Origin of the sequence: Ciceribacter azotifigens (assembly GCF_048159625.1) — a bacterium.
Classification (GTDB): Bacteria; Pseudomonadota; Alphaproteobacteria; order Rhizobiales; family Rhizobiaceae; genus Allorhizobium; species Allorhizobium azotifigens.
This window is the reverse complement of record NZ_JBLQTA010000002.1, coordinates 273,901-386,936: the sequence shown is the minus strand read 5'-3', so window position 1 is coordinate 386,936 and position 113,036 is coordinate 273,901. Positions and strand designations below refer to the sequence as shown.

Sequence of the window (113,036 nt, the reverse complement as noted above, 5' to 3'; positions counted from 1 at the left end):
GCCGATCTTCATCGCCCGGCGGGAAAGCCCGGTTCTCGACAGCAAGCCGGAGCAACACTTCTTCCGCTATATCTTCCTGGTGCCGACGGCGACCGTCGCGGTCTTCGTCTTCGGCGCCGTGGAAGCGGGAGGCCTGTCGCTCTTTCCGATCTACGCGACGCGCACCGGCTTTACAGAGGCGCAGGCGGCACTGCTGCTGACGGTGATGGGGATCGGCAACATGGTGTTCCAGATCCCGCTCGGAATGCTCTCCGACAAGCTGAAGGACCGCCGGCTGCTGCTCTCGATCATGGCGATCGTCGGCCTCTGCGGATCGCTGGCGCTGCCCTGGCTGTCACAGAACTGGGCGCTCATGGCGCTCGTACTGCTCTTCTGGGGCGGTTGCGTCTCCGGTCTATACACCGTCGGCTTGAGCCATCTCGGCTCGCGACTCACCGGAGCGGACCTCGCCGCCGCCAACGCCGCCTTCGTTTTCTGTTACGCCGTCGGCACCGTCGCGGGACCACAGGGGATCGGCGCGGCGATCGATATCGCCGGAAACCACGGTTTCGCCTGGGCGATTGCCGGCTTCTTCGGGCTTTACGTCCTCGTTTCGGTTGTCAGGCTGCTTTTTAAACCGAAACAGGCTTGACTTTTCGGGCGTGATTTGTAGTTTCGCGCCAGAATTTGCCGTGGGCTGCTCTGGTCGTCCACGGCTTGATTGTTATTAAAGGCAGGACGACCATGGCGAAAGCGACCACGATCAAGATCAAGCTGCTGTCGACAGCCGACACCGGTTTCTTCTACGTTACCAAGAAGAACAGCCGCACGATGACCGACAAGATGACGAAGACGAAGTACGATCCGATCGTCAAGAAGCATGTCGAATTCAAGGAAGCCAAGATCAAGTAAGGCTTGATCTCTTCCCTTCTTCGAAGGCGCGCGGCCCCGGCCCCGCGCCTTTTTCGTTTTCTGCGAACTCGTCATCGGCTTTCGCCAACAAAAAAAGCACCGCTCCGGAACCGGATGGCGGTGCTTCTTCGTTGAATGGGGGTCGGTCGGCATGCCTGCGGTACGAGGAACCGCGTTTAAAGCATGCCAACCGACCGACCCCACGACCCAGGAGATGCGGCGGACCTGAGCACCATGGGGTATATCCGGCCTTCCCGGAGGCCTTGTTTTCGGTGACGTCAAACTTGCGCAACTATGGAAAAAAATCAACGATTTCTTAACCGTTTCCTTCTTTCTCGGAAACTATGGTTAAGCCCGCAAATTCACGCAGGGCAAATAATAGCAGTGATTTCGACTATACCGATCGCGACGCAGAACAACAAAAGACCAATACTTCCATCGTCTTGATCCCCGGTTGATGCGGCAATCATGTGCGGAAGCGGGTCAGATTTCGCAGTCGTCTCGGATATGCATACGGCCGAAAGCAAGGCCTCCGGCACCCCGTGCCCACCTCTCGCGGTGCTGCGAAATCAGGCGGCGGCGGCGACCACCCGGTTGCGGCCGGCGCTCTTCGCCTGATAGAGGGCCCGATCCGCCTGCTTCAGGAGCTGCTCCGGTGTCTCGATATCCGGCGTCAGCGTCGCAATACCCATCGAGGCGGTAACGTCGAGGGAGGAAGCGCTGGCCTTCAGAGCGAACGGGCGATGTTCGATCATGCCGCGAAGGCGCTCGGCGATGACCGCCGCCGCCTCCGCCGTCGTATCCGGCATCACCACGACGAATTCCTCGCCGCCGTAGCGGCAGGCGAGATCGGCCCCGCGTACCGTCGCGCGGATACGGGTGGCGAACTCACGGATGACGTCGTCCCCGGCGTCATGGCCGTAGGTGTCGTTCACCTGCTTGAACCGGTCGATGTCGGTGATGCAGATCGAGAGCGGACGGCCCCTCGCCTGCGCCCGATTGAAGAGCACCTTGAGGTGATTGTCGAGATAGCGGCGATTGTGGAGGCCGGTGAGCCCGTCGGTGACGGCAAGCTCGATGCTCTCCTTGACGCTGAGGCGAAGGCGCTCGTTGTAGCGCTTGCGGCGGATCTGGGTGAGCGTGCGCGCCACAAGTTCGTTCGGGTCGATCGGGCGCGCCAGATAGTCGTTCACGCCGAGATCGAGCGCACGGATGATCATCTGCTCGTCGCCGTTGTCCGTCACGAGCAGGACCGGAATGAAACGCGTGCGTTCGAGGGAGCGCAGTTGCGAGCAGAGACGCAGCGGATCGTAATCGTCGAAATTCGCATTGACGATCACCAGGTCGAAACTGTTTTCTGCCGCCTCGAACAGGGCCGCCTGAGGATCGGAGCTCGCGGTCACCGCCGCCACCGGCTTCAGCGCCTTGATGATGCGTTCCTGGCTGTTGGCACGCCCGTCGACGAGCAGGACCTGGGCGATCTCGTCGATTCGTCCGTCTCCCATCCGCAGCATGTCCTCCACGCCCATGTTGCGCGCCGCCTCGGTGCGAATACGCAGCTCGTCCGTCAGCGTCTTGAGGCGCACCAGGCTCTTCACGCGCGAAATGAGCTGCAGGTCGTTGACCGGCTTCGTCAGAAAATCGTCGGCACCTGCCTTCAGGCCACGTACTCGATCGGAGGGCTGGTCGAGCGCCGTCACCATGACAACAGGAATGTGCGACGTCCTCGGATTGGCCTTCAGCCGCTCGCAGACCTCGAACCCGTCGATGCCCGGCATCATGACGTCGAGCAGGATGACGTCGACATGGGTCTTTTCGCAGATTTCGAGGGCGGCAAAGCCGTTGTCGGCCGTCAGCACGTCGAAGTACTCGGCGAGAAGCCGCGCTTCGAGCAGCTTCACGTTGGCTGGAATATCATCGACGACAAGAATTCTGGCGGTCATGACAATTTGTCCGTTGTCTCAGGCATCACCGAGATAGACTTTGATCGTCTCGATAAATTTCGGCACAGAAATGGGTTTCGATACATAGGCCTCGCAGCCGCCCTGGCGAATGCGCTCCTCGTCGCCCTTCATCGCGAACGCGGTGACGGCGATAACGGGGATGACATGCAGTTCCGGGTCATCCTTGAGCCATTTGGTGACTTCGAGGCCGGAGACCTCGGGCAACTGGATATCCATCAGGATGAGATCTGGCCGGTAGCGGCGCGCAAGATCGAGCGCTTCCATGCCGTTGCGTGTCTGAATGGTCTCGTATCCACAAGCCTCGATGAGATCGCGGAAGAGCTTCATGTTGAGCTCGTTGTCTTCGACGATCATGACCTTCTTCGGCATACGATACGACCCTTCAGCCCCGGCGTTCCAAGCCGCCGCGGCAAGTTGCGGTTGGCTGTTGCACCTTCCCCTCGATGGAATATTAAGTTCATTTGGTTGAGAAAAAGGTAATTCGGAACACGACATGAAACCTCTAGAACTGCCGCCTAGTCCGGAAGAAACCGCCATTGCCGTCCTCACATGGCTCGCAGGTGAGCCCGAAATGCTCGGCCGCTTCCTGGCTTTGACCGGCACCAGAGCCGATCAACTCCGTCAGGCGATCAACGACCCCGGCTTTCTCGCCGGCATGCTCGACTTCCTCATGGGCCACGAGCCCACGCTCATCGCATTCTGTGACGCCTCCGGCATCGCGCCGGAAACCGTCGTGAAGGCCTGGCGGCATTATTCCGGCCCGGGACTTGATTCGGGCGAATATTGAGGCGGCACCCGGTCTCGCGACTCAGAGCACTAGCCGCATCAACGGCCTTCCCTCTTTTCTCGACTCCACCTCGGCAAATCCGGCCGCCTCAAAAATCCGTCTCGATCCGACATAAAGCCCAACCGACTTCGATTGTTTCGTTCGCTCGATCGGACAAGCGTCTATGACGCGCGCGCCTGCGGTGCGCGCATGCGCCACTGCGGCACCGAGCATCTGATGGCTCAAGCCCTTGCCGCGCTCCTTCGACACGATGAAGAAGCAGCTCACCGCCCATACGGCCGGGTCTTCGGCGTCCGCCTCATCGAGCGGGCGCGAGACGGTCCGCGGAGAATTCCAGTTCGGCACGTCGGCACGAGGGCCTACCTGCACCCAGCCGACGGGCCGGTCATCGAGATAGCCGATGAGGCCCGGAGGCGGCCCTGCGCTCACGCGCCGGTGCATGAAATCCTTTTTCTCGCTGCCGGCGAAGCTCTTGCGCTCGGCAGGCAACAGGCGGAAATGGGTGCACCAGCAATCGTAGCAGGCGCCGCGCGGCCCCATCACCGCCTCGAAGTCGCCCCAGCGGTCGGCGGTGAGAGGTTGGGCACGGAATCGTTCGTTCATCGCATTTCCCTTGCCAGCCGAGTCGCGCAAGAGTAACGCTAAGCGTACGAATGTTCAACATTTGTTCCAGCGATGACAACCGACCAGACCGCGTATCCAGGCTTCTGCCGCGACTGCTTCAGAGGGCAGCCGCAAGGCAAGCGTCGCTGCAGCGGCTGCGGCAGTCCGCGGCTCGTCTATCATCCGGAACTCTACGGGCTCACGCTCGCCCACATCGATTGCGACGCCTTCTATGCCTCGATCGAGAAGAGGGACAACCCGGAACTCGCCGACAAGCCGGTGATCGTCGGCGGCGGCAAGCGTGGCGTCGTCTCGACCGCCTGCTACATCGCCCGCATCCACGGCGTCCGTTCCGCGATGCCGATGTTCAAGGCACTGGAAGCCTGTCCGCAAGCCGTCGTCATCAAGCCGGACATGGAGAAATATGCCCGCGTCGGGCGCCAGGTGCGGGCAATGATGGAGGAACTGACGCCGCTCGTGCAGCCGCTCTCGATCGATGAGGCGTTCCTCGATCTTTCCGGCACCGAGCGTCTGCACCATGACCCGCCGGCACGCGTGCTCGCCCGCTTTGCCCGCCGCGTCGAGCAGGAGGTCGGCATCACCGTTTCCGTCGGCCTTTCCTACTGCAAGTTTCTGGCGAAGGTCGCCTCCGATCTGCAGAAGCCGCGCGGCTTTTCGGTGATCGGGCAAGCGGAGGCCCTGGACTTCCTTGCTCCGCGCCCCGTCACGACGATCTGGGGCGTCGGAAAGGCGTTTGCGGCGACGCTCGAAAGCGACGGCATCCGCACCGTCGGGCAGTTGCAGACCATGGAGGAAGCCGATCTCATGCGCCGCTATGGTTCGATCGGCCAGCGGCTCTACCGCCTCGCCCGCGGCATCGACGATCGCGACGTCCATCCGAACAAGGCGGCGAAGAGCGTCTCTGCCGAAACGACTTTCTTCGAGGACATCAGCCGCCACGAGGATCTCGTCATCCAACTGCGGGCGCTATCAGAAAAGGTCGCGTGGCGGCTGAAGAAGCACGGGATATCGGGACAGACCGTCGTCCTGAAACTCAAGACGGCAGACTTCAAGGGCCGCACGCGCAACCGGCGCCTGGAAGATCCGACGCAGCTTGCCGACCGCATTTTCCGCACCGGGCTGACGCTCTTGGAAAAGGAGACCGACGGAACGCGCTTCCGGCTCATCGGAATCGGCGTCACCGACCTCAAGGAAGCCTCTGTCGCCGACCCGCCGGACCTCGTCGACCGGCAGGCGGGCCGACGCGCCGCAGCCGAAGCCGCGATGGACAAGTTGCGCGACAAGTTCGGCAAGTCGACGGTCGAGACCGGCTACACGTTCGGCCGGCGGAAATAGGTCCCGAAGCCGGTCCGGTGACGAAGGCTTCGCCGCGTGTCCGTCGACAGCAACGCTGCTGCGCCCGCCGCAAGAAATTCGCGTCGCACGAGACACGGACACACACAAACTCGTGATCGCAGGCCAGGAGAGAGAAAAGCTTCCTTAAACTTCGCCCGGTATTTTAGCGACCGGCATAAACACTCGCCCGGTCAGTTTCGCGTTGAGGACGAAATCGCATGCTGAAGTACCTGCACGTCGCGTGTCTGCTTTCCGCGACAACGCTTGCCTCCCAGAGCTTCGCCGGGGACGGCGGCTCGCTGCAGATCTATGTTTCCAAGGCCGAACAGAGCCTGACGGTCTATGACGGCGACCAGATCGTCGCCACCTCCCGGGTCTCGACCGGCAAACCGGGTCACTCCACGCCATCGGGGATCTTCTCGATCCTCGAGAAGCGCAAGTATCACGAGTCCAATCTCTACTCGAGCGCCCCGATGCCCTGGATGCAGCGGCTCACATGGTCCGGCGTGGCGCTCCACGAATCGAACAGCGTGCCGAACTATCCGGCTTCCCACGGCTGCGTGCGGCTGCCGCGCGCCTTTGCCAAGGCGCTCTACCAGATGACCGAGCGCGGCGCCCACGTCATCATCACCGACGAACCGGTCGCGCCCGCGCCTGTGCGCCACGCGGCGCTTTTCCGACCAAGGCAGCCGGCCGAGGAAGGACAGCTCCTCTCGGATGCTGAGCTGCGGCCGTCCACCATCGAGGCGGGACGGAAACCGGTCCAGGTCGCGATGGTCGAGAAGGAAGCGACGAGCCCGGTCCGGTCGGCCGAGGCCTTCGCCGACATTCCGCCCGTGCGCATTCTCATCACAAGGCGCGGCCAGCGCGAAACCTTGATGGATGTGCAGGTGATGCTCGCCGATCTCGGCTTCGACGCCGGTATTGCCGACGGCTATCTCGGCCGGCAGACGATCTCGGCGATCAACGGCTACAAGCGCTGGAAGGGCCTCGAAACCAAAGGCGAAATCCTGACGCCCGAGTTTCTGGAGCGGCTTTACGCCAGCGCCGGCAAGGGCGAGCCACCGCTCGGCCAGATCATGGTGCGGCAGAAATTCAAGCCTGTCTTCGAGGCCGCGATCGCGATCGCCGATCCGCAGAAGCCGCTCGGCACCCATTTCGTCGAGGCGACGCATGTCGACATGCTCGCCGGCAGCGCCGAGTGGCGCGGTGTCACGCTCGAGAACAATCTCTCCAACGCGACGATGAAGCGTCTCGGCATCGAAGCGCCCGCGGCCGACGAGGCGGCGCCGACGCTTGCGCAAGCACTCGACCGCATTTCCATCCCGGATGCCGTGCGCCGGAAGATCGAGACTATGCTCGGCGAAGGCAGCTCGATCACCATTTCCGATGCGGGTATCGGGCCCGAGACGGGCGACGGAACCGACTTCATCACCGTGACGCGCAAGGTGCCGCGCGGCTGACGCCGAACGGCGGCGGTTAAACCAGCTCGACGTCGACGATGCCCGGCGCCGAGCGCAGCGCAGCCGCGATTTCCGGCGAGATCCGGTATTTTTCCGAAAGCTCGACCTCGATCTCGCGCTGACCGTCTTCCTTGATGACGACGAAAGAGACGAGGCCGTCGCCCCTGGTGTTGAGATGGGCGGCAACCGCCTTCAGCGGGCCGGAGTCACGGACATAGACGCGCAGCGCCTTCTGCATCTGCAGCGATTTTTCCTCGAGCGACTGCGCCGTCTGGATCCTGAGCCCGATGCCCTCCGGCCGCTCTTCCGCGGCAACGGTGATCACCACGGACTTGCCGGACTCCAGAAGGTCGCGATACTGGTTCAGGCCTTCGGAGAACAGGACCGCCTCGAACTGCCCGGAGGAATCCGAAAAGGTAACGATGCCCATCTTGTTGCCGGTGCGGGTTTTGCGCTCCTGACGCCCCGTGACCGTGCCGGCGAGACGCCCGGCCGTCGCCCCCTGCTTCACCGAGGCGGAAAAGTCGGCAAAGGTCTGGACGCGCATCTTTTCGAGGAGCGACCGGTAGGTGTCGAGCGGATGGGCGGAGAGATAGAAGCCCAGCACCTGGAATTCGCGGTGCAGCTTCTCCGAGGCGAGCCACGGCGTGTATGTCGGGAAGGCGATCTTCTCCGGTCCGGTGGCGCCGCCGGCACCGAACATGTCCGACTGGCCGCTGACGGCATTTTCCTGTGCGCGCTGCGCATAGCCGAGGATGCGGTCGAGCCCGCCGATCAGTTCGGCACGGTCGTGACCGAAACAGTCGAAGGCGCCGGCGCAGATCAGGCTTTCGAAGACACGGCGGTTGATCTGCTTCGGATCGATCCGCAGGCAAAAATCCTCGAGGCTCTCGAACGGCTTGTCGCCGCGGACCTCGACGATGTGGTCGACGGCCGACTCGCCGACGCCTTTGATGGCGGCGAGCGCATAGTAGATGCAGCGATCGCCGGTCTGGAAATGGCGGAACGAGGTCTGCACCGACGGCGGGATGACCTTGATGCCGAGACGTCCCGCATCCTGGCGGAAGTCGTTGAGCTTCTCGCTGTTGGCCATATCGTAGGTCATGGTCGCCGCGAGGAACTCGACCGGATAATGCGCCTTCAGGTAGGCCGTCTGGTAGGAGACGATCGCGTAGGCTGCGGCGTGCGACTTGTTGAAGCCGTAGTTCGCGAATTTGGCGAGCAGGTCGAAGATCACGTCCGCCTGATTCTTGGACACGCCGTTCTTCACCGCGCCGTCGACGAAGCGGGCGCGTTGCTTGTCCATCTCCTCCTTGATCTTCTTGCCCATGGCGCGGCGCAGAAGGTCGGCTTCGCCGAGCGAGTAGCCCGACAGGACCTGGGCGATCTGCATCACCTGTTCCTGATAGACGATAACGCCCTGCGTCTCCTTCAGGAGATAGTCGATCTTCGGATGGATCGACTCGATCTCTTCTTCGCCGTGCTTGCGGGCGTTGTAGACCGGGATGTTCTCCATCGGGCCCGGACGGTAGAGCGCCACGAGCGCGATGATGTCCTCGATGCAGTCCGGCCGCATGCCGATCAGCGCCTTGCGCATGCCGGCACTTTCAACCTGGAACACGCCGACCGTTTCGCCGCGGGAGAGCATTTCATAGGTCAGCTTGTCGTCGAGCGGAATCGCTGCCAGGTCGACGTCGACGCCCCTCTGCTCCTTGACGAAATCGACAGCCGTCTTCAACACGGTCAGGGTCTTCAGACCCAGGAAGTCGAACTTGACGAGACCTGCCTGCTCGACCCACTTCATGTTGAACTGGGTGACCGGCATGTCGGAGCGCGGATCGCGATACATCGGCACCAGCTTCGACAGCGGCCGATCGCCGATCACGATACCGGCGGCGTGGGTCGAGGCGTGGCGGTAGAGGCCCTCGATCTTCTGGGCGATGTCGAGAAGACGGGCGACCACCGGCTCGGCTTCCGCCTCCTCGCGGAGCTTCGGCTCCTCCTCGATCGCCTTGGAAAGCGGCGTCGGGTTCGCCGGATTGTTCGGCACCAGCTTGCAGATCTTGTCGACCTGGCCGTAGGGCATCTCCAGAACACGGCCGACGTCGCGCAGGGCCGCACGCGCCTGCAGCGAACCGAAGGTGATGATCTGCGCCACCTGCTCACGGCCATACTTGCGCTGGACGTAGCGGATCACCTCTTCACGCCGGTCCTGGCAGAAGTCGATGTCGAAGTCCGGCATCGACACGCGCTCCGGATTGAGGAAGCGTTCGAAGAGCAGCGAGAACCGCAGGGGGTCGACGTCGGTAATGGTGAGCGCATAGGCGACCAGCGAGCCCGCCCCCGAACCACGGCCCGGACCGACGGGAATGTCGTGCTGCTTCGCCCACTTGATGAAGTCGGAAACGATCAGGAAGTAGCCGGGAAACTTCATCCGCTCGATGATCGAGAGCTCGAATTCGAGCCTCTCGCGGTAATCCTTCTCCTCGTAGCCCGCCGCCATTCCGAGCGCGGCGAGCCGCCGGTCGAGACCCTCAACCGCCTGCCGGCGCAATTCCTGCGCCTCGGCCACTTCTGCCTCCTCCGGATCGGCACCGACGCCGGCGAAACGCGGCAGGATCGGCTTGCGCGTGTTGAGCACGAAGGAGCAGCGCATGGCGATCTCGACGGTGTTCTCGATCGCCTCCGGCAGGTCGGCGAAGAGCGCCTGCATTTCGGCCCGGCTCTTCAGATAATGGTCGGGCGTCAGGCGGAAGCGGTTGTCGTCGGAGACGATCGCGTTGTGGGCGACGGCCATCAGCGCATCGTGCGCGTCATAATCCTCGCGGGTGAGGAAGAAGGCTTCGTTCGTCGCGACCAGCGGCAGGTCGTACTGATAGGCGAGCTGCACCATCTTCGTCTCGTGGCGGCGGTCGTAGTCGCCGTGGCGCTGCAGCTCGACATAGAGCCGGTCGCCGAAAAGCCTCTTCAGCGTCGAAAGCCTCGCTTCGGCCTGCGCCCGGTGTCCTTCCTGAAGAGCGATGTCCACCGGACCGCCCGAAGCCCCGGTCAATGCGATCAATCCGTCCGTGCCGCGCTCTTCCAGCCACGACGCGGTGACATGCACCGCCTGATGCCCCTCGCCTTCGAGGTAGGCACGGCTGACGAGATCGACGAGCCGCTCGTAGCCGGCGGCATCCGCCGCAAGCAACACGATCGCCGGGTATCTGGCAGGCGCATGGGACGACCGCTTGTCGTCTCTGGCATCCTCCATGTCGATCGACAGCTGGCAGCCGATGATCGGCTGCAGTCCGTCACCGACGGCATATTGCGAAAATTCGAGCGCGACGAAGAGATTGTTGGTGTCGGTGATGGCGATCGCCGGCTGGCCGTCGGCGGCGGCCTTGCGGAGAATCTTCTTCAGCGGCAATGCGCCTTCGAGCAACGAATAGGCCGAATGCAGCCGCAAATGCACAAAGCCCGGCGACCCCGACCCGCGTCCATCTTCGCCAACTGCTTCGCCCATATCCGTCATTACCCGCATCCGATGAATCGGCGCGATTTTCGGTCGCCCCGACAGGGAAGTCCAGCCCTGTCGGCGGGACGCGGGTCACTCTCTACAGGATAGGCGCGGGAACCTCAAATCGCAGAGACGATCACCGAGAGACCGGTGACGAACATGAGGATCGAGGCGAATGCGGCAACATCACGGAAAACATCAGTCATGGCTCACTCCTTACTCCTTATGTTTTCAATCTGTTCTCTATTTGTTCCTTTGTCAACCCAAAAAGGGTCATATGGTTCCATTCACGATGCGAATGCGCGGGAACATAGAGGAAACGCGGTCGACGGCGCGACCGGCAAGGGCTCTCGCTGCCCCACGATAGAAGAGCTGGAGCGTTTACGGCAGGCCAAGACGGTATCGCGGGATGACTGCCGCGAGCGTCCGGGATTCCTCTCAGACCGCGTAGTCGACGATCTTGCCGTCGACGATCGTCACGCAGCGATCCATCCGCTGCGCAAGCTCGTGGTTGTGCGTGGCGATCAGTGCGGCAAGACCCGACTGACGGACGAGAGCGCGCAGTGCGGAGAAGACGTAGGAAGCCGTCTCCGGGTCGAGATTGCCGGTCGGCTCGTCGGCAAGGAGCACGAGCGGAGCGTTGGCGACGGCGCGGGCAATCGCCACACGCTGCTGTTCGCCGCCCGAGAGTTCCGCCGGGCGATGGTCGGCGCGGTGGCCGATCCGCATGTAGTCGAGAAGCTGCGCGGCACGCTCCTTGGCCTCGGCCATGGAAAGTCCGGCGATGAGCTGCGGCATCATGATGTTTTCGAGGGCGGAGAATTCGGGCAGCAGGTGGTGGAACTGGTAGACGAAGCCGATCGAGCGCCGTCGCACCGCCGTGCGGCGATCCTCCGATAGCGCTGAACAGGCCTCGCCGCCGACCACGACCTCGCCGGCGTCGGGATGTTCGAGCAGGCCCGCGACATGCAGAAGCGTCGACTTGCCCGTGCCCGACGGCGCGACGAGTGCCACCGTCTCTCCGGGCGAGAGGCTGAAATCAGCGCCCTTGAGGATCGTCAGCAGTGTATCGCCCTGCCCGTAATTGCGATCGATCCCGGTGAGCGCGAGGACTTTGTCGGTGGCCATGGAAAGCGGCATCCTTATTCGTAGCGGAGGGCTTGCACGGGGTCGAGCCGCGAAGCGCGCCAGGCGGGGAAGAGCGTCGCCAGGAAGGAGAGCGTCAGGGCCATGATGACGACGGACATCGTCTCGCCGACGTTCATGTCCGCCGGAAGCTGGCTCAGGAAGTAGAGTTCAGGATCGAAGAGCACCGTGCCGCTGACCCAGGAGAAGAAGCCGCGGATCGATTCGATGTTGAGACAGACGACGACGCCCAGCGCCACACCGGCGAAGGTGCCCGTGACGCCGATCGCCGCACCGGTCATGAAGAAGATGCGCATGATGGAGCCGGAGGTCGCGCCCATGGTGCGCAGGATCGCGATGTCGCTTCCCTTGTCCTTCACCAGCATGATGAGGCCCGAGATGATGTTGAGCGCGGCGACGAGCACGATCAGCGTCAGGATCATGAACATCACGTTGCGCTCGACCTGCAGGGCCGAGAAGAAGGTCTGGTTGCGCTGGCGCCAGTCGGTGATGAAGATCTGCCGGCCGGCCGCTTCCTCGACCTTCGGACGCAGTTCGTCGACCATGTCCGGATCGGTAACGAAGAGCTCGATCGACTGGACGATGCCTTCGGCATTGAAATAGAGCTGCGCCTCCTCGAGCGGCATGTAGATGATCGAGGCGTCGTATTCCGACATGCCGATCTCGAAGATGCCGGAGACGGTATAGGACTTCACCCGCGGATTGACCCCGAGCGGCGTAACGTCCCCCTCGGGCGAGACGAGCGTGATGGAGTCACCGGCGGTGAGCCCGAGTTCGTTCGCCATGCGCGAACCGATGAGGACTCCCTGCCCTGCGGCAAAGCCGACCATATCGCCGGCGCGGATGTTGTTCGAGACGGTCTTGAGTTTGGTGAGGTCGTCGGCGCGGATACCGCGTACCAGCGCGCCGGTGCCGGCCCCGCCACGGCCCGACGCAAGCGTCTGCCCCTCGACGAGCGGCAGCGCCATCGTCACGCCGGCGATGCCGGAGAACTTGTCGGCAAGCTCTGCATAGTTGTCGAGCGGCCCGTCGACGGGCTGCACGATCATGTGGCCATTGATGCCGAGGATTCGCGAGATGAGTTCGGTGCGGAAACCGTTCATCACCGCCATGACGATGATGAGCGTCGCAACACCGAGCATGATGCCGACGAAGGAGAAACCGGCGATCACCGAGATGAACGCTTCCTTGCGCCGGGCGCGCAGGTAGCGCCAGGCGACGATGCGTTCGAAGGCCGAGAATGGCCGGGCCGACGGGCTCGGGGTGACCTTGTCCGCCTCGCGGCCTTCGACTGCGCTTGTCATCTCGCCTCCTCGACCGGCAATCAGCCGACCAGCTTGTTGATGGCCGCCTCGACCGTCATCGTTTCACGCGCACCGGTCTTGCGGTCCTTGAGCTCGACCTCGCCATTGGCGACGGAGCGCGGACCGGCGATGACCTGGACGGGAACGCCGATGAGGTCTGCAGTGGCGAACTTGGTACCGGCGCGGTCGTCGGTATCGTCGAGCAGGACGTCCTTGCCGGCGTTCGAAAGCGCAGCATAGATCGCATCGCAGGTGGCGTCGCAGGCCGTGTCGCCGGCCTTCATGTTGATCACGACCACGTCGAAGGGCGCGACCGAAGCCGGCCAGATGATACCGGTGTCGTCGTGTGAGGCTTCGATGATCGCCGGAACGAGGCGGGTCGGACCGATGCCGTAGGATCCCATGTGAACGGTGTGCTCCTTGCCGTCGGGGCCCTGAACCTTGGCTTCCATCGGTTCGGAATACTTGGTGCCGAAGTAGAAAATATGGCCAACCTCGATGCCGCGGGCGGAAAGGCGCTCGCCCTCCGGAACGGCGGCGAAGGCTGCCTCGTCATGCATTTCGGAGGTCGCGGCGTAGAGCGAGGTCCACTTGTCGAAGATCGCCTGCAGGCCCCGGACGTCGTCGAAGTCAGTGTCGATGCCCGGAATGTCGAAGTCGACGAAATCCTTGTGGCAGAAGACCTCCGACTCGCCGGTCTCGGCGAGGATGATGAATTCGTGGCTGTGATTGCCGCCGATCGGGCCGGTATCGGCGCGCATCGGGATCGCCCGGAGCCCGAGCCGGTCGAAGGTGCGCAGATAGGCCGCGAACATTTTGTTGTAGGAATGCACCGCCGCTTCCATGGTGAGGTCGAAGGAATAGGCGTCCTTCATCATGAACTCGCGCGAGCGCATGGTGCCGAAGCGCGGACGGATCTCGTCGCGGAACTTGAGCTGGATATGATAGAGGTTCAGCGGCAGGTCCTTGTAGGACTTGACGTAGGAACGGAAGATGTCGGTGACCATCTCCTCGTTGGTCGGGCCGTAGAGCATCGGACGGTCCTGCCGGTCCTTGATGCGCAGCATCTCCTTGCCGTAGTCATCATAACGGCCGCTCTCCTGCCAGAGCTCCGCCGACTGCAGCGTCGGCATCAGGATCTCGATGGCGCCGGCGCGGTTCTGCTCCTCGCGGATGATCTTGTTGACCTTGTCGAGCACGCGCTTGCCGAGCGGCAGCCAGGAATAGATCCCCTGGCTCTGCTGGCGGATCATGCCGGCACGCAGCATCAGGCGGTGCGAAACGATCTCCGCTTCCTTGGGATTTTCCTTGAGGATGGGCATGAAGTAGCGTGACAGACGCATGACGAATTCCAGACAGGTAATGGCGCCCGCGCATTTTCGCGGAATCAGCCGTGGCAACGGTTGGTGTGGCTGCGTTCATAGCTGTTTCCGCAGGGGATGAAAACCCGCAACCCGCCTGCCGTCCGACGCGCTTGCCGGTCGAAGCCCGCACGCGCCAGATCGCCTGCCCGCCCGGCGTTTGCACGCGCTTCGGACCCGATTCCGACGACCCGGCCTGCGACATTTGGGCATCATCGAATTTTTTCGCGGACTGTAGCAAAAATACAAAAAATGGACGTGACAACGTTCAAAGTTTGGGCTAGCGTGAGCCCACAAAACAGGCAAGGAGCTTAAATTCTTGCCCTACTCGCGGTTAAATCTTGGGAGGATCAGATCTTTGGCGCGCTCGTTCGCTGCCCCGTAACAGGTTAAGGATCACGCGATACTTTCAAACAAGGTCAAACGACCTTGTTTTTTTTTGCTTTCCGCACGCCAATAACGAGTCGGAAAAGGCGCATGGCAGCGCCTCCCGGGTTGTCAAGTTCACCTTGAGACAGAAAACGTCTCAATCAAAGCGCGGCATGATCTGCGGCAAGTTGTCGACACTGATCCCGAAATAGCTCGAGGCAATGAACCACCCCGCGTAGATGACGGCGGAGATGGCCGTCGTCAGGAGAACGACGCGGGCACCGCGGAACCGGGCCGGCGCGCTCCCGACGCTGCCGGGCACGACGTCCTTCTCCTCCTCCTGCGTCCTCATCCCGATCGGCAGAACGGCGAACAGGGTGATCCACCAGATGATGAAATAAACGGCGAAGGCCGAGACGAACGTCATGTCGAGAACTCCGGGACACCCTGCCCGGGCGTCGTCATTTTTCCAGTCGCGGCCTCGCCGCGTCGGCACCTTATAGCCGAACGGACGGCGGGCACAAACCCCGGAGCCAATGATCGGTGAGATCGCTGTGCGCGCCCGGAACGGTGCGGTGGCAGGAAGCTCAGAGCTGTTCGAGCTCGATCAGCGTTCCGTTGAAATCCTTGGGATGAAGGAAGAGCACCGGCTTGCCGTGCGCGCCGGTCTTGGGTTCGCCCCCGCCGAGGACGCGCGCACCCTTTTCCGTCAGCCGGTCGCGTGCGGCGAGGATGTCATCCACCTCGTAGCAGATGTGGTGCATGCCGCCGGAGGGGTTCTTTGCGAGGAAGGCCGCAATCGGCGAGTCGGCGCCAAGCGGCTCGAGAAGCTCGATCTTGGTGTTCGGCAGTTCGACGAAGACGACGGTGACGCCGTGTTCCGGCAGGGACTGCGGCGCCGAGACGGTAGCACCCAGCGTGTCGCGATAGGAGGCCGTGGCGGTCTCGAGATCCGGTACGGCGATGGCGACATGGTTGACCCGTCCAAGCATGGAATACTCCCTTCGAACGAAACAGAAATTGCGAACGCGGCGGACCCTATAACGGGAACCGCTCGTCCGTCACTCAGACTTTCGTCACGAAAACGGTCACCACCGGCTTCTTGCCCCAGGCCTCGTTGGCGGCGGCACGAACGGCACGACGGATGCTCTCGCGCACGACATCGAGATCCTTGCGCCGCACCCGCGGAATGCTCTCCACCGCGCCGAGGATGGCGTCATAGAGGGTGTCTTCCATGTCCTCGCCTTCCTCGTCGACTTCGGGCAACCCGTAGGCGACGACGTCCGGATCGCCGAGAAAGTCGTAACGGCTGTCGAGCAGCACGTTGACGGACACATGACCGACATAGGAGAGCTTGCGGCGTTCGTCGATCCCCATCTCCTCGAAGTCGCCGACGAGCTTGCCGTCCTTGTAGACGCGGCCGAACGGCGCCTGGTCGATGACTTCAGCCGGCCCTGGCGCCAGGCGCAGGATGTCGCCGTTGCGCACCTTCGGAACGCTCTTGACGCCGGCCTGCAGCGCGAGCTCGGCCTGCGCCGTCAGATGCGCGGCCTCGCCATGCACCGGCACGACCATCTGCGGCCGGGTCCATTCGTACATCTGCAGAAGCTCGTTACGCCGCGGATGGCCGGAGACATGAACCAGCGCCTCGCTGTCGGTGACGATGTGGAGGCCCTGGTCGACCAGGCCGTTCTTGATGTCCTGGATCGCCTTCTCGTTGCCCGGGATCGTGCGCGAGGAAAATACGATCGTGTCACCGGCGGCGAATGCGACATTGCGCATTTCGTCACGGGCGATCCTGGCGAGCGCCGCCCGCGGCTCGCCCTGGCTGCCGGTCAGGATGACGACCACCTTGTCACGCGGGATGTAGCCGAACTCGTCCTCGGCGATGAAGGGCTTCACGCCTTCCATCAGTCCGATGTCAGCTGCGACGGCGACGACGCGCTTCAACGAACTGCCGAGCAGCAGAACCTCGCGGCCCGCGGCTTCCGCAGCCTGCGCAATCGAGCGGATGCGCCCGACATTCGACGAGAAGGTGGTGATCGCGACGCGGCCTTCCGCCGTTTCGATGATCTGGCGCAGGCCGTCGGACACCTGCTGCTCGGACGGCGATACGCCGTCGCGCATGGCATTGGTGCTGTCGCACATCAGCGCCAGCACACCCTCGTCGCCGAGTTCGCGGAAGCGCGTCTCGTCGGTCAGCGGTCCGAGCGACGGCGCATGGTCGATCTTCCAGTCGCCGGTGTGGATCACATTGCCGAGCGGCGTGCGGATCACCAGCGACATCGGTTCCGGAATTGAATGATTGACGCCGACCGCCTCGATGCTGAACGGACCGACATTGATCCGGTCGCCAGCCTTGAACGGCGTCACCGGAATGTCGGCGCGTCCGCCCTCGTAGTCGCGCTTGGCTTCCAGCATCCCGGCGGTGAAGGCCGAGGCATAGACCGGCACGTTGAGACCCGGCCAGACGTCGTTCAGGCCGCCGTAGTGGTCCTCATGGGCATGAGTGATGATGATGGCCTTGAGATTGCGCTTCTCCGCCTCGATGAAGCGGATGTCGGGAAGCACGAGGTCGACGCCCGGCAGGTCCGGCCCAGGGAAGGTCACCCCGCAGTCGACCATGATCCATTGGCGGTTCGACGGCGTTCCATAGCCGTATAGTGCGAGGTTCATACCGATCTCGCCGACGCCGCCGAGCGGCAGGAACACCAATTCTTCTTTCTTTGCCATTCTTTCCTTGTACCAGTTCAACCAAAGAACACATCACCGGCCGCGATCGCCATCTGCCCTTCCGGGCCGCGATCGAGCAGGAGATAGCCTTTATCATCAATTCCTGCAAAGTAACCGGAAATCGACCGGTCCGGCAGGTTGACCGTTATTTTTTCGCCTATGCCGCAGGCGTGCCGGCGCCAGCGTTCGACGACCGCCGCCGTCCCCCGTCCTGCGTCCCAGAGGTTCAGCACCTCGGCCATGGACGAGAACAGTCTTGCGAAGAGTTCTTCCGGCGAAGCCGACACGCCGTGCTCGACAAGCGAGGTGACGGGATAGGCCGTGCCCTCCGGCTTCCGGACGATGTTGATGCCGATCCCGATCGCGATCGCATGGCGCCCGTCGGGCAGCGCCTCCGCTTCCAGAAGGATGCCGCAGGTCTTCGCCCGGCCGATCAGGATGTCGTTCGGCCACTTGATCTCGAGCGGCGGTGCATCCGTCGGCAGCACGGCGCGGATCGCGTCATGCACGGCAAGGGCAACTGCAAGCGGCAGGGAGGAGATATGCTCCATCGGCGCCGCATCGATGAGAAGCAGCGAGGCGTAGAGGTTTCCCGGCTCGGAGACCCATGCCCTGCCGCGGCGGCCACGACCGCCAGTCTGGCTGTCCGCCGTCAGCCACAGAAAACCGGAATCGCCCGCGCGAGCGCGGGCGAGACATTCACTGTTGGTGGAGGCGAGAACGCGATGCGCCTCGTGCCGAAAGTCGTCGACCGACAACCGGCGGCACGTGCCGCGCCCGCTCAATAGAAGAGGGTCTTGGCTGCGGCCTCGGCCATGACGTCGAGCGGACCGCCGACCAGCAGATAGCCGACGACGAAGAGACCCGACAGACCGAAGACCAGGCGAAGTTCGCCGGCGATGCGGGTGAACTCGACCTTCGCGTCATCGAACCACATGACCTTCACGACGCGCAGGTAGTAGTAGGCACCGACCACCGAGGAGAGCACGCCGATGACGGCGAGACCGTAGAGCTGCGCCTCGACCGCTGCGACGAAGACGAAGTACTTCGCGAAGAAGCCTGCGAGCGGCGGGATGCCGGCGAGCGAGAACATCAGCGCACTCAGCACCACGGCCATGAACGGCTTGGTCGTGGAAAGGCCGGCGAGGTCGTCAACGTTCTCGACATTGCCGCCTTCCTTGACGCGCATCGCCATGATGCAGGCGAAGGTGCCGAGCGTGGTGATGAGGTAGATCGCCAAGTAGATGATGACGCCCGTGACACCCGTCTTGGAGCCGGCGGCAAGACCGACGAGCGCATAGCCCATGTGACCGATCGAGGAATAGGCCATCAGTCGCTTGATGTTGCGCTGGCCGATCGCGGCGAACGAACCCAGCAGCATCGAGGCGAGCGAGATGAAGACGACGACCTGCTGCCATTCGACGAAGATCGGCTGGAAGGCGCCGATGACGAGGCGGACGAAGATCGCCATCGCACCGATTTTCGGGGCGGCGGCGAGGAAGGCGGTGACCGGTGTCGGCGCGCCTTCATAGACGTCCGGCGTCCACATGTGGAACGGAACGGCGGAAATCTTGAACGCGAGGCCGGCGAGGATGAAGACGAGACCGAAGATCAGGCCGAGCTGCGGCTTGCCCGCCATCAGCACCTTGGCGATCTCGTCGAAGCCGGTGTTGCCGGTAAAGCCGTAGACGAGCGACATGCCGTAGAGCAGCATGCCCGAGGACAGCGCGCCGAGGACGAAGTACTTCAGGCCCGCTTCCGTGGAGCGCAGGCTGTCACGGTTGATCGCAGCGACGACATAGAGCGCCAGCGACTGCAGTTCCAGCGAGAGATAGAGCGAGATGAGATCGTTCGCCGAGATCATCAGCATGATGCCGAGCGTCGCCAGCACCAGGAGGACCGGGAACTCGAACCTGTCGAGATGTTCGAAGCGGGCATGGCCGACCGCCATGATCATCGCCGTCACCGAACCGATCAGCGCGAGGATCTTCATGAAGCGGGCATAACCGTCCGCCACATAGGCTCCGCCGAAGGCCGAACCTTCTGCGGGTATGAGCACCATCCACAGGCCAGAGGCGATCAGCAGCGCCACGGCAAGTCCAGTCACCGTCGGCGTGGACTTGTCGCCGGAGAATACGCCAACCATCAGCAGCACCAGGGCCCCGACCGCGAGGATCAGTTCCGGTGTGACGAGATGCAGGCTTGCAACGAGTGTTTCAGCGTTCATGTCCAAAGGGTCCTGTCGTCAATTCACCGTGAGCGCAACGTCCTGCGCTGCCTGCAATGCTGCCGAGTAGTTGTTCACCAGAAGCTCGACCGAGGCGGCCGTGGCATCGAAGATCGGAGCCGGATAGACGCCGAAGAAGATGGTGAGCGCAATCAGCGGATAGAGAATGAGCTTCTCGCGGAGCGAGAGGTCGAGCATCGCCTTCAGGCTCTCCTTCTCGAGCGCGCCAAAGACCACCCGGCGATAGAGCCAGAGCGCGTAAGCGGCCGACAGGATGACGCCGGTCGCCGCGAAGAGCGCAACCCACGTGTTGGCGCGGAAGACGCCGATCAGGGTCAGGAACTCGCCGATGAAGCCGGACGTGCCCGGAAGGCCGACATTCGCCATGGTGAAGACCATGAAGGCGACGGCGTATTTCGGCATGTTGTTCACCAGCCCACCATAGGCCGCGATGTCGCGGGTGTGCAGTCGGTCGTAGATGACGCCGACGCAGAAGAAGAGAGCGGCCGACACGAAGCCGTGGCTCAGCATCTGGAAGATTGCACCCTGCACGCCCTGCATGTTGGCGGCGAAGGTGCCCATGGTCACATAGCCCATGTGCGCAATCGACGAGTATGCGATCAGCTTCTTCATGTCCTCCTGCATCATCGCCACCAGCGAGGTGTAGATGATCGCAATCACGGACATGGTGTAGACGAGCGGCGCGAAATAGTCGGACGCCAGCGGGAACATCGGCAGCGAGAAGCGCAGGAGACCGTAGCCGCCGAGCTTCAGGAGGATGCCCGCCAGGATCATCGAACCGGCCGTCGGGGCCTGCACGTGCGCATCGGGCAGCCAGGTGTGGACCGGCCACATCGGCATCTTCACCGCGAAGGAGGCGAAGAAGGCGAGCCATAGCCAGGTCTGCATCTGCGCCGGGAACTTGTGCGCGAGAAGCTGGGTGATGTCGGTCGTGCCGGCATCCCAATACATCGCCATGATGGCGATCAGCATCAGCACCGAGCCGGCGAGCGTGTAGAGGAAGAACTTGTAGGACGCGTAGACGCGATCCTTGCCGCCCCAGACGCCGATGATGATGAACATCGGGATGAGGCCGGCCTCGAAGTAGACGTAGAACAGCACGATGTCGAGCGCCACGAATACCCCGATCATCAGGGTTTCGAGGAGCAGGAAGGCGATCATGTAGTCCTTCAGGCGCTTCTCGATCGAGACCCAGCTCGCGAGGATGCAGAAGGGCATGAGTAGGGTCGTCAGGATGACGAACAGCATCGAGATGCCGTCGACGCCGACGTGATACGAGATACCGGTTCCTAGCCAGGCATGCTTTTCCACCATCTGGAAGCCGGGGTTCGAATTGTCGAAGCCGATCCAGATGAAGAGCGACACGACGAAGGTAAAGACCGTCGTCAGCAGCGCCACGTTGCGGATATTGCGGCGGCCGAGTGCCGTATCCTCCCGGGTCAGCAGGAGAAGCGCCACGCCGACCAGCGGCAGGAAGGTGACCGTTGAAAGAATGGGCCAATCGGTCATCAGAAGGAACTCCCGAGCATCATCCAGGTAATGAGGGCCGCAACGCCGATCAGCATCGCGAAGGCATAGTGGTAGAGGTAGCCAGACTGCAGGCGTACGACCTTCTGGGTCACGTCGACCACGGCCGCGGCGACGCCGTTCGGGCCGTAGGTGTCGATGACGCCGACGTCACCCTTCTTCCACAGGAACCGGCCGAGGGCCTTGGCCGAGCGGACGAAGAGAAGATCGTAGAGTTCGTCGAAGTACCACTTGTTGAGCAGGAACTGGTAGAGCACGCGGTGCTGCTCGGCCAGAACCTTCGGGGTCGAGGGCGACTTGATGTACATGTACCAGGCCGTCACGAAACCGGTCAGCATCGCAACGAACGGGCTCCACTTCACCCAGGTCGGAACGCCGTGGAACTGTTCGAGGATCTCGTTTTCCGGCAGGGTAAAGAGCGCGCCCTTCCAGAACTCGCCGTATTCGTGGCCGAAGAAGTAGCCTTCGAAGAGAACACCGGCGAAGACCGCACCGAGCGCCAGCAGCGCGAGCGGAGCGAGCATCACCATTGGCGATTCATGCACGTGGTGCATGACGTCGGCGGATGCCCGCGGCTTGCCGAAGAAGGTGAGGAAGGCAAGGCGCCACGAATAGAAGCTCGTGAACAGCGCCGCGATGACGAGCAGCGTGAAGGCGAAGCCCGAGACTGCCGAATGCGAGGCATAGGCCGACTCGATGATGACGTCCTTGGAGAAGAAGCCGGCGAAACCGAACATGGTTCCGGGGACGCCGACGCCGGTCAGCGCCAGCGTACCGATGGTCATCGCCCAGAAGGTGAGCGGAATGTGCTTCCTGAGGCCGCCCATGTAGCGCATGTCCTGTTCGCCGTCGACGGCATGGATGACCGAGCCGGCGCCGAGGAAGAGCAGTGCCTTGAAGAAGGCGTGCGTGAAGAGGTGGAAGATCGCCGCGCCATAGGCTCCGACGCCCAGCGCCACGAACATATAGCCGAGCTGCGAGCAGGTCGAATAGGCGATGACGCGCTTGATGTCGTTCTGCACCAGACCGACGGTCGCCGCGAAGAAGGCGGTGATCGCACCGATCAGCGTGACGAAGGTCAGCGCATCCGGCGAGAGTTCGAAGAGCGGCGACATGCGGGCGACGAGGAAGACGCCGGCGGTGACCATGGTTGCGGCATGGATGAGCGCCGAAACCGGGGTCGGACCTTCCATCGCGTCCGGCAGCCAGGTGTGCAGCAGGAACTGCGCCGACTTGCCCATGGCGCCCATGAACAGCAGCAGACAGACGGCGGTCATCGCATTTGCCTTGTCGAGGCTCATGCCGAAGAGGTTGATGACGGCTTCGCCGCCTTCCGCGCCTTCGGCCGGCAGATAGGTCTGCGCAGCGGCGAAGATGGTCTCGAAGTTGATCGAGCCGAACAGCACGAAAATGCCGGCAATGCCGAGGATGAAGCCGAAGTCACCGACGCGGTTGACGATGAAGGCCTTCATCGCCGCGGCGCAGGCCGACGGCTTCTTGAACCAGAAGCCGATGAGCAGGTACGAGGCGAGACCGACGCCTTCCCAGCCGAAGAACATCTGCAAGAGGTTGTCGGAGGTCACCAGCATCAGCATGGCGAAGGTGAACAGCGACAGATAGGAGAAGAAGCGCGGCCGGTCCGGATCGTGGTGCATGTAGCCGATCGAGTAGATGTGGACCAGCGTCGAGACGCTGTTGACGACGACCAGCATGACGGCGGTCAGCGTGTCGATCCGCAGCGACCATTCGACGTCGATGCCGCCGGACTGGATCCAGCGCAGCACGGAGACCTTGATGACCTCGTGCCCCTCGCCGAAACCGACGTTGACGAAGACGATCCACGACAGAACCGCCGTGACGATCATCAGGCCGCTGGTGATGTATTCGGAGGCCTTGGCGCCGATCTGGCGACCGAACAGGCCGGCGATCAGCGCGCCGATCAGCGGAAGAAAGACGATAGCCTTATACAAAATCATAGCTTTATCAGCCCTTCATCATATTGATGTCTTCGACGGCGATGGAGCCGCGGTTGCGGTAGAAGACAACGAGAATAGCAAGACCGATCGCCGCTTCTGCCGCAGCGACGGTCAGGATGAACAGGGCAAAGACCTGGCCGACCATGTCGTTGAGGAAGGCGGAGAACGCCACCATGTTCACGTTGACGGCGAGCAGGATCAGCTCGATCGACATGAGGATGATGATGACGTTCTTGCGGTTCAGGAAAATGCCGAACACGCCGAGGGCGAAGAGAATGGCACTGACCGTCAGGTAATGGGAAAGACCGATTTCCATGTTTTCTGTTCCTTGACCTCGTGCTGCCTCAGACACCCTGCCCCGGCTTGACCTTGACCACCTTGACGGCGGTCGCGGGCGTGCGGGCAACCTGTCTGGAAATATCCTGCCGCTTGATGTTGGTGCGGTGGCGCAGCGTCAGCACGATTGCGCCGATCATCGCCACCAGCAGCACCAGGCCGGCGATCTGGAAGAAGTAGACGTAATTCGTATAGAGCACATCGCCGAGGGCTGCGGTATTCTGGCGTTCGGCAAGTGCCGGGATCGGCATGGTCACCGCGTTCATCGCTTCCGGCGAGATGACGCTGCCGCCGATGACGAGCACCAGTTCCGCCGCCACCACGACACCGATGAGTGTGGCGATCGGCGCATATTTCAGCGCGCCGGACCTGAGCTCGGCGAAGTCGATGTCGAGCATCATCACGACGAAGAGGAAGAGCACAGCCACGGCGCCGACATAAACGACCAGCAGGATCATCGCCAGGAATTCCGCGCCCGTCAGGAGGAACAGGCCGGCGGCGTTAACGAAGGTGAGGATGAGGAACAGAACCGAGTGGACCGGGTTCCGAGCCGAGATCACCATGAACGCCGAAGCCACGGCGACAAAGGCAAAGAGATAGAAAAAAAGAGCCTGAAGACCCATGTTGGTGCCTTTTCATCTTCCCCGGGACGCGCGTCCGCGCCGCCGTCCGATGGGCCGCTGCCGGTAATCCCCTACCGGCTGGACGCCCCTGTTCAAAACTCATGTGCCGCGGCGGCCCCGCTTGCCGGCGCCGCCTTCGGTCGATGTCGCCCGCCGATCAGCGGTACGGAGCATCCAGCGCGATGTTGCGCGCGATTTCCCGTTCCCAGCGATCGCCGTTGTCGAGAAGCCGCGCCTTGTCGAAATAAAGTTCTTCGCGCGTCTCGGTGGCGAACTCGAAATTCGGCCCCTCGACAATCGCCTCGACCGGGCAGGCTTCCTGACAGAAACCGCAATAGATGCACTTCACCATGTCGATGTCGTAGCGAACCGTGCGGCGGGTGCCGTCGTTGCGGCGCGGGCCGGCCTCGATGGTGATCGCCTGGGCCGGACAGATCGCCTCGCAGAGCTTGCAGGCGATGCAGCGTTCTTCGCCGTTCGGGTAGCGGCGCAGCGCATGCTCACCACGGAAGCGCGGCGACAGCGGCCCCTTCTCGAAGGGATAGTTGATCGTGGCCTTGGGCGCAAAGAAGTAGCGCATCGACAGGAAGAAGGCGCCGACGAACTCCTTCAGGAACAGGGAATTGATAGCCTGGGAGAGACCAGCCATCTTAACCTCCAAATCTGCCGAGGGACGGAACGGACATCATCATGCCCATCCCATCAGCTTCAGCACGAATGCAACGATGACGACCATGGCGAGCGAGAGCGGCAGGAAGACCTTCCAGCCGAGACGCATCAGTTGGTCGTAGCGGTAGCGCGGCACAAAGGCCTTCACCATCGCGAACATGAAGAACACCATCGACGCCTTGAGGACGAACCAGACGATGCCGGGCACCCAGTTAAGGACAGCGATGTCGACCGGCGGCAGCCAGCCACCGAGGAACAGTATGGTGGTGAGCGCACACATCAGCACGATAGCGGCATATTCACCGAGCATGAACATCATGTACGGGGTCGAGCCGTATTCGACCATGAAGCCGGCGACCAGTTCCGATTCCGCTTCCGGCAGGTCGAAGGGCGGGCGGTTCGTCTCGGCGAGCGCCGAGATGAAGAAGACGATGAACATCGGGAACAGTGCCAGCCAGTGCCAGTCGAGGAAGGAGCTCGGCATGCCGAGCATGGTGCCAATACCGTCCTTCTGGGCGTAGACGATGTCCGAGAGATTGAGCGAGCCTACGCAGAGCAGCACGGTGACGATCACGAAGCCGATCGAGACTTCATAGGACACCATTTGCGCTGCCGAACGCAGCGCGCCGAGGAACGGGTACTTCGAGTTCGAAGCCCAGCCGCCCATGATGATGCCGTAGACCTCGAGCGAAGAGATCGCGAAAACGTAGAGAATGCCGACATTGATGTTGGCGATTACCCAGCCGTCGGCGAGCGGCACGACCGCCCATGTAGCGAGTGCCAGCATCACCGCGACGAGCGGTGCAAGCAGGAAGACGCCCTTATTGGCACCGGCCGGAATGACCGGTTCCTTGAAGACGAATTTCAGCAGGTCGGCGAAGGACTGGAAGAGCCCCCACGGGCCGACGACGTTCGGACCGCGGCGCATCTGCACGGCCGCCCAGATCTTGCGGTCGGCAAGCAGGACATAGGCGATGAATAGCAGCAGGGCGACCAGCAGCAGCAGCGACTGGGCGATCATGATGGCCGCCGGCCAGACATAGGTTGAAACGAAAGAGTCCATGTTCCCCTGCCCTTACTCTGCCGCAGCCTTGAAATTGTTGCGGGCCAATGCCGAGCATTCGGCCATCACGGCCGAAGCACGCGCGATCGGGTTCGTCAAATAGAAGTCTTTGATCGGCGACGCAAACCCGGATTTGGTCATCTGCCCGGCTTTTTTCGCAAGCGCGGCAATTTCGTCACCCGAACCTGCTGCGATCTCGTCGATCTCGGCGAAGTGCGGGTAAGCGGCATAGAGCCTGGCGCGAAGAGCCTGCAGCGAATCAAACGGCAGCTTCTTTCCGAGCACGTCGGAAAGCGCGCGGATGATCGCCCAGTCCTCGCGGGCCTCGCCCGGCGCGAAGCCGGCGCGGTTACCCATCTGGACGCGGCCTTCGGTGTTAACCCAGGTGCCGGACTTTTCCGTATAGGCGGCACCCGGCAGAATGACGTCCGCGCTGTGCGCACCGGCATCGCCGTGGCTACCGATATAGACGGTGAACGTCTGCCCCTTCTTGCCGAAGTCGAGCTCGTCGGCCCCAAGAAGGAAGAGCACGTCCATCGAGCCCAGCATCGCACGGGCCGACGCACCGTTCGCACCCGGCACGAAGCCGAGGTCGAGGCCACCGACGCGGGCGGCAGCAGTGTGCAGGACGGCGAGGCCGTTCCATTCCGGCGAGACGGCTCCGACGGCGACCGCGAGCTTGGCAACGTTCGCGAGGACGGCCGCGCCGTCTTCACCGGCGAGAGCCCCCTGCCCTACGATGATCATCGGGGCCTTGGCATTCTTCAGCACGTCGACGAAGGCGCCCTTGCCGGCGACGAGGTCGGCGAGCGTCTCAGAGCCAGCGCCGAGGTAGTCGTACTGGTAGCGCAGTTCACCGCCTTCGCCGATCACACCGATCGGGAAGCCGCCGCGGCGCCACCGCTTGCGGATGCGGGCGTTGAGGACGGCCGCTTCGAAGCGCGGATTGGCGCCGACGATGAGCAGCGCGTCAGCGGACTCGATGCCCTCGATCGTCGGATTGAAGATGTAGGTCGAGCGGCCAAGCGACGGATCGAGGGCGGCGCCGTCCTGACGGCAGTCGATATTGGTCGAGCCGAGTGCGGAAACGAGTTCCTTCAGCGCGTACATTTCCTCGACGGAGGCGAGGTCGCCGGCAATCGCGCCGATCTTGTCGCCCGAGGTCGCGGCAACGGCGGCCTTGACGGCCGCGAATGCCTCGCTCCAGCTCGCCGGCTGCAGGCGGCCGTCACGGCGGACATAGGGCCGGTCGAGGCGCTGCGTCTTCAGGCCGTCCCAGATGAAGCGGCTCTTGTCGGAAATCCACTCTTCGTTGATCGCCTCGTTGACGCGCGGCATGATGCGCATGACTTCGCGACCGCGGGTATCGACGCGGATGGCCGAGCCGACGGCGTCCATGACGTCGATCGATTCGGTCTTGCCGAGCTCCCACGGGCGGGCGGTGAACGCAAACGGCTTCGATGTCAGCGCGCCGACCGGGCAGAGGTCGATGACGTTACCCTGCAGCTCGGAGGTCATCGCCTGCTCGAGATAGGTGGTGATCTCGGCATCCTCGCCGCGGCCGATCAGGCCGAGCTCGGCAATGCCGGCGACTTCCGTCGTGAAGCGGACGCAACGCGTGCAGTGGATGCAGCGGTTCATCACAGTCTTGACGAGCGGGCCGATATACTTGTCCTCGACGGCGCGCTTGTTTTCCGAATAGCGCGAGCTGTCGACGCCGAAGGCCATCGCCTGGTCCTGGAGGTCGCATTCGCCGCCCTGGTCGCAGATCGGGCAATCCAGCGGATGGTTGATCAGCAGGAATTCCATCACGCCTTCGCGGGCCTTCTTGACCATCGGCGTGTTGGTGAAGACTTCCGGCAGTTCGCCGTTCGGGCCGCCGCGGATATCGCGCACACCCATGGCGCAGGAGGCCGCCGGCTTCGGCGGGCCGCCCTTCACTTCCACGAGACACATGCGGCAATTGCCGGCGACCGACAGCCGCTCGTGAAAACAAAAGCGCGGGACTTCGGCGCCGGCTTCCTCGCACGCCTGCAACAGCGTGAAATGATCCGGAACTTCGATCTCTTTACCGTCGACTTTCAGCTTTGCCATATTCGCCTTCCTGTCTCACGCACACCGCGCATGTTGCCAGAGTTTCACCTCCGGCAAGTGCGACCAGCCGAAAGCCCTGTCGCTGTTGCCGTGCTTGTTCAATTCGTCGAGCCGCTCTTTCGCCGCGGCCACCGTGGGGATCTCTCCCGCAGCGACATGCCACATGACGAAATGCTGCTTTTCCATGATCTCGAACCATTCCGCGCGGCGGGCATAGAACTGCCGGTGAACGGTCTTCCATACGAAGTTCTCGAATGACGCGACGTCGCGCCAGACACTCATGTTGACGATCACCAGCGGATCGTCGAAACCATCGATCGCGGTCGCGTTGCCGCTCTCGTCCTTCAGCCGCCAGACGAAGCCTTCCGACCGCTCGGCAATACCGTTGACGAGATCGAGCGCCTTGACGAAGGCCGCAACCCGCGGGTCCTCCAGCGGATAGCGCAGACGCGCAATGTTGAGTTCGGCGAGGTGCTGCGTCACGCCCCGCCCTCCTTCAGTGCCTTCGCCTGCGCCACCCAACCGTCGCGGACGATGCGGCCGTCGAGACCGATCTCGGCATCAATGCGCGCCACATCTTTGTCGCTCCAGCCGGCGATGTCGGCAAAACGGGTGACGCCCACGCCGTTCAGAACCTGCTCGAGCTTCGGCCCGATGCCGGAAATCTTCTTCAGGTCGTCGGCCTTGCCGCGTCCCCTGGAAGCCGCCTTCGCGGGCTTCGGCGTTGCTGCTTTCGAAGCAACAGGCGCTGCGACGACCGGCGTCGCCTTCATCGATTTCGCCGGAGCCGCCTTGGCAACCGGCGTCTTCGCAGCCGGTACCTTGGCCGCACGCTTCACCTTTGCGGCGGGTTTCCGCGTGGCCGTCTTCGCTACCGAGTCAGATGGCGGTGCCGGACGCTTATCCTGCGCCCTCTCGTCGTCGACCTTGCGGGCGAGCTTCTCGGTCGCCTCCAGCGCCCCCTGCAGCGAACCGAGGAAGATGCTCGCCATCTGGGTCGCGAAACCGAAGCCGACCGCCGTCATCGCGGCAAGCGCTGCGGCGGGATGCGCCATCAGCGGGTGCAACGGCAGACCGGCCGCTTCCGGCGCGGCATCGGACGCACGGCCGAAGTCGACCGGCTTCGCCGCAACTCCCTCCCGTGTCTGGTCCTTTGCCTTCGCCATCGTCCGGTTGTCCTTACTCGGCCGCTTCCAGCACGACGCCGTGCGCCATGGCATTGCGTGTATACTGATCGATCCGCGCCTCGATTTCGGGCCGGAAATTACGGATGAGGCCCTGGATCGGCCATGCCGCGGCATCGCCGAGTGCACAGATTGTGTGGCCCTCGATCTGCTTCGTTACCTGGAACAGCATGTCGATCTCGCGTTTCTGGGCATTGCCCTTCACCATGCGCTCCATGACCCGCATCATCCAGCCGGTGCCTTCGCGGCAAGGCGTGCACTGGCCGCAACTCTCGTGCTTGAAGAATGCCGAGATGCGCCAGATGGCCTTGATGATGTCGGTCGACTTGTCCATGACGATCATGCCGCCGGTACCGAAAGACGACTTGACCTCGCGTAGACCGTCGAAGTCGAGAACGACGTCCATCATGTCTTCGGCCTTAACGACCGGGCAGGATGCGCCGCCGGGGATGACCGCCAGGAGATTGTCCCAGCCGCCGCGGATACCGCCGGCGTGCTTCTCGATCATTTCGCGGAAGGTGATGCCCATGCTCTCTTCGACCGTGCAGGGCGTGTTGACGTGGCCCGAGATCATGAAAAGCTTGGTGCCGACATTGTTCGGACGGCCGAAGCTGGAGAACCAGCCGGCGCCGCGACGCAAGATCGTCGGGGTCACGGCGATCGACTCGACGTTGTTGACCGTCGTCGGGCAGCCATAGAGCCCCATATTCGCCGGGAACGGCGGCTTCAGGCGCGGCTGGCCCTTCTTGCCCTCAAGGCTTTCGAGCAGCGCGGTTTCCTCGCCGCAGATATAGGCACCGGCACCGTGATGCACGATGATGTCGATGTCATAGCCGAGCTTGTTGTTCTTGCCGAGCAGGCCGTATTCGTAGCACTCATCGATAGCGGCCTGGAGGGCTTCACGTTCGCGCATGAACTCGCCGCGCACGTAGATGAAGGCATGATGGGCGCCCATGGCGAAGGATGCAATCACACAGCCTTCGATCAGCGTGTGCGGATCGTGGCGCAGGATATCGCGGTCCTTGCAGGTGCCGGGCTCGGATTCGTCGGCGTTTACGACGAGGTAATGCGGACGACCGTCGGATTCCTTCGGCATGAACGACCACTTGAGGCCGGTCGGGAAGCCCGCACCGCCGCGGCCGCGCAGGCCGGACGCCTTCACCTCGTTGATGATCCAGTCACGGCCCTTTTCGAGCAGCTGCTTGGTTCCATCCCAATGGCCACGGCTCATGGCGCCCTTCAGGGACTTGTCCTTGAGGCCGTAGATGTTGGTAAAGATGCGATCCTGATCCTTCAACATATTCTAACCTCTTACCGCGGCTTCTTGCCGAAGACCTTGATGTATTCGGCCTCGCCGCCCTTGGCGAGCGCCTTGGCCTGCTTGACCCAGTCGTCCCGCTCGATGCGGCCGCCGAACTTCAGATAGCCGTCGACCCATTCGCGTTCGGCCTTCTTCCAGGCAGCGATCTGCGCGAAAGTATAGATGCCGAGCTCGTGGAGAATGGCTTCGATCTTAGGACCGACGCCGGAGATCATCTTCAGGTCGTCCGGGGTGGCCGGCTTCTCGATCCCGGCGGGACGGTTCTTGTCGTCCCGCGCGCTCGCGTCGACCGGTCCCTTGCCGGCGGCATCGGCCGCGGCGGTCTCGGAGATGACTTCCTTGATTTCGTCGCTCGCAGGCGTCGCACGCTTGCGGGCCGGCTTCACTTCCGGGCCGCCCGGAACGGCGGTCTTGCCGTTGGCCGGCGAGCGGACGGCGGGATTGGTCTCGTCCGCCGAACTGTCGGGCCGGCCGGCATTGGCCGGCGGAACGTGGACGGTCTCTTCGCCGGCGGGCGGCGCCTTTGCCGTCGTCCTCTTGCCTGAGGTCGCGTCGACCAGCGCGGTCGGACCACCGGCCGGCGCCGAATAGATGCGGTCGGTCTGCGGGCCCGGCTTCACCTCGGCACCCCTGCCCGCCTCGAAGCGGTCGATGATGTCTTCGAGCTGTGCCGGCGTCAGGTCTTCGTAGGAATCCTTGAAGATCATCACCATCGGCGCGTTGACGCAGGCGCCCTGACACTCGACCTCTTCCCACGACAGCGTGCCGTCGGCATTGAGCTCGAAGGGATCGTGGTGGATCTTGTGCTTGCAGACCTCGATCAGCCCCTCGGCGCCGCGCAGCATGCAGGGCGTCGTGCCGCAGACCTGGATGTGGGCGCGGGTGCCGACCGGTTTCAGTTGGAACTGGGTGTAGAAGGTCGCCACTTCAAGCACGCGGATATAGGGCATCGCGAGCATGTCGGCGACGTATTCGATCGCCGCACGCGTCACCCATCCTTCCTGTTCCTGCGCCCGCATCAGAAGCGGGATGACCGCCGATTGCTGGCGGCCTTCAGGATATTTGCGAATGGTCTTCTCGGCCCAGGCCGCATTCTCCTCGTTAAAGGAGAAGCTGGCGGGCTGGACGCGATCTTCGGCTAGTCGACGAACGGACATTCTTCCTCACGCCTTGTCTCAGTTTATGGATCCACACCTGGAATTCTGCAAGGAAGCGAATTCACAGGCATAGGCCGAGTTCTCTTTCTGCAGGAACACGATGAACTTCGAACCGTTCGGCACGGCCGCCTTGATCTCGTATCCCTGCTTGATGAGTTCCGCCATGGTTGTCGACGAGCCCTGCGACGAAACCGCTGCATCCTGGGCGAAGACGCCCGGAGCAAAGGCCAGAAGAGCGAGCGTCAACACACCGCGGCGCATTACCGGTCCACCTCTCCGAACACGATGTCGAGCGAGCCGATCAGTGCCGCCATGTCGGCGAGCATGTGACCGCGACCGAGGAAGTCCATGGCTGAGAGATGGGCGTAACCCGGAGCGCGAATCTTGCAGCGGTACGGCTTGTTGGAGCCGTCGGAGACGAGATAGACGCCGAACTCGCCCTTCGGCGCCTCGACCGAAGCATAAACCTCACCTGCCGGAACGTGGTAGCCCTCAGTGTAGAGCTTGAAGTGGTGGATCAGCGCTTCCATCGACCGCTTCATCTCGCCACGCTTCGGCGGCACGACCTTGCCGTCGAGCGAGGATACCGGACCGTTCCTCGCCTCGCCCTTCAAGCGCGCGATCGCCTGCTTCATGATCCTGACGGACTGACGCATCTCCTCCATGCGGACGAGATAGCGGTCGTAACAGTCGCCGTTCAGGCCGACGGGAACGTCGAAGTCGAAATCGGCATAACATTCGTAGGGCTGCGACTTGCGCAGGTCCCATGCCGCACCCGAGCCGCGGACCATGACGCCGGAGAATCCCCAGGCCCAGGCGTCTTCCAGCGACACGACACCGATATCGACGTTGCGCTGCTTGAAGATGCGGTTGCCAGTCAGAAGCTCGTCAATGTCGGCAAGCCGGGCGGGAAACTGGTCGCACCACTTGTCGATATCGTCCACCAGCTCCGGCGGCAGATCCTGATGAACACCGCCCGGACGGAAATAGGCCGCATGCATGCGCGCGCCCGAGGCACGCTCGTAGAACACCATCAGCTTCTCGCGCTCTTCGAAGCCCCAGAGCGGCGGCGTCAGCGCGCCGCAGTCCATGGCCTGCGTCGTAACGTTGAGCAGGTGATTGAGAATGCGTCCGATTTCGGAATACAGAACCCGGATCAACTGTCCGCGGATCGGAACTTCGATCCCCAGCAGCTTTTCCACCGCCAAGGCGAATGCGTGCTCCTGGTTCATCGGCGCGACGTAGTCGAGCCGGTCGAAGTAGGGAACAGCCTGCAGATAGGTCTTGGTTTCGATCAGCTTCTCGGTGCCGCGATGAAGCAGGCCGATATGCGGATCGACGCGCTCGACAATTTCACCGTCGAGCTCGAGCACGAGACGCAGAACGCCGTGAGCAGAGGGGTGCTCCGGGCCGAAATTGATCGTGAAATTGCGGACGTTATGTTCGTTCATGGCACTAACCTTCCGCCTACCTGTCCGCCTTCCCGTCGCCCGGCAGCACGTAATCCGTGCCCTCCCAAGGCGAGAGGAAGTCGAAGCTACGGAATTCCTGTTTCAGTTCGACCGGCTCGTAGATCACGCGCTTGGCCGAATCGTCATAACGCACTTCGACGAAACCCGTCGTCGGGAAGTCCTTGCGCAGCGGATGCCCCTCGAAACCATAATCGGTGAGGATACGGCGCATGTCCGGATGACCGGAGAACGGAATGCCATAGAGATCCCAGGCCTCGCGTTCGAACCAGTCGGCGCCCGGATAGACCGCCGTCGCCGAGGGAACCGATTCGTCCTCGGCAACCGCCAACTTCACCCGGATGCGGACATTCTGGCGCGGCGACAGCAGGTGATAGACGACATCGAATCGCTTTTCGCGCTCCGGGTAATCGACACCGCATATATCAATGAAGCAGACGAAACCGCACTGCACGTCGTCGCGCAGGAACGTCAGCAGATCAATGACAGAATCCGGCGTCGTCACCAGCGTCAGTTCGCCGTACGCCACCTCAGCCGAGGAAATCAGCGAGCCTCGCACTTCCCTCAAGTAGGATGCAAGGTCGTTCAGGGCTTCACTCATCTTGTTGTCCTTTGCCCTTAGCGCTCGATCGTTCCGGTGCGGCGGATCTTCTTCTGCAGCAGGAGGACACCATAGATCAGCGCCTCCGCCGTGGGGGGACAGCCCGGCACATAGATATCCACCGGCACGACACGGTCACAACCGCGCACGACCGAATAGGAATAGTGATAATAGCCGCCGCCATTGGCACACGAACCCATGGAAATCACGTAGCGCGGTTCCGGCATCTGGTCGTAGACCTTGCGCAGCGCCGGCGCCATCTTGTTGGTGAGCGTGCCGGCGACGATCATCACGTCCGACTGGCGCGGACTGGCGCGCGGCGCAAAACCGAAGCGCTCCATGTCGTAGCGCGGCATGGAGGCCTGCATCATCTCGACGGCGCAACAGGCCAGGCCGAACTGCATCCACATCAGCGAACCGGTACGGGCCCAGGTGATCAGATCGTCGGTCGAGGTGACAAGAAAGCCCTTGTCGGCCAGTTCGTTGTTGATCTCGCCAAAATAGGCGTCGTCGCTGCCGATCGGCTTGCCGGTCGCGGGATCGACGATACCCTTGGGTTGAGGTGCGACCAGCGTAGATTTACCCTGTACTAATCCCATTCCAGCGCCCCCTTCTTCCATTCATAGACAAAGCCCACGGTCAGAACGCCGAGGAACACCATCATCGACCAGAAGCCGAACCAGCCGAGATCGCCGAAGGACACCGCCCAGGGAAAAAGGAAAGCGACTTCGAGGTCAAAGATGATGAAGAGGATAGACACCAGATAGAAGCGGATGTCGAACTTCATGCGGGCGTCGTCGAAAGCGTTGAAGCCGCATTCAAAGGCCGAAAGCTTTTCCGGATCGGGTGCCTTGAAGGCAATGGCGAACGGCGCGATCAAGAGCGCCAGGCCGATGACGAGGGCAATACCGATAAAGATTGCGATCGGAATGTAGGAACTGAGCAGTTCAGTCATCATATCCATCCCTGCTTGCTGTGTAATGCCGGGAGGCACCGTGCCCGAAGGCGGACAAGCCGAAAAGAGAGTTGTAACGCGCCGTGGTTAGCGCAGGTGCCGCCCCAGCGCAAGACCGCAAAGGCCTTTTCACGCGCCGCATCCCGACTTTCTCAGCCGACTTTAGAACGACGAAAACCAAACGCCGGATCACATGTCCGTGTTTCCGGCAAACGCATTTCTGGAAGAAGAAAGTGGCGCGAGTGACGGGGCTCGAACCCGCGACCTCCGGCGTGACAGGCCGGCACTCTAACCGACTGAGCTACACCCGCGCATATGCTCCGTATCGAAGCGGAGCTGACATCCCATGAGGCAATTTACCACATCGCGACGCCATCAGAAACATGTCCAGGAATGGCGCGAGTGACGGGGCTCGAACCCGCGACCTCCGGCGTGACAGGCCGGCACTCTAACCGACTGAGCTACACCCGCGCATATGCTCCGTATCGAAGCGGAGCTGACATCCCATGAGGCAATTTACCACATCGCGACGCCATCAGAAACATGTCCAGGAATGGCGCGAGTGACGGGGCTCGAACCCGCGACCTCCGGCGTGACAGGCCGGCACTCTAACCGACTGAGCTACACCCGCGCATATGCTCCGTATCGAAGCGGAGCTGACATCCCATGAGGCAATTTACCACATCGCGACGCCATCAGAAACATGTCCAGGAATGGCGCGAGTGACGGGGCTCGAACCCGCGACCTCCGGCGTGACAGGCCGGCACTCTAACCGACTGAGCTACACCCGCACTTCCTGACGGAAACCGGCGAACCGGCCCGACCGAGCGGCCTCGGCCGTTCGATGAGCGGCTAACTAAGGGGTTCGCGAATGGGTGTCAAGCGCGTTCGAAGACAAAACAATGACGGAACGAAAATTGTTCGGCCGGTCGCTCGCGCCCCCGAAATCCACAGCCTGCCGCGCCGCGCGCCCTCCCCCGCCGCAGGCCCGCAAATCCGGGCGTTTTCTCCGACCATTGCCCAAGCGGCAGAAAAAAAGACAAAAAAACTTCGAAAATCCTCTTGCGGATTTTCCGCGATCCGCATAGATCACGGCCACCGACGCGGCGGGCATCTGACCCGCTTCCGCGAAAGGGCGATTAGCTCAGTTGGTAGAGCGCCTCGTTTACACCGAGGATGTCGGGAGTTCGAGTCTCTCATCGCCCACCATTTTCCTCTTGAAATTGCTGAAGTGTTTGCGCCGAAAGGCGTTTGGGACATGTTACCGTCACGGATTCGGTCACAAAACGGGCTCGGGATCGGCTGCCGTTCAGGTCATTGTTTCTGAACCACCGAATGCCGTGGCAGCTGTTATCCCTCCCCCCTAGAGCCCCAGCTCCTCGCGGTGTTCGAGATACCATTCGACGAAGCGGCGGACGCCCGTGTCGACGCCGGTTTCGGGCTTTTTGCCGGTGAGCGCGACGAGGAGATCGGGGCTCGCATAGGTGCGCGGCACGTCGCCCTGCTGCATCGGCAGCATCTTGCGCTTGGCCGGCTTGCCCATGACGCTCTCGATCACCTCGATGAAATCCAAAAGCCCGACCGGCTGGCCGCCGCCGATGTTGACGACGCGGAACGGCGCCTGATGCGACAGAGTGTCCTTCACGCTTCCCCCGACCCGATTCTCCTCCGAAGGGGCGATCCGCGACAGGTCGATGATCGAATCGACGAGGTCGTCGATATAGGTGAAGTCGCGACTCATCTTGCCTTCGCCGTAGACCTCGATCTCGCGGTCCTCGATCATCGCCTTGACGAACTTGAAGAGCGCCATGTCCGGGCGCCCCCAGGGGCCGTAGACGGTGAAGAAGCGGAAGGCCGTGGTCGGCACCCGGTAGAGGTGCGAATAGCTGTGAGCCATCAGCTCGGTCGCCTTCTTGGTGGCGGCGTAAAAGGTCAGCGGCTCGTCGGCGCGGTCGGTCTCGCGGAAGGGGACTTCCGGGTTGGCGCCATAGACCGAGGAGGTGGAGGCGAGCATCAGGTGGCCGACCTTCAGGGTCTTTGCGAGTTCCAGGATGTTCCAGGAGCCGATGAGGTTGGAATCGAGGTAGGCCTTCGGGTTTTCGAGGCTGTAGCGCACGCCCGCCTGGGCGGCGAGATGGATGATCACGTCCGGCTGGAAATCGATCATCGTCTTTTCCAGCGCCGCACGGTCCTCCAGCATGGCGAGCGTCGGGCGGAAGGCCGGGAACTGCGCGAGCGCTGCGTGCCGCGCCTCCTTGAGGCGGAGATTGTAATAGGCGGTCATGCCGTCGAAGCCCGCGACCTCGTGGCCGTCCTGCAGCAGCCGACGCGCCAGATGGAAGCCGATGAAGCCGGCCGTACCCGTGATGAAATAGCGCATGATGTGACCTCAAAGAGAAAAAGCGGTGCCGCCGGGCCGTCCCGCCCGCAGGTTTGCCCCCGAAGAGAGGGACAACAGGCATTAGCGCCGGTTGCGGCGGCCTGTCCAGCACTCACGCCGGTCCGGATCGCCGCAGGCCGAAAACGACACGCTGCTGTGCCCGGCGCGCCACCGGCAGCCCCCGCCCACCGGATGCCTTGCTCCCGCCTCCCCGGCTTGCTACGGCAGGCGAGACAGAGACAATGAGGAGAGAGCCATGAGGCACCATTCGTTCGGAAAAACACCCTTCACCGTCAGCGAGATCGGCTTCGGGGGCTGGCAGATCGGCGGCTCCTGGGGCGACGTCTCCGAGGCCGACGGCCGGGCGGCGCTCAATGCCGCGCTCGATGCCGGCGTCACCTTCATCGACACCGCCGACGTCTACGGCGACGGACGCTCGGAAAAGATCATCGCCGACGTGCTGAAGTCGCGCGGCGGCGCGCGGCCGATGGTGGCGACCAAGGCCGGACGCCGCCTCGATCCGCATGTCGCGGAGGGCTATACCAAGGCCAATATCGAGCGCTTCATCGACCGCTCGCTCGCGAATCTGGAGGTCGATTCGCTCGACCTCGTGCAGCTTCATTGTCCGCCGCAGGACATCTACTACGATCCGGCGCTCTTCGAGGGCATGGAGGAGCTGCGCAAGGCCGGCAAGATCCGCAACTACGGCGTCAGCGTCGCGCGCGTCGAGGAAGCCCTGAAGGCGATCGACTATCCGGGCGTCGTCAGCGTCCAGATCATCTACAACATCTTCCGCCAGCGGCCCGCCGACCTCTTCTTCAAGGAAGCGAAGCGGAAGAACATCGCCGTCATCGTCCGCGTGCCGCTCGCAAGCGGCCTGCTCTCCGGCAAGATCACCGCGAAGACCGCCTTCTCCGCCGACGATCACCGCAGCTTCAACCGCCACGGCGAGGCCTTCGACGTCGGCGAGACCTTTGCCGGCGTCCCCTTCGAGGTCGGCCTGCAGGCGGTCGAGGAAATCCGCAAGCTGGTGCCCGAGGGCGCCTCGATGGCGGCCTTCGCGCTCCGCTGGATCCTGATGAACGAGGCCGTGACCGTGGTCATCCCCGGCGCCCGCAATGCCGAGCAGGCGCGTGCCAACGCGGCGGCCGCCGAGCTGCCGGCGCTTTCGGCGGACGTGATGAAGGCTGCCCGCGATACCTACGACCGGCTGGTCGCACCGCACGTGCATCATCGCTGGTAAGACTTCCGGCTCAAGCCCGGAAAAGGCGGAGGCCGGGTGATCGCTCACCCGGCCTCCAATCGTCTTGGGAGGACGATGATCAGTTGGTGCCCTTGAGGTCGACCGGGAAGAACAGCGTTTCGCCAGAGGAATCGTCCACACCGTCATTGTCGGTGACGGCATAGGCGGTGCCGGCAGCGTCGAAGGCAAAGCCTTCCAGCTTGTCGACGACATAGCCGTTGGTGGCGGCCTTCAGGTCCGGAACGCAGTCGTGGACCTCTTCCTTGGCAACGGTCGGCAGCGCGCCGCCGATCGCAGCCGGCTTCAGGTCGGCGATGGCGACACGGTAGAGCTTCTTGAGCTTCGCCTGGTCGCCGATCTGGTTGTCGCGCTCGACAACGTAGAGATGGTCGCCATGGGCGGTGATTTCCGAAAGACCGACCCAGCCGGCTTCCGTCTTGTCGAGCGGATAGCGCACCGCGCCCCACTCCTTGCTCTTCGGCTTGTAGGAAAGGAGCTTGACGGTACCCTTCTCGTCATCCTTCCACTCGCGCTGGACGGCCATCCACAGCACCGCATCGTCGCCGGTGCCGACCCGCGTCACGCCTTCGAGGCCGAAGCGGGTCTCGCCCTTCAGCAGTTCGGCAGGCAGCGCGATCTCTTCCTTGATCTCGCCCTTGGCGTTCACGTGGTAGAGCGCGTGCGGCAGGAGCTTTTCGCTGTTGCCTTCGGAGGCGAGCCAGAAGCCACCCTCGCCGTCGAGCGTGATGCCTTCGATGTCGAGCTTCTGGGCGGGCTCGCCGTTGCGGGTCACGGCGAGCGCATCGGTGATCCGGGCGGGCTTCGCCGTCGCATCGATGGTGAAGATCCGCGGCTGCATGCCGTAGAAGCTGTCGTTGACGGCATAGAGCTGACCTGCCTTTTCCGCGTCGCCGACGAGGCCGGAAAGCGCGCCCCAGCCGATCGGGTCGCCGTCGACCGTTTCCGAACGGATCGTCGGATAGGCGGCTTCGCCTTCGCCGAGTTCGTAGAGCATCACATGCGAGCGGGCGCCGCCGTCCTCGACGAGGTCCGTCTCGTTGGCGGTGACGAACAGGTTGCGGCCCGGAATGGCGACCGCGCCCTCCGGCCCGATGCCGGACGGCAGGATCTGAACCAGTTCAGGCTCTGCGCCGGTATCCTTGTAGACGCCGACGACGGACGCACGTTCAGACAGGACGAAAAAGTACTTCTGGTCGCCGAAGGTCGCAGCTTCCATTCCCTCAAGCTCGACGCCCTTCGACTTTGCGCGCTTGTCCGGGAAGTGACCGATCGCTGAGATCTCGCGTTCGAGCGCGGGGCCCGATTCGAAGAGCACCTTGCCGGTCTTGTCGAAGATTGTGAAGCTGCGCGAGCCGCCTTCGTAGTCGCCTTCATTGGCGACGACCAGACGATCATCGTCCAGCCATTTGACGGCATCCGGCTCGCGCTTGACGCCTTCCTTCTTGCCGGTGAAGTTCAGCGCGCCGTCCGACTTGGTGTCGATGCCTTCGAGATCGACCGTACCGGCGGAGAAGTGCGACGTGACGGCGCCGGTCTTGCCGTCGACGATCACGATGTGGTTGTTCTCCTGCAGGGTCAGCGCGATTTCGCCGCGGCCGTTGATCGCGACAAATTCGGGTTCCGGGTCCTCGCCGCCGACCTCGGCCAGGCCGGTCAGCGTGACGTGCTTCATCGCGGCGCAATCGGCAGCACCATCCTTCAGCGCGACGATTGCCAGATCGCCCGCCGGCATCTGCGGCAGCTTGCCGTCGTTCAGTTCCTCGTCGCGCTCGTTCTCGATGGCGATCGCCGCGAAGCTCTTGTCAGCGGAGATCGCGACCGAATCCGGCTGACCGCCGAGGTCGCAGGAGGCCTCGACCGTCTTCGAGGCGATGTCGACGACCGCAAGCCTGCCCGAGGGCTTCGCATAGCTTTCCGAGGTATTGACGGCGACGAGTGCCTTGCCGTCGAGGATGGCGACGGAGGTCGGCTCGCCGTCCATCATCAGCGCACCGCCGGCCTTCGGGGCGCGGGCGTCGGAAATATCGACAAAGCCGATCGCGCCGAGCGGACTGTCGGAATAGATAAGCGTATTGCCGTCCTCCGTCGCAGCGATGATCTCGGCGGAAGTGGCGGCGGACTTTTCCTTGTCGGCCGGAAGATTGGCGGCGACGGGGAAGGATGCGATGCGATTGAAAACCTGTTCTGCTGCGGCGGGCATCGCCGCGGACGTCAGCAGCGCAGTCATGAATGCTGCGCGCGAAATGCGGTACTTCATAGGAAAACCTCCTGCTTCCTCAAATGAGACAGGAGGCTTGTGCCGGTTCGCCATGACAGGCGCATGACATGCCCGCCGAAATGCGGAGATACGACCGTTCTGCTCAGCCCCTCCCCTTCTCCTTCGAGAACTCGCTCGCCATCAGGAAGAGAGAGGCGCCGAGGATCATCGCAGCGCCCACCCAGAGATAGCCGGCCGGGGCGTAACCGAAGGCGATCCAGCCGGCGAGCACGTTGAGCGGCAACTTGAGATCGTCGAAGGGCTGGACGTAGGCCGCATCGGCCGCCTTGTACGCGGCGGTCAGGAAATATTGTCCCGCGACCGTCAGGAGACCCGCGACCACGAGCACCACAAGACCGGCACCGGTCGGGACGGCGAAACCTGCCGCCGCGGCGAGGCCGGCATTGATCGGCGTCAGCAGCACGAGAAGCCAGATGGTGATCGTTTCCGGCCGCTCGTGTGCCGTCAGGTCCTTGACGAGCAGCGACGACGCCCCCCAGAGCAGGGCTGCGAGCACCGGGAGCAGCGAGGCCATGGTAAAAGCCTCCGACCACGGCTGCAGGATTACCATCGCGCCTGAGAAACCGGTCAACGTCGCCGTCCATCGCTTCCAGCCGACCTGCTCGCCGAGGAAGAGCTTCGCGCCGACGATGATGAAGAAGGGCGAGGTCATCACGAGCGCGGTCGCCTGCCAGATCGGCACGGTGGCGAGGCCTTCCACCCAGGCCTGCACGCCGAAGGCGGCGAGCAGCACGCGCGCCAGGTGACGACCCGGAAAGCGGGTGCGCATGGCCCGCAGGCCGAGCCGCCGCAGCAGCGGGATCGAGAGGAGGAGCGCGAAGGCATATTGCCAAAAAGCGATCGAGGCAGCCGGAAAGCCCGCGACCATCGCGACCCACTGGGTCGCGACATTGACGACGGCGAAGGCGATCCCCGCCAGAACCATGAAAGCGGCGCCGAGAACGGCACCGGAACGGCTGAGCGCAAGGGGGCTCTGATTCATGTCTTTTCCCTTCGACACAAAGGACCAACACAAACCAGGACGCATGAGGGGATGACGCACGGGACGTCCGGCCGGCCGACCGTCATCCTGCAGCCGACACACGCCCTTCCCCGTGCACGGTGCCGGCCGCCCGCCCGGAGGCGCGGACCGGTGCCGCCATGACCTCATTCTCTTCCATCCGGACTGTAACCGTCGGCTCCGGCATCGCACCGGATCTGCTGACCCGCCTTCATCGAAAGCGGCGCTCGCGGGCTCGAGGACGAACCTCATACCGCCGGAGGGGACTTCCACCCCGCCCTGAGAACGAATTACCGGTCTTCGACCGGCACGAAGACGGATATGCGAGAGCGGCTCGATGTGCAATCGCCGAAAAAGGAAAAGCCCGGCCGCCGGGGCCGGGCTTCCTCATGTCGTTTCCAAGCGCTTGCGGAGAGCACCGAGCTCATCCGCCTGCGCTGGCGGAAATCAGCTGTTGACGGCGTCCTTCAGGCCCTTGCCGGCCGTGAACTTCGGAACGTTACGCGCCGGGATGTCGACTTCCGCGCCGGTCGAGGGGTTACGGCCCTTCGAAGCTTCGCGACGCGACACAGTGAAGGCACCGAAGCCAGCGAGGCGAACGTCGCCGCCCTTCTTCAGCTCGCCCTGGACCGTTTCAAAAACGGCGTCAACGGCAGAAGCGGCGTCAGCCTTGGTCAGACCGGCCTTCTCGGCAACCGCGGATACGAGTTCGTTCTTATTCATGTTTCCACCCTTTCTGATTGGTATGAAACGACTCAATGGATAAGCCAGGCGGAGAATACGTAAGCATCTGCCCTGAGCAACCCAAAAGCACCGCAATCGCCCGGAAAACAAGGGGTTTGGGCCTATTTACACAAAAAAGGCTGGCAAAAATGCCAGCCTTTCCGATGTCGATGTGCCATTTTGACGAGACTATGGCAGAAAGTCCTCAGTGAGCGATAGGCTGCTCGGCTTCGTCGGCGACGTCGACCGCAGCAACGGTCGGACCTTCGATGGTGCCGTCCCACTCGATCGGCTCCGGAACCCGGACCAGCGCCTGGCGGATTACCTCGCCCATCCGTGAGACCGGAACGATTTCCAGACTGTTCTTCACGTTGTCCGGAATGTCTGCCAGATCCTTGGCGTTTTCTTCCGGGATCAGAACCTTCTTGATACCGCCCCGCAGCGCCGCGAGGAGCTTTTCCTTGAGCCCGCCGATCGGCAGGACACGCCCGCGCAGCGTGATCTCGCCGGTCATCGCGATGTCCTTGCGGACCGGAATGCCGGTCATCACGGATACGATGGCAGTCGCCATCGCCACACCTGCCGAGGGACCATCCTTCGGGGTGGCGCCTTCCGGCACGTGGACGTGGATGTCCGACTTGTCGAAGCGCGGCGGCTCGATGCCGAAGTCCACGGCACGCGAGCGGACATAGGATGCCGCCGCCGAAATGGACTCCTTCATCACGTCGCGCAGGTTGCCGGTGACCGTCATGCGGCCCTTGCCCGGCATCATCACGCCTTCGATCGTGAGCAGTTCGCCGCCGACCTCGGTCCAGGCCAGCCCGGTGACGACACCGACCTGATCCTCGCCCTCGGCCTCGCCATGACGGAAGCGCGGGACGCCGAGATAGTCGTGGATGTTCTGCGCGGTGACCGCGACCGACTTCACGTGGCCCTTGATGATCTCGGTGACCGCCTTGCGGGCGACCTTCATCAGTTCGCGCTCGAAGTTACGGACACCGGCTTCGCGGGTGTACTGCTGGATGATCGAGACGATCGCGTCATCCGAAAGCGAGAACTCCTCGGGGCGCAGGGCGTGTTCCTTGATCGCCTTCGGGAGCAGGTGCCGCTTGGCGATTTCCAGCTTCTCGTCCTCGGTGTAGCCGGCGATACGGATGATCTCCATGCGGTCCATCAGCGGCGCCGGAATGTTCAGCGTGTTCGCCGTGGTGATGAACATCACGTTCGACAGATCGTATTCGACCTCAAGGTAGTGGTCCATGAAGGTCGCGTTCTGTTCCGGATCGAGCACTTCGAGCAGCGCTGCCGACGGGTCGCCGCGGAAATCCATGCCCATCTTGTCGATCTCGTCGAGCAGGAAGAGCGGATTGGTGCGCTTCGCCTTCTTCAGCGACTGGATGACCTTGCCGGGCATCGAGCCGATGTAGGTGCGGCGGTGGCCGCGGATTTCGGCTTCGTCGCGCACACCGCCGAGCGCCATGCGGACGTATTCACGGCCGGTGGCCTTGGCGATCGACTTGGCGAGCGAGGTCTTGCCGACGCCCGGAGGGCCCACGAGGCAGAGGATCGGGCCTTTGAGCTTCGTCGCGCGCGCCTGTACGGCGAGATACTCGACGATGCGCTCCTTGACCTTGTCCAGACCGTAATGATCCTCGTCGAGGATCTTCTCGGCGGCGTTGAGGTCGATCTTGACCTTCGACTTCTTGCCCCAGGGCAGTCCGAGCAGCCAGTCGAGATAGTTGCGCACGACGGTGGCTTCCGCCGACATCGGGCTCATGTGACGCAGCTTCTTGAGCTCGGCTTCCGCCTTTTCCTTGCCTTCCTTGGAAAGCTTGGTCTTGTTGATGCGCTCCTCGAGTTCGGCCATCTCGTCGCGGCCGTCCTCGCCCTCGCCGAGCTCCTTCTGGATCGCCTTCATCTGCTCGTTGAGGTAGTACTCGCGCTGGGTCTTCTCCATCTGGCGCTTGACGCGCGAGCGGATGCGCTTTTCGACCTGCAGAACGGAAATCTCGCCTTCCATGAAGCCGAGCGCCTTTTCAAGGCGCGCCTTGACGCTCACCGTTTCCAGCATTTCCTGCTTTTCGGTGATCTTGATCGACAGGTGCGAGGCGACCGTGTCGGCGAGCTTCGAATAGTCCTCGATCTGGCTTGCAGCGCCGACGACTTCCGGCGAGATCTTCTTGTTGAGCTTGACGTAGTTCTCGAACTCCGAGACCACCGAGCGGCTCAGCGCCTCGATCTCCACGGCGTCCTCAGCGGGTTCCGCAAGGATATGGGCACGAGCTTCGTAGAACTCTTCGCGATCAGTGTACTCCTCGATGCTCGCACGAGCGCGGCCTTCGATGAGCACCTTCACGGTGCCGTCGGGAAGCTTCAGCAGTTGCAGGACGTTGGCGACGGTCCCGACCTTGTAGATCGCCGAGGGTTCCGGATCGTCATCACCGGCGTTGATCTGGGTCGCCAGCATGATCTGCTTGTCGGAACCCATGACTTCCTCAAGCGCGCGAATGGACTTCTCGCGGCCGACGAACAGCGGCACGATCATGTGCGGGAAGACCACGATGTCGCGCAGCGGCAGAACCGGGTAGGTATTGCTCTCGGCCGCGACAGACGTAACTTCGGTCATGTTGTTTCCTTTCCGTAGTCTCCCCTTGTGGAGAGACTGTTCCCGTCAGGCAAAACCGGACGGGCATTCCTTTTTGCTCTTCCAACAAGTGGATAGGCGCGAGCATGAATTCAAGCCTGCTTAAACACCCACCGTCGGGTTTGTGACGGAAGCGTTACAAATAGAAAGTCATCCCCCGAGTAACGCCCGGAGCTAGTCCGAGGCTGAAGCCGGCGCGGATGCCGCATGTGCCGGGGATGTGCGATACCGGATTCGGGGCCGGGCACGCCACTCTGGCACATGCGTTTGCCCGTGTTTTCTAGCTGATGTCCGGCGCAGGCGAAACCTGCCGCGAGCGCAATGGACGGCGTTCTGTGGCACTTTTTCGTCCGATTCCACGAAAAACGAAGAGGCCCGCACGAATGCGGGCCTCCCCGGAAAACTCTCGGTTGCAGATCGGGTGCCTTATGCCGAGGCGTTGGCCTTTTCTTCCTGGCGGTCGGCATAGATGTAGAGCGGCCGGGAGGTGCCGCGGACGACATCCTCCGAGATGACGACCTCGCGGACGCCTTCCAGTTCCGGCAGTTCGAACATCGTGTCGAGCAGGATCTTTTCCATGATCGAGCGCAGGCCGCGGGCGCCGGTCTTGCGGACGATCGCCTTCTTGGCGATCTCGCGAAGGGCGTCCTCGTGGAAGTTCAGTTCCACATCCTCCATTTCGAAGAGGCGCTGGTACTGCTTGACGAGCGCATTCTTCGGCTCCGACAGGATCTGGATCAGCGCATCCTCGTCGAGGTCCTCGAGCGTCGCCAGCACCGGCAGACGGCCGATGAATTCGGGGATGAGACCGAACTTCACCAGATCCTCGGGCTCGAGATCGCGCAGCACCTCGCCGACGCGGCGATCTTCCGGAGAAGACACCGTCGCGCCGAAGCCGATCGAGGTCTTCTCGCCGCGGGCGGAGATGATCTTGTCGAGACCGGCGAAGGCGCCGCCGCAGATGAACAGGATGTTCGTCGTGTCGACCTGCAGGAATTCCTGCTGGGGATGCTTGCGGCCACCCTGCGGGGGCACGGAAGCGACCGTGCCTTCCATGATCTTCAGAAGCGCCTGCTGAACGCCTTCGCCCGAGACGTCGCGGGTGATCGACGGGTTGTCGGACTTGCGCGAAATCTTGTCGACTTCGTCGATGTAGACGATGCCGCGCTGGGCGCGCTCGACATTGTAGTCGGCGGCCTGCAGGAGCTTCAGGATGATGTTCTCGACGTCCTCGCCGACATAGCCGGCTTCGGTCAGCGTCGTGGCATCCGCCATGGTGAACGGCACGTCGATGATGCGCGCGAGCGTCTGGGCAAGATAGGTCTTGCCGCAGCCGGTCGGGCCGACGAGCAGAATGTTCGATTTCGCGAGCTCGACGTCGCCGCCCTTGGAGGCGTGCGCCAGGCGCTTGTAATGGTTGTGCACGGCGACCGAGAGGATCTTCTTCGCCTGCTGCTGCCCGATGACGTATTCATCGAGAATCTTGATGATGTCCTGAGGCGTCGGGACGCCGTCGCGGGACTTCACCATCGAGCTCTTGTTCTCCTCGCGGATGATGTCCATGCACAACTCGACGCATTCATCGCAGATGAACACCGTAGGTCCGGCAATTAGCTTCCGGACTTCGTGCTGGCTCTTGCCGCAGAACGAACAATAGAGGGTATTCTTGGAGTCACCGCCGTTGCTTCCGCTGACCTTGCTCATGTCTCTTTCCTTCCAGCACGCCGCGCCGCCCTCGAAACGGAACACGGACCACTTACACCGCCCCAACCACAAAACGCCGCAATCGGCTGGAGCCAGTTCGATTTGGGGGTACTAACCGGTAGACGCACTATGCGCCTCTTGTCCGGCGGCAACGAAAACCCCTTCAAATCGCAAGGCTATGTCACAAAACTTCAACACAGCCTTAATCTCTACTATTAGCGCGTTCCCCGGGAGATTAAACCCCCTCCTTCGTTCACAAGGGGGTCAACGGTCGATCCCGAGCCGCGCGGACGAGCGGCCCTCAGGCCGCCGGCGCTCCTTCGATTTCCTGGCGGGAGGTCAGGATCTTGTCGACGATCCCCCAGTCCTTCGCCTCGCTCGCCTCCATGAAATGGTCCCGGTCGAGCGTTTGTTCAACCTCGTCATAGGTGCGGCCGGTGTGCTTCTCATAGATTTCGTTCAGACGGCGCTTCATCTTGATGATGTCGCGGGCATGCCGCTCGATGTCGGACGCCTGCCCCTGGAAGCCGCCGGAGGGCTGATGCACCATGATCCGGGAATAGGGCGTGCTAAAGCGCATGCCCTTCTCGCCGGCGGCCAGCAGCAGCGACCCCATAGAGGCCGCCTGACCGATGCAGAGCGTCGACACAGCCGGACGGATGAACTGCATGGTGTCGTAGATTGCGAGGCCCGCGGTGACGACACCACCCGGAGAGTTGATGTAGAGCGCGATTTCCTTCTTCGGGTTTTCCGCTTCCAGGAACAGCAGCTGCGCGCAGACGAGCGACGCCATCTGGTCTTCGACGGGACCGGTCAGAAAGATGATCCGCTCCTTCAGCAGGCGCGAGAAAATGTCGTAGGACCGCTCCCCACGGTTGGTCTGCTCGACAACCATCGGCACCAGAGCCATGGCGGTATCAACTGGATTTGTCATGTCCGTCCTTCTTCGCACTGTCTTCCCGGACACGGAAGCCGCAGCGGGAATCATGTATTGTCGTGTCAATCCCTACATAGAGTGTCCAAGCCCCGGACTTCAAGACGTGCGACGCCGATATCCTTAACCGCCACGGGGCGACCGCCGGGGCACCGGAAGGGCCGACAATCCCCGTTTAGGACCGCGTGGCATTCTCCGTTCGCAGCCGGAACAGAGCGCCGCCAGCGGTGCGTCCGGCCTTGTTACACCCGATCGGCGCAGCCTCGCCCGACGGGAGCCGCGGCATCCCTCTCGCCGCCGGAGACGGTGTGCGCCCCGATCGTCCTGCACAGGAACGGCGTTCTATGGTGAACGACCAGTAAAAGTCGCCGCACACCTCGGGAAACCCGGTTGCAGAGCAAAAACAGGCGGCTACTGGTAGCAACTGTTTAACGAGTATTGATCACCTTGCTTGGAATATTCTTCCATCGTCACCAAGGCTCACGGCTGTGCTCGACGTCAGAACGGGGTTTCTCCTCTGGACCATACAGGCCGCCTCCCTGGGCGCGCTTCTCATCGCCGTGTGGCTGCACAGATTGAAGGACAGGCACTTCCTGCTGTTCGGGCTGGGGTTGATCTCCCATGCGTCCGGACTGGCGCTGGTCGGTGCGCGCGGGATGATCCCGGATTTTCTTTCCATCCAGATCGCCAATGCCGTCACCCTCACCGCCTTCGCCTTCTTCGTCGGAGCACTCAGAAGGTTCGACGGCAAGACCACGCCGCCCTGGGCCGCTCTTCCACCCCTTCTCTGGGTCGCGGGAAACCTCTTTCCGTTCATCCGTGACGATTTCTCCAATCGGGCCATGCTCTACAGCGCCAGCGCGGCACTCGGTTTCAGCCTGATGAGCATTGTCATCGCGCGCGGCGGCACAAGCTCGCTGCGCTACCGCTATATCCTGAGCGGTGTCTGGGCGATCCACGTCGTCAGCAACCTCCTTTTCGCAGCGCGCACCTGGCGGCAGGACCCGCAGGGCTTCCAGGACGTCGGCGTCAACGGCTTCGTCGTCATCGTCGGAATTACCGGATTCATCACTGCAATCGTGATCCTCGCCAAGCTGCTGATCGACCGTTCGGAAGAGCGCCTGAAGGAACTGGTCCGGACAGACCCGCTCACCGGCGTCTACAATCGCCGCGGTCTTCTGGAGGTCTACGAGCGGCTGCGTTCGATTCCCGTCCGCGAGCGACCGGTGCTTGCGGTCATCGTCTTCGATCTCGACCACTTCAAGCAGATCAACGACACCCACGGCCATCAGGCGGGCGATGCGGTCCTCGTCGAATTCGCCCGCAGGGTCACCGGCCTGATCCCCGAAGGCGGCGTGTTCGGTCGCAGCGGCGGCGAGGAATTCGCAGCCATCGTGCGCGTGGGCGAACCGCGTCACGCCGCCCTCGTCGGCGAAACGATCCGCCAGTCGCTCGCTGCCACGCCCGTCGCCGCGGCGTCCGCCGAAATAGAGGTGACGACGAGCATCGGCATTGCAACCATGCCGGCCGGCAGCGCCGATCTCGACCGGTTGCTGAGCGGTGCCGACCGCGCGCTCTACGTTGCCAAGGACCGGGGCCGCAACCGTTGCGCGGTCTGGACCGGGGACAAAATCCTTTCGGTGCATACCGATACGGCCGATCTCATCGGCGACCAGACGGATCGACAGGTGGCGGCCCTGCGCATTCTTGCGAAGGCGGCATCTGACGAGCACGACGTGCTCGGTTCCTGAACCTGGCCGCCGGCATTCCGCAGGGTACGCAGCAACACGGCCCGCGCCTTGCGCATCAAAGATGCTCTCGGTGCGAGCCAAGCCCTTGCCTGCAGCATGGAGCGACCTACAATCCTCACGTGCAAACAGAAGCGAACCCGGTCAGGATGATCGGGAGAACGGAGTGGTCATGCGGAAATTTCTTCTCAACAGCGCCTTCGTTTCCCTCCTCGTCCTGCCGGTCAGCGGCTTCGCCCAGCAGGCGTCCGATGCCATGGCGCCGGAACGCGCGACGGGGTTTGCCGCCGCGGCCCGCACGGAGGCAAAAAGTTTCATGGTCGCCGCCGCCAATCCTCTCGCCGCGGAGGCGGGACGCGCCGTCCTCTCGAAGGGCGGCAATGCGATCGACGCGATGGTCGCCGTCCAGACCGTGCTCGGCCTCGTCGAACCGCAGAGCTCCGGCCTCGGCGGCGGCGCCTTCCTCGTCTATTACGGTGCCGCTTCGGGCAAGCTGACGACCTTCGACGGGCGCGAGACCGCGCCCATGGAGGCGACACCGAAGCTCTTCCTCGATGCCGAGGGGCAGCCGTTGAAATTCATGGATGCCGTGGTCGGCGGACGCTCCGTCGGCACGCCGGGCACCGTGAAACTCCTGTCCGAGGTGCACAAGCGCTACGGCAAGACGGAATGGGCGCAATTGTTCGAACCCGCTGAAAAGCTCGCCACCGACGGCTTTGCCGTTTCGCCCCGTCTCGCCTCGCTGATTGCGGCGGAAGGCGACCGGCTCAAGAAGTATGACGGCGCACGCAACTACTTCTACGATCCCTCCGGCGCGCCGCTGAAAGAAGGCACGATTCTGAAGAACCCGGCCTATGCGGAGACCCTGAAGGCGATCGCGGAGGGCGGTGCCGACGCGTTCTACAAGGGACCGATCGCCGAAGCGATCGTCAAGACCGTGCGCGAGGCCGTCGACAATCCCGGCGTCCTTTCATCTGCAGATTTTGCTAATTACCGAATTATCGAACGGCAACCGATCTGCGTGACCTACCGGGCGCTCGACGTCTGCGGGATGGGGCCGCCCTCCTCCGGCGCCGTCGCCGTCGGGCAGATCCTTGGAATGGTCGAGAATTTCGATCTCAAGGCGCTCGGCCCGGACAGTGTCGAGAGCTGGCGCATCATCGGCGACGCGCAGCGCCTCGCCTTCGCCGATCGCGAGCGCTATCTCGCCGACATCGATTTCGTCCCCTCGCCGATCAAGGGCCTCGTCAGCAAGGACTATCTCGGCCAGCGCGCAAGCCTTCTCGACGGAGACAGGGCACTCGCCCCCGACGCGGTGACGGCCGGGGAACCGGAATGGGATCATGCCCTGCTCTTCGGCCGGGGCGAAGCGATCGAACTCCCCTCGACCAGCCACTTCGTCATCGTCGACAAGGACGGCAACGTCGTCTCGATGACCACGACGATCGAAAGCGGCTTCGGCTCGCGGCTGATGACCAACGGCTTCCTGCTCAACAACGAACTCACCGACTTCTCCTTCAAGACCCATGACGGCAGCCTGCCGGTCGCCAACCGCGTCGAGCCGGGCAAGCGCCCGCGCTCCTCCATGTCTCCGACGATCGTTCTCAAGGACGGGAAACCCTTGCTGGCGATCGGATCGCCCGGCGGCAGCCAGATCATCGGCTATGTCGCGCAGGCACTGATCGCCTATGTCGATTGGGGCATGCCGGTCGAGAAGATCGTCGCACAGCCTCACTTCATAAACCGCTTCGGCCCCTACGAGATCGAGGCGGGGACGGCGGCAGAACAGATGGCGGAGCCGCTGAAGGCGCTCGGATACGAGACCAAGGCGAGTGAGATGACATCCGGCCTCCACGCGATCGAGATCACTGCGGAAGGGCTCGCCGGCAGCGCCGATCCGCGGCGGGAGGGTGTCGCTGTCGGAGAGTAACGGAGAAGGCTTCCGCGGCCTTTCGGACCACGGCGGATTGCGCTAGGCATCGGGCATGTCCAGTCTCTCGTCCTTCCTCCGCATCGATCCCGAAACCCGCCGCGTCTTCCTCGACGCCCGCGATCCCGCCTTCTACAGCGATCCGAACAGGGTCTATGCGGCTTTGCATGCCGCATGCCCGACCTTCTACTGGGAGGAACAGCGGCAGTGGTTCTGCACCGGCTATGACACGGTGAACGCACTGCTTCGGGACCGGCGTTTCGGCCGGCAGATCCTTCATATCGCGACCCGCGAGGAGCTCGGCATGCCTGAGCCGCTCGCCCATACCCGGCATTTCGATGCCGCCGAGGCGCATTCGCTGCTCGAGATCGAGCCGCCGGAGCACACGCGGCTCCGGACGCTCGTCAACCGGGCCTTCGTCTCCCGTCACATCGAGAAGATGACCCCGGAGATCGAGGCGCTCGCGAACCGGCTGATCGACGGTTTCGAAAAGGACGGCAGGACCGAGCTTCTTTCCTCCTTCGCCGACATCATTCCGGTGACGATGATCGCCCGCATGATCGGCATTCCCGAGGAGATGGGGCCGCAGCTCCTGAAGTGGAGCCACGACTATGTCGGCATGTACATGTTCAAGCGCAGCCGCGCCGACGAGGAGGCAGCGGACCGTTCTGCGCGCGAGTTTGCCGATTACGTCCGCTCGATGATCGCCGCACGGCGGGCGGAACCCCAGGACGACCTCCTGAGCCACATGATCCACACGGAGCACAAGGGGCAATTCCTCACGGAGGACGAGCTCGTCTCGACGACGATCGTGCTGCTCAATGCCGGGCACGAGGCGACAGTACATCAGATCGGCAATTCCGTGCGGGTAATCCTGGAGAGCGGCATCGAGCCCACAACGCTCTTCTGCGATCCGAAGACCACGGAACGGACGGTCGAGGAAACGCTGCGCATCTGTGCGCCGGTCCACATCTTCCAGCGCTATTGCCTGGAGCCGGCAGAGGTTGACGGTGTCAGCTTCAAGCGCGGTGACAAGGTGAGCCTGATCCTCGCTGCCGCCAATCTCGACCCGGCCAAGTTCACCGATCCGCTGACCTTCAGGCCCGACCGCGACGAGGGCGTGAATCTTTCCTTCGGCGCCGGCATCCATTTCTGCATCGGCGCGCCGCTCGCGCGCCTCGAACTCAATCTCGTGCTGCCGATCCTGTTCCGGCGCCTGCCCGGCTTGCGGCTCGCCTGCCGGCCGACGGTCAAGGACGTCTACCACTTCCACGGTCTGGAACGGCTCGATCTCGAATGGTAGCGCCGGGCGAAGGTCCTCCGCCCGCATCCTGTCGGTAGCGCTCGGCAAGACGATCCATCGTCTCGCGCATTGCCTCGCGCAGCATCTCGGGCGCCAACACCTCAGCCTCTGCGCCGAGCCGCAGGAATTCCGAGATCGCGTGTTGCGCCTGACCACAGGGCAGCGTGACGATCCACCGGTCTTCATCGCGTTCGTCCTTCTCTACCTCCATGCGAGCTCGGACATAGGAGGGAGAAATGTGCTCGAGGAGCCGCAGACCCCATCTGGAGACGCGCAGGGTCGCCGTATTCGGATGCAGTTCCGCCTCCAGCCTCAAAGTATTCTCCGCCCAGTAGCCGGCAAGGTCGAAATCCTCCGGACGCTCGAACCTCTCCTTGGTGACGAGCAGGTCGAGAATGCGGGAGATGCGATAGGTCCGCACGTCGCCGTCTACCCGCGCCGCCATGTACCAGGCACCACCCTTCAGAACGACGCCGAGCGGCTCGGCCTCACGGTTCTTCTCTGCCTTCCAGCTGCGATAGCGCATGCGGACGAGCCTGCAATTCCAGACCGCGTCGGCGATGGCCTGCAGATGTGCCGGACGCTCGCTCTCCCCGAACCAGGTCGGCGCATCGAGATGGAACCGGCCTTGCATGCGCGCCGCGCTCTGGCGAAGATCCTCCGGCAGCGCCGCCGTCAGCTTCTTCTGGGCGCCAGCCATGAGCGAGCCAAGGCCGAGATCGGCGGCAGCGCCCGGCACGCCGGACAGGAACATCGCCTCCGCCTCCCCCGGTGAAAGGCCGTTCAGGCGTACCCGGTAGCCGTCGAGCAGGCGATAACCGCCCTCCGAGCCTCGCTCGCTGTAGACGGGAACGCCAGAGAGCGACAGCGCATCGATATCCCGGTAGATCGTGCGGACGGAAACGCCGTTCTCCGCCGCGAGAGTCTCGGCAGTCACCAGGCCCTTCGCCTGCAGGGTGGTGAGGATGTTGATCAGCCGCACGGCACGCATCGCAAAAATCTCCCTTGCGGCGATTATCCTAAACCAACATGACAAAAACTGACAGGTATGGTGCGCCACACTGCCGTCATTGCTTCAAACAGTGAAGGAGAAAGCATATGACCAAGCGCGCACCGATCACCCTCTTCTACGCACCGCAGACCCGCGCCACCGGCGCGCGCGTGCTTCTCGAAGAGCTCGGCGTCCCCTATGAACTGCACGTTCTCAACATGAAGGCTGGCGAACAGCGGCAGCCCGACTATCTCGCGATCAATCCGATGGGCAAGGTTCCGGCCATCCTGCACAACGGGACGCTCGTCACCGAACAGGCGGCGGTCTACCTCTACCTCGCCGATCTCTTCGCGGATAAGGGCCTCGCGCCCGCCATCGACGACCCGGACCGCGGGACCTATCTCCGCTGGATGGTGTTTTACGGCAACTGCTTTGAGCCGGCCGTAATCGACCGCTACCTGCAGCGCGAACCGGGAAGCCAGAACGAAACACCGTACAGCAGCTACGACGAGATGCTGGACGCGCTGGAGGACGCACTGAAGGCAGGCCCCTATCTCCTCGGAGATCGCATGACCGCCGTCGACCTGCTCTGGGGCATGGCGCTTCACTGGACGACGACGTTCGGGCTGGTGTCGGATCGACCGGTCTTCCGTCGCTACATCGACCTGATGACCGCGCGTGACGCCTACCGGCGGGTTACGGCAGAGGATGCGGTACTTGCGGCCGAACACCAGGCGGAAGCCGAGCGCAAGACCGGCGCAGCGGCGTGAAATCCGGCCGGCCCGGCAACGATCGGGCCGGTCCCTCCACTCAGAGACGGATCACGTAGTCCTTGCGAGTCGTTTCAACGACTTCCCACGTGCCCCTGAAACCCGGTCTCAGGATCATCCTGTCGCCGGCCTTGAGATGGGTCGGCTCGCCGCCGTCTTCCGTGACGATCGAATGCCCTTCGAGGACGTGAAAATACTCCCACTCGTCATAGAGGATGCGCCACTTGCCCGGCGTCGATTGCCAGACGCCGGCGTAGACGCCACCCTCCGCCTCCTCGAGGTTCCAGGTGAGGAAATGCGGATCGCCCGAAATCAGCCGGTCGGGGGCGGGCGCCCCCTCCTCCGGCTCGACGGCGGATATGTCGAATGCGAGCATATGGCTCATGAATCATCACCCTGCGCCGTGCCCCCCCGGGCGCGGCGTTTCTTGCTGCCTGTCAGACCTTGGCGAGCGACTGCTCGAGGTCGGCGATGATGTCGGCCGCGTCCTCGATGCCGATCGAGAGCCGCACCACGTCAGGGCCGGCGCCGGCGGCAATCTGCTGTGCCTCGGTGAGCTGGGCATGGGTCGTGGACGCCGGATGGATGACGAGCGAACGGGTGTCGCCGATGTTGGCGAGGTGGGAGAAGAGCTGCAGCCCTTCGACCAGCGCCTTGCCGGCGGCATAGCCGCCCTTCACGCCAAAGGTGAAGACCGCGCCCGCACCCTTCGGCGAATAGCGCTGCTGGAGCGCATGGTTCGGGTCGCTGTCGAGGCCGGCATAGTTCACCCACGCGACCTTCGGATGCTGCTTCAGCCAGGTTGCGACCTTCAGTGCGTTGTCGCAGTGACGTTGCATGCGCAGCGGCAAGGTTTCTATCCCGGTCAGGATAAGGAAGGCATTCATCGGCGCGATCGCCGGGCCGAGGTCGCGCAGGCCGAGCACACGGCAAGCGATGGCGAAGGCGAAATTGCCGAAGGCCTGGTGCAGAACCACACCACCATATTCCGTGCGCGGTGCCGAGAGGGCCGGATAATTGCCGGACTTCGACCAGTCGAACGTGCCGCCGTCGACGATGATGCCGCCCATGGAATTGCCGTGCCCGCCGAGGAATTTGGTCGCCGAGTGGACGACGATGTCGGCACCGTGCTCCAGCGGCCGCAGGAGATACGGCGTCGCCATGGTGTTGTCGACGATCAGCGGCAGGCCGTGCTTGCGGGCGACTGCGGCGATTGCGGCGATGTCGACGAAGGTGCCGCCGGGATTGGCGAGGCTCTCGATGAAAATCGCCCGCGTGCGATCGTCGATCTCCGCCTCGAAGCTTTCCGGCTCGGCCGGATCGGCCCAGCGGACCTGCCAGCCGAAGCTCTTGAAGGCATGGCCGAACTGGTTGATCGAGCCGCCGTAGAGCTTCCTCGCCGCAACGAAGTTGTCACCCGGCTGCATGATCGTGTGGAAGACGAGCATCTGCGCGGCGTGGCCCGACGCGACCGCGAGGGCGGCGGTACCGCCTTCGAGAGCAGCCACCCGTTCTTCAAGCACCGCCTGGGTGGGGTTCATGATGCGGGTGTAGATATTGCCGAACTGCTTCAGCCCGAAGAGCGCTGCCGCATGGTCCGCGTCGTTGAAGACGTAGGCCGTCGTCTGGTAGATGGGGGTGATCCGGGCGCCGGTCGCAGGATCCGGTTGCGCTCCCGCATGCACCGCCAAAGTCGAAAATCCCGGGTTTCTGTCGGGCATTCAAGCCTCCCTTTTCTGGAATTCAGTCCGTCTCAACGGCTGCCGGCGCGAGTTAATCGCGATTTCTTCATTCCCGCAAGGCGGCAGGATCGACGAATGTTGATCGAAATCAATGCAACTCCACCGTCGCGGCAGATCATCACAACAAACGATGGAGGTTTGCCATGGGCCAAACAACGAACGACCATTCCCGCGGGCCGCTTGCCAGGATCGTCGAATGGATCGCGAGAGGCTGGGAAGGGGCGAGCGAAGCCGAAATAATCGCCGCGCTCGACGAGAAGACGATAAGCGAGATCGCCCATGACTGCGGCATATCACCCGATCAGCTCGTCGAACTCGCCAAGGCCGGCCCGCACGCGGCCGACGAGATGCCGAAGATGATGCGGGCGCTGCTCATCGACCCGACCGAGGTCGAGCTTCGCTTCCGCGCCCTTTTCCGCGACATGCAGATCAACTGTTCACGTTGCCATGCCAAACGCCAGTGCCGCACCGACCTGAAGGACGGGACGGCACCGACGGAATTCGTCGACTACTGCGCCAATTCGGATGACCTCAACGTGCTGCGGGCGATCCCCGAGGTCCGGCAGCACTAGAGACCGAGGCGGGGAATTTCGATTGCCGGGCAACGGTCCATAACGACCTTGATCCCGGCGGCCTCGGCCCTCCCGGCTGCGGCGTCGTCGCGAACGGTCAGCTGCCCCCAGAGCACCTTGGGCAGCGGCTTCATCTGAAGCACCTCGTCGACGACGGCATCGAGATGCTCGGCGGCGCGGAAGACATCGATCATGTCGACCGGCTCCCGGATTTCGGCGAGCCGTCCGACCACGGGCTGACCTAGGATTTCCTTGCCCGCCTGCCCCGGGTTGACGGGAATGACCTTGTAGCCCCGGGAGAGCAGGAAACGCATGACACCGTGGCTCGGCCTGGCCGCGTTGGGCGATGCGCCGAGAAGCGCAATCGTCCGCGTCCTGGTCAGAATGTCGGAGATGTAGGCATCGTCGTATCGGTCGTGATTCATGAGCGCGTGGCTCCTTTCTTTCCTCTTTTTTATTAGCTTATTCTTGTTTTCTAAACTATAATGAAAATATTCGGGCACTGCTATTCCAGACTGCGCATGACAAACATCGAGACGTCTGAAAGGAAGACGAAGATGAGACCGCTGTTGCTTGCCATTCCACTCGTCGCCCTGGCCACGTCGGCCTTCGCGCTGCCCAAATATACCTCCACCTCCATGACCTGCGCGCAGGTGCAGGATACGGTTCACGCCGGCGGAACCGTTATTCTCGCCTATCCGTCACCACGTCTGCCGGGACACATGCTCTACAACACCTATGTCTCGAGCCGCCAGTTCTGCAAGCCGAACGAAATCACCAAGCGCGTCAGCGTCCCGAGCCGTGACCTTCGGTCCTGCCCGGTTCTGACATGCGTGCCGGACCGTGAGCGGGCTCCCCAGCATGAGCAGAGGGATCAGCAGCCGAACAGCCCCACGCACCAATGACCGCCCGATAGCGTGTCGGGCGTTTGCGTGTGGCAACCCCGTGCTGACGGTGCGGGCGCCACGTGCGGATGCGGCCCCCGAGGCGACCCCGGGGACCGCCCCGTCAATCGGGCAAGGCAAGGTGTCCTTCTTCATCGAGAGGGAAGAAGGGGTTATGCGCCACTTCCCAGAGATGGCCGTCCGGATCGGCGAAATATCCAGAATAGCCGCCCCAGAAGACCTTCCGGGGTGATTTCACCAGGCTTGCTCCACAGGACACGGCGAAATCGATGACCCGATCGACCTCCGCCGGGCTTTCCACATTCTGCGCCAGCGTCACACCCGAGAAGCCGCCGGCGCCGGGCGGCACGCCCGCATCCGCCGCAAGCGCCTCCCGCGAGAAAAGCGCCAGCACGGTTCCCTTGAGCTTTATGAAGGTGATGGCCTCCTGCGAGGCCGGTGATCGCAACCAACCGAGTCGCTCGTAGAAGGCGGTGCTGCGCTGCAGATCCTCGACGCCGAGCGTAATGATCGAAATGCGCCGCTCCAATGTCATGATACGCCCCCTTTCGCACGATCTGAAGTACGTTTCGTTCCTGCTATGTATTCCGTTCGTTCATTATCATATTAGATGACTCTTATTCGTAAACATCTAAAATTCAACAACTTTTGACAATCGTCAATTTCAACCATCGGTTCGCACACCCAGGCCCGGCTCCGGCACTGCGGACGCGTCGGTTTGCGACGCCGCTATTCTCCCTTCCATTCCGGATGGCGCTTGTCGAGGAAGGCCCCGATCCCCTCCTCGGCGTCCCGGGCCAGCATGTTTTCCACCATTACCCGTGCGGTATAGTCGTAGGCCTCCTCAAGCGGCATCTCGATCTGGCGGTAGAAGGCTTCCTTGCCGATCTTCAGCGTCAGCGGCGACTTCGAGGCGATGACGGCCGCATATTTCGCGACCACCTGGCCGAGATACTGCATCGGCACGACCCGGTTGACGAGGCCAAAGTCCTTTGCGGTCGAGGCGTCGATCGTCTCGCCCGTCAGGAGCATTTCCATAGCCTGCTTGCGGTGGGCGGCGCGACTGACGGCAACCATCGGCGTCGAGCAGAAGAGCCCAATGTTGACGCCCGGCGTGCAGAACCGAGACGTGTCGGTACAGACGGCAAGATCGCAGGATGCGACGAGCTGGCAGCCGGCTGCGGTCGCCAGTCCGTCGATCTCGGCGATGACCGGCTTCGGCAGATGGGTGATCTTCAGCATCAAGGCAGCGCAGAGGCGCATGGTCCTGTCGAAGAAGGCACGACCACGGTCCGGATCGCTGCGATGCGCAGTCATTTCCTTGAGATCGTGGCCGGCGGAGAAGAGCTTGCCGGCGGCAGCGATCACCACGACGCGCACCGCCTTCTCGGCGGCAGCCTTGTCGAGTTCCGCCATCATTGCTTCCATAAGGGCGATCGACAGAACGTTCGCCGGCGGATTGCTGAGCGTCAGGCGCAAGACCCCGTCGGCGAAATCGACGAGAATCGGCCCGCGCCGCTCCTCGCCTCCCTCTCTCCTCAACGGCACAACTTCGGACATGACCTCTCCCTTCGTCGTGTTTGCATCGTGGCCGAAGCCTGCCATAAAAACGCAGCGGAGCACCAGAGGCTCTTTGACCGCAACCGAACCAGACGGAACCCGCCATGCAGCCTGTCATGACCGTCGAGGAGATTTCCGCCTTCCTGGAGACGGACTTCCCGCAAATCCACACCGACGGCCGCGTCTTCACTGTCACCGCGATTGCACCCGGCAGCGCCACCATGCGGTTCGACCCGACCGACCGGCACCTGCGTCCGGGCGGAACCGTCTCCGGCCCGTCGATGTTCGCGCTCGCCGACGTCGCCGCCTATGTGGCGATCCTCGCCCATATCGGACCGGTGGCGCTCGCCGTCACGACGAGTCTCAACATCAATTTCCTGCGGCTGCCGAAGCCGGAGCCGATTACCTGCGACTGCCGCATCCTGAAGCTCGGCAAGCGGCTGGCCGTCGTCGACGCCCTTCTCCATCAGGGCGACCCGGAGACGCTGATCGCCCAGGCCACGGCCACCTATTCGATCCCGCCGAGGGGGACCCAGCCGTAACGTTCGGCCGGCAACCGCTCACAAAACAACAGCAAATTGTGTGGTATTATTTTACCATATAGATATCTAATTGATTCTACGCATGAAATTCTGAAGCTGCCAAAAGCAGCTGTCTTGACCAGCTCCGCCCCGCACAGTATAAGCCTGCCCAGTCTGCGGCCCTTTCGGGCTGCATTCTTTTTCGGGGCCTTCGGGCTCACGAAACCAAGCAACAAGAAACGCCCCTGACGCGGCTCGCGTAGAGGGGTTCCAAAACGGAAAGTGAAGAAAGATGTCTACTTTCGTTCAGAAGCCTGCAGAGGTGGAGAAGAAGTGGATCCTCATCGATGCCGAAGGCCTCGTTGTCGGTCGTCTCGCCACCCTCATCGCCATGCGCCTGCGTGGCAAGCACAAGGCCACCTATACCCCCCACGTTGACGACGGCGACAACGTCATCGTCATCAATGCCGACAAGGTCGTTTTCACCGGCAAGAAGTACTCCGACAAGAAGTACTACTGGCACACCGGTTATCCGGGCGGCATCAAGGAACGCACCGCTCGCGCCATTCTCGAAGGCCGTTTCCCGGAACGCGTCCTCGAAAAGGCCGTCGAACGCATGATTCCGCGTGGCCCGCTCGGCCGTCGCCAGATGAAGAACCTGCGCGTCTACGCCGGCTCCAACCATCCCCATGAAGCGCAGCAGCCGGTCGCTCTCGACGTGGCCAAGCTGAACAGCAAGAACGTAAGGAGCGCCTGATAATGGCTGATCTCTCTTCCCTGAAGGACCTCGGCACGACCCAGGAAGCAGCTGCTGCTCCGGTTCACGTCCGCAAGGTCGATTCGCTCGGCCGCTCCTATGCGACCGGCAAGCGCAAGAACGCTATCGCCCGCGTATGGGTCAAGCCGGGCACCGGCAAGATCACCATCAACGGCCGTGAATTCGCGACCTATTTCGCCCGTCCGGTCCTGCAGATGATCCTGCAGCAGCCGATCGTCGCCGCTGCCCGCACGGGTCAGTTCGACGTCGTCGCCACCGTCACCGGCGGCGGCCTCTCCGGCCAGGCCGGTGCCGTTCGTCACGGCATCTCCAAGGCGCTCACCTACTTCGAGCCGGGCCTGCGCTCGGTCCTGAAGAAGGGCGGCTTCCTGACCCGCGACAGCCGCGTCGTCGAACGCAAGAAGTACGGCAAGGCCAAGGCCCGTCGTTCGTTCCAGTTCTCCAAGCGTTAATCGCTTCCGGATTTCGGAATTTGGAAAGGGCGGGGCTTCGGCTCCGCCTTTTTTGTTTTGCGGCACTCCCCGCCCTGCCCACCCATGACGTGATGCGGACTTCCCACAGGCCGCCTGAATTCTCCTGTCTGTTGGCCCTAGCACCACAATTCCGCGTGCATATCTCTAATATTTGCAACATATCATATGCACCATCGACCACGGTCGTCCCCAGGGGCAGGAGAGTGCAATGCACGGCGTCTTCAGACTTATTGGCGCAATTGGCGTTCTGGCGATGGGATCGTTCGCGGTCCAGGCCGCCGACGTGACGGCCGAGCCGGCACAGCCCGCGGCTTATGACTGGAGCGGCTTCTATCTTGGCGCCATCGGCTCCTACGGCTTCGGCGAGAATGACTGGTCGCTGGACGGGCATTACGACCTCGACGGCGCCGCCTTTGGCGGTGGCGTGATCGGCTACAACCAACAGTGGGACAGTTTCGTCCTCGGCGCTGAACTGAGCGCCCAGTTCGGCCGCATGCAGGAAAGCGGCTACCCCGACTACACCTATAAGACCCTCGTCGACGTCAAGGCGCGCGCGGGCTTTTCCATGGACCGTGCCCTGTTCTACGTGGCCGGCGGCTACAGCTACGCTCGGTTCGACGAAGACGGCGACGATTTCGACCTGCACGGCTACAATGTCGGCGGCGGCATCGACTTTGCCCTGACCGAGAATGTGGTGATCGGCGCCGAATATACCTTCCGCGGCCTCAACGGCGACAGCGCGTCCGGTCAGGACGTCGACGGCAAGGTTTCCACCGTCTCGGCGAAGCTGACCTACAAGTTCTGACAGACGGGTCTGCGAATCGGGAGGCCGCGCATTCGCGGCTTCCTGCTGGCCATCCGCGGGTCACGCGCGCTCAAACAGCCCTGGCAGGCCCGGATCTTCTCCCCAGCGCAAAAACCTCTGGCAATCGCCGGCTTCGGCCGTAATATCGCGCCGCAGCACCGCGATTTACTTGCCGCAAGGAGACCATTTCATGGCCAAGAAGACGATCGATCACGCGCTGACCGCGTCCTCCCTCACCTCGGCGGCGACCGACCCGACCTATGCCGGCATCCTTTCCTTCATGCGCCGCAAGTACAGCAAGTCGCTCAAGGACGTCGACGCCGTGGTGCTCGGCATTCCCTTCGACGCAGCCGTCTCCAACCGGCCGGGTGCGCGCTTCGGGCCGCAGGCGATCCGCCGGGCCTCGGCGATCTTCGACAACGATCCGCAGTATCCCTTCGCGCGCGACCTGTTCGAGCAGATGGCCGTCATCGATTACGGCGACGTGTTGCTCGACTACGGCAATCACCAGAAGACCCCTGCCCTGATCGAGAAGGAAGCCGCGAAGATCATCGCGTCGGGTGCCTATCTGCTCGGCCTCGGCGGCGACCACTTCGTCACGTGGCCGCTCCTGAAGGCACATGCGGCGAAGCACGGGCCGCTGGCGCTCGTCCATTTCGACGCGCATCAGGACACTTGGGACGACGACGGCAAGCGGATCGACCATGGTTCCTTCGTCTGCCGGGCGGTACGCGAGGGCGTCATCGATCCGACGCGTTCGATCCAGATCGGCATCCGCACCCACGCGCCGGAGGATTTCGGTATCCGCATCATCCACGGCTGGGAAGTCGAGGACATGGGCGCCCAGGCGATCGCCGACGCGATCCTCTCCCGTGTCGGAGACCGGCCCTGCTATCTGACCTTCGACATCGATTGCCTCGATCCAGCCTATGCGCCCGGAACGGGCACGCCGGTCGCAGGCGGGCCGTCGTCGGCGAAGATGCTCTCGGTGCTGCGCAAGCTCGGCGCCCTCGACATCCGCGGCTCGGACATCGTGGAAGTGGCGCCGGCCTACGACCACGCCGACATCACCGCCATTGCTGGCGCAACGGTTGCGATGTATATGCTCGGTCTGCGCGCGGAAAAGCTTGCGACACGCGCCTGACATATTGATTCAACACACTCACAAACAGAGTCCGCACTCTCATCCAAAGCTCTGACAGGACAAGAAAAATGGCAGCGAAGATCTTCATCGACGGCGAACACGGCACCACGGGTCTGCAGATCCGCACGCGCTTGGCCGCTCGTCGCGACATCGAGCTGCTGTCGATCCCGGAATCGGAACGGCGCAATGAGAAGATGCGGGAGGACCTGCTCAACAGCGCCGACATCGCGATCCTCTGCCTGCCGGACGACGCCTCGAAGCAGGCCTATGAGATGACGGCAGCCAACAACAATGTGCGGCTGCTCGACGCCTCGACGGCCTTCCGGACCCATCCGGACTGGGCCTACGGCTTTGCCGAGATGGACAAGGCGCAGAAGGAGAAGATCCGCTCCGCCCGCTATGTCTCCAATCCCGGCTGCTATCCGACCGGCGCCATCGGCCTCATCCGGCCGCTGAGAGCTGCCGGCATCCTGCCGGACGGCTATCCGGTGACGGTCAACGCGGTCTCGGGTTATACAGGCGGCGGCAAGCAGATGATCGCCCAGATGGAAGACCAGAGCCGTCCCGACGCGATCAGCGCCAACAATTTTCTCTACGGCCTCACCCTGAAGCACAAACACGTTCTCGAGATGAAGGTGCATGGCCTTCTCGACCGCGCGCCGCTCTTCTCCCCTTCCGTCGGCCGCTTCGCCCAGGGCATGATCGTCCAGGTGCCGCTCTTCCTCGACGACCTGAAGGAAGGGACCACGATCGAAACGATCCACACCGGCCTCGTGGAGCACTATGCCGGCCAGAATATCGTCAGCGTCGTCTCGCTCGAGGAGAGTGCCGCACTTGCCCGCGTCGACGCCGAGGAACTGGTGGGGCAGGATACGATGAAGCTCTTCGTCTTCGGCACGCCCGGCGGCGCCCACGTCAATCTCGTTGCCCTGCTCGACAACCTCGGCAAGGGTGCCTCGGGGGCGGCGGTGCAGAACATGGACCTGATGCTCTCGGCCTGACGAAACCGACGGGCATCGCAACGACGAAAAGGAGTTCACGATGCTCGACCATGTCGGACTTTCCGTTTCGGACTATCCCAAGTCGAAAGCCTTCTACGACGCCATCATGCCGTCGATCGGCGCCTCCTGCGTGATGGCGGTGACGGCGGAAGAGACCGGCGGCACCTACGAGGGCGCCGGCTACGGCTCCGCCGGTGAGCCGTCCTTCTGGATCGGCACCGGCGGACGCAGCACGGGCCAAGTGCACATCGCCTTCACCGCACCGAACCGTGCGGCCGTCGATGCCTTCTACCGAACGGCGATAGCGGCCGGGGCGCGGGACAATGGCGGACCGGGACTGCGGCCGCATTACCATCCGGACTATTATGCCGCATTCGTGCTCGATCCGGACGGGCACAACATCGAGGCGGTTTGCCACAAGCCGGAGTAACCGCCCGGAGCGCTCACGCGGCATCGTTCACAGCATATTCCGACACGACGAGTTTGTGTTCGAAAACGTCGAACAATTCGTCGCCGGAACGACGGATCGTCGCGACGACCGCCGATCGCTATATCTCATCCAGCAACAGATGAGGCGCAACATGAGCAGCGAACGTTTTCCGGTCTATTTCATTCCCCATGGCGGCGGCCCTTGGCCGTTCATGGACTTCCCGGCAGGTCCCGACGGCAAGAAGCCCTGGGGCGATCTTGATGCCTTCCTGAAAGGCCTCGATGCGGAGATCGGCCGTCGTCCGAAGGCCATCCTCGTCGTCTCCGGCCACTGGGAAAGCGAGCCGGTTCCGACCGTCTCGACGGCGGCACATCCCGGAATGCTCTACGACTATTCCGGTTTTCCGGAGGAAACCTATCGATTGAGCTACCCGGCTGCCGGTTCGCCCGAGGTGGCGCTGCGGGCGAAGGCGCTTCTCGAGAAGGCCGGCATTCCGGCCGCAGAGGATGCTACCCGCGGCTTCGACCACGGCGTCTTCGTGCCGCTGATGGTCGCCTATCCCGATGCCGACGTGCCGGTGGTGATGATTTCGCTGAAAAACACGCTCGACGTCGAGAGCCACGTGGCGATCGGCAAGGCACTCGAGCCGCTGCGTGACGAAGGTGTTCTGATCGTCGCCTCCGGCATGAGCTACCACAATATGCGGATGTTCTTCCGCGACACGCCGGAACACAGGCAACAGGCGGTCCGCTTCGACGACTGGCTGTCCGAGACGGTCGAGATCGCCGATCCAGGTGAACGCGCAGCACGGCTCGCGACCTGGGACCGAAACCCCGACGCGCTCGCCTGCCATGTGCCGGACCACGACCATCTGGTTCCGCTGTTCGTCGCAGTCGGCGCGGCCGGAACGGATGCCGGCCGCCACATGTTCCGCGGCGAATTTCGCGGCAAGCCCTATTCGGGCTACCGCTTCGGTTGATATTGGCGGCGATCGTCAGTCGCGGACGGCGATCGCCACTTGCGGCGGATAGGCGCCGACGAAGCCCCGCCAGTGGGCGACCGCAAAGCCGAGCACAATCAGCGCGCCCGCCTGATGGGCGAGCGCGACATGAAGCTGCACCTGCGTGAGCAGCGTGGTGATGCCGAGCGCCGCCTGAACCGTGATCAGCAGGAAGAGCACGACCGAGCGCCGTGCGTGGGTCGTATCCGGTGCCGCCCGCAGCGATCCGATCATGTGCGCGAGCGCGGCGGCGAAGAGCACATAGGCGCCGATGCGGTGAACGAACTGCACGGTCTTCGGGTTTTCGAAGAGATTGATCCAGGCCGGCTGCTGGACGAACAGATCGCCCGGGATGATCGCGCCGTCCATCAACGGCCAGGTGTTATAGGCAAGGCCGGCGTCGAGCCCCGCGACCAGTGCGCCGAGATAGATCTGGAAGAAGGCGAGGATCGCGATCGCCGCCGCCCAGGTGCGGGAATTGCCCGTCGGCGGCTCGTCATTGGAATGCGGTGCAAGCCCGCGCATGATCCACATGCACAACGAGAAGATCAGGCACGCCATCACGAGATGGGTCGCGAGCCGGTACTGGCTGACGTCAACGCGCTCGGCAAGGCCGGAAGAAACCATCCACCAGCCGATGAAGCCCTGAAAGCCCCCGAGCGCCAGAATGCCGAGGAACGGACCCTTGAGACGCCGCTCGATACGGCCGCTCACCCAGAAGAAGAACAGCGGAACGGCAAAGATCACGCCGATGCCGCGGGCGATCAGCCGATGCGCCCATTCCCACCAGAAGATCCGCTTGAAGTCGTCGACGGTCATGTCCTTGTTGATCTGCGCATACTCGGGAATCCGCTGATAGAGGCGGAATTCCTCATCCCACTGCTCGGCATTGAGCGGCGGGATGACGCCGTGGATCGGCTTCCATTCCGTGATCGAGAGACCCGAATCGGTAAGTCGTGTCGCTCCGCCGACGAGCACAAGACAGAAGAGCGCAAAGAGCACGACGGCGAGCCAAAGGCGGATCGCCCGCCGGTTCCTCTCTCCCCGCTCGATCGTCTCGAGCACACTTGCTTCAACAGGATTGGTCGTGCTTGCCATGTCGCTTCCTCTCATCGGCTGTTGATTTGCCCGAGTTCCCTGTGCAAAACAAGCCCCGGATAGTGGCGACGGCCGACCGCTCCGGCATTCGTGCCCAAACACCCCGCCGGCGGACGCATCGGGAAAAGAGGACATGTGACAATGCCTGCGAAACTGCGTTCATTCATCGGGACGATCCTGATCATCGGCCTCGTCATTCTCTACGCGCTGGTCGCCACCACGATCGCCTCTGCATTGCTCGCGACCTCACCCTGGTGGGTCCATTTCATCTATTTCCTGCTTTCGGGCCTTCTCTGGGTGCTTCCCGCCATGCTCATCATCAAGTGGATGGCGGGTCCCGTCCGGAAATAGGCCTTCGTCACCACGTCAAGTTACCACTTGCTAACCGCATTCCGTAGAAGTTGCGCGCAGCGCGCCGCGTTTAAGTGTTTGTAGGACGGCGAAGGACTAGCGTTCGGCACGAATTTTCCGTGCCGGAGAAATCCCTTGCAAGCCTCCATCCTTGACAATCACCGCATGGCTGCCGAACCTTTGCCGCCGGAGAAGTCGCGGGTCGTGGGGCCCGGCAGGACCATGACGATCGGCGTCGCCGAGGATCTCAAAATCGAAGTCTTCGATCGTATGGAGCCGCTAGAAAGCGAATGGCGGCGGCTGCAACGCGATTCCTTCACCTCGCTGCACCAGGGATACGACTGGTGCAACGCTTGGGTACGAAGCCACGGCCATCCGCTTGCGGTCCTGCGCGGCACGATCGCCGGCGAGACGTGCTTCATCCTCCCGCTCGAAATCATCACCATGCGCTCCGTCCGCATCGCGCGTTACATCGCCGGACCGTTCAACAACATCAACAACGGGCTCTTCGCGCCCGCCTTCCGTGATCACTGCAGCACGGAGGTCGCCCGATCGGCAGCCGAAGCGATCGTTCGGGCACTCGACGGGCGCGCCGATCTCGTCTGGCTGCAGAACATGCCCTTCGACTGGCGCGGCGAACGCCATCCGTTTGCGGCGCTGCCATCCGTCGAGAACCAGAACCATGCCTTCCAGCTGACGCTCGCCGCGGACATGGAAGCGACGATACGCCAGCTGAGTGCCAAGCGCCGCCGCAAGATGTACCGCAACCAGTGCCGCAAGATGGAAGCGCATGGTGGCTTCGAGCATGTCGTCGCTGAGACCGACGCGGAAAAGGCGGCGCTGATCGACCTCTTCTTCCGCCAGAAGGCGGTCCGTTTCGAGGCGCACGGCCTTCCGAACGTCTTCCGGCCCGACGACGTTCAGGCCTTCTTCCGCAACCTGTTGCAGGTCGCTCCGGATGGCTGCGATACGCCGCTGCAACTGCACGCAATCCGCCTCAAGGGCGAGAACGAGGGAAAGATCGCGGCGATTGCGGGTCTCTCGCGCAAGAACGATCATGTCATCTGCCAGTTCGGCTCGATCGATGAGCGTCTGGTCCCGGACACCAGCCCGGGCGAACTGCTCTTCTTCCTGATGATCGAGAAGGTGATCGGTGAAGGTACTGCGATCTTCGATTTCGGTGTCGGGGACCAGTGCTACAAGCGCCGCTGGTGCACGACCGAGACGGTGCAGCACGACGTCCTGCTGCCGGTCTCAACCAGGGGGCGCATCGCCTCGGCCGGACTTCAGCTGGTGACGAGGACGAAGGCGGCCATCAAGCGCCACCCGGCGCTCTACGCCTTCATCCAGCGTTTTCGTGCCCGCGCGGACGGAGAACTGGCGACCGAACCGGGCGAGTGACGCGGGCGGCAGTCGCCGCTCGGGTCAGGCGGCGCTGCGCTCGCGCTCGCCCCGGCCCTGAAGGCCACCCGCCGTCATCAGCACCAGATCGGCGTAACCGACCTTTTCGAACTCGTCCATGATCGCCGCGAGGTCCTTCATGTCCGGCCGGGGTGCCGAGAGGATGATCTCGTACGGGTGGCTGCGGGTGAGCCGCGCCACGCCTTCCGCATTGGCCGGCCCGCATTCGACGATGACGAGGTCGTAGGCCTCGGCCAGCGCATCGGTGATCATCGACAGACGGTCGGCGCCACGCATGGCGCGGCGGACATCGGAGGTGCCCTTCGGCACGATATGGGCGGAGGACAACCGGTCGGGATGGATCGTGTCGCCGAAGGCGGCCGTACCCGAAAGGAGGTCGGTGATCCCCGGCAGGTCCTTGCGCGACGCCATCAGCGTCGTCGGGCATCCGGACCCGGTCATGTCGATCAGCACGACCTGACGACCGCCCTCGGCAATTTCGCGGGCCAGCATGACGGTCGCGGTCGACCCGTCGTCGCCGGTCGGCGAGATGGCGAGTGCGGTTCGCACGCCGCTCGCCATCAGGTAGCTTGCAACGGACTCGATCGAGAATTCGTCCTTGTCTTCCACCACGGCTGCCGCAACCGCGGGGACCGGGGCCGGAGGCAGATCGAGTGCCTCTTCCATTTCGGCGGTCAGGGCCCTATCGGGTGCGACCGACAGCAGGTTGGCGGGCAAATCTCGCCGGGGACGCGCCGTTCGAGGCTCCTCATACGCATCAGGCTCGCGCTCCGGCGGCCGTTCACGGTCACGACTTCCGTCAGGGCCGCCGCCATTGGCGGGCTTGAAGGCGCGCCCGCTGAAGAGTTCCGTCAGCATGACGACGACGACGCAAAGTACCAGGACGGCGAGAGCCGCAACGATGGTGATCGGGATCACCTTCGGGAAATCGGGTTCGATCGGCTCGCTCGCCTTGGAGATCACACGTGCATCTGCCGGGCTCGCCGCGCTCTCCAGACGGGTGGTCGCCTCGCGGTAGCGGGCGAGATAGGTTTCGAGAAGCTGCCGCTGAGCCGCCGCCTCGCGCTCGAGTTCGTGGAGGCCGACCTGGTTCGAATCTGCCTGAGCATAGTCGGCCTTCAGCATGTTGAGCTTGGCGACGAGCTGCTTCTCGCGCAGCCGGGCGACGCCCGCGTCGTTCTCGAGGCTTGCCGCGACGTACGCCGCCTCCGAGGCGATCTGCTGGCGGAGGCCGGCGACCTGCGCCCGCAAGGCCTTGATCCGCGGGTGGCCGTCGAGCAGCGTGATCGAGAGTTCGGAAATCTGTGCGCGGATGCCGGCTTCGCTTTCCTTCAGCCGCTGGATCGTCGCATTGCTGGCGACGGCGTCGATCATGTCGGCGGGACGGCCGGCGGCGAGTGCTGCGCGCACGTTCTCGGCCTTGGCCTCCGCGTCCGCCATTTCGCTGCGCACGCGGGCGAGTTCGGCCGAGATGTCGTTCAGCTGCTGGCCGGAAAACGTATCGTTTTCGGTGGTCTGCACGATATCGTGGGCGGCGCGATAATCGGCGACCTTCTGCTCGGCCTCCTTCACCTTCTCGCGAAGATTGGCGATCTCTGGTTCAAGCCACCGGGCGGCCTGCGAGTTCGAGTCCAGCTTGGCGCCACGCTGCAGGGAGAGATAGACGTCGACCATCGCGTTCGGGATCGCAGCGGCAAGCTCCGGATCCTTGGAGGTGAAGGCGACGGCGATCACGCGCGAACGCTCGACCTGGTAGACGGAGAGCTTTTCGAGGAATGTGTCGACGACACGATCTTCCGGCGCGCGTTCCAGCGGATTCTTCTTCAGTCCCACGAGAACCAGGAGTTCGTCGACCGCCGAAGGGCTGGCGACTGGATCGAATTCCTCCCGCTCGTAGAGCTTCAGGTCGCGGGCGACCTGCTTGATGAGATCGACCGAGCGCAGCACCTGCACCTGGCTTGCGATGTTCAGTTCGTCGAGAAGCGGCTGCAGGTCGGCGCTGTTTGCGCCCTGCCCCATGAAATTCGGCTCGCGCACCTCGATCAGGATGCGCGTTTCGCCCTTGTAACGCGGAGAGATGGCATTCGCCGCGACGAATGCGAGGCCCGCGGCGAGCGCCGTCGCGGCAAGGATCCGCCCCTTCCGCTGCCAGACGGCACGGAACAACTGGGCAAGATCGATATCCTCGTCCTGACGACTGCTGCCTACGCTCGACATACTGCACTCCCGGTCCGGATTTCGGCCAAACGTAAACGACTATGGTAACGCAAGAGTTAACCTCGCCGGCCAGCGGACGCGTCAGTGCTCCATTCTGCCGCGACTTCTTTACCCGCCATTAACCCTAACCGAAGGATAACGGGAGAAGTTTGGAAGCACCGACTCGGGAGCGCGAACAGCGCAATGGAACTGGCTGTCATAAAGCGGATCATGTCTATCGTCTTCGCCGTGGCGTTGGCGGCGCTTGCCGGCTGCACCAGCTATCAGCCCGCGCCGAAAGCCTTCCACGAGTCGACGATCGAACCCTATCGCCTCGGCAGCGGCGACCGTCTGAGAATTACGGTCTTCGAACAGGACAACCTCACCAATACCTACACGGTCGATCAGGCCGGCTACATCGCCTTCCCGCTGATCGGGCAGGTCGCCGCCCGCGGTTCGACCCTCTCCCAGCTCGAAGGCACGATCGCCCAGAAGCTTCGTCAGGGCTATCTGCGCGATCCCGACGTCAGCATCGAGATCGACCGCTACCGGTCGATCTTCATCATGGGCGAAGTCGGTCAGCCGGGCCAATATTCCTATGTACCCGGCATGACGGTTCAGAATGCCGTCGCCGTCGCCGGGGGCTTCACCCCGAGGGCGAACCAGAGGGACGTCGACATTACGCGCAACGTCAACGGCGAGATCATGACCGGCCGCGTGCCGATCACCGATCCGATCCTCGCGGGCGACACGCTCTATGTGCGAGAACGGCTCTTCTGATCCATGCCTGAAGGTCCGCCGCTCCGCATCGTTCACTGCTTCCGATCACCCGTGGGCGGAATCTTCCGTCACGTGCGCGATCTCGCCGAACAGCACAGCCGCGCCGGCCATGAGGTCGGCATCGTCTGTGACAGCCTGACCGGCAGCGAGCATGAAGAGAGGCTCTTCGAACAGATACGGCCGTTTCTCTCGCTCGGCCTCCGGCGCATACCCATTCACCGTTCGGTCGGCCTCCGTGATCTCGCGGCCATCCGCAACAGCTACAACGAAATAAAGAGCTTGCAGCCTGACATCCTGCACGGCCACGGCGCCAAAGGCGGCGCTCTGGTCCGCATCGTCGGCTCAGCCCTGCGGGTCCGAAGGTATCGCGTCGCCCGCTTCTATACGCCGCACGGCGGGAGCCTGCACTACGAGCCGGCGACCTTCGCCGGGTGGGGCATCTTCACACTCGAACGACTGCTCGAGCGCTTCGGCGACGCACTGGTCTTCGTCTGCGACTTCGAACGCCAGACCTACGAGGAAAAAGTCGGGAAGCCCCGGTGTGACTGGCGGACGATCCACAACGGCATCAGCGATACCGACTTCGAGGCGATCCCCACCCGCTCCGACAGCGTCGACTACATCTATGTCGGCATGCTGCGCGACCTGAAGGGGCCGGACCTGTTCATCGACGCCTTCGCCCGCACGGAGCGGCTCGTCGGCCGGCCGCTGTCGGCACTTGTCATCGGCGACGGCCCGGACCGCGACAGGTACGAGACCACGCTCGTACAGAAGGGGCTCGGACGTCGCGTCGGCCTCCTCCCGGCAATGCCGATAAAGGACGCCTTTGCGACGTCGGACATGGTCGTCGTCCCCTCGCGGGCGGAATCCATGCCTTACATCGTGCTCGAAACGCTGGCCGCCGGAAAGACGCTGATTGCCTCGCGCGTCGGTGGCATCCCCGAGGTTCTCGGCCCCGACAGCGAAGCGCTGGCCGAATGGGGCGATGCGGCCGACCTCGCCCGCGTCATGGCGAAGGCGCTGACGACCCCCGGATGGGGGAAGTCCGTCATGCCGGACCCCGTGGCCTTCAAGGCGAAGTTCTCAGCCTCCGTCATGGCCGAGAAGATGCTCGGCTTCTACCGCGAGCGGCTCGCTGCGATCTGAACGGCGTCCGCCTCAGTTCCCGGCTTTCGCCGGAACGGCCTCCTTGGCGAGCGGCGGGTAGTCGTCGGGCGTCAGGGTTTCCTTCTCGAGCAGCAGCTTCGCCCCTTCCCTGAGCCGGTCGATCCTGGCGTTGAGGATACGCTTGGCCTCGGCATAGGCCTTCTCGATCATCGTGCGGATGGCAAGGTCTACTTCCCGCGCCGTCGCTTCCGAATAGTCCTTGGGGCGCATGCGCATCTGGCTGTCGTCCAGCCACTGCATGCGCTGCGGCTCGAGGACGGCCTGACCGACGGACTCGTCCATGCCGAAACGGGTGACGATCTCGCGGGCGATGTCGGTCACCTTGGCGAGGTCGTCGGCAGCCCCCGTCGATATCTCGCCGAAGATCAGGTCTTCCGCCGCGCGGCCGGCGAGCAGCGCCACCATGCGCTCCTTCAGTTCGCCGGCGGTGATCAGGAAGCGGTCCTCGGTCGGTCTCTGCAAGGTGTAGCCGAGGGCGCCGATCGAGCGGGGAATGATCGAGACCTTCTGCACCGGATCGGCGCGCTCGAGCGATGCCGCGACCAGCGCATGACCCATCTCGTGGTAGGCGACACGCTCGCGCTCCTCCGGGTTCAGGATGCGGCTCCGCCGCTCGGAGCCGGCGATGATCCGCTCGACGGCGGCGACGAAATCCTCCATGGCGACCTTCGTCGCGCCGCGGCGGGTGGCGACGATCGCCGCCTCGTTGATGAGATTGGCGAGATCGGCGCCGGTGAAGCCCGGCGTCAGGCCGGCGATGTCGTCAACGCTGACATTCTCGTCGATCAGGACGCCTTTCATGTGGACCTTGAGGATCGCCTCGCGGCCCTTGCGGTCCGGGCGGTCGATCACCACCTGGCGGTCGAAACGGCCGGCACGCATCAGCGCCGGGTCGAGGATCTCGGGCCGGTTGGTCGCCGCGAGCAGGACGATCCCGACACGCGGGTCGAAACCGTCGAGTTCTGCGAGCAGCTGGTTCAGCGTCTGCTCCTTCTCGTCGTTGCCACCGAACCCGCCGAAGGAGTTTCTCGCTCGTCCGAGCGCGTCGAGCTCGTCGATGAAGATGATGCACGGGGCGGCGGCACGGGCCTGTTCGAAGAGGTCGCGCACGCGCGCCGCACCGACGCCGACGAACATCTCCACGAATTCCGAACCGGAGATCGAGAAGAACGGAACGCCCGCCTCCCCCGCGACCGCGCGCGCCATCAGGGTCTTGCCGGTGCCGGGCGGTCCGACCAGAAGAATGCCCTTCGGGATGCGTGCCCCGAGCCGTCCATAACGCTCCTTGTCCTTGAGGAAGGAGACGATCTCCTGGAGCTCGGCCTCGGCCTCGTCGATGCCTGCGACGTCGTCGAAGGTGACCCCCGTCTTGCGCTCCAGATAGATCTTCGCGCGCGACTTGCCGATGTTGATGAGGCCGCCCATGCCCTGTCGCTCGGCGATCCCGCGGAAGAAGAAGGACCAGAGCGTGAAGAAGACGATGACAGGCAGGACCCACGAGAGAAGGGTGGTGAGCCAGTTGCTGTCTGTCGCCCCCGAAACCTTGACGCCCGCCTTCTCGAAAATCGCGGCCATCGCCGGATCCACGCGATTGGCGATGAAGTACTTCTTGCCGTTCTGCGGCTCCTTGAACTCGCCTTCGATCCTCGTCTCCGTGAGCGTGACCGACGCGATCCGGCCGTCCTCGGCCATCTGCATCATTTCACTGTAGGAGAGTTGGGCATAGTCGCGGTAGCCGAGCCAGGCCTGGAACGCCAGCAGGAGCGTGAAGACAAACAGGAAATAGCCGATGTTGAATGCGTGCTTCTTGTCCATTGGGCGTCGCTCTCTTTTTCTCTTGTCGCCTTTTCAGCCACGATGCGTCTCATGCTTCCATGATCGGTGTCAAATTTCCGGGATTCCACGCAGCCAGACTGTCGCAAAGAGAAGCCGTGGCGTATCGAAACGGAGCAACAGGAACGCCCTAAAAGGATTCTTAGGACCTTCCTGCCACAATGTGGCCGACGGAGCCAAGGCGGCGATGAACCAGATGGAAAAGCATCAGCAATTCGACATCGATAGACTGCGCCGGAAGGTCACGCAGGGCAGCGGCGGCGACGCTACCGGTGCGCCGGAGGACAGCGGCCACATCAACGCGCTCGCCAGGCAGGTCGCCAACCATCTCAGCGAAGGAAATTACTCGCCGGCGATCATCATCGGGCAGATGAGGCTCTTCGAATTCCTTGGCCTTCTTGCACTCGGTCTCGGGACTCTCTACTTCGCCGCGGACGCACCGACGACAAACCTCTGGGCCGATCTCGCCATCATCGTCCTTGCCTCCGGCGCCACCGTTCTCATGATGCAGATTGCGGACAGCTACCAGGTCCCGGCGCTGAGGGCGCCGCTGCGTTCCGTTCCGCGGATCTGGGGATCGTTCATGGTGGCGATGGTGGTGTCCGCCCTTGCCCTCTTCCTCGCCGGCGATCATACGCTCGCCTTCGGCGACTGGCTGATCGCGTGGTTCGCAGTCGGCAGCGCCTTCCTGCTGGCTGAGCGTGTGCTCTTCGGCTTCCGGATCCGCCAGTGGGCGCGCAACGGCGTCATGGAGCGCCGCGCGGTCATCGTCGGGGGTGGCCAGCCGGCCAAGGACCTGATCCGTGCCCTCGAAATTCAGCCCGACAACGACATCCGCATCTGCGGCATCTTCGACGATCGCGGCACCGCCCGCTCCCCGACCGTCGTCGCGGGGTATCCGAAGCTCGGCACCTTCGCCGAACTCGTCGAATTCGCGCGTCTCGCCCGCATCGACATGCTGATCATCGCGTTGCCGCTCAGTGCCGAAGAACGTATCCTGCAACTGCTGCGAAAGCTCTGGGTTCTGCCCGTCGACATCCGCCTCGCGGCCCATTCGAACAGCCTGCGCTTCCGTCCGCGCGCCTATTCGCATGTCGGCGCGGTTCCGATGCTCGACATCATGGACAAGCCGATCCGCGACTGGGATTCCGTCGCCAAGCGGCTGTTCGACATCACCTTCAGCCTGCTCGCTCTCGCCCTCCTCTGGCCGGTGATGGTGGCCGCCGCAATCGCGGTCAAGGCGACGTCCAAGGGACCGGTCTTCTTCATCCAGGAGCGGCACGGCTTCAACAACGAGATCATCCGCGTCCTGAAGTTCCGCTCGATGTACACGGAAATGAGCGATCCGACAGCCCGGCAGGCGGTCACGAAGAACGACCCGCGCGTGACCCCCGTCGGACGGTTCCTGCGCAAATCCTCGATCGATGAACTGCCGCAATTCTTCAACGTGCTGCAGGGCAACCTGTCGCTCGTCGGACCGCGTCCGCACGCCGTGCTCGCGCAGACCCGCGAGCGCAAATATTCCGAGATCGTCGAAGGCTACTTCGCCCGCCATCGCGTCAAGCCCGGCGTCACCGGCTGGGCGCAGATCAACGGCCTGCGCGGCGAGGTCGATACCGACGAGAAGATCAAGCTGCGCACCGCCTACGACCTCTATTACATCGAGAACTGGTCGCTGTTCCTCGATCTCAAGATCCTGTTCCTGACGCCTTTCCGGCTGCTCAACACGGAAAACGCCTATTGAGCGCGAACCACGCCCTTGCCGGCCAGCGGCCGCCCTCGTCCGCCGCGATGGTGTCGCTGATCGGCTCGGCGAGCCTCGCCGTCGGCGTGTTCCTCTCGGGCTTCGTCATCTCTGAGCCGGCGCCCCATGAACTGTGGATGGTGGGGCAGATCGCCCTCTGGTTCCTCTTTGGCCTTAGGATTTCCCGCGGAACGGCGCCGCTGCTCGCGCTGCTTCTCGTCTTCAACGTCGGCGGCATCCTCTCGCTGACGGTCATGCAGGAGCTCGGTGACGGGCCGATGTATCTTGCCGTTTCGACCTTTCTCGCCCTCACGGCGGTCTTCTATGCGGCCGTGATCGAGGATGATGCACGGCGTCTCAATCTGATCTTCGATGCCTGGGTCGTTGCGGCGATCGTCACGTCCATGCTCGGTATCCTCGGCTATTTCCACGCCTTTCCGGGCGCCGAGGTCTTCACGCGTTACGACCGTGCCATGGGCGCCTTCCAGGACCCGAACGTCTTCGGTCCCTTCCTCATCGCCCCGTCGCTCTACCTGATCCACGGTCTTCTGACCGGGCGCCTGGTCGACGCGCCCTTCAAGGTCGCCGGCCTGCTGGTGGTGGCGCTCGGCGTGTTCCTCTCATTCTCGCGCGCCGCCTGGGCGCTCTTCCTGTTCTCCGCCGTCGCGCTGGTCTTCATCCTGCTTCTCAAGGAGCGCACCGGGGCCTTCCGGCTGAAAATCCTGATGCTGACGATCGCCGCCGTCGTCGTGCTCGTACTCGCTCTCGCCATCGCGCTGCAGGTCGAGCAGGTTCGCGACCTGTTCCTCAGCCGCACCGGCATCCAGGAATACGACAGCGGCCATCTCGGCCGTTTCGAGCGTCACCGTCTCGGCTTCCTCATGTCGATGGAGCGGCCGCTCGGCATCGGGCCGATGGTCTTCAGCACGATCTTTCCGGAAGACGAGCACAATATCTGGCTGAAGACGCTGACGAGCTACGGCTGGCTCGGCTTCGTCACCTTCATCCTTCTGATCCTCTGGACGCTGCGGATCGGTTTCCGCTTCCTGCTGCGCGACCGCCTGTGGCAACCGCATCTGATGATCGCCTGGATCACCATCATCGGCCATGCGGCAATCGGCAACGTCATCGATATCGACCACTGGCGCCATTTCTACCTGCTGCTCGGCATCGTCTGGGGATGCGGAGCGCTCGAGCGGCGCCACCAGAAAAGCCTCGGAAGGCGAATGATTTGACCGCCGCGCCACATCAGCCGGGACGCCCCCTCTCCGTTCTCCAGGTGCTGGAGCCGAGCGGCGGCGGATCGGGCCGTCACTTCATCGACCTGTGCGGCGGGCTCGCCAAGCAGGGCCATGCCGTGACCGCCGTCTACTCGCCGGTGCGCGCGGAGGCCCGCTTCGTCGAGGACCTCCTCTCCCGCGACCTTCACCGCGTCATCGCCCTTCCGATGCAGCGCGCCGTCGGCCCCTGGGACGCGGCCGCCTGGTGGCAGTTGCGCAAGGTCATCGCACGTAAAGGTCCCTTCGACATCATCCACGGCCACAGTTCCAAGGCCGGCGCGCTCACGCGCCTGCGGCTGCCGGGACGCCATGCGCCCCGGGTCTATACGCCACATGCCTTCCGCACCATGGACCCAACGCTCGGCAGCAAGGGGCGGCTCGTCTACGGCGCGGTCGAGCGCTTTCTCGGCCGTCATCTCAGCGAGCGCGTGATCTGCGTCTCCAACAGCGAATACGATCATGCGATCTCGCTCGGCATCCCGGTCGAGAAACTGCGCGTCGTCGTCAACGGCGTCGCACCGGTTCCGAGCGACCGTCGCGCGGAACTGCGTGCCGGCTGGAGCATCCCCGACGAGGCCGTCGTCTTCGGCTTCGTCGGCCGCCTGCAGCCGCAAAAGGCGCCGGAACGGCTGGTCGCCGCCTTCGCACGCATGGCACCACAGATGCCGCAGGCTTACCTGCTGATGATCGGATCCGGGGAGATGGAAACGGAACTTCGCCGGCAGATTGCCGCAACCGGTCTTTCCGATCGCATCCGCCTCACCGCCGAGCTTCCCGGAAACGAAGCGATCCAGGCCTTCGACGCGCTGGCGATGCCGAGCCGCTACGAGGCGATGTCCTATGTCATGCTGGAGGCGGCGACCGCCGGCAAGCCGCTCATCCTCACCGAGGTCGGCGGCGTGACGACCGTGCTCGAGGACGGCGTCAACGGCCTTCTCGTCGGCAACGACGACGACCCGGCAGAGCTGGCGGCAGCGATGGTATCGCTCGGCGATCCCGCCACCCGCGCGCGGCTGACGGCCGGCGCTGTGGCTCGGGCAGGACGCTACGGACTCGACGTCATGGTGAGCCGGACGCTCTCGGTCTACCGGGAACTCGTCGCACCGCCGACCGAATTGATTTTGGAAGACACAGCGGCATATAGTAGATCATGATGATGAACACGATCTCGCCTGCACAGGTCCGCGCTGCAAGGGCGCTTCTCGGCATCAGTGTCGACGAATTGTCGGCGGAAAGCGGCGTCTCCGCTTTCGTCATCCTGCAATGCGAATCGCCGATCACCGGAAAGGCCGTCGATGCCGCCGCCCTCCAGGCATTGCATGGCGCACTCGAGCGCCTCGGCGTCACGTTTCTCGGCGATGGCGACTGCGCGATCGGCGGTGACGGAGTGCGCCTCACGAAACGCGAACCCGGCGATGAAGGTATTCCGCCGGAGAAGCTCAACGCTACCAACGACGACTGACAACCGCTGATTACGACCGGTATCGGGCGCGTTCGCCGCGGCGCTGAATGCCGCCGCGTGGTTGCGAAATACACTCGCCTGCGGCTCCGCCAGGCGGAGCAACATGTCTATTTGTTTGTATGATTGTACTGGGATATCAAGAATTTAAATGGTCGGGGCGACTGGACTTGAACCAGCGACCCCTTGACCCCCAGTCAAGTGCGCTACCGGGCTGCGCTACGCCCCGACCAGCTTCTTGCAAAGCACGTTCTCCTTAATGGCTAGGTTACGGCTGTGCAAGGGAAAAAGTACGCGAAAAAAGATTTGCCGCCAAGATTGGCTCAACGCACCTGGTCGAGCAGACGCTTGCATTCGAGGAGGTCGAAGAGCGCCTCCTGCAGCAGGGCACGGTCTTCCTTGCCAACCGAACCCTTGCCGCTGGTCACCTCCGGCACGTCATCCCCGCTGCCGCCGAAGCCGAAGAACCGCCCGGTGCTGCGCGGCTTCGGCCGACCGACGATCTGGTCCTCCTCCGGCCCGGCAAGGCGCGGTTCTTCCTGCTTGCCGCTGCTTGCGGCCACCAAGGCCTCCATCGCCGCGACGTCGCCGCTCGCAACCGCCATGACGAACTTGTTGCCGTTGGTCTTCAGGAGCTTCTGCACGCCCTTGATGGTGTAGCCCTGATCATAGAGCAGATGGCGGATACCCTTGAGGAGCTCGATGTCGTCGGGCCGGTAATAGCGTCGCCCGCCTCCCCGCTTCATCGGCTTGATCTGCGGAAAGCGCGTTTCCCAAAAACGCAGGACGTGCTGCGGCAGATCGAGGTCGTCGGCGACCTCGCTGATGGTGCGAAACGCATCCGGACTCTTGTCCAAGGCTCAGCTCCCGTCCTTTACGCGGCTCGTACGGAGCACTGCTCCGAGCCATGATTCGGAGCATTTCAACGATTTATCCAGAAGATTTCAAGTATCTGCAGAGCGTTGAGGCCTAGCGCTCCACCGCAATCGCCCTCAGGAGGCCGGGTTCTGCGGCTTCTGCTTGGCCTTGCGGGAAAGATGCGCCCGCAGGATACGCTGTTTCAGCACGTTCGACGCCTTGAAGGTCATCACACGGCGCGGCGAGATCGGCACTTCCTCGCCGGTCTTCGGATTGCGGCCGATACGCTCGTTCTTGCTGCGCACCTGGAAGGTGGCGAAGGACGACAGCTTCACGGTTTCGCCGCGAACGATGGCATTGCAAACTTCGTCGATGATCGTCTCGACCAGTTCGGCCGATTCCGTGCGGGACAGGCCCACCTTACGGAAAACCGACTCTGCCAAATCCGCTCGGGTAACTGTCTTCCCAGCCATGTGATCCGCCCGCCTGAAACAGTCATCTTCTCAAATCGCGATGACAGTATTGCCGAAGAGCTTGACGGTCAAGCTCTTGTTCGACATCCGATTTTTGGTCGCCGCTGTTACCAGCGGACGAGCACGGCGCCCCAGGTGAAGCCGCCGCCCATCGCCTCGAGCAGGACGAGATCGCCCTTCTTGATGCGTCCGTCGCCGGCGGCGGTGGCCAGAGCGAGCGGAATGGAGGCGGCCGAGGTGTTGCCGTGCAGGTCGACGGTGACGACGACCTTTTCGGCCGGGATGCCGAGCTTCTTGGCCGAAGCGTCGATGATGCGGCGGTTGGCCTGGTGCGGGACCATCCAGTCGATATCGTCGGCGGTTGCTCCGCCCGCCTCGAAGGCCGCTTCGATGACGTCGGTGATCATGCCTACTGCATGCTTGAAGACTTCGCGGCCTTCCATGCGCAGATGCCCGACCGTGCCGGTCGTCGACGGCCCACCGTCGACATAGAGCTTTTCCTTGTGGACGCCGTCGGAGCGCAGCTGCGCGGTCAGCACGCCCCGGTCGGCATTGGTGCCGGAACCCTCTTGCGCTTCGAGCACCAGCGCGCCCGCGCCGTCGCCGAAGAGCACGCAGGTGGTGCGGTCCTTCCAGTCGAGAATGCGCGAGAAGGTTTCCGCACCGATGACGAGCACGCGCTTGGCCATGCCGCCGCGGATGTAGAGATCGGCGGTCGCCATCGCATAGACGAAGCCGCTGCAGACGGCCTGCATGTCGAAGGCAAAGCCGTGATGGATGCCGAGACGGTTCTGGATGTCGACCGCGGTCGCCGGGAACGTATTGTCCGGCGTGGAGGTCGCACAGATGATGAGGTCGATACTGTCGGCAGACATGCCGGCATTTTCGAGTGCGGCGCGCGCCGCATCGGCGCCGAGGGAGGCAGTCGTCTCCCCCTCACCCGCGACATAACGCTGGCGAATGCCCGTGCGCTGCACGATCCACTCGTCAGAGGTTTCGACGATGTCTTCCAACTCGCGATTGGTCATCACCCGCTTCGGGAGCGCTGCCCCGAAACCGCGAACGACAGAACGGATCATGCTTTCAAACTCCACCGATCATGCTGCTTCAGGCCCTGCACTGGAGGAGTGCCGTGCATGATACTCTTTCAAATCGTTTTCAATCTTTTGTGTGAGGCCATTGCGGGCCATGTCATAGCCGACGTCGATCGCGGCCGCAAAGCCCTCGGCATCGGTTCCGCCATGGCTCTTGATCACGATCCCGTTGAGGCCGAGGAAGACCGCGCCGTTCACCTTGCGCGGGTCCATCTTGTCGCGCAGGCGATCGAACGCCTCCTTGGCGAGGAGATAGCCGAGCCGGGCAAGCAGGGTGCGTGACATCGCCGCGCGCAGGTACTCGGCGAGCTGCCGCGCCGTGCCCTCGGCGGTCTTCAGAGCGACGTTGCCGGTGAAGCCTTCCGTTACCACGACGTCGACCGTCCCGCGGCCGAGGTCGTCGCCCTCGACGAAGCCGTAATAGTTGATCGTGTCGAGCCCGGCCTCACGGATCAGCCGGCCGGCCTCCTTGACCTCTTCCTGGCCCTTGACCTCCTCGACGCCGACATTCAGCAGGCCGACCATCGGGCGCTCGATCTCGAAGAGCGCGCGGGCCATCGCCCCGCCCATGACGGCGAAGTCGAGAAGCTGCTGGGCGTCGGCCCCGATGGTGGCGCCGACGTCGAGCACGATGCTCTCACCCTTCAGCGTCGGCCAGATGCCGGCGAGGGCCGGACGTTCGATATTGGCCATGGTACGAAGACAGAAGAGCGACATCGCCATCAGCGCGCCGGTATTGCCGGCGGAGACCGCAACATCGGCCTCCTTTGCCTTCACGGCCTCGATCGCCTTCCACATGGAGGACTTGTAGCGGCCGCGGCGAAGCGCCTGGCTCGGCTTCTCGTCCATGCCGACGGCAATCTCGCAGTGATGGAAGACCGACTTTTCTCTCAGTTGCGGATACTGCGCGAGGATCGGCGCGCACTTCTCCTGCTGGCCAAACATGACAAAGCTGACGCCCGGATGACGTTCCAGCGCCTTGGCAGCGCCGGGAATGACAACCTCAGGGCCGAAGTCGCCTCCCATCAAATCAAGGGAAATTCTGATCACTCTCGTCTGATCCTTCCTTTCGCTGCCCGGCGAAATTTCGGCCAAAATACCGTTTTTGCGGTCCCGCACAACCGATTTGTGGCGCCCGTTTCCGTTTGCGAACCGCGAATTAATCCTTCTTCCAGTCCTTCAGGACGGCAAAGGGCGACGGCTTGCGGTCGCTCTCCCCGCTGTCCTCGACATGGCCGTCGAAGGCGACGCCTGCCTTGCGTGGGTAAGGATCGATCGCGAGCGCGGCGAATTCGGCGACCAGCGCACCTGCATCGATCGTATCGCCGGCGAAGGTTTCCGGCACGTCGGGGCCGTCCGGATCGAGAATCATCTCGCCGGCTTCGTTCGTGAGTATCCGCGCCAGGCGAGAGCCCTCCGGCACGAAGATCTGGTCGATCTCCTGATCGATCTGCGAAACCACCGGCTCGAGCGTGACGACGCAGGCCTGCACCAGTTCGGCCTTCACCCGGCCCTTGATGCGGATACCGTCCTTCTTCCAGCGGGCGATCTGCAGGTCGGCGCCGAGGCTATCGACCGCCTCCACGTTCCAGAGAGCGGCCAGGGCACGGCGCTCGCGCTCGTCGGCCTCGACATGAACCTGGACGGGATTCGCCGAGACGTGGCCGACCTTCACCAGATAGGAGAAGGCCGTGTCGCCGGCATGCTTGTGATGTGAACTCATTGCGGTCGCGGCCCTCCGGGAACGGCCAATGTGACGGATCCGGTCTCGACGCTCTCTTCGGGGATATCGCGCAGATGCGCTTCCTCCTCGATCATCCAGCGGGCCAGTCCGTGCATGTCGGGGGCGTCCTCGCCCCTTTCGGGATATATATTGCGCGTGAGCGCCTGCGCCAACAGTTCGCCGTCACCTTTGTCGAGCGCGGCACCGTAGGATTCGGCGCGCCCGTAGAAGCGGCCGGCGAGCTTCTTCATTCGTTTCGGCACGCCTGGGTCGCCGACACCGAGTTCGCGGATGGAATGATCGACGTCCTGAAAGAAGGCGTCGATGATCTCCTGGGCGAGTTCCTGGCCGCTGCGCGCCGATTTCGCCGTGCGCCTGAAGAACAGAATCAGCACGATCGACAGCATCTCGAAACGGCCCATGACCGTGTCGGGAACCGAGAGGTCACTGTAGAAATACGGGGTACGCGCCGCCGCCGTGAGCGCCGCATATTGCCGTTCCATGATCTGCCGGTTGTGCTTTTTCTGCCGGAAAAATCCGAATAGCATCGATTTTGCCAAAAAGGGCCGCGGGAACATCCGCGCCGGCCCATGGTCGTGTTGCATGATTGCGAAAGCTGGTTTACCGAAGCAGACGCGAATTGCAATGCCGTTTTGCGCCGTCTGCCATGCATCCCATGCGCCCGACGAGCCGAAGCGAGGAGCTTCGTTGTGCCGCCGGTCTTCCCCGGAAAGGCCACAATGATAGCGCAACAGGTTCGCGGGCGCCCCGGCGCGACAACGGAAAAGTCATTGGGAGACGTGTGGTTGGAAATGCGATACATCAGATCGGACAGGCGATTTCTCGGCGCCGCCCTCGCCATCGCCCTCGCAGCGGGCGGTCTCTCCGGCTGCAAGACCTCCGAAGTCTTCCATAACGGCTACATCGTCGACCAGGCCGCTCTCGACCTGGTTCCCGAAGGTTCGAGCCGCGAACAGGTTCTCCTCTCGCTCGGCACACCTTCGACCACCGCGACCTTCGATGCTGAGGTCTTCTACTACATCTCGCAGAAGCGCACCCGCTCGGCGGCCTTCATGAAGCCGAGGCTGGTCGACCAGCAGGTGCTCGCGATCTACTTCGACAAGGACGGCGTCGTCAGCCGGCGCGCCAACTACACGCTGAAGGACGGCAAGGTCTTCGACACGATCTCCCGTACCACACCGACCGGCGGCAAGGACCTCACCTTCCTGCAGCAGATCCTTTCGGGCGGCGGCGGCGCGGCGAACTCCGTCAAGAACCTGTTCAACAATCTCTGATCCGGTTCGTGCCGACGCCCGAAAGGGTGCCGGCCGAATGTCCGGAACGGCGACAAAAGAAAGCCCGCGGAAATCGCTTTCCGCGGGCTTCTTTTTTGCCTGTTACCCCGTCACCCTTATCAGGCGGCGAGCATCGCCAGCAGAAGGAGAGCCACGATGTTGGTGATCTTGATCGCCGGGTTCACGGCGGGGCCTGCGGTATCCTTGTAGGGATCGCCGACGGTATCGCCGGTGACGGAAGCCTTGTGGGCGTCCGAACCCTTCAGGTGCTTGACCCCGTCCTTGTCGATGAAGCCATCCTCGAAACTCTTCTTGGCATTGTCCCATGCACCGCCGCCGGAGGTCATGGAGATCGCCACGAAGAGGCCGTTGACGATCACGCCGAGCAGCGAGGCGCCGAGCGCCGCGAAGGCAGAGGCCTTGGAGCCGGAGATCAGCAGCACGCCGAAATAGACGACGAGCGGGGCCAGAACCGGCAGCAGCGACGGCACAATCATTTCCCGGATCGCCGCCTTGGTCAGCATGTCGACGGCGCGGCCGTAATCCGGCTTCACCGTGCCCTGCATGATGCCGGCATTCTCGCGGAACTGCCGGCGAACCTCCTCGACGATCGAGCCGGCGGCGCGGCCGACGGCGGTCATGGCGATGCCGCCGAAGAGATACGGAATGAGGCCGCCGAAGATCAGACCGGCGACGACATAGGGGTTCGACAGGCTGAACGAGATGTCGCCGATGCCCGCGAAATACGGATAACGGTCACTGTTGGTCGCAAAGAACTGCAGGTCGTTCGAATAGGCCGCAAAGAGCACCAGCGCACCGAGGCCGGCCGATCCGATCGCATAGCCCTTGGTCACCGCCTTGGTCGTGTTGCCGACGGCGTCGAGCGCATCGGTGGACTTGCGCACTTCGGACGGCAGGCCCGCCATTTCGGCAATGCCGCCGGCATTGTCGGTGACCGGGCCGAAGGCGTCGAGCGCGACGATCATGCCGGCGAGGCCGAGCATGGTCGTCACCGCGATCGCGGTGCCGAACAAGCCGGCGAGCTGGTAGGTCGCGACGATGCCGCCGACGATGACGATCGCCGGAAGGGCGGTGGACTCCAGGGAGACTGCAAGGCCCTGGATGACGTTGGTGCCGTGGCCAGTGACCGAGGCCTGGGCGATCGAGTTCACCGGACGCTTGTTCGTGCCGGTATAGTATTCGGTGATCACCACGATGAGGGCCGTGACGACGAGACCGAGAATGCCGCAGATGAAGAGGTTCCATCCGGTGACATCGGCGCCGGCGACCGTGCCGATGGTACCCCAGCCAATGGTGAGCGACGTGGCTGCGCCGAGCCCGAGGAGCGAGAGGAGCCCGGTGACGATCAGTCCCTTGTAGAGCGCACCCATGATCGAGCCGTTCACACCGAGCTTCACGAAGAAGGTGCCGATGATCGAGGTGATGATGCAGGCGCCGCAGATCGCGAGCGGATAGATCATCGCCGTTTCGAGCGCCGGCGTGCCGGCGAAGAAGATCGCTGCGAGCACCATGGTTGCGACGACGGAGACGGCATAGGTCTCGAAGAGGTCGGCAGCCATGCCGGCGCAGTCGCCGACATTGTCGCCGACGTTGTCTGCGATCGTCGCCGGATTGCGCGGGTCATCCTCCGGAATACCGGCTTCCACCTTGCCGACGAGGTCGCCGCCGACATCCGCACCCTTGGTGAAGATACCGCCGCCGAGACGGGCGAAGATGGAGATGAGCGAGGCGCCGAAGCCGAGAGCGACCAGCGAGTCGATAACTTCGCGGGAGCCCGGTTCATGGCCGAGTACCGCGGTCAGGACGTAGAAGTAGATGGAGACGCCGAGAAGCGCGAGACCGGCGACAAGCATGCCGGTGATCGCACCCGACTTGAAGGCGATGTCGAGGCCTGCGGAGAGGCTACCCGATGCAGCCTGTGCGGTACGGACGTTGGCGCGCACCGACACATGCATGCCGATGAAGCCCGCCGCGCCCGACAGGACCGCCCCGATGAGGAAGCCGACGGCAGCGGTTGCCGAGAGCAGCAGCCATGTGCCGACGAACACCACCACTCCCACCGCGGCGATCGTCATGTACTGCCGCGCGAGATAGGCCTGCGCCCCCTCCCGGATGAAGCCCGCGATTTCCTGCATACGCGTATTGCCCTGGTCGGCGGCAAGCACCGATCGCGTCGCCCAGATCGCATAGGCGATCGAAAGCAATCCGCATAGAATAACGCCTACAAGTACTGTCATTCGCAATACCTCCAAATTCGCCCGGACGCACTGTCGCGCCGCGCGGTCCCTTCGCCGGACTCAAGCCCCTCCTCAGAAGCTGATCGGCCCGGACGCGAGATTGCGTGGAGGATCGAATGGCGTCAAGAGCCGCATTTTGCGGCCATCGCAATGAAAGCAGGCGAAATGTCGCGGTTTTTTCAGGCGCTTGCGCGCGCGGCCCGCATCTGCAGCAGCACCAGCACCAGGCAGACGATGGTGACCGGCCAGATGACGAGGTTCATGAAGGACCAGCCGTAGGCGGTGAAGACCTTGCCCGACGAAAACGAAGAGAGCGCCACCAGGCCGAACAGGATGATGTCGTGGAAACCCTGGACCTTGTCGGCCTCCTGCGGGCGGTAGCTCGATGCGACGATCGCGGTCGCGCCGATGAAGCCGAAGTTCCAGCCGATGCCGAGCAGCACCAGTGCACCCCAGAAGTTCCAGAGCTCGACGCCCATATGAGCAACGACGGCGCAGGCCATCAGGATCAGAAGCCCGGCGATGACCACTTTCTCCGTGCCGAAACGCGAGATCAGCACACCGGTGAAGAAGCTCGGCGCAAACATCGCGATTACGTGCCACTGGATGCCGAGGGTGGCGAGATCGGAGGAAAAGCCGCAGCCGACCACCATGGCGAGCGGTGCGCCCGTCATCATGAAGGTCATCAGCGCATAGGAACTGACACCGCAGATCATGCCGGTGATGAAGCGCTGCGTCATCACGATCTCGCGGAGCGGGCGTGCGGGCGTGCCGTCAGTGCCGGTGCGGCCGTGCATGGCCGGCAGGTTCAGGAAGGAGAGAACCGCGATCGCGGCGAGCATCAGGGGCACCATGGCCGTGAAGGCGCCGGCGAAGGTGACCGGCGCGAAATAGTCCTTCATCCAGATCGCAAGCTGCGGACCGACGATCGCCGAAATGATCCCGCCGGCGAGAATCCAGGAAATTGCCTTGCCCTTGTAGAAGGTCGGCGAGGCATCGGCCGCGGCAAAGCGGATCTTCTGGGTGAAGCCGCCCGAAAGGCCGATCAGCAGCAAACCGAAAGCGAACAGCCAGAAGTCGGAGCGAAACAGCGCCAGCGTCGCAACGGTGCCGCCGACGGCACCCATGAGCGCCCCGAACATGAAACTCGTTCTGCGCCCGAGGAACCGCGAGGCCAGAGCCACCACGATGGCGCCGATGGCGACGCCGATGTTGAAACCGGTGAGAGGAGCAGTGGCGAGCGACTTGTCGGCGCCAAGAAGCTGGAAGCCAGCCAAGCCACCGACGGAGAAACTCAGGGGTGCGGCTGAGCCGAGGATCGCCTGGGCAGCCGTCAGGATAAAGACGTTGCGCTTGGCTGAACTCAGCTGCGCCTCAAGCCCGCCTACTTCGACAGCGCTCATTCAAGGCTCCTATCGCCTGTTCTTCACTTTCCGGCGGGCCCGCGAACCTGTTTGGCGATGCGGTCGAGGACGGCATTGACGAGCTTCGGCTCCTCGCCTTCGAAGAAGGCGCGGGCGATTTCCACATATTCGGTGGCAATCACCGCAACGGGAACGTCTTTGCGTTCCAGAAGCTCGAAGGTGCCTGCACGAAGGATGGCGCGGACGGTGCTGTCGATGCGTGACAGCGGCCAGTCGTCCTGGAGTGCGTTACTGATCAGCGGGTCGATCTTGACCTGGTCGCGGACGACGCCCGAGACGATCGAGCGGAACCACCAAGGATCGGCCTTCACATAGGTCTCGCCGTCGATCTCCTGTCCCAGCCGGTGAGCTTCGTATTCGGCGACAACTTCGAGCACGCCGGAGCCGGCGATGTCCATCTGGTAGAGCGCCTGCACGGCCGCGAGGCGCGCAGCACCCCGCTGGTTCGCGACCTTGATCGTCGGATGCTGCTTCTCGTCCTTGCCCATTGGTCAGCCACCCAGTTTCCGCTTGAGCGCGATCATCGTCAGCGCGGCGCGAGCGGCGAAGCCGCCCTTGTCCAGTTCGGAGCGGCGGGCACGCGCCCAGGCTTGCGCTTCGTTCTCCACCGTCAGAATGCCGTTGCCGATCGGCAGAGATTCCGAGACCGCCAGGTCCATCAGCGCCCGGGAGGACTCGTTGGAGACGATATCGAAGTGATAGGTCTCGCCGCGGATCACCATGCCGAGCGCGACGAAGCCGTCGTATTCCGTGCCACCGGCATCGGCGCCGTCGAGTGCCATGGCAATCGCCGCGGGAATCTCCAGCGCGCCGGGAACGGTTACGACGTCATAGGTCGCGCCCGCCTCTTCAAGCGCGGCCTTCGCTCCGTCGAGCAGCGCATCCGACATATCGTCGTAGAAACGGGCTTCTACGATCAGAAGATGGGGAGCCGATTGCGTCTGTGGCATGAGTATGATCCTGGAAACGGGGAAAATCGGGCGCGGCCCGAACAGATCGCGGTCAAACCATGCCGGCCCGCTATTGGCAAGTGTTTTTAGATCGACCTCGCGCAAATGGCGGACAACGATGCCGGCACGGCGGGCGGCGGAGTCCCGCAAGGAGGCGATTTGATGGCATCATGCATTACGATTGTTTAATCAAATTCAACAGCTTAGTGATTGGAAGTTGATGGGGAAGTGGCTCATATCTCTCTTCGTGAGCGCCACGGAAATCCTCCCGTTCCGCTGACTTCATCAAAGGAGAAAAGCCATGAACCGCTTCACCAAGATTGCCTCCGTCACCCTCTTAGCCGCGCCTTCCGTCGCCGGTTACAGCCATGCTGCGACACCGCGCGCCGTCGACGAAGCCCTCCGCTCGACGGCAAACCCCGCGTTCAACGTGGTCGAACTGTCGTCGCTCGGCCATCGCAGCCCGGTCCTCGCGGAATACAAGGACGTGAGCCCCGCCTCCACGTCGGCCCGCGACCTCCAGACCGCGATCGAGTCGAACCGCAGCCTCAGTCGGCAACTGACCGCCGAAAACGTCGAGATCGGCAACATCGTCGGCGCCGAACGGGCCGCCGACGGCAGCTTCATCTTCTATCTCCGCTGACCGGTCCTTGTGGCGGGCTCGAAGGCGCCTCGCGGATCATCCCGCGGGGCGTCCGCGCGTTTCGGCCTATCCCGCAGAAACGCCGGCGTCAGCCGGCAGAAGCGGAGCCGGCTGTCCGGTCGGGGAATTCAGCAAGCCGCGCCGCATAGCGCGCCATGGTATCGACCTCGAAGTTCACCTTGTCGCCGGCCTTGCGTTCGCCCCAGGTGGTGACCTCCAGCGTGTGTCGGATCAGCAGGATGTCGAAGTCGGTGCCGTCCACGGCATTGACGGTGAGCGAGGTTCCGTCGAGCGCCACCGAGCCTTTCGGCGCAACGAAGCGGGCGAGATGCTCCGGCACCCGCAGCCGAATGCGCACGGCATCACCTTCCGGCGCCACGGAAAGGATCTCGGCGGTGCCGTCGACATGACCCGAAACGATATGACCGCCGAGCTCGTCGCCGATCTTCAGCGCCCGCTCGAGATTGACGCGCGTCCCCTTCCTCCAGCTGCCGATTGTGGTGAGCCGCAAAGCCTCTTCCCAGGCCTCGACCTCGTACCAGCGGGCATTGCTGCCCTGCTCCGGCAGGGCGGTGACGGTGAGGCAGGTGCCGGCATGGGCGATCGACGCTCCCATGTCGATGGTCGCCGGGTCGTAGCTGGTGGCGATCCGGAGCCGGACGCCCTCCTTCAGCGGCGTGACGGACTCGACGGTGCCAATGTCGGTGACGATGCCGGTGAACATCAGATCCCTCTCTCGTAATCGTCGAAGCGGTCGGCGCCGAAGACTGCCGAACGCACGTGCTTGAAACCTTCCGGTATATGGTCGGTGTCGACCGGTGCGGCAATACCGTCCGGACCGATCGGGTTCGGTCCGTGGAACAACAGGATGCGATCGACCAGCCCCACGTCGAGGAAAGCACTCGCGGTCTTCGCTCCGCCCTCAACGAGAACGGAAGAAATGCCCCGTGAGACCAGCCCGAAGAGCAGGCTTTCGAGATCGTTCGCCTCCACCACCTCGACACCTTCGGCCTCCAGCGCGGCACGCCGGCCTTGCAGGGACTCGGACCCGCCCTCGCCGGCCACGGCGATCACCGGCACCTGTTGCGCCGATCGCACGAGCTTCGAGGTGAGCGGCAGGTCAAGGTTGCGGTCGAGGACGACGCGAACCGGCGAAAAGCGCTCAAGGCCTGGCAAGCGGACAGTCAGCTCCGGATCGTCGGCGAGCGCCGTGCCGATCCCGACGAGGATGGCGTCGGTCTCTGCCCGCAGGAGATGCACCTGTTCGCGTGACTTGGGTCCGGTGATGGCGATCTGCCCCTCACCTGCTCGCCCGATCATGCCGTCGGACGATATGGCAAGCTTCAGAATCACTTGCGGACGTTTCTTGATCTGGCGCGTTAGATAGGCGGCAAGCGCCCTGCGCCCCTCCTCCTCAAGAACACCGGTAACGACCTCGATGCCGGCATCCTCAAGGATCGTCACGCCGCGTCCGGAGACCCGAGGGTCCGGATCGAGCACGGAAATCACCACGCGGGCGATGCCGGCGGCGACGATCGCGTTGGCGCAGGGCGGGGTCCGACCGTAGTGCGAACACGGTTCGAGGGTGACGTAGGCGGTCGCGCCGCTCGCCTTCTCGCCGGCCTCGGCGAGCGCCTGCGGTTCCGCGTGGGGACGTCCGCCCTCCGCGGTCACGCCGCGGCCGACGACTTCACCGTCCTTGACGATCAGGCAGCCGACCGAGGGATTGGTGGAGGTGCGTCCGAGATGCGTCAGCGCAAGACGCAGCGCCGCTTCCATGAACCGCTGGTCGTCGGAAGCGGCGTCCACGGTTCACTCCATCCCGTGGTCGCGGGAGATCTTGGCGTTGATTTCGGCTATGACGTGCTCGAAATCCTCGGCATGCGAGAAGTCGCGATAGACCGAGGCGTAGCGGACGAAGCCGACGTCGTCGAGGCTCTTCAGCGCTTCGAGGACTTGTAGGCCGATCGCCTCCGACGAGATTTCCGTCTCGCCGGAACTTTCGAGCCGCCGCACGATACCGGAGACCGCCCTTTCGATCCGGTCGCGGTCGACCGGCCGCTTGCGCAGCGCAATCTCGAAGGACCGCACCAGCTTGTCACGGTCGAACGGAACCTTGCGGCCTGTCTTCTTGACCACCATCAATTCACGCAGTTGCACCCGCTCGAAGGTGGTGAAGCGGCCGCCGCAATCCGGACAGATGCGGCGCCGACGGATGGACGTGTTGTCCTCCGCCGGCCGCGAGTCCTTGACCTGGGTCTCGTCCGATCCGCAGAAAGGGCAGCGCATCCGCTCTCCTTACATGTACGGGTACATCGGGAAGCGGCCGGTGAGGGCCACGACCTTTTCGCGGACGGAAGCCTCTACGCCGGCATTGCCCTCGTCGGAATTGGCGACCTTGAGACCGTCCAAAACCTCGATGATCAGGTTGCCGATCTCGCGGAACTCGGCTTCCTTGAAGCCACGGGTGGTGCCGGCCGGCGTGCCGAGGCGAACACCGGACGTGACGAAGGGCTTTTCCGGATCGAAGGGGATGCCGTTCTTGTTGCAGGTGACGTAAGCGCGACCGAGGGCGGCTTCCGCACGCTTGCCGGTCGCGTTCTTCTTGCGAAGGTCGACGAGCATCAGGTGGTTGTCGGTGCCGCCCGAAACGATGTCGACGCCGCCGGCCATCAGCGTGTCGGCCAGAGCCTTGGCGTTCTTGACGATCTGCGCGGCATAGTCCTTGAAATCGGGCTTCAGCGCTTCGCCGAGGGCAACGGCCTTCGCGGCGATGACGTGCATCAGCGGGCCGCCCTGCAGGCCGGGGAAGACGGCCGAGTTGATCTTCTTGGCGATATCCTCGTCATTGGTGAGCACCATGCCACCGCGGGGACCGCGCAGCGACTTGTGGGTCGTGGTGGTCGCGACGTGGCAGTGCGGGAATGGCGACGGATGCTGGCCGCCGGCGACGAGACCGGCGATGTGGGCCATGTCGACCATCAGCCAGGCGCCGACTTCGTCGGCGATCTCGCGGAAGCGCTTCCAGTCCCAGATGCGGGAATAGGCGGTGCCGCCGGCGATGATCAGCTTCGGCTTGTGCTTGCGGGCCTTCTCGGCGACATCGTCCATGTCGAGCAGATGGTCGCCTTCGCGAACGCCGTATGAGACGACGTTGAACCACTTGCCGGACATGTTGACCGGAGAACCGTGGGTCAGGTGCCCCCCGGAATTGAGGTCAAGGCCCATGAAGGTGTCACCCGGCTGCAGCAGCGCCAGGAACACCGCCTGGTTCATCTGCGAACCGGAATTCGGCTGGACGTTGGCGAAGTTGACGCCGAAAAGCTTCTTGGCACGCTCGATCGCCAGTTCCTCGGCGATGTCGACATACTGGCAGCCGCCGTAGTAGCGCTTGCCCGGATAGCCCTCGGCGTACTTGTTGGTCATGATCGAACCCTGCGCCTCGAGCACCGCGCGCGAGACGATGTTCTCGGAGGCGATCAGCTCGATCTCATGGCGCTGGCGACCCAGTTCCTTCTCGATCGCGCCGAAGATTTCGGGATCGACCTCGGCAAGCGGGCGGGAGAAGAAGGCATCGGTGTTCGACATAGTAGAAGGCTCCTGAACGGGTTGATGCCAAGGGGTCTTAGCCTCCTGCAGGACCGAGGGCAATACGGCTTACGACATTTGAGCATCAAAGAGCGATAACGTCCCGCCCGGACGAAAAAAGCCGCGCTCCGGAGAGGCGCGGCTTTAAAGGGAGGCGGCAAATGCCCTTACTGCTGTGGCACGAGGTCGTCGTCGACCGAGATCGAACCGGCGACCTGTTCGACGCCGATATTGGTGTCGAGCGCGAGCTGGACGTTGCCGTCGAGCTGATAGATGTCGTCGCGGAACTGGACGACATTGTCCTTCGCCGACCAGGCGGTGAGGTACACCCAGTGGACGCCGACGTCGTCGCTCACCGGGATCGGCGTGTTGACGCGCGATGCGATGACCTGCTCGATCTGCTGACGGCTCCAGCCGGGCGTGTATTTCAGCACCCAGACGATGAGGTCGCGGACGTTCTGCACGCGCACGCAGCCCGAGGACTCGAACCGCATGAGCTTGTTGAACAGCCCTTGAGTCGGCGTGTCGTGCATGTAGACCGCTTCCGGGCTCGGGAAGTTGATCTTCGTCGCCGACATCGCGTTGATCTTGCCCGGGTCCTGGCGGAACATCAGGTTCGGCGCCTTCGGGGCGAACCAGTCGATCGTTTCCGGCGCAACCTCGTTGCCCTTGCCGTCGATCAGGCGAATGCTGTTGCGCGCCAGATAGGTCGGGTCCTTCTGCATCAGCGGCACGATGTCCTTCTCGACGATCGAGCGCGGCGCAGTCCAGTACGGATTGAGGATGATGTCGGAAACCTTGGAGCTCACCAGCGGCGACGGACGGCTGATGCGGCCGACGATTGCGGTATTGCGCAGCGCCACGCGGTCGTTCTCGACAGCCTCGACATAGGCGGCCGGAATGTTGACCATGATGTAGCGGGCTTCGAGCTGCTTGCTGACGATGTCCTGCAGGCGTTGCAGGTTGACGTTGAGCTGCATCAGGCGGGTATCGGCCGGGACGTTGAGCGCCTTCAGCGTGAACTCGCCAAGCACACCGTCGTCCGGAAGGCCGTGACGGGCCTGGAAGCGCTTGACCGCACCGTCGACATAGGTGTCGAACGAATTGGAAAGGCCGGCCGAGCGCGGCAGGTCGCCGGAGATCATCAGGCGCTGTCGCAGCGTCTGGACCGACGGATCGCTGACGCCGAGCTTCAGTTTGACGCCCGGATTGACCTGCGGCCAGCCGCCATTGGCGACGATGGCCTGGTAGTTGGCGATCGCCTGCTGCACATGCATGATGTTGCTGGGGCTGAGGACCGGCGTATTTGACACGACATTGGCATTTGCACGAGAAACCTGCGCGTCGAACTGGTCGTCCCAGTTCCCGCGGCGCGGCGCGTTGATGACATCGTCGATCGCCGTCTGTGCGGCCGCCTGCCCGGCGATTGCGGCTACACCGGCAACGGCGGCGCCACGCAGCAGAGCACGACGCGACATGGCAAGATTTGCAGGCTTATTCGACATATTCCCTACCATTTTCCCAAAAAGGACAGACAGCCAGCCTATACACAGGCATGGTTAACAAACGCGCACGCGTCTTGCCGGTAGCCCGAAATCGGCCATCCGGACGGGAGGGCCACGCGGCGTTTTCTCTTCCCCGGCGCTCCCATATCAATATGGCCAATTCGTGTCACCGGTGGCCATTCACGAATGCGTGTCGCGCCGCGCCGTCCAACGCACGCAGGCGCCGTGGCGGGCAGATTGCCGCGCCAGGCGCCTCGTCGTGCGACTGCATGACTGGAGGAAAATGCAGTACCTCGAAATGCCCCGGTGGATCAGAGACGGTAGAGGATCTGGTCGTTCCAGAAGCGGTCGAGGCGCTGCAGGAGCTTGTTCATCTGGGTGAATTCGTCCGAACCGATGCCGCCGACCTTCTGGATCGAGCCGATGTGGCGCTCATAGAGGCGGGCGACGGTCTCGGCGACTTCCTGGCCGCTGTCGGTCAGACTGATGCGGACCGAGCGACGGTCGATGCGCGAACGCTGGTGATTGATGAAGCCGAGGTCGACCAGCTTCTTGACGTTGTAGGACACGTTCGAGCCGAGATAGTAGCCCCGCGAGCGCAGCTCGCCGGCGGTCAGCTCCGAGTTGCCGATGTTGAAGAGAAGGAGGGCCTGGACGGCGTTGACGTCCGAGCGACCCTGACGGTCGAACTCGTCCTTGATGACGTCCAGAAGGCGGCGATGCAGCCGCTCGACCAGGTGGAGCGATTCCAGATAGAGCGAGCGGATTGCATCGTCATGCGGGGCGTGTGTTGCCGGCTGCGGCTTGAGTTTCGTGTTCATGTCGATCTGCCTCACTGTTTGTCTGGCGGCTTTTGGTTTTCTTCCCGCCTTGTGAGAGACACTATCGAATGCGCCTAAAATTCTATTTAAAATGCAGGCTTAACAGGAGCTTACCGAAAGCCGAGTGTCGATCAGGGTAAATCAACCCTTATCTCCTGCGCCTTGCGGCGCTGTTCCAGCCAGAGAGCGACGCGAAACGCGAGGTAGACGACCACCACCGCGGAATGCATGGGAACGACGAGGCTGTTGCTGCCGTAGATGTTGCTCCAGACACCATACATCAGGATCTGGCCGCCGGCCGCGAAGACCCAGATCACCGGCCCCCAGGACACGGCAAGCCAGAGGCCGAGGGCCGCCACGGGAAAGACGACCGCGAGGCTGCTGGCCGCAACTTTCCATGGCAGATTCAGGAGATCGAAGCGGGCGCTGCCGCCGAACGAATAGCCGACGAGCATCGCCCAGTATTGAAGGCCGAACCACAAGCATGAGACCGCGACCAACCGGAGGAAGGTCACGAACAATGTCTCCGTCAGGCTGCGTTTCGGCACGTGCGGCGAATCAGCTTCCATCCGCAAAACATAGGCGGACGCCCTCGTCGCTGCCAGCGACTTCCAGAGAAAAGGCGGGAGCGAAGACCTTCGCCCACAGCGCAGCCGTCGAAGCGACGATGGTCGATCCGCGACTTCGAAGGGGCTGCGACGACGTTTACTTTTGCACGGCTCCGGTCTCGTGCTATGCAGCCGGCGGTTTGAGCCACCAAGCGAGGACGAGTGCCATGACGCAGGACATAACCCACCGTGTCGACGAGATCACCGGTCACCGGCGGATGCGACGCAACCGCAAGGCCGACTGGACGCGGCGGCTGGTGCTCGAGAACCGGCTGACCGTCGACGACCTCATCTGGCCGATCTTCATCATCCCCGGCACCGGCATCGTCGAACCGATCGCCGCAATGCCAGGCGTCAACCGGATGTCGGTCGACAAGGCGGTGGAAGCGGCGAAGGAAGCGGCCGATCTCGGCATCCCGGCACTCGCCACCTTCCCCAATGTCGAGATGGAGCTGCGTGACCAGACCGGATCGCAGATCCTCGAGGCCAACAACCTCATCAATCGCGCGACCGCGGCGATCAAAAAGGCGGTGCCGAACATCGGCGTCATCACCGACGTCGCACTCGATCCCTTCACCAGCCACGGCCATGACGGCATCCTGCGCGAGGGCGAGATCGTCAACGACGAGACGGTCGACCAGATCGTCCGGGCGGCGGTGCTGCAGGCCGATGCCGGCTCCGACATCATCGCCCCTTCCGACATGATGGACGGCCGCGTCGGCGCGATCCGCCGTGGCCTCGACGCCGCCGGCCACCAGTCGGTCGGCATCATGGCCTATGCGACGAAGTTCGCCTCCTGCTATTACGGCCCCTATCGCGAGGCGATCTCCACCGGCGGCCTGCTGAAGGGCGACAAAAAGAGCTACTACATCGATCCTGCCAACGGCACCGAAGCGATGCGCGATGCGGCCCTCGACGTCGAGGAAGGCGCCGACATGCTGATGGTGAAGCCGGGTCTCCCCTATCTCGACATCTGTTGGCGGATGAAGGAAGCCTTCAGCCTGCCGGTCTTCGCCTACCAGGTCTCCGGCGAATATGCGCAGATCAAGGCAGCCGCGATGAACGGCTGGCTCGACGAAGAGAAGGCGATGATGGAAACACTGCTCTGTTTCAAGCGGGCGGGCTGCGACGGCATCCTCACCTACTTCGCGATGGACGTCGCAAGAAAGCTTGCAAAATAAAGGCGGTACCCTTGCCCGGGCGGATTGCCAAGGTCCGCCCGGCACCCCATATGCGTCTTCAAACAAAAGGAGCGCATGTCATGACCTACAATCCCAATCCGCTCTATGCGGCCCCCGACGACTGGCGGGCCTATAGCGGGGTCCTGTCGCGGCGCGTGTTCGCCTTCATCATCGACTACCTGATCATCGCGCTCCTGTGGATCCCAGCTGCCGTGCTCGTCTTCTTCGTCGGCATCCTGACGCTCGGCCTCGGTTTCATGCTCTATCCGATCCTGTTCTTCATCGTCGCCGGCCTCTATTTCGGAATCTCGCTGGCAGGACCGTTCCAGGCCACCCCCGGCATGCGTGCTATGGGCATCGCCATGGTCCGGCTCGACGGACGCAAGATCGACTTTGTCACTGCGATTGCGCATCTCGCGCTCTTCTGGATCCTGAACTCGGTGCTGACGCCGCTGATCCTGCTTGCCGGCCTCTTCACCGAACGGTCGCGTCTCGTCCACGACTTCCTCGTCGGCACCGCCACCATCCGCACCGCCTGATACGGCCGGGACGTTGCGGGCAGGCGCATATGAGACCTGCCCCAAGCCACGCCGGCGCAAGAATATTTCCTGGACCTCGCGACATTTGAAACGCTAGGACTGTTCCGCTTGCCCTTGGATCGACATAAAGGGCCGTGCCCGGACCGCCGATCCGGCCGGCCCCTGTAGCGGAACCATTGAATGCCGGACCTTCATCTCGTCGCAACGTTCGTCGTCATCCTCGCCACGATCATCGCCTTCGCAAGCGACCGCTATTCGGTCGAGGCGGTTTCGCTCGGTTCGCTCGCCACGCTTCTCGCGATCTTCGGAGCCTTTCCGATGCGCACCCCGGACGGAAGCGTGCTCGGACCCGACGCGCTGCTCGCAGGCTTCGGCGACCCGGCACTCGCGACGATCATCGCGCTCCTGATCGTCGGCCAGGGGCTCTTCGCCACGGATGCCCTGGAGCGCCCTGCCCGCATCCTCGGCAATCTCGGCGCCAACCGGCCATGGCTCACCATCACCATCATCCTCGGCGTGACCGGCACTACCAGTGCCTTTCTCAACAACACGCCGGTGGTGGTGATCTTCATTCCGATCCTGACGGTGGTCGCCGCGCAGCAGCGGGTTCCGAACTACAAGATCTTCATGCCGCTCTCCTTCATCACCATCCTCGGCGGGATGACGACGGTCATCGGCTCCTCCACCAACATGATCGCGGCGGGGCTTGCGGCACAGCAGGGCCTTGAGATCGGCTTCTTCGACCTGACCGGCATGGGGCTCATTCTCGCTCTCGTCGGCGGAGCCTATGTTCTCGTGGTGATGCCGCGCCTTCTCAAGGATCGCATATCGGCGGCATCACGCGAGAACCAGGTCACCGGCACGCAGTTCGTCGGCGAGATCCTCCTGACGGCGGGCCATCGCTATATCGGCATGACCTCCAAGGCGGGCTTCTTTCCGGAAATCCGCGATCTGACCCCGCGCCTGCTGCTGCGCCGCGACGTGCCGATCCGCCCGCCCTTCGAGAACATCACCCTGATGCCGGGCGACATTCTGATCGTCACGGGAACGCGCAAGGCCTTCATGGATGCCATCGCCAAGGGCGAGAAGGGAACGACGGGGCTCGAAGGCGAGGATGGCTACAGCAGCAATATCGACGTCGTGCCGCCCGGCGCCCATTACCATATCGTCGAGGCGGTGATCGCCCCCGGCTCGCGCTACGAAGGCCGCACGATCCAGCTCTCCGGGCTTCAGGCCCAGTTCGACGTCGCCGTCTTCGGCGTGCAGCGCAAGAGCCGCATGGCACGGACCGCGCTTTCCGAGATAAGGCTCGAACCCGGCGACACCCTGCTCATCGGTGGCACGATGGACGCGCTTGCCGCCATGCGGGGCAATCACGACATTCTCCTGCTGGAGCACTCCGCCGAATCCGTGCCGCAGAAGCGAAAGGCGAGGATCGCCGCGACGATCTTCGTCGCCATCGTCGCGCTCTCGGCCTTCGAGGTCTCCCCGATCGTGGTCAACGCCGTCGTCGGTGCCGGCCTGATGATCGCGCTCGGCTGCCTGACGTTCAATCAGGCAAGCCGCGCCTTCGACAAGCAGATTTACCTGATGATCGGGACGGCGGTCGCGCTCGCAACCGCGCTGGAGCACACCGGAGGAGCCTCGCTCATCGCGCGGGAAACGATCGCCCTGATGGACGGTGCGCCGAGTGCAGTCGTGCTTTCTGCGCTCTTCCTGCTGATGGCGATGCTGACCAACATTCTTTCCAACAACGCCGTCGCCGCGCTGTTCATGCCGATCGCGCTCGACGTCGCACGCCGCGTCGGCGCACCGCCCGGAGCCTTTGCCGCCGCGGTGATCTATGCCGCGAACTGTTCCTTCGCGACCCCCGTCGGCTACCAGACCAATCTGCTGGTGATGGGGCCGGGCCACTACCGGTTCGCCGACTTCGTGAAGGCGGGTACACCGCTCGTCGTCATCATATGGTTGACGTTTTCCATTCTTGCGCCATGGTATTATGAACTATAGTCGCGAAAGGATCGGGCCCCGGCCACGATGAACACCCAGACGTCCCCTTCCCCGCAGTTCTACCTGACGGCGCCGGCGCCGTGTCCCTACCTGCCGGGTGAGAAGGAGCGGAAGGTCTTCACCCATCTCGTCGGGCCACGGGCGACCGAGATGAACGACCTACTGACGCAGGGCGGTTTCCGACGCTCGCAGAACATCGCCTACCGGCCAGCCTGCGAATCCTGCCGCGCCTGCATCTCCGTCCGTATCCTCGCGAAGGAATTCACGCCCGGCCGGTCGTTCCGTCGTGTGCTTGCCGTCAACCGCGACATCGTCGCGACCGTCTTCCCGGCGCAGCCCTCCTCGGAGCAGTTCAGCCTCTTCCGCCGCTATCTCGACCATCGTCACCAGAGCGGCGGCATGTCCGACATGACGGCACTCGATTATGCGATCATGGTCGAGGACACCCATGTGCAGACGAGGATCATCGAATACCGGTTGCGCGCTCCGGGCGACGGCCTCAAGGGGAAGCCGAAGGGCGAACTGGTTGGGGTCGCGCTCAGCGATTTCATGAGCGACGGTTTGTCCATGGTCTACTCGTTCTTCAATCCGGCCATGGAAAAGCGTTCCCTCGGCACGCTGATGGTGCTCGACCACATCAACCGGGCGAAGGCGCTCGGACTGCCGCACGTCTATCTCGGCTACTGGGTCAAGGGGTCGGACAAGATGGGCTACAAGATCCGCTTCCAGCCGCAGGAGCACCTCCTGAGCCAGGGATGGCAGCGTTACATCTCCTCTGAACCCACCCGGGACTGACATGCCTTCAGAACACTTCGACGCGCGCCGCAAGGGGCTCGTGCTGACCACGGCCGGCGGCCTGGCGCTCTCCTTCGACATTCCGCTGGTGCGCCTCGCCGACGGCGACATCTGGTCGGTGCTGGCGTTGCGCAACCTCTCGACCTTCGCGCTGGCGGTAGTCCTGCTCCTGCTGCTCCGCCGGATCGGCGACGGCCGGGTGCCGTTCCGGCTCTCCCGCCGCAGCGTCGCCGCGAGCACCCTCTATGGTCTATCGACCATGACCTTCATCGCCGCCGTCTACCATACGACGACGGCGAACCTCGTCTTCATCGTCGCCTTCAATCCGATGTTCGGTGCGCTTCTCTCGTGGGTTTTCCTGAAGGAGCGCCCCTCCTCCGCCACCCTCACGACAATGGCGATCATGGTCTGCGGCGTGGCACTGATCGTCGGCGACGGCATGGCCGCGGGGCATCTCTTCGGCGATCTGCTTGCGCTCGCCTGCGGGTTCCTCATCGCGGCAGCACTGACGATCGGCCGCGCATCGAAGGAGCCGATGGGATTTGCGTCGCTGATGGGAACGCTGCTGCCCGGCGTGACCGGGCTCGCGATGGCGAGCCAGACCGGTTTCGCCATCAGCGAGCCGCAATGGGCATTGCTCGACGGCGCGGTCATGATGCCGCTCGCCTTCTGGTGCCTCGCCACCGGCCCACGCTACCTGCCCGCGGCCGAGGTCGGCATGTTCTATCTCCTGGAGACGATCCTCGCCCCCATCTGGATGTGGCTGGTGTTCACCGAGGCCCCGAGCCGGATGACGCTGGTCGGCGGCACGATCATGCTCCTCGGCCTCATCGGAAACTCGCTGCTGCAGGTCTGGCTTTCCCGCCGCATGCAGCCCGGAGTTTGAGCTCAGGCGTCGCGCACGATCACCGCCTCGACCGGCCGGCGGGGCGAATAGGGCAAGGCCGGCGCATAGCCGAAGCGAAGTACGAGGTCGGGACGGCGTCCCTTCAGCCCGGCGACACTCGCCACATCCGCACGCAGGCCCGCGACCTCCACCGGCTGGTTGACGAATGCGGTCCGGATGCCGAGCGCCGTCGCCGTCAGGCAGAAACGCTGGCAGGCCCGTCCCGCAGCGATCCAGCCGGCCGGGCTTTCCGGCGCGGCGGAGAAGACGGCGATCCCCGCGGAGCTGTCGATCTGGCGGGCATATTTGTCGGCCTCGGTGCGAGGCCTGAAGACCATGTCGAAGGCATGCGGTCCAACCCACTCCGGCAGAGCGGGATTGCCGCTCGCCGGCGCGTACAGCCCATCACCCCGCGTCATCGCCGCCGAGGAACTGAAGCGAATCCATCGCTTGAGCTCCGCCACGAAGGCGCGATCCGCCATCTGCGCATCGTTGCCGGCGACGACGAGGTCACGCATGCGGCCGATCACGGCACGTTCGGTCACCAAGGCCACCTGAACGCCGTCGACGGCGGCACTCTTGCGAAGCCGCTCGAGGTCGGCGGACGGCACCGGCCGCCCGTCGTAGGCGCTGCGCGTCGACTGCCGCCGCGGGATTGCCGTGAACATCTTCCACGTTTCCGCATCGGCGGGCACTCCATCGCTCAGGAACGTCAGCGACGCGCCCGTATCATTGCCGTCCCGTGTCACCGTGACCGCGCCGGGGCGGCCAGTCGCGATCGCGGCGATCGCGAGATTCTCCACGGCGCAGCCGAGGCTGACGTAGAGGTGATGATCGTCGGGATCGACGACCGGCGTGCGGCGGGAAAAATCCGGCCGAATGGCGATGCCGCGTTCCGACGTTCGAAACAGCCAGGGCTGGGTATTGTGTCCGTTGGCCGCGAGTGTGGCATAACGAAGAAGGCCGCGATCGGTCGCCGGTGCGGTCAGCGGAACGCGCAGGTCTCGCGAATAGCGCTCATAGTGAGCCGCCGCACGCCTGGCCTCGACGACGATGCCTACGCCGCCGAGCGCCAGTGCCGCGGAGCCTCCGGTCAAGATTCCACGTCGCGTCAGCATCCGGCCACCTTCCGTCGATCAAGGAAAAACGATACAACCGAAGGATAACGCTACGGCGGCTACTAGCAACCCCCGCGAGAGTAAAACTCACCGACAAAATTGGTGATCGAGTGGCCGAACGGCCGCTGCCGAGGTCCGGCACCGTGGCTCAGCCGTCACGCCCCGCCGAGTGCAAACAGAAGGGCGGCGCGCGGCGGTTTCTTGCCGATCATACCGTCCCGCGTCGCTGATCTCAGCCTGAGAACTTGCTGCTGCGCGGGAAGCCCTTCGGCACCAGCCGCCCGGCGGAGGCCCGGTCGCCCAGCCATTCGACCAGTTCGTCCTTGCTCTTGGTAAAGACGCGACCCGCGCTGTCCTCCCAGGTCAGACCGTCAGCGATCGCGAAGCACTTCACGTCGGAGATACCGCCATCCTTGTAGCGCTGCAGGCGCACGCCCTTGCCACGCGACATCTCCGGCACCTGCGCCAGCGGGAAGACCAGGAGCTTGCGGTTCTCGCCGACGACGGCGACGTGGTCGCCTGTGACCGGCACGACGAGCTTCGTCTCGTCCGGCATGCCGACATTCATGATCTGCTTGCCCTTGCGGGTATTGGCGACCATCTCGCTTTCCGGAATCACGAAACCATTGCCCGCGGTGGAGGCGAGCAGGAGCTTGCGCGACGGATCGTGCACGAAGGCCGTCAGGACGTCCTGATCGTTCTCCATGTCGACCATGATGCGGATCGGCTCGCCGTGACCTCGGCCGCCGGGCAGCTTGTCGCCGCCGAGCGTGAAGACCTTGCCGCCAGTGGTGACGAGCAGGATCTTGTCGGTGGTCTGCGCCGGGAACGCGACCCGAAGAGCGTCGCCCTCCTTGAAGGTGAGGCTGGACGTATCGGAAATATGGCCCTTGAGGGCGCGGATCCAACCCTTTTCCGAGACGACAACAGTGATCGGCTCCTTCTCGATCATCGCCTGCTGGATCGCCTCTATATCGGCCTCCGGCGCATTCGAGAACATTGTACGCCGGCGGCCGAGTTCCGTCGCCTTGGCGTACTTCTTCTTGACCTCGCCGATCTCCCAGGCAACCGTCTGCCACTGCTTGTCGTCCGAGGCGAGCAGGGATTCGATCTCGGCCTTCTCGGCCGAGAGTTCCTCGTGCTCCTTGCGGATCTCGAATTCCTCGAGCTTGCGCAGATTGCGCAGCCGCATGTTGAGGATGGCCTCAGCCTGGACGTCGGTCAGGTCCCATCTGGCGATCAGGACCGGCTTCGGCTCGTCCTCCTCGCGGATGATGCGGATCACCTCATCGAGGTTGAGATAGGCGATCAGCAGGCCACCGAGGATCTCGAGGCGCCGGTCGATGGCGGCGAGCCTGAAACGCGAACGGCGGACGAGCACGTCCTTGCGGTGGTCGAGCCACTCCGTCAGGACCTCGTTCAGGGCCATGACCTTCGGCACCTTGCCCATCGAGAGCACGTTCATGTTGAGCGGAATACGGCTTTCGAGTTCCGTCAGCTTGAACAGCGACTCCATCAGCAGTGTGGCGTCGACGGTACGGCTCTTCGGCACCAGCACGATGCGCACGTCCTCGGCCGATTCGTCGCGGATGTCTTCCAGCAACGGCAGCCTGCGGGCGATCAGCAGCTCGGCGATCTTTTCGATGAGCCGCGATTTCTGCACCTGGTAGGGGATCTGCGTGACGACGATCTGGTAGCCGCCGCGGCCGAGGTCCTCGGTCTCCCACTTCGCCCGGACGCGGAAACCGCCGCGGCCGGTGCGATACGTCTCGACCATGCTCTCGCGGCTCTCGATGATGATGCCGCCGGTCGGGAAATCCGGGCCTTCGATGCCGCCGCGCTGCGGGTTCGCCGGATCGGCGATCAGTTCCTCGACGGTGGCGCCGGGATTCTTGATGAGATAGAGCGCCGCGTCGCAGATCTCATGGACGTTGTGGGAAGGAATGGACGTCGCCATGCCGACAGCAATCCCGGAGGAGCCGTTGGCGAGCAGGTTCGGGAAGGCGCCCGGCAGGACGACCGGCTCCTCGTCTTCCTCGTTGTAGGTCGGACGGAAGTCCACGGCATCCTGTTCGATGCCTTCGAGCAGAAGCGCCGCGACCTCGGTCATCCGCGCTTCGGTGTAACGGTAGGCGGCGGCACTGTCGCCATCGATATTGCCGAAATTGCCCTGCCCGTCGACGACGGGATAGCGCTGCGAGAAATCCTGCGCGAGGCGCACCAGCGCGTCATAGACCGACTGGTCGCCGTGCGGGTGGAACTTGCCGATGACGTCGCCGACGATACGGGCACACTTCTTGAAGGCCGAGTTCGGGCGGATGCCCATCTCGCTCATCGCGTGGATGATGCGCCGGTGCACCGGCTTCAGCCCGTCGCGTACATCGGGGAGCGCGCGGTGCATGATCGTCGACAGCGCATAGGCAAGGTAGCGCTCTTCGAGCGCTGCCCTCAAATCCACCGGTTGAATATTGTCGCCGCCGTCACCGGGCGGCAAAAGGCTCTTTCCCATGCGTCCTTGCTAGCGGAGATGACCCCGGACGGCAAGGAATCCGGCTGATCCGATTGTGGATTAAGTCTGTTTCGGGACATCGCGCCGCAGCCGCGCCCGCAGGACGGTCAACCCTGCGGGAACCACCCAACTTCCCGCTATACTTCTCCCGCAGCAGACAGTAGGCTCCCGCGCAACCAAAAGGTTCAGTGATTACACCGATTTCAAGAGGATTCATTATGACACAGTCCCGGGCGACCAAGCTTCTTCTGGCCGGAACCTTCCTGCTCTCTCTCTCCGGTCATGCCTGGGCGTTGGACGGCCAGGACCTGCTGAAGAAGATCAATGCCGCCTACGCAGCCGGCAGCGCGACGATCTCGGCCGAGTCGGTCGAAGTCGACGGCAGCGACGTGCTGCTGAAGGGCGCCAAGTTCACGACGCTCGGCGAGAACCAGTCGAGCGTCAATCTCGGTGACCTGACGCTGACGAACGTCTCCGAGGAAGACGGCGGCGCCTATTCCATCGAGCGCATCGACTTTCCTCCGGTCAATTTCACCGAAGAGAAGTCGTCCGTGACGGTCGACAACCTCTACCTCGCCGGAATCTGGGTGCCCGGCAGCACCGAAGGCAACGATCTGTCCTCGATGATGCTCTACGACGAGGCGCATAGCGGCCCGATCAAGGTCGTCGTCGATGGCAAGGAAGTCTTCTCGATGACGGAAGCGAGCGGCACGCTCGACGTCGCCGAAGACGAGAAATCGATGAGCTTCGAGGCCGACATCAGCGGCATCAAGGCCGATCTCGCCTCGGTCGAGGACGCCCAGAGCAAGGAAGCCATCGAAGCCCTCAACCTGAAGACGATCGACGGCAAAGTCTCCATAAAGGGCAGCTGGGAGCTCGCCACCGGCACGATCAAGGTCGAAGAATATGCCTTCGACTTCGCCAATGTCGGCATGCTGAACCTCGCCTTCAGCGTCTCGGGCTACACGATGGACCTCGTCAAGCAGCTGCAGGAGACCGCCCGCACGATGCAGTCCCAGCCACAGAACGAGCAGGCACAGCAGGCCGCCGGCCTCGCCATGCTCGGGCTGATGCAGCAGATGTCGTTCAACAATGCCGAAATCCGCTTCGAGGACGACGGCATCACCGGCCGCGGCCTGGAATATGCCGGCAAGCAGCAGGGTACCTCCGGCGCCGACATGGCGCAGATGGTGAAGGCCATGGTGCCGATCATGCTCGGCCAGGCCAATCTCGGCGCCTTCGCCAACGAGGTCTCCGCGGCCGTCAATAGCTATATCGACGACCCGAAGAGCCTGACGATCTCCGCCACCCCGGAAAAGCCCGTGCCCTTCCCGATGATCATGGGCGCCGCCATGGGGGCTCCGGACACGCTCCCGAAGGTGCTCGGCGCCAAGGTGACGGCGAACAACTGACGCATCGTTTCGGCAAATCATTTGTTGCTGGAGACAGGGCGCGGCTTGCCGCACCCTTTCGTCACGGATACTGGTACTTTCAGCGCCGCGCGATTGACGAACCGACCCGCCCCGTCAATCCTCGGTTGCCCACCGACAACCATGGAATCTATCGCGCAATGTTTGCCTGGCGGCCCCGACCGGTTGAAATCACCGAAAGACTGAACGACACCTCGTTCGAACCCGCGCATGCCGCCTACTACGACGGCAAGAGCGGTGACTGGCTGCGGCTCCTCTTGCAGGCACGGGTCGATTTCCTGTCGATCTGGCGCCCTGCCGACTTCACCGAACGGGTCACTGCCACACGGGTGCTCGGCCGGCAGATCGTGCTGGTCAACGCACCGGACCTCATCCGTCAGGTGGTGGTGAAGCGCCACGAGAACTACGAACGCAAGAGCCCGCAGATGCGTCGGGCTCTCGAATACCTGCTCGGCGACGGCCTCTTCATTTCCGACGGCGAGACCTGGAAACAGCGGCGCGCGCTCGTCAACGATATCGTCCACACCAACCGGGTGCCGAGCTTCGGGCCGGTGATGGAGAAGACTGCCGGCGAACTGGTCGAGCGCTGGAGCCGCATGCCGGACGGGGCGAGCGTCAACGTCCTGCACGAGATGGCAGGCCTGACGGCGGAGATCATCTCGCGCAGTGTCTTCGGGAACAATCTCGGCAAGGAGAGCGCCGATGCGGTCACCGACAGTTTCACGAGCTACCAGTCGCTGATCGACTCCATCAATCTCGGCTATTTCATCGGCTTCGATGAAGGCCTGCCGGTCTTGCGCACGCCTTCGCTGCGCCGCTCGGTCAAGCGGATCCACCGCATCATCGACAAGGTGGTGGAGGACCATCTCGCCGGACGCGGCGACCATAATTCCATGGTCGAACTCCTGATCCGCCGGCAGGAGCGCAGCCCCGAGCTGAAACTGGATCTCGTCGCGCTGCGTAACGAGGCAGCGACGATCTTCATGGCCGGGCACGAGACGACGGCGGCGACGCTCACTTGGGCCTGGTACCTGCTGTCGCGTGCCGGCTGGGCGGAACAGGCAGTGCATGAGGAAATCGCCCGCGTCTGCGGCGACCGCACACCCACCATCGACGACGTGCCGAACCTCGACTATTGCCGCGCGGTTATCGAGGAGACACTCCGGCTCTATCCGCCGGTGCCGATCCTCGCCCGTCAGACGAAACAGGCCGACACGATCGGGGACATGCCGATCGAACCCGCGTCGCTCGTGCTCATGGTGCCGTGGCTCCTGCACCGCACACCGAGCCTCTTCGAGGACCCGCATCTCTTCCGACCCGAGCGTTTCCTGAATGGTCGCCGACCGGTTCCCTACAGCTACATTCCGTTCGCCAGCGGCCCGCGCGTCTGCCCAGGCATGAATTTCGGGCTCACCGAGGCGATCCTTTGCCTCGCCGTCCTCGCGCAGCGTTTCCGCGTACGCGTCGATGCCGGCCACAAGGTGGAGCCGCTCTGCCGCCTCACCCTGCGCCCCAAGGGCGGGCTGCCGGTGACGTTGCATCGGCGCTGAGGCGGACCGAATGGCAAGCTCCGGCAAGCGCAAGGCGTGGATCTATCAGCGCGAGGCGGCCCCGCCTTTCGCCGACCTCCTCGCCGGCGGTGCTGCGCGCCAGCGTTTCGTCCGCTACTGGATCAAGGACAATCTGTCGAACGCCGGCGATCTCCTCGTCCATTTCGGCCTGAAGCTGCTGCCCGCCGATCTCTGCTCAGATGCCGGGGCGGCGATCGGCCGGTTCGCCCTGCCCCGCTTTCACCAGGGCGCACAGAAGCGGGCCCGTGCGACGCTCGCGCGCCTCAGACCCGATCTCACCGAGAGCGAACGGGAGGCGATCCTTTTCGCCAACAACGCCCATCAGGGGCGGGTGATGACGGAATTCTCCATTACCAACCGCGTTGCGCGCAGTCGGTCGCGGGTGAGTCACGTCGGGACAGAAAAGATTGTCGCGGCGAACCGGAAAGGCCCGGTGATCCTGATCGGCATGCATCTCGGCAACTGGGAAGTGATGGCGCCGGCGCTGGTCTCGATCGGGGTGACGCCCAACATCAACTTCGTGCCGCCGAACAGCCGGGCGCGCGCCTGGATCGCCGAGCGGGTCCGGCGCAAGGCCGGCGTCGGTTTTCTGCCGCCCGGCCAGGAGGGCGTGCGACCTGCCCTCAAGGTCCTGAAATCCGGCGGCGTCGTATCGATCTTCTGCGACGAAGGCCTGCAGGCAAAGATCCGCGGCCCCCTCTTCGGTCGCAAGCCGAATCTCGAAGGCAATCTGGCGGTCGCCGTCCGGCTGGCGAGGATGACCGGCGCGGCACTCTGCCCAATCTACACGCTGCGCGACCGCGGCGCCCGTTTCACCTTCCATGCCCTGCAGCCGCTCACGCTTCCGCCGGAGGAAACGCCGGGTGCCCGCCTGATGGACGACATCGCGCTCCTGAACGCGGCAATCGAGCCGACCATCCTCGCCCATCTCGACCAGTGGTACTTCCTCGACCACAGCCTGCCGCAGGAATGACGGCAAGAAAAAACCCCGGAAGCAGAATGCTTGCCGGGGTTTCCTTTGGTTCAGAGGGAGACTACTCAGTCCTTCTTCGGCTGCGGCACGACGCGCAGCGCAAGCTCGCGCAGCTGCGTCGGGGTCGCCTCCGACGGTGCGTTCATCAGCAGGTCCTGCGCCTGCTGGTTCATCGGGAACAGCGTCACCTCGCGCAGGTTCTTCGCGCCGACGAGCAGCATCACGACGCGGTCGATGCCGGCCGCCATGCCGCCGTGCGGCGGAGCGCCGTACTGGAAGGCGCGGTACATTCCGCCGAAACGTTCCTCGACATCGTCCTTCGAAAGGCCGACCATCTCGAATGCCTTGACCATCAGTTCCGGCGACTGGTTACGGATCGAACCGGAGGCGATCTCGAAGCCGTTGCAGACCATGTCGTACTGGTAGGCCTTGATCGACAACGGATCCTGGCTTTCCAGCGCCTCCATGCCGCCCTGCGGCATCGAAAACGGGTTATGGGCGAAGTCGATCTTCTTCTCGTCCTCATTCCATTCGAAGAACGGGAAGTCGACGATCCAGCACAGCTCGAAGCGGTCGCGGTCGATGAGGTTCAGTTCCTCGGCGGCGCGGTTGCGCGCTTCGCCGGCGAACTTGTAGAACTTCGCCGGTTCCCCGGCGACGAAGAAGCAGGCGTCACCTTCGTCGAGACCGAGCTGCGTGCGGATCGCTTCGGTGCGTTCCTCGCCGATGTTCTTGGCGAGCGGGCCGGCCCCTTCGAGGAGCGTGCCTTCCTGGCGCCAGAAGATGTAGCCGAGGCCCGGCTGGCCCTGGCTCTGCGCCCAGGCGTTCATCCGGTCGCAGAAGGCGCGCGAACCACCGGTCTTCACCGGGATGGCCCAGACTTCGACCTTCGGGTTCGAGGCGATCATGTTCGCGAAGACCTTGAAGCCCGAACCGGCGAAATGCTCGGTCACGGCCTCCATGACGATCGGGTTGCGCAGATCCGGCTTGTCGGAACCGTATTTGCGGATCGCCTCGTCATAGGGAATGCGCGGGAATTCCTGCGTCACCGGCTTGCCGTCGGCGAACTGTTCGAAGACGCCGCGCATGACCGGTTCCATGGTCGTCCAGACGTCTTCCTGGGTGACAAAGCTCATTTCCAGGTCGAGCTGGTAGAATTCGCCCGGCAGGCGGTCGGCACGCGGGTCTTCGTCGCGGAAGCACGGTGCGATCTGGAAGTAGCGGTCGAAGCCGGCGACCATCAGCAGCTGCTTATACTGCTGCGGCGCCTGCGGCAGCGCGAAGAACTTGCCCTGGTGAATGCGGCTCGGCACGAGGAAGTCGCGGGCGCCTTCCGGAGAAGACGCGGTCAGGATCGGCGTCGAATACTCGGCGAATCCGATCTCGCCCATGCGCCGGCGCATGTCGGCGATGATCTGCGTGCGCTTGACGATGTTCCTGTGCAGCGTCTCGCGGCGCAGGTCGAGGAAGCGATACTTGAGACGCACGTCTTCCGGATAGTCCGGCTCGCCGAAGACCGGCAGCGGCAATTCCTTGGCCGCCGACAGGACTTCGATCTCCTGGGCGTAGAGCTCGATTTCGCCGGTCGGCATGTTCTTGTTGATCGTGTCTTCCGAACGGGCCTTGACGAGGCCGTCGATGCGGATGACCCATTCGCCGCGCACGGTTTCCGCGAGCTTGAAGGCCGGGCTGTCCGGGTCGGCGACGACCTGGGTGATACCATAGTGGTCGCGCAGGTCGATGAAGAGCACGCCGCCATGGTCGCGAACGCGATGAACCCAACCGGAAAGCCGGACGGTGTTGCCGACGTCGGACTTGCGGAGAGCGGCACAGGTGTGGCTGCGGTAACGATGCATTTTGCTAAATCCTGGACTTGGGCGCCGGCAAGAAAGGCAAAAAAGCGCCCCGAGCTGCCGAGAGAAAATCGGGCGGAAAAGCGCACGTGCTGTCCGATTTGTCAAGGCTGGAGCAGATATGGTCGCTATTTCGGCTATAACGGCAGAGGCGGCTGGTCTAGATATGACATCCTGTCTCGGCAGCGACTCAAAGACGGCACCGCCAATCCGCTCAGGCCCTCATGAACAACATCCGCCCCCTCATCCCCCTGCTCATCACCGCCGGCATCCTGATCGGAGGCAACGGCCTGCAGGGCACGTTCATCTCGCTCAGGGCGCTCCAGGAGGGGTTTTCAACCTCCACCATCGGCGTGATCGGCACCGGTTACAATATCGGCTTCGCGATCGGCTGCATCTACGTCACCCGCATCATCCGTTCGATCGGCCATATCCGCACCTTTTCGGCGCTCGCGGCGATCGCCTCCGCCGCCTCGATCTCAATGCTGCTTGCGATCAATCCGACCGCCTGGTTCGCGATGCGGCTGCTGCAGGGCCTGTGCTTCGCCGGTCTCTTCGCCGTCGTGGAAAGCTGGCTCAACGCCCGCGTCACCAACGCCACGCGCGCCCGCACGCTCTCGGTCTACCGTTTCGTCGACCTCGGCTCGGTGACCCTTGCGCAATACCTGATCCCGGCCGTCGGCATCAGCGGCTTCGAGCTCTTCGCGATCGTCTCGATGGCGCTCACGCTGTCACTCGTGCCGATCTCGTTTGCCGACCGGTCGAGCCCGGAAGCACCGGAGGCGGTGCGTTTCGACCTGAAACTGCTGTGGAAGGTCTCGCCGCTCGCGACCGTCGGCTGCATCGTCGTCGGGCTCACCAACTCGACCTTCCGTTCGCTCGGGCCGGTCTATGCCGACGGCATCGGCTTTTCGGTGACCGCGATTGCCACCTTCATGAGCCTCGGCATCTTCGCAGGCGTCGTGCTGCAATATCCGCTAGGCCACTATTCCGACAAGCTCGACCGGCGGCGGATCATTCTGATCGCCACCTTCGGTGCCTTCGCCGCCGGGCTCTTCATCACCTTCGTCGCGGGATCGAACGAACTGCTGAACTATGTCGGCATCTTCATCTTCGGCGCCTTCGCCATGCCGCTCTATTCGCTCTGCTCGGCGCATGCCAACGACCACGCGGCACCCGGCCAGCACGCGCTCGTCTCCGCCGGTACCCTGTTCTTCTGGTCGGCCGGCGCCGTGGTCGGGCCGCTCTTCGCCTCCTTCATGCTCGACTATTTCGGGCCGCAAGCGCTCTTCATCTATACGACCGTCGTGCTCGGCATCTTCATGGTCTACACCTTGCTCCGAATGACCGTTCGCGAGGGGGTGCCGGCCACTACCCGCCGGCCGCGCTTCCGCAGCCTCCTGCGCACCTCGACCTTCTTCAGCAAGCTTGCGGCGCCGCCGTCGGAAAAACAGGACTGACTGCGACAGTCTGGCAGACGAAGCCCTATTGATGAATTTTTCTCTCAACTTTAAAAGGGAGGCATCTTTATTCGCATGGTGCCCCGAATGCTCCCGCTCACCCGCCGCAATCTCCTCAAGGCCGCCGCCGTCGGCGGCGCCTATGCCTCGGGCATAGCTCTCGCACCCGGCATCACGCGGGCGCTCGCCGGCGCAACGGCCGACCCGCTGCTCCTCGAAGCCTACGAACTGACGGCGATGATCGACGGCAAGGCGCCGAGCAAGGGGGTGATGAGCTACCGGACAGCTCCCTCGCCGGAGGATGTCGCTCCCCCGGTCCTCAGGGCGCGACGCGGCGAGCCATTCTCCGTGCGGTTCAAGAACCGGCTCCAGGAGCCGACGACGGTGCATTGGCACGGCCTGCGGATCGCCAACGCCATGGACGGCGTGCCGTTCCTGACGCAGCCCTACGTCTACCCTGACGACGGCTTCGATTACACCTTCACGCCGCCGGATGCCGGCACCTTCTGGTACCACCCCCACTGCAACACGCTGACGCAGATTGGCCGCGGGCTCGCCGGCATGCTCGTTGTCGAGGACCCGAGCGACCCCGAGTTCGACGGCGAGATCGCGCTCAACCTGCGCGACTGGCGGCTCGGCGGCAATTCGCAGTTCATCGAGCAGTTCAAGGCGCGCGACGCCGCCAAGGCCGGCACCTTCGGCACGGTGCGCACCGCCAACTGGCAGGTGGAGCCGAGCTACGACGCGCCGGCCGGCGGTCTCGTCCGGCTTCGTCTCCTCGCTTCCGACGTGACGCGCATCTTCAACCTGAAACTCACCGGCGCGGACGCGGTGATCGTCGC

General features: G+C 63.4%; 104 protein-coding genes, 6 tRNA genes and 1 riboswitch (2 of these 111 only partly in view). Of the genes, 41 read left to right on the top strand and 69 right to left on the bottom strand.

Annotated elements, in window-relative coordinates; genetic code table 11:
* Positions 1-631, top strand: partial view of an MFS transporter gene (locus tag ACM6UT_RS04825; protein ID WP_416796221.1) — the 3' portion only. It extends 554 nt beyond the left edge of the window; the window shows 631 of its 1,185 coding nt (coding positions 555-1,185); its start codon lies beyond the left edge, outside the window; the stop codon is at positions 629-631.
* A 92-nt stretch (positions 632-723) separates the two neighbouring features.
* Positions 724-891, top strand: coding sequence for a 50S ribosomal protein L33 (rpmG, locus tag ACM6UT_RS04820; protein WP_112687186.1), 168 nt, complete (start codon positions 724-726; stop codon positions 889-891).
* 569 nt (positions 892-1,460) lie between these two features.
* Here rpmG and ACM6UT_RS04815 read toward each other — a convergent pair.
* The gene (locus ACM6UT_RS04815) at positions 1,461-2,834 is read right to left on the bottom strand and encodes a PleD family two-component system response regulator (protein WP_416796220.1); all 1,374 of its coding nucleotides are present in this window, start codon (positions 2,832-2,834) and stop codon (positions 1,461-1,463) included.
* A gap of 18 nt (positions 2,835-2,852) precedes the next feature.
* A complete protein-coding gene (locus ACM6UT_RS04810) occupies positions 2,853-3,224 on the bottom strand; it encodes a response regulator (protein ID WP_112687182.1) in 372 nt (123 codons plus the stop codon).
* 124 nt (positions 3,225-3,348) lie between these two features.
* On the opposite strand from ACM6UT_RS04810, the gene ACM6UT_RS04805 reads away from it, so the two are divergent.
* A complete protein-coding gene (locus tag ACM6UT_RS04805) occupies positions 3,349-3,642 on the top strand; it encodes a DUF3572 domain-containing protein (protein ID WP_416796219.1) in 294 nt (97 codons plus the stop codon).
* A gap of 21 nt (positions 3,643-3,663) precedes the next feature.
* Here the strand turns inward: ACM6UT_RS04805 and ACM6UT_RS04800 are convergent, their stop codons facing one another.
* Complete coding sequence (locus tag ACM6UT_RS04800; protein WP_416796218.1) at positions 3,664-4,245, bottom strand: GNAT family N-acetyltransferase; 582 nt, start codon at positions 4,243-4,245, stop codon at positions 3,664-3,666.
* A 72-nt stretch (positions 4,246-4,317) separates the two neighbouring features.
* Between ACM6UT_RS04800 and ACM6UT_RS04795 the strand changes: the two genes are divergently transcribed.
* Positions 4,318-5,601 carry a DNA polymerase IV gene (locus ACM6UT_RS04795; protein WP_416796217.1) on the top strand — a complete coding sequence of 428 codons (1,284 nt, stop codon included), beginning with the start codon at positions 4,318-4,320 and terminating at the stop codon, positions 5,599-5,601.
* A gap of 218 nt (positions 5,602-5,819) precedes the next feature.
* A complete protein-coding gene (locus tag ACM6UT_RS04790) occupies positions 5,820-7,064 on the top strand; it encodes a L,D-transpeptidase family protein (protein WP_416796216.1) in 1,245 nt (414 codons plus the stop codon).
* A 16-nt stretch (positions 7,065-7,080) separates the two neighbouring features.
* Here ACM6UT_RS04790 and dnaE read toward each other — a convergent pair whose 3' ends face one another.
* The 29 genes from dnaE to ACM6UT_RS04645 form a co-directional block, all read right to left on the bottom strand.
* Complete coding sequence (gene dnaE / locus ACM6UT_RS04785) at positions 7,081-10,569, bottom strand: DNA polymerase III subunit alpha (protein ID WP_416796288.1); 3,489 nt, start codon at positions 10,567-10,569, stop codon at positions 7,081-7,083.
* Positions 10,570-11,001: 432 nt separating this feature from the next.
* Positions 11,002-11,691 carry an ABC transporter ATP-binding protein gene (locus tag ACM6UT_RS04780; RefSeq protein WP_416796215.1) on the bottom strand — a complete coding sequence of 230 codons (690 nt, stop codon included), beginning with the start codon at positions 11,689-11,691 and terminating at the stop codon, positions 11,002-11,004.
* A gap of 14 nt (positions 11,692-11,705) precedes the next feature.
* A complete protein-coding gene (locus tag ACM6UT_RS04775) occupies positions 11,706-13,013 on the bottom strand; it encodes a lipoprotein-releasing ABC transporter permease subunit (protein ID WP_416796214.1) in 1,308 nt (435 codons plus the stop codon).
* A 20-nt stretch (positions 13,014-13,033) separates the two neighbouring features.
* Positions 13,034-14,356, bottom strand: a complete 1,323-nt coding sequence (proS, locus tag ACM6UT_RS04770) for a proline--tRNA ligase (protein WP_416796213.1) — start codon at positions 14,354-14,356, stop codon at positions 13,034-13,036.
* A 544-nt stretch (positions 14,357-14,900) separates the two neighbouring features.
* A complete protein-coding gene (locus ACM6UT_RS04765; protein WP_416796212.1) occupies positions 14,901-15,170 on the bottom strand; it encodes a DUF1467 family protein in 270 nt (89 codons plus the stop codon).
* Positions 15,171-15,330: 160 nt separating this feature from the next.
* Complete coding sequence (gene mce / locus ACM6UT_RS04760) at positions 15,331-15,735, bottom strand: methylmalonyl-CoA epimerase (protein WP_416796211.1); 405 nt, start codon at positions 15,733-15,735, stop codon at positions 15,331-15,333.
* Between the two features lie 73 nt (positions 15,736-15,808).
* Positions 15,809-17,476, bottom strand: coding sequence for a ribonuclease J (locus tag ACM6UT_RS04755; RefSeq protein WP_416796210.1), 1,668 nt, complete (start codon positions 17,474-17,476; stop codon positions 15,809-15,811).
* A gap of 17 nt (positions 17,477-17,493) precedes the next feature.
* On the bottom strand, positions 17,494-18,234 hold the full coding sequence (locus ACM6UT_RS04750; RefSeq protein WP_416796209.1) for a biotin--[acetyl-CoA-carboxylase] ligase: 741 nt from the start codon (positions 18,232-18,234) through the stop codon (positions 17,494-17,496).
* A gap of 23 nt (positions 18,235-18,257) precedes the next feature.
* Positions 18,258-19,703, bottom strand: a complete 1,446-nt coding sequence (nuoN, locus tag ACM6UT_RS04745) for an NADH-quinone oxidoreductase subunit NuoN (protein WP_416796208.1) — start codon at positions 19,701-19,703, stop codon at positions 18,258-18,260.
* An 18-nt stretch (positions 19,704-19,721) separates the two neighbouring features.
* The gene (locus ACM6UT_RS04740; RefSeq protein ID WP_129331224.1) at positions 19,722-21,233 is read right to left on the bottom strand and encodes an NADH-quinone oxidoreductase subunit M; all 1,512 of its coding nucleotides are present in this window, start codon (positions 21,231-21,233) and stop codon (positions 19,722-19,724) included.
* Complete coding sequence (gene nuoL, locus ACM6UT_RS04735; protein WP_416796207.1) at positions 21,233-23,227, bottom strand: NADH-quinone oxidoreductase subunit L; 1,995 nt, start codon at positions 23,225-23,227, stop codon at positions 21,233-21,235. The genes ACM6UT_RS04740 and nuoL overlap by 1 nt, the downstream gene beginning before the upstream one ends.
* Before the next feature lie 7 nt (positions 23,228-23,234).
* Positions 23,235-23,543 (bottom strand): NADH-quinone oxidoreductase subunit NuoK, encoded by a 309-nt coding sequence (gene nuoK, locus ACM6UT_RS04730; protein ID WP_416796206.1) that lies wholly within the window; start codon positions 23,541-23,543, stop codon positions 23,235-23,237.
* A gap of 28 nt (positions 23,544-23,571) precedes the next feature.
* Positions 23,572-24,186, bottom strand: coding sequence for an NADH-quinone oxidoreductase subunit J (locus ACM6UT_RS04725; RefSeq protein ID WP_416796205.1), 615 nt, complete (start codon positions 24,184-24,186; stop codon positions 23,572-23,574).
* A 157-nt stretch (positions 24,187-24,343) separates the two neighbouring features.
* Entirely contained in the window at positions 24,344-24,835 is a 492-nt protein-coding gene (nuoI, locus tag ACM6UT_RS04720; RefSeq protein ID WP_112687148.1) for an NADH-quinone oxidoreductase subunit NuoI, read from the bottom strand.
* A 39-nt stretch (positions 24,836-24,874) separates the two neighbouring features.
* Positions 24,875-25,918 carry an NADH-quinone oxidoreductase subunit NuoH gene (nuoH, locus tag ACM6UT_RS04715; RefSeq protein ID WP_416796204.1) on the bottom strand — a complete coding sequence of 348 codons (1,044 nt, stop codon included), beginning with the start codon at positions 25,916-25,918 and terminating at the stop codon, positions 24,875-24,877.
* Between the two features lie 12 nt (positions 25,919-25,930).
* A complete protein-coding gene (gene nuoG / locus ACM6UT_RS04710; protein WP_416796203.1) occupies positions 25,931-28,012 on the bottom strand; it encodes an NADH-quinone oxidoreductase subunit NuoG in 2,082 nt (693 codons plus the stop codon).
* 15 nt (positions 28,013-28,027) lie between these two features.
* A complete protein-coding gene (locus tag ACM6UT_RS04705) occupies positions 28,028-28,495 on the bottom strand; it encodes a DUF3291 domain-containing protein (RefSeq protein ID WP_416796202.1) in 468 nt (155 codons plus the stop codon).
* Positions 28,492-29,178 carry a 5' DNA nuclease gene (locus tag ACM6UT_RS04700; protein WP_416796201.1) on the bottom strand — a complete coding sequence of 229 codons (687 nt, stop codon included), beginning with the start codon at positions 29,176-29,178 and terminating at the stop codon, positions 28,492-28,494. Before ACM6UT_RS04700 ends, ACM6UT_RS04705 begins: the two co-directional genes overlap by 4 nt.
* Before the next feature lie 13 nt (positions 29,179-29,191).
* Positions 29,192-30,496, bottom strand: a complete 1,305-nt coding sequence (gene nuoF / locus ACM6UT_RS04695; RefSeq protein WP_416796200.1) for an NADH-quinone oxidoreductase subunit NuoF — start codon at positions 30,494-30,496, stop codon at positions 29,192-29,194.
* Positions 30,497-30,507: 11 nt separating this feature from the next.
* Positions 30,508-31,674, bottom strand: a complete 1,167-nt coding sequence (locus ACM6UT_RS04690; protein ID WP_416796199.1) for an NADH-quinone oxidoreductase subunit E — start codon at positions 31,672-31,674, stop codon at positions 30,508-30,510.
* Positions 31,675-31,692: 18 nt separating this feature from the next.
* Entirely contained in the window at positions 31,693-31,935 is a 243-nt protein-coding gene (locus ACM6UT_RS04685) for a hypothetical protein (protein WP_416796198.1), read from the bottom strand.
* Positions 31,935-33,125, bottom strand: coding sequence for an NADH-quinone oxidoreductase subunit D (locus ACM6UT_RS04680; protein WP_416796197.1), 1,191 nt, complete (start codon positions 33,123-33,125; stop codon positions 31,935-31,937). The genes ACM6UT_RS04685 and ACM6UT_RS04680 overlap by 1 nt, the downstream gene beginning before the upstream one ends.
* A 16-nt stretch (positions 33,126-33,141) precedes the next feature.
* On the bottom strand, positions 33,142-33,744 hold the full coding sequence (locus ACM6UT_RS04675; protein WP_416796196.1) for an NADH-quinone oxidoreductase subunit C: 603 nt from the start codon (positions 33,742-33,744) through the stop codon (positions 33,142-33,144).
* A 17-nt stretch (positions 33,745-33,761) separates the two neighbouring features.
* Positions 33,762-34,343: a NuoB/complex I 20 kDa subunit family protein gene (locus tag ACM6UT_RS04670; protein WP_416796195.1), complete on the bottom strand. Its 582-nt coding sequence runs from the start codon at positions 34,341-34,343 to the stop codon at positions 33,762-33,764.
* Positions 34,334-34,699, bottom strand: a complete 366-nt coding sequence (locus ACM6UT_RS04665; protein ID WP_416796194.1) for an NADH-quinone oxidoreductase subunit A — start codon at positions 34,697-34,699, stop codon at positions 34,334-34,336. Before ACM6UT_RS04665 ends, ACM6UT_RS04670 begins: the two co-directional genes overlap by 10 nt.
* A gap of 234 nt (positions 34,700-34,933) precedes the next feature.
* A tRNA-Asp gene (locus ACM6UT_RS04660) sits at positions 34,934-35,010 on the bottom strand.
* Positions 35,011-35,093: 83 nt separating this feature from the next.
* Positions 35,094-35,170: transfer RNA gene (locus ACM6UT_RS04655), tRNA-Asp, on the bottom strand.
* A gap of 83 nt (positions 35,171-35,253) precedes the next feature.
* A tRNA-Asp gene (locus ACM6UT_RS04650) sits at positions 35,254-35,330 on the bottom strand.
* An 83-nt stretch (positions 35,331-35,413) separates the two neighbouring features.
* Positions 35,414-35,490 (bottom strand) — tRNA-Asp (locus tag ACM6UT_RS04645).
* Between the two features lie 342 nt (positions 35,491-35,832).
* On the opposite strand from ACM6UT_RS04645, the gene ACM6UT_RS04640 reads away from it, so the two are divergent.
* Positions 35,833-35,908, top strand: a tRNA-Val gene (locus tag ACM6UT_RS04640).
* A gap of 154 nt (positions 35,909-36,062) precedes the next feature.
* On the opposite strand, the gene ACM6UT_RS04635 is transcribed toward ACM6UT_RS04640, so the two are convergent.
* Positions 36,063-37,079: an NAD-dependent epimerase/dehydratase family protein gene (locus ACM6UT_RS04635; protein ID WP_416796193.1), complete on the bottom strand. Its 1,017-nt coding sequence runs from the start codon at positions 37,077-37,079 to the stop codon at positions 36,063-36,065.
* 256 nt (positions 37,080-37,335) lie between these two features.
* On the opposite strand from ACM6UT_RS04635, the gene ACM6UT_RS04630 reads away from it, so the two are divergent.
* Positions 37,336-38,322 carry an aldo/keto reductase gene (locus ACM6UT_RS04630; RefSeq protein ID WP_416796192.1) on the top strand — a complete coding sequence of 329 codons (987 nt, stop codon included), beginning with the start codon at positions 37,336-37,338 and terminating at the stop codon, positions 38,320-38,322.
* Positions 38,323-38,401: 79 nt separating this feature from the next.
* Here ACM6UT_RS04630 and ACM6UT_RS04625 read toward each other — a convergent pair whose 3' ends face one another.
* From ACM6UT_RS04625 to clpP, 6 genes are all read right to left on the bottom strand, one after another.
* Positions 38,402-40,600, bottom strand: coding sequence for an esterase-like activity of phytase family protein (locus tag ACM6UT_RS04625; protein WP_416796191.1), 2,199 nt, complete (start codon positions 40,598-40,600; stop codon positions 38,402-38,404).
* A 103-nt stretch (positions 40,601-40,703) separates the two neighbouring features.
* A complete protein-coding gene (locus ACM6UT_RS04620; protein ID WP_416796190.1) occupies positions 40,704-41,603 on the bottom strand; it encodes a DMT family transporter in 900 nt (299 codons plus the stop codon).
* Between the two features lie 162 nt (positions 41,604-41,765).
* Positions 41,766-41,912, bottom strand: a riboswitch (FMN riboswitch).
* 156 nt (positions 41,913-42,068) lie between these two features.
* Entirely contained in the window at positions 42,069-42,344 is a 276-nt protein-coding gene (gene hupB, locus ACM6UT_RS04615) for a DNA-binding protein HupB (protein WP_112687112.1), read from the bottom strand.
* 205 nt (positions 42,345-42,549) lie between these two features.
* A complete protein-coding gene (gene lon / locus ACM6UT_RS04610; RefSeq protein ID WP_416796189.1) occupies positions 42,550-44,970 on the bottom strand; it encodes an endopeptidase La in 2,421 nt (806 codons plus the stop codon).
* Positions 44,971-45,414: 444 nt separating this feature from the next.
* Positions 45,415-46,692, bottom strand: a complete 1,278-nt coding sequence (gene clpX, locus ACM6UT_RS04605; protein WP_112687108.1) for an ATP-dependent Clp protease ATP-binding subunit ClpX — start codon at positions 46,690-46,692, stop codon at positions 45,415-45,417.
* Between the two features lie 301 nt (positions 46,693-46,993).
* Positions 46,994-47,626 carry an ATP-dependent Clp endopeptidase proteolytic subunit ClpP gene (gene clpP / locus ACM6UT_RS04600; protein WP_416796188.1) on the bottom strand — a complete coding sequence of 211 codons (633 nt, stop codon included), beginning with the start codon at positions 47,624-47,626 and terminating at the stop codon, positions 46,994-46,996.
* A gap of 488 nt (positions 47,627-48,114) precedes the next feature.
* On the opposite strand from clpP, the gene ACM6UT_RS04595 reads away from it, so the two are divergent.
* The 3 genes from ACM6UT_RS04595 to ACM6UT_RS04585 all read left to right on the top strand — a co-directional run bounded on the left by ACM6UT_RS04595 (position 48,115) and on the right by ACM6UT_RS04585 (position 52,607).
* Positions 48,115-49,377 carry a GGDEF domain-containing protein gene (locus tag ACM6UT_RS04595; RefSeq protein ID WP_416796187.1) on the top strand — a complete coding sequence of 421 codons (1,263 nt, stop codon included), beginning with the start codon at positions 48,115-48,117 and terminating at the stop codon, positions 49,375-49,377.
* A gap of 169 nt (positions 49,378-49,546) precedes the next feature.
* Positions 49,547-51,304: a gamma-glutamyltransferase gene (gene ggt, locus ACM6UT_RS04590; RefSeq protein ID WP_416796186.1), complete on the top strand. Its 1,758-nt coding sequence runs from the start codon at positions 49,547-49,549 to the stop codon at positions 51,302-51,304.
* A gap of 55 nt (positions 51,305-51,359) precedes the next feature.
* On the top strand, positions 51,360-52,607 hold the full coding sequence (locus ACM6UT_RS04585) for a cytochrome P450 (RefSeq protein ID WP_416796185.1): 1,248 nt from the start codon (positions 51,360-51,362) through the stop codon (positions 52,605-52,607).
* Here ACM6UT_RS04585 and ACM6UT_RS04580 read toward each other — a convergent pair.
* Positions 52,555-53,598, bottom strand: coding sequence for a helix-turn-helix transcriptional regulator (locus ACM6UT_RS04580; RefSeq protein ID WP_416796184.1), 1,044 nt, complete (start codon positions 53,596-53,598; stop codon positions 52,555-52,557). The genes ACM6UT_RS04585 and ACM6UT_RS04580 overlap by 53 nt on opposite strands.
* 107 nt (positions 53,599-53,705) lie before the next feature.
* Between ACM6UT_RS04580 and ACM6UT_RS04575 the strand changes: the two genes are divergently transcribed.
* Positions 53,706-54,368, top strand: a complete 663-nt coding sequence (locus ACM6UT_RS04575) for a glutathione S-transferase family protein (RefSeq protein WP_416796183.1) — start codon at positions 53,706-53,708, stop codon at positions 54,366-54,368.
* Positions 54,369-54,408: 40 nt separating this feature from the next.
* Here ACM6UT_RS04575 and ACM6UT_RS04570 read toward each other — a convergent pair whose 3' ends face one another.
* On the bottom strand, positions 54,409-54,753 hold the full coding sequence (locus ACM6UT_RS04570) for a cupin domain-containing protein (protein WP_416796182.1): 345 nt from the start codon (positions 54,751-54,753) through the stop codon (positions 54,409-54,411).
* A 52-nt stretch (positions 54,754-54,805) separates the two neighbouring features.
* Positions 54,806-56,089: an O-acetylhomoserine aminocarboxypropyltransferase gene (locus tag ACM6UT_RS04565; RefSeq protein ID WP_416796181.1), complete on the bottom strand. Its 1,284-nt coding sequence runs from the start codon at positions 56,087-56,089 to the stop codon at positions 54,806-54,808.
* 164 nt (positions 56,090-56,253) lie between these two features.
* On the opposite strand from ACM6UT_RS04565, the gene ACM6UT_RS04560 reads away from it, so the two are divergent.
* Positions 56,254-56,682, top strand: a complete 429-nt coding sequence (locus tag ACM6UT_RS04560; RefSeq protein ID WP_416796180.1) for a DUF6455 family protein — start codon at positions 56,254-56,256, stop codon at positions 56,680-56,682.
* Here the strand turns inward: ACM6UT_RS04560 and ACM6UT_RS04555 are convergent.
* Positions 56,679-57,107, bottom strand: a complete 429-nt coding sequence (locus ACM6UT_RS04555) for a CoA-binding protein (RefSeq protein WP_416796179.1) — start codon at positions 57,105-57,107, stop codon at positions 56,679-56,681. The genes ACM6UT_RS04560 and ACM6UT_RS04555 overlap by 4 nt on opposite strands.
* Before the next feature lie 132 nt (positions 57,108-57,239).
* On the opposite strand from ACM6UT_RS04555, the gene ACM6UT_RS04550 reads away from it, so the two are divergent.
* Positions 57,240-57,587: a hypothetical protein gene (locus tag ACM6UT_RS04550; protein ID WP_416796178.1), complete on the top strand. Its 348-nt coding sequence runs from the start codon at positions 57,240-57,242 to the stop codon at positions 57,585-57,587.
* A gap of 103 nt (positions 57,588-57,690) precedes the next feature.
* Here the strand turns inward: ACM6UT_RS04550 and ACM6UT_RS04545 are convergent, their stop codons facing one another.
* On the bottom strand, positions 57,691-58,122 hold the full coding sequence (locus ACM6UT_RS04545; protein ID WP_416796177.1) for a VOC family protein: 432 nt from the start codon (positions 58,120-58,122) through the stop codon (positions 57,691-57,693).
* A gap of 194 nt (positions 58,123-58,316) precedes the next feature.
* Complete coding sequence (locus ACM6UT_RS04540; protein ID WP_416796176.1) at positions 58,317-59,147, bottom strand: enoyl-CoA hydratase; 831 nt, start codon at positions 59,145-59,147, stop codon at positions 58,317-58,319.
* Between the two features lie 104 nt (positions 59,148-59,251).
* Here ACM6UT_RS04540 and ACM6UT_RS04535 point away from each other — a divergent pair, with 104 nt between their 5' ends.
* From ACM6UT_RS04535 to ACM6UT_RS04500, 8 genes are all read left to right on the top strand, one after another.
* On the top strand, positions 59,252-59,689 hold the full coding sequence (locus tag ACM6UT_RS04535; RefSeq protein ID WP_416796175.1) for a PaaI family thioesterase: 438 nt from the start codon (positions 59,252-59,254) through the stop codon (positions 59,687-59,689).
* A 271-nt stretch (positions 59,690-59,960) separates the two neighbouring features.
* The gene (gene rplM, locus ACM6UT_RS04530; RefSeq protein ID WP_112687076.1) at positions 59,961-60,425 is read left to right on the top strand and encodes a 50S ribosomal protein L13; all 465 of its coding nucleotides are present in this window, start codon (positions 59,961-59,963) and stop codon (positions 60,423-60,425) included.
* A 2-nt stretch (positions 60,426-60,427) separates the two neighbouring features.
* Positions 60,428-60,898: a 30S ribosomal protein S9 gene (gene rpsI / locus ACM6UT_RS04525; protein WP_416796174.1), complete on the top strand. Its 471-nt coding sequence runs from the start codon at positions 60,428-60,430 to the stop codon at positions 60,896-60,898.
* Between the two features lie 229 nt (positions 60,899-61,127).
* Positions 61,128-61,724, top strand: a complete 597-nt coding sequence (locus tag ACM6UT_RS04520) for an outer membrane protein (RefSeq protein WP_416796173.1) — start codon at positions 61,128-61,130, stop codon at positions 61,722-61,724.
* A 190-nt stretch (positions 61,725-61,914) separates the two neighbouring features.
* Positions 61,915-62,868 (top strand): agmatinase, encoded by a 954-nt coding sequence (gene speB, locus ACM6UT_RS04515; RefSeq protein ID WP_416796172.1) that lies wholly within the window; start codon positions 61,915-61,917, stop codon positions 62,866-62,868.
* A gap of 68 nt (positions 62,869-62,936) precedes the next feature.
* Positions 62,937-63,869: an N-acetyl-gamma-glutamyl-phosphate reductase gene (argC, locus tag ACM6UT_RS04510; protein WP_416796171.1), complete on the top strand. Its 933-nt coding sequence runs from the start codon at positions 62,937-62,939 to the stop codon at positions 63,867-63,869.
* 40 nt (positions 63,870-63,909) lie between these two features.
* Complete coding sequence (locus ACM6UT_RS04505; RefSeq protein WP_416796170.1) at positions 63,910-64,299, top strand: VOC family protein; 390 nt, start codon at positions 63,910-63,912, stop codon at positions 64,297-64,299.
* 151 nt (positions 64,300-64,450) lie between these two features.
* Positions 64,451-65,278, top strand: coding sequence for a DODA-type extradiol aromatic ring-opening family dioxygenase (locus tag ACM6UT_RS04500; RefSeq protein ID WP_416796169.1), 828 nt, complete (start codon positions 64,451-64,453; stop codon positions 65,276-65,278).
* Between the two features lie 15 nt (positions 65,279-65,293).
* Here the strand turns inward: ACM6UT_RS04500 and ACM6UT_RS04495 are convergent, their stop codons facing one another.
* A complete protein-coding gene (locus ACM6UT_RS04495) occupies positions 65,294-66,397 on the bottom strand; it encodes a COX15/CtaA family protein (RefSeq protein ID WP_416796168.1) in 1,104 nt (367 codons plus the stop codon).
* A 141-nt stretch (positions 66,398-66,538) separates the two neighbouring features.
* Here ACM6UT_RS04495 and ACM6UT_RS04490 point away from each other — a divergent pair, with 141 nt between their 5' ends.
* Together ACM6UT_RS04490 and ACM6UT_RS04485 are read left to right on the top strand one after the other, a co-directional pair.
* Positions 66,539-66,748 carry a DUF2842 domain-containing protein gene (locus tag ACM6UT_RS04490; RefSeq protein WP_416796167.1) on the top strand — a complete coding sequence of 70 codons (210 nt, stop codon included), beginning with the start codon at positions 66,539-66,541 and terminating at the stop codon, positions 66,746-66,748.
* 135 nt (positions 66,749-66,883) lie between these two features.
* On the top strand, positions 66,884-68,149 hold the full coding sequence (locus tag ACM6UT_RS04485; protein ID WP_416796166.1) for a GNAT family N-acetyltransferase: 1,266 nt from the start codon (positions 66,884-66,886) through the stop codon (positions 68,147-68,149).
* A 24-nt stretch (positions 68,150-68,173) separates the two neighbouring features.
* Here ACM6UT_RS04485 and ACM6UT_RS04480 read toward each other — a convergent pair whose 3' ends face one another.
* The gene (locus ACM6UT_RS04480) at positions 68,174-70,387 is read right to left on the bottom strand and encodes an exopolysaccharide transport family protein (protein ID WP_416796165.1); all 2,214 of its coding nucleotides are present in this window, start codon (positions 70,385-70,387) and stop codon (positions 68,174-68,176) included.
* Positions 70,388-70,570: 183 nt separating this feature from the next.
* On the opposite strand from ACM6UT_RS04480, the gene ACM6UT_RS04475 reads away from it, so the two are divergent.
* Together ACM6UT_RS04475 and ACM6UT_RS04470 are read left to right on the top strand one after the other, a co-directional pair.
* On the top strand, positions 70,571-71,146 hold the full coding sequence (locus tag ACM6UT_RS04475; RefSeq protein ID WP_416796164.1) for a polysaccharide biosynthesis/export family protein: 576 nt from the start codon (positions 70,571-70,573) through the stop codon (positions 71,144-71,146).
* Positions 71,147-71,149: 3 nt separating this feature from the next.
* A complete protein-coding gene (locus ACM6UT_RS04470; protein WP_416796163.1) occupies positions 71,150-72,292 on the top strand; it encodes a glycosyltransferase family 4 protein in 1,143 nt (380 codons plus the stop codon).
* A 12-nt stretch (positions 72,293-72,304) separates the two neighbouring features.
* On the opposite strand, the gene ftsH is transcribed toward ACM6UT_RS04470, so the two are convergent.
* On the bottom strand, positions 72,305-74,128 hold the full coding sequence (gene ftsH / locus ACM6UT_RS04465) for an ATP-dependent zinc metalloprotease FtsH (protein WP_416796162.1): 1,824 nt from the start codon (positions 74,126-74,128) through the stop codon (positions 72,305-72,307).
* A gap of 205 nt (positions 74,129-74,333) precedes the next feature.
* On the opposite strand from ftsH, the gene ACM6UT_RS04460 reads away from it, so the two are divergent.
* The 4 genes from ACM6UT_RS04460 to ACM6UT_RS04445 are packed head-to-tail and all read left to right on the top strand — an operon-like array spanning position 74,334 to position 78,632.
* Positions 74,334-75,890: an undecaprenyl-phosphate glucose phosphotransferase gene (locus ACM6UT_RS04460; protein WP_416796161.1), complete on the top strand. Its 1,557-nt coding sequence runs from the start codon at positions 74,334-74,336 to the stop codon at positions 75,888-75,890.
* Positions 75,887-77,125, top strand: coding sequence for an O-antigen ligase family protein (locus ACM6UT_RS04455; protein WP_416796160.1), 1,239 nt, complete (start codon positions 75,887-75,889; stop codon positions 77,123-77,125). The genes ACM6UT_RS04460 and ACM6UT_RS04455 overlap by 4 nt, the downstream gene beginning before the upstream one ends.
* Positions 77,122-78,324 (top strand): glycosyltransferase family 4 protein, encoded by a 1,203-nt coding sequence (locus ACM6UT_RS04450; protein ID WP_416796159.1) that lies wholly within the window; start codon positions 77,122-77,124, stop codon positions 78,322-78,324. Before ACM6UT_RS04455 ends, ACM6UT_RS04450 begins: the two co-directional genes overlap by 4 nt.
* A complete protein-coding gene (locus ACM6UT_RS04445) occupies positions 78,324-78,632 on the top strand; it encodes a hypothetical protein (RefSeq protein WP_416796158.1) in 309 nt (102 codons plus the stop codon). Before ACM6UT_RS04450 ends, ACM6UT_RS04445 begins: the two co-directional genes overlap by 1 nt.
* 149 nt (positions 78,633-78,781) lie before the next feature.
* Here the strand turns inward: ACM6UT_RS04445 and ACM6UT_RS04440 are convergent.
* From ACM6UT_RS04440 to ACM6UT_RS04410, 7 genes are all read right to left on the bottom strand, one after another.
* Positions 78,782-78,858 (bottom strand) — tRNA-Pro (locus ACM6UT_RS04440).
* A 94-nt stretch (positions 78,859-78,952) separates the two neighbouring features.
* Positions 78,953-79,486, bottom strand: coding sequence for a MerR family transcriptional regulator (locus ACM6UT_RS04435; RefSeq protein ID WP_416796157.1), 534 nt, complete (start codon positions 79,484-79,486; stop codon positions 78,953-78,955).
* A 135-nt stretch (positions 79,487-79,621) separates the two neighbouring features.
* Positions 79,622-79,960, bottom strand: a complete 339-nt coding sequence (locus ACM6UT_RS04430; RefSeq protein ID WP_129331273.1) for an integration host factor subunit alpha — start codon at positions 79,958-79,960, stop codon at positions 79,622-79,624.
* 107 nt (positions 79,961-80,067) lie between these two features.
* Positions 80,068-81,039 (bottom strand): beta-ketoacyl-ACP synthase III, encoded by a 972-nt coding sequence (locus ACM6UT_RS04425; protein WP_416796156.1) that lies wholly within the window; start codon positions 81,037-81,039, stop codon positions 80,068-80,070.
* Between the two features lie 18 nt (positions 81,040-81,057).
* Positions 81,058-82,104, bottom strand: coding sequence for a phosphate acyltransferase PlsX (plsX, locus tag ACM6UT_RS04420; RefSeq protein WP_416796155.1), 1,047 nt, complete (start codon positions 82,102-82,104; stop codon positions 81,058-81,060).
* Between the two features lie 109 nt (positions 82,105-82,213).
* Positions 82,214-82,777, bottom strand: coding sequence for a YceD family protein (locus ACM6UT_RS04415; protein WP_416796154.1), 564 nt, complete (start codon positions 82,775-82,777; stop codon positions 82,214-82,216).
* Positions 82,774-83,325: a ubiquinol-cytochrome C chaperone family protein gene (locus ACM6UT_RS04410; RefSeq protein ID WP_416796153.1), complete on the bottom strand. Its 552-nt coding sequence runs from the start codon at positions 83,323-83,325 to the stop codon at positions 82,774-82,776. The genes ACM6UT_RS04415 and ACM6UT_RS04410 overlap by 4 nt, the downstream gene beginning before the upstream one ends.
* 252 nt (positions 83,326-83,577) lie before the next feature.
* Here ACM6UT_RS04410 and ACM6UT_RS04405 point away from each other — a divergent pair, with 252 nt between their 5' ends.
* Entirely contained in the window at positions 83,578-84,072 is a 495-nt protein-coding gene (locus tag ACM6UT_RS04405; RefSeq protein ID WP_416796287.1) for an outer membrane protein assembly factor BamE, read from the top strand.
* A 119-nt stretch (positions 84,073-84,191) separates the two neighbouring features.
* On the opposite strand, the gene ACM6UT_RS04400 is transcribed toward ACM6UT_RS04405, so the two are convergent.
* From ACM6UT_RS04400 to ACM6UT_RS04385, 4 genes are all read right to left on the bottom strand, one after another.
* Positions 84,192-86,330, bottom strand: a complete 2,139-nt coding sequence (locus tag ACM6UT_RS04400; protein WP_416796152.1) for a sodium-translocating pyrophosphatase — start codon at positions 86,328-86,330, stop codon at positions 84,192-84,194.
* 179 nt (positions 86,331-86,509) lie between these two features.
* Entirely contained in the window at positions 86,510-87,733 is a 1,224-nt protein-coding gene (locus ACM6UT_RS04395; protein WP_416796151.1) for an MFS transporter, read from the bottom strand.
* A 23-nt stretch (positions 87,734-87,756) separates the two neighbouring features.
* Complete coding sequence (gene nusB, locus ACM6UT_RS04390) at positions 87,757-88,242, bottom strand: transcription antitermination factor NusB (RefSeq protein WP_416796150.1); 486 nt, start codon at positions 88,240-88,242, stop codon at positions 87,757-87,759.
* Between the two features lie 3 nt (positions 88,243-88,245).
* Positions 88,246-88,704 carry a 6,7-dimethyl-8-ribityllumazine synthase gene (locus ACM6UT_RS04385; protein ID WP_416796149.1) on the bottom strand — a complete coding sequence of 153 codons (459 nt, stop codon included), beginning with the start codon at positions 88,702-88,704 and terminating at the stop codon, positions 88,246-88,248.
* 301 nt (positions 88,705-89,005) lie between these two features.
* Between ACM6UT_RS04385 and ACM6UT_RS04380 the strand changes: the two genes are divergently transcribed.
* Positions 89,006-89,347, top strand: coding sequence for a hypothetical protein (locus tag ACM6UT_RS04380; protein ID WP_416796148.1), 342 nt, complete (start codon positions 89,006-89,008; stop codon positions 89,345-89,347).
* A gap of 88 nt (positions 89,348-89,435) precedes the next feature.
* Here the strand turns inward: ACM6UT_RS04380 and ACM6UT_RS04375 are convergent, their stop codons facing one another.
* The 7 genes from ACM6UT_RS04375 to ACM6UT_RS04345 form a co-directional block, all read right to left on the bottom strand.
* On the bottom strand, positions 89,436-90,071 hold the full coding sequence (locus tag ACM6UT_RS04375) for a riboflavin synthase (protein WP_416796147.1): 636 nt from the start codon (positions 90,069-90,071) through the stop codon (positions 89,436-89,438).
* On the bottom strand, positions 90,071-91,156 hold the full coding sequence (ribD, locus tag ACM6UT_RS04370) for a bifunctional diaminohydroxyphosphoribosylaminopyrimidine deaminase/5-amino-6-(5-phosphoribosylamino)uracil reductase RibD (RefSeq protein WP_416796146.1): 1,086 nt from the start codon (positions 91,154-91,156) through the stop codon (positions 90,071-90,073). The genes ACM6UT_RS04375 and ribD overlap by 1 nt, the downstream gene beginning before the upstream one ends.
* 3 nt (positions 91,157-91,159) lie before the next feature.
* Positions 91,160-91,636: a transcriptional regulator NrdR gene (gene nrdR, locus ACM6UT_RS04365; protein ID WP_416796145.1), complete on the bottom strand. Its 477-nt coding sequence runs from the start codon at positions 91,634-91,636 to the stop codon at positions 91,160-91,162.
* Positions 91,637-91,645: 9 nt separating this feature from the next.
* Positions 91,646-92,935, bottom strand: coding sequence for a serine hydroxymethyltransferase (gene glyA, locus ACM6UT_RS04360; RefSeq protein ID WP_416796144.1), 1,290 nt, complete (start codon positions 92,933-92,935; stop codon positions 91,646-91,648).
* Positions 92,936-93,102: 167 nt separating this feature from the next.
* Positions 93,103-94,440, bottom strand: a complete 1,338-nt coding sequence (locus ACM6UT_RS04355; RefSeq protein ID WP_416796143.1) for a L,D-transpeptidase family protein — start codon at positions 94,438-94,440, stop codon at positions 93,103-93,105.
* 311 nt (positions 94,441-94,751) lie between these two features.
* Positions 94,752-95,261, bottom strand: coding sequence for a transcriptional regulator LdtR (gene ldtR / locus ACM6UT_RS04350; RefSeq protein WP_416796142.1), 510 nt, complete (start codon positions 95,259-95,261; stop codon positions 94,752-94,754).
* Between the two features lie 131 nt (positions 95,262-95,392).
* Positions 95,393-95,830 carry a DUF6163 family protein gene (locus tag ACM6UT_RS04345; protein ID WP_416796141.1) on the bottom strand — a complete coding sequence of 146 codons (438 nt, stop codon included), beginning with the start codon at positions 95,828-95,830 and terminating at the stop codon, positions 95,393-95,395.
* Between the two features lie 206 nt (positions 95,831-96,036).
* On the opposite strand from ACM6UT_RS04345, the gene hemB reads away from it, so the two are divergent.
* The 5 genes from hemB (at position 96,037) to ACM6UT_RS04320 (ending at position 101,280) form a co-directional block, all read left to right on the top strand.
* On the top strand, positions 96,037-97,050 hold the full coding sequence (gene hemB, locus ACM6UT_RS04340) for a porphobilinogen synthase (protein WP_416796140.1): 1,014 nt from the start codon (positions 96,037-96,039) through the stop codon (positions 97,048-97,050).
* Positions 97,051-97,130: 80 nt separating this feature from the next.
* On the top strand, positions 97,131-97,589 hold the full coding sequence (locus ACM6UT_RS04335; protein WP_416796139.1) for an RDD family protein: 459 nt from the start codon (positions 97,131-97,133) through the stop codon (positions 97,587-97,589).
* 180 nt (positions 97,590-97,769) lie between these two features.
* Positions 97,770-99,599 carry an SLC13 family permease gene (locus ACM6UT_RS04330; protein ID WP_416796138.1) on the top strand — a complete coding sequence of 610 codons (1,830 nt, stop codon included), beginning with the start codon at positions 97,770-97,772 and terminating at the stop codon, positions 99,597-99,599.
* A 27-nt stretch (positions 99,600-99,626) separates the two neighbouring features.
* Positions 99,627-100,394, top strand: coding sequence for an arginyltransferase (locus ACM6UT_RS04325; RefSeq protein ID WP_416796137.1), 768 nt, complete (start codon positions 99,627-99,629; stop codon positions 100,392-100,394).
* Position 100,395: 1 nt separating this feature from the next.
* Positions 100,396-101,280: a DMT family transporter gene (locus ACM6UT_RS04320; protein WP_416796136.1), complete on the top strand. Its 885-nt coding sequence runs from the start codon at positions 100,396-100,398 to the stop codon at positions 101,278-101,280.
* 2 nt (positions 101,281-101,282) lie between these two features.
* Here the strand turns inward: ACM6UT_RS04320 and ACM6UT_RS04315 are convergent, their stop codons facing one another.
* Together ACM6UT_RS04315 and parC are read right to left on the bottom strand one after the other, a co-directional pair.
* Positions 101,283-102,398: an Acg family FMN-binding oxidoreductase gene (locus ACM6UT_RS04315; protein WP_416796135.1), complete on the bottom strand. Its 1,116-nt coding sequence runs from the start codon at positions 102,396-102,398 to the stop codon at positions 101,283-101,285.
* A 232-nt stretch (positions 102,399-102,630) separates the two neighbouring features.
* Entirely contained in the window at positions 102,631-104,907 is a 2,277-nt protein-coding gene (gene parC, locus ACM6UT_RS04310; RefSeq protein WP_416796134.1) for a DNA topoisomerase IV subunit A, read from the bottom strand.
* A gap of 218 nt (positions 104,908-105,125) precedes the next feature.
* On the opposite strand from parC, the gene ACM6UT_RS04305 reads away from it, so the two are divergent.
* The 3 genes from ACM6UT_RS04305 to ACM6UT_RS04295 all read left to right on the top strand — a co-directional run bounded on the left by ACM6UT_RS04305 (position 105,126) and on the right by ACM6UT_RS04295 (position 108,881).
* Positions 105,126-106,319 (top strand): hypothetical protein, encoded by a 1,194-nt coding sequence (locus ACM6UT_RS04305; protein ID WP_416796133.1) that lies wholly within the window; start codon positions 105,126-105,128, stop codon positions 106,317-106,319.
* 158 nt (positions 106,320-106,477) lie between these two features.
* Positions 106,478-107,887, top strand: a complete 1,410-nt coding sequence (locus ACM6UT_RS04300) for a cytochrome P450 (protein WP_416796132.1) — start codon at positions 106,478-106,480, stop codon at positions 107,885-107,887.
* Between the two features lie 10 nt (positions 107,888-107,897).
* Positions 107,898-108,881 carry a lysophospholipid acyltransferase family protein gene (locus ACM6UT_RS04295; RefSeq protein ID WP_416796131.1) on the top strand — a complete coding sequence of 328 codons (984 nt, stop codon included), beginning with the start codon at positions 107,898-107,900 and terminating at the stop codon, positions 108,879-108,881.
* 65 nt (positions 108,882-108,946) lie between these two features.
* On the opposite strand, the gene aspS is transcribed toward ACM6UT_RS04295, so the two are convergent.
* Positions 108,947-110,737: an aspartate--tRNA ligase gene (gene aspS / locus ACM6UT_RS04290; protein ID WP_416796130.1), complete on the bottom strand. Its 1,791-nt coding sequence runs from the start codon at positions 110,735-110,737 to the stop codon at positions 108,947-108,949.
* A gap of 221 nt (positions 110,738-110,958) precedes the next feature.
* Between aspS and ACM6UT_RS04285 the strand changes: the two genes are divergently transcribed.
* On the top strand, positions 110,959-112,194 hold the full coding sequence (locus ACM6UT_RS04285) for an MFS transporter (RefSeq protein WP_416796129.1): 1,236 nt from the start codon (positions 110,959-110,961) through the stop codon (positions 112,192-112,194).
* 87 nt (positions 112,195-112,281) lie between these two features.
* Positions 112,282-113,036, top strand: the 5' portion of a protein-coding gene (locus ACM6UT_RS04280) for a multicopper oxidase family protein (RefSeq protein WP_416796128.1). 658 nt of this gene lie beyond the right edge of the window; only the first 755 of its 1,413 coding nucleotides appear in the window; its start codon is at positions 112,282-112,284; the stop codon falls past the right edge of the window.

Bases quoted from the DNA above. Each gene is read 5' to 3' on its own strand.
- rpmG (WP_112687186.1), top strand. From the start codon at position 724: ATGGCGAAAGCGACCACGATCAAGATCAAGCTGCTGTCGACAGCCGAC.
- ACM6UT_RS04815 (WP_416796220.1), bottom strand. From the start codon at position 2,834: ATGACCGCCAGAATTCTTGTCGTCGATGATATTCCAGCCAACGTGAAG.
- ACM6UT_RS04810 (WP_112687182.1), bottom strand. From the start codon at position 3,224: ATGCCGAAGAAGGTCATGATCGTCGAAGACAACGAGCTCAACATGAAG.
- ACM6UT_RS04805 (WP_416796219.1), top strand. From the start codon at position 3,349: ATGAAACCTCTAGAACTGCCGCCTAGTCCGGAAGAAACCGCCATTGCC.
- ACM6UT_RS04800 (WP_416796218.1), bottom strand. From the start codon at position 4,245: ATGAACGAACGATTCCGTGCCCAACCTCTCACCGCCGACCGCTGGGGC.
- ACM6UT_RS04795 (WP_416796217.1), top strand. From the start codon at position 4,318: ATGACAACCGACCAGACCGCGTATCCAGGCTTCTGCCGCGACTGCTTC.
- ACM6UT_RS04790 (WP_416796216.1), top strand. From the start codon at position 5,820: ATGCTGAAGTACCTGCACGTCGCGTGTCTGCTTTCCGCGACAACGCTT.
- dnaE (WP_416796288.1), bottom strand. From the start codon at position 10,569: ATGGGCGAAGCAGTTGGCGAAGATGGACGCGGGTCGGGGTCGCCGGGC.
- ACM6UT_RS04780 (WP_416796215.1), bottom strand. From the start codon at position 11,691: ATGGCCACCGACAAAGTCCTCGCGCTCACCGGGATCGATCGCAATTAC.
- ACM6UT_RS04775 (WP_416796214.1), bottom strand. From the start codon at position 13,013: ATGACAAGCGCAGTCGAAGGCCGCGAGGCGGACAAGGTCACCCCGAGC.
- proS (WP_416796213.1), bottom strand. From the start codon at position 14,356: ATGCGTCTGTCACGCTACTTCATGCCCATCCTCAAGGAAAATCCCAAG.
- ACM6UT_RS04765 (WP_416796212.1), bottom strand. From the start codon at position 15,170: ATGACGTTCGTCTCGGCCTTCGCCGTTTATTTCATCATCTGGTGGATC.
- mce (WP_416796211.1), bottom strand. From the start codon at position 15,735: ATGCTTGGACGGGTCAACCATGTCGCCATCGCCGTACCGGATCTCGAG.
- ACM6UT_RS04755 (WP_416796210.1), bottom strand. From the start codon at position 17,476: ATGGCAAAGAAAGAAGAATTGGTGTTCCTGCCGCTCGGCGGCGTCGGC.
- nuoN (WP_416796208.1), bottom strand. From the start codon at position 19,703: ATGAACGCTGAAACACTCGTTGCAAGCCTGCATCTCGTCACACCGGAA.
- ACM6UT_RS04740 (WP_129331224.1), bottom strand. From the start codon at position 21,233: ATGACCGATTGGCCCATTCTTTCAACGGTCACCTTCCTGCCGCTGGTC.
- nuoL (WP_416796207.1), bottom strand. From the start codon at position 23,227: ATGATTTTGTATAAGGCTATCGTCTTTCTTCCGCTGATCGGCGCGCTG.
- nuoK (WP_416796206.1), bottom strand. From the start codon at position 23,543: ATGGAAATCGGTCTTTCCCATTACCTGACGGTCAGTGCCATTCTCTTC.
- ACM6UT_RS04725 (WP_416796205.1), bottom strand. From the start codon at position 24,186: ATGGGTCTTCAGGCTCTTTTTTTCTATCTCTTTGCCTTTGTCGCCGTG.
- nuoI (WP_112687148.1), bottom strand. From the start codon at position 24,835: ATGGCTGGTCTCTCCCAGGCTATCAATTCCCTGTTCCTGAAGGAGTTC.
- nuoH (WP_416796204.1), bottom strand. From the start codon at position 25,918: ATGGACTCTTTCGTTTCAACCTATGTCTGGCCGGCGGCCATCATGATC.
- nuoG (WP_416796203.1), bottom strand. From the start codon at position 28,012: ATGGCAAAGCTGAAAGTCGACGGTAAAGAGATCGAAGTTCCGGATCAT.
- ACM6UT_RS04700 (WP_416796201.1), bottom strand. From the start codon at position 29,178: ATGGCGAAGGCAAAGGACCAGACACGGGAGGGAGTTGCGGCGAAGCCG.
- nuoF (WP_416796200.1), bottom strand. From the start codon at position 30,496: ATGTTGAAGGATCAGGATCGCATCTTTACCAACATCTACGGCCTCAAG.
- ACM6UT_RS04690 (WP_416796199.1), bottom strand. From the start codon at position 31,674: ATGTCCGTTCGTCGACTAGCCGAAGATCGCGTCCAGCCCGCCAGCTTC.
- ACM6UT_RS04685 (WP_416796198.1), bottom strand. From the start codon at position 31,935: ATGCGCCGCGGTGTGTTGACGCTCGCTCTTCTGGCCTTTGCTCCGGGC.
- ACM6UT_RS04680 (WP_416796197.1), bottom strand. From the start codon at position 33,125: ATGAACGAACATAACGTCCGCAATTTCACGATCAATTTCGGCCCGGAG.
- ACM6UT_RS04675 (WP_416796196.1), bottom strand. From the start codon at position 33,744: ATGAGTGAAGCCCTGAACGACCTTGCATCCTACTTGAGGGAAGTGCGA.
- ACM6UT_RS04670 (WP_416796195.1), bottom strand. From the start codon at position 34,343: ATGGGATTAGTACAGGGTAAATCTACGCTGGTCGCACCTCAACCCAAG.
- ACM6UT_RS04665 (WP_416796194.1), bottom strand. From the start codon at position 34,699: ATGACTGAACTGCTCAGTTCCTACATTCCGATCGCAATCTTTATCGGT.
- ACM6UT_RS04635 (WP_416796193.1), bottom strand. From the start codon at position 37,079: ATGCGCTATTTCATCACGGGTACGGCCGGCTTCATCGGCTTCCATCTG.
- ACM6UT_RS04630 (WP_416796192.1), top strand. From the start codon at position 37,336: ATGAGGCACCATTCGTTCGGAAAAACACCCTTCACCGTCAGCGAGATC.
- ACM6UT_RS04625 (WP_416796191.1), bottom strand. From the start codon at position 40,600: ATGAAGTACCGCATTTCGCGCGCAGCATTCATGACTGCGCTGCTGACG.
- ACM6UT_RS04620 (WP_416796190.1), bottom strand. From the start codon at position 41,603: ATGAATCAGAGCCCCCTTGCGCTCAGCCGTTCCGGTGCCGTTCTCGGC.
- hupB (WP_112687112.1), bottom strand. From the start codon at position 42,344: ATGAATAAGAACGAACTCGTATCCGCGGTTGCCGAGAAGGCCGGTCTG.
- lon (WP_416796189.1), bottom strand. From the start codon at position 44,970: ATGACCGAAGTTACGTCTGTCGCGGCCGAGAGCAATACCTACCCGGTT.
- clpX (WP_112687108.1), bottom strand. From the start codon at position 46,692: ATGAGCAAGGTCAGCGGAAGCAACGGCGGTGACTCCAAGAATACCCTC.
- clpP (WP_416796188.1), bottom strand. From the start codon at position 47,626: ATGACAAATCCAGTTGATACCGCCATGGCTCTGGTGCCGATGGTTGTC.
- ggt (WP_416796186.1), top strand. From the start codon at position 49,547: ATGCGGAAATTTCTTCTCAACAGCGCCTTCGTTTCCCTCCTCGTCCTG.
- ACM6UT_RS04585 (WP_416796185.1), top strand. From the start codon at position 51,360: ATGTCCAGTCTCTCGTCCTTCCTCCGCATCGATCCCGAAACCCGCCGC.
- ACM6UT_RS04580 (WP_416796184.1), bottom strand. From the start codon at position 53,598: ATGCGTGCCGTGCGGCTGATCAACATCCTCACCACCCTGCAGGCGAAG.
- ACM6UT_RS04575 (WP_416796183.1), top strand. From the start codon at position 53,706: ATGACCAAGCGCGCACCGATCACCCTCTTCTACGCACCGCAGACCCGC.
- ACM6UT_RS04570 (WP_416796182.1), bottom strand. From the start codon at position 54,753: ATGAGCCATATGCTCGCATTCGACATATCCGCCGTCGAGCCGGAGGAG.
- ACM6UT_RS04565 (WP_416796181.1), bottom strand. From the start codon at position 56,089: ATGCCCGACAGAAACCCGGGATTTTCGACTTTGGCGGTGCATGCGGGA.
- ACM6UT_RS04560 (WP_416796180.1), top strand. From the start codon at position 56,254: ATGGGCCAAACAACGAACGACCATTCCCGCGGGCCGCTTGCCAGGATC.
- ACM6UT_RS04555 (WP_416796179.1), bottom strand. From the start codon at position 57,107: ATGAATCACGACCGATACGACGATGCCTACATCTCCGACATTCTGACC.
- ACM6UT_RS04550 (WP_416796178.1), top strand. From the start codon at position 57,240: ATGAGACCGCTGTTGCTTGCCATTCCACTCGTCGCCCTGGCCACGTCG.
- ACM6UT_RS04545 (WP_416796177.1), bottom strand. From the start codon at position 58,122: ATGACATTGGAGCGGCGCATTTCGATCATTACGCTCGGCGTCGAGGAT.
- ACM6UT_RS04540 (WP_416796176.1), bottom strand. From the start codon at position 59,147: ATGTCCGAAGTTGTGCCGTTGAGGAGAGAGGGAGGCGAGGAGCGGCGC.
- ACM6UT_RS04535 (WP_416796175.1), top strand. From the start codon at position 59,252: ATGCAGCCTGTCATGACCGTCGAGGAGATTTCCGCCTTCCTGGAGACG.
- rplM (WP_112687076.1), top strand. From the start codon at position 59,961: ATGTCTACTTTCGTTCAGAAGCCTGCAGAGGTGGAGAAGAAGTGGATC.
- rpsI (WP_416796174.1), top strand. From the start codon at position 60,428: ATGGCTGATCTCTCTTCCCTGAAGGACCTCGGCACGACCCAGGAAGCA.
- ACM6UT_RS04520 (WP_416796173.1), top strand. From the start codon at position 61,128: ATGCACGGCGTCTTCAGACTTATTGGCGCAATTGGCGTTCTGGCGATG.
- speB (WP_416796172.1), top strand. From the start codon at position 61,915: ATGGCCAAGAAGACGATCGATCACGCGCTGACCGCGTCCTCCCTCACC.
- argC (WP_416796171.1), top strand. From the start codon at position 62,937: ATGGCAGCGAAGATCTTCATCGACGGCGAACACGGCACCACGGGTCTG.
- ACM6UT_RS04505 (WP_416796170.1), top strand. From the start codon at position 63,910: ATGCTCGACCATGTCGGACTTTCCGTTTCGGACTATCCCAAGTCGAAA.
- ACM6UT_RS04500 (WP_416796169.1), top strand. From the start codon at position 64,451: ATGAGCAGCGAACGTTTTCCGGTCTATTTCATTCCCCATGGCGGCGGC.
- ACM6UT_RS04495 (WP_416796168.1), bottom strand. From the start codon at position 66,397: ATGGCAAGCACGACCAATCCTGTTGAAGCAAGTGTGCTCGAGACGATC.
- ACM6UT_RS04490 (WP_416796167.1), top strand. From the start codon at position 66,539: ATGCCTGCGAAACTGCGTTCATTCATCGGGACGATCCTGATCATCGGC.
- ACM6UT_RS04480 (WP_416796165.1), bottom strand. From the start codon at position 70,387: ATGTCGAGCGTAGGCAGCAGTCGTCAGGACGAGGATATCGATCTTGCC.
- ACM6UT_RS04475 (WP_416796164.1), top strand. From the start codon at position 70,571: ATGGAACTGGCTGTCATAAAGCGGATCATGTCTATCGTCTTCGCCGTG.
- ACM6UT_RS04470 (WP_416796163.1), top strand. From the start codon at position 71,150: ATGCCTGAAGGTCCGCCGCTCCGCATCGTTCACTGCTTCCGATCACCC.
- ftsH (WP_416796162.1), bottom strand. From the start codon at position 74,128: ATGGACAAGAAGCACGCATTCAACATCGGCTATTTCCTGTTTGTCTTC.
- ACM6UT_RS04460 (WP_416796161.1), top strand. From the start codon at position 74,334: ATGAACCAGATGGAAAAGCATCAGCAATTCGACATCGATAGACTGCGC.
- ACM6UT_RS04445 (WP_416796158.1), top strand. From the start codon at position 78,324: ATGATGAACACGATCTCGCCTGCACAGGTCCGCGCTGCAAGGGCGCTT.
- ACM6UT_RS04430 (WP_129331273.1), bottom strand. From the start codon at position 79,960: ATGGCTGGGAAGACAGTTACCCGAGCGGATTTGGCAGAGTCGGTTTTC.
- ACM6UT_RS04425 (WP_416796156.1), bottom strand. From the start codon at position 81,039: ATGATCCGTTCTGTCGTTCGCGGTTTCGGGGCAGCGCTCCCGAAGCGG.
- ACM6UT_RS04415 (WP_416796154.1), bottom strand. From the start codon at position 82,777: ATGAGTTCACATCACAAGCATGCCGGCGACACGGCCTTCTCCTATCTG.
- ACM6UT_RS04410 (WP_416796153.1), bottom strand. From the start codon at position 83,325: ATGCTATTCGGATTTTTCCGGCAGAAAAAGCACAACCGGCAGATCATG.
- ACM6UT_RS04400 (WP_416796152.1), bottom strand. From the start codon at position 86,330: ATGACAGTACTTGTAGGCGTTATTCTATGCGGATTGCTTTCGATCGCC.
- ACM6UT_RS04395 (WP_416796151.1), bottom strand. From the start codon at position 87,733: ATGAGCGCTGTCGAAGTAGGCGGGCTTGAGGCGCAGCTGAGTTCAGCC.
- nusB (WP_416796150.1), bottom strand. From the start codon at position 88,242: ATGGGCAAGGACGAGAAGCAGCATCCGACGATCAAGGTCGCGAACCAG.
- ACM6UT_RS04385 (WP_416796149.1), bottom strand. From the start codon at position 88,704: ATGCCACAGACGCAATCGGCTCCCCATCTTCTGATCGTAGAAGCCCGT.
- ACM6UT_RS04380 (WP_416796148.1), top strand. From the start codon at position 89,006: ATGAACCGCTTCACCAAGATTGCCTCCGTCACCCTCTTAGCCGCGCCT.
- ACM6UT_RS04375 (WP_416796147.1), bottom strand. From the start codon at position 90,071: ATGTTCACCGGCATCGTCACCGACATTGGCACCGTCGAGTCCGTCACG.
- nrdR (WP_416796145.1), bottom strand. From the start codon at position 91,636: ATGCGCTGCCCTTTCTGCGGATCGGACGAGACCCAGGTCAAGGACTCG.
- glyA (WP_416796144.1), bottom strand. From the start codon at position 92,935: ATGTCGAACACCGATGCCTTCTTCTCCCGCCCGCTTGCCGAGGTCGAT.
- ACM6UT_RS04355 (WP_416796143.1), bottom strand. From the start codon at position 94,440: ATGTCGAATAAGCCTGCAAATCTTGCCATGTCGCGTCGTGCTCTGCTG.
- ldtR (WP_416796142.1), bottom strand. From the start codon at position 95,261: ATGAACACGAAACTCAAGCCGCAGCCGGCAACACACGCCCCGCATGAC.
- ACM6UT_RS04345 (WP_416796141.1), bottom strand. From the start codon at position 95,830: ATGGAAGCTGATTCGCCGCACGTGCCGAAACGCAGCCTGACGGAGACA.
- hemB (WP_416796140.1), top strand. From the start codon at position 96,037: ATGACGCAGGACATAACCCACCGTGTCGACGAGATCACCGGTCACCGG.
- ACM6UT_RS04335 (WP_416796139.1), top strand. From the start codon at position 97,131: ATGACCTACAATCCCAATCCGCTCTATGCGGCCCCCGACGACTGGCGG.
- ACM6UT_RS04330 (WP_416796138.1), top strand. From the start codon at position 97,770: ATGCCGGACCTTCATCTCGTCGCAACGTTCGTCGTCATCCTCGCCACG.
- ACM6UT_RS04325 (WP_416796137.1), top strand. From the start codon at position 99,627: ATGAACACCCAGACGTCCCCTTCCCCGCAGTTCTACCTGACGGCGCCG.
- ACM6UT_RS04320 (WP_416796136.1), top strand. From the start codon at position 100,396: ATGCCTTCAGAACACTTCGACGCGCGCCGCAAGGGGCTCGTGCTGACC.
- ACM6UT_RS04315 (WP_416796135.1), bottom strand. From the start codon at position 102,398: ATGCTGACGCGACGTGGAATCTTGACCGGAGGCTCCGCGGCACTGGCG.
- parC (WP_416796134.1), bottom strand. From the start codon at position 104,907: ATGGGAAAGAGCCTTTTGCCGCCCGGTGACGGCGGCGACAATATTCAA.
- ACM6UT_RS04305 (WP_416796133.1), top strand. From the start codon at position 105,126: ATGACACAGTCCCGGGCGACCAAGCTTCTTCTGGCCGGAACCTTCCTG.
- ACM6UT_RS04300 (WP_416796132.1), top strand. From the start codon at position 106,478: ATGTTTGCCTGGCGGCCCCGACCGGTTGAAATCACCGAAAGACTGAAC.
- ACM6UT_RS04295 (WP_416796131.1), top strand. From the start codon at position 107,898: ATGGCAAGCTCCGGCAAGCGCAAGGCGTGGATCTATCAGCGCGAGGCG.
- aspS (WP_416796130.1), bottom strand. From the start codon at position 110,737: ATGCATCGTTACCGCAGCCACACCTGTGCCGCTCTCCGCAAGTCCGAC.
- ACM6UT_RS04285 (WP_416796129.1), top strand. From the start codon at position 110,959: ATGAACAACATCCGCCCCCTCATCCCCCTGCTCATCACCGCCGGCATC.